This is a genomic window from Serratia sp. AS12, from assembly GCF_000214195.1.
In the GTDB taxonomy this organism is placed as follows: Bacteria; Pseudomonadota; Gammaproteobacteria; order Enterobacterales; family Enterobacteriaceae; genus Serratia; species Serratia plymuthica.
The window spans coordinates 1892949-2006272 of sequence record NC_015566.1 but is presented as its reverse complement, the minus strand read 5'-3'; the positions used below and the strand labels follow the sequence as shown (position 1 = coordinate 2006272).

Below are 113324 nucleotides of genomic sequence, written 5' to 3'. Positions count from 1 at the left end.
CATAGCTCGCATTACCGCTTTTGACAGACGGAATACGGAAGTCAGATTGGTGTCCAGGATATCCTGCCACTCATCATCCTTCATGCGCATCAGCAGGTTATCACGCGTAATGCCGGCATTATTCACTAAAATGTCGATTTCGCCAAATTCAGCACGAATAGATGCCAGAACGCTGTCGATAGATTGAGCATCAACAACGTTCAGCGCAAACCCTTTGCCGCTTGCACCCAGATAGCTGCTGATAGCCTCAGCGCCGCTTTCACTGGTGGCGGTGCCGATCACTTTGGCGCCACGTGCCACAAACGATTCTGCAATAGCCCGGCCAATACCCCGGCTAGCGCCGGTGACCAGAACAACTTTACCTTCGAAGCTCATTATTTTCCTCTTTATTGTTCAAGCGCCGCTGACAGGCTCGCTGCGTCATTAACCGCCGCCGCCGTCAGGGTGTCAACAATACGTTTAGTCAGACCGGTCAGAACTTTACCCGGACCAACCTCTAGCAGCGACGTAACGCCCTGTGCTGCCATAAACTCTACGCTCTCGGTCCAGCGCACCGGGCTGTACAGCTGGCGTACCAGCGCACTGCGGATGGCTTCTGGATCGGTTTCAGTTCGCACGTCGACGTTATTCACTACCGCTACCTGCGGCGCGCTGAAGGTAATCTCCTGCAACGCAACGGCCAGTTTGTCTGCCGCCGGCTTCATCAACGCACAATGCGAAGGCACGCTCACCGGTAACGGCAACGCGCGCTTGGCGCCCGCGGCTTTACAGGCAGCGCCTGCACGTTCAACCGCTTCTTTGTTGCCGGCGATGACAACCTGCCCCGGCGAGTTGAAGTTCACCGGGGAAACAACCTGCCCCTGAGCGGATTCTTCACAGGCTTTGGCGATAGCCTCGTTATCCAGGCCGATAATGGCGAACATCGCGCCAGTGCCTTCCGGCACCGCTTCCTGCATCAGTTTGCCGCGCAGCTCAACCAAACGGATCGCCGCCTGGAAATCCAGCACGCCCGCACACACCAGCGCCGAGTATTCACCCAGGCTGTGGCCGGCCATCATCGTAGGCGCTTTACCGCCCTGTTGCTGCCAGACGCGGAAAATCGCCACGGAAGCGGCCAGCAATGCCGGCTGCGTCTGCCAGGTTTTGTTCAGCTCTTCCGCCGGGCCTTGCTGCACCAACTGCCACAGGTCATAGCCCAAAACGGACGAAGCTTCGCTGAAAGTCTTTTCAACGATCGGAAATTGCGCAGCCAAATCGGCCAACATGCCTAGGGCCTGAGACCCCTGACCTGGGAAAACAAAAGCAAATTGCGTCATTTTTTCTTCCTGTTAATCAGAAACGGACCAGCGCCGAGCCCCAGGTAAAGCCGCCGCCAAAGGCTTCCAGCAGCACCAGTTGGCCGCGCTGGATCCGCCCGTCACGCACGGCTTCATCGAACGCTGCAGGGACCGAGGCGGCAGAAGTGTTGCCGTGACGATCGAGCGTCACTACCACTTTATCCATCCCCATACCCAGTTTTTTCGCCGTCGCGCTGATAATGCGCAGGTTGGCCTGGTGTGGCACCAGCCAATCCAGTTGGTCGCGGTCCAGATTATTGGCTTGCAGCGTTTCTTCCACAATGTGAGCCAGTTCGGTAACCGCAACTTTGAATACTTCATTGCCTGCCATGGTAACGTAGGCCGGCTGCCCCGAATCCTGACGATCCTTGAACGGCAGCGTCAGCAGGCCACCGTAGGTACCATCCGCATGCAGATGGGTAGACAGGATGCCCGGCTCTTCGGACGCGCCCAACAGCACCGCACCCGCGCCATCACCGAACAGAATGATGGTACCGCGATCTTCAGGATCCAGCGTACGTGACAGCACGTCCGCGCCGATCACCAGCGCATGTTTCACCGCGCCATTCTTGACGTACTGATCGGCCACGCTCAGCGCATAGGTAAAACCGGCGCAGGCTGCGGCCAGATCGAAGGCCGCACAGTCTTTAATGCCCAACATCTGCTGCACCTGGCAAGCGGAGCTAGGGAATGCGTGGCTTGAGGTGGTGGTCGCAACGACGATCAACCCGATGTCTTCTTTAGCCACACCTGCCATTTCCAGCGCTTTTTCAGCAGCATGGAAGCCCATCGTCGCCACAGTTTCATCAGCGGCAGCGATACGGCGCTCACGGATACCGGTACGCGTGACGATCCACTCGTCAGAGGTATCCACCATTTTTTCAAGGTCAGCATTGGTGCGCACTTGTACGGGTAAATAACTCCCCGTACCGAGAATCTTTGTATACATGTACGATCAGTCACTCTTAGGTAATACAGCTTCAAGGCGCGCAGCAATCCTTTCAGGGACTTGCCGCTGCACCGCCTGCACAGCCTGTTCGATTGCTACTGCAAACGCGTGTGGGTTCGCAGCGCCGTGGCTCTTGATTACGGTGCTGCGCAATCCTAACAGACATGCGCCATTATACTGGTCGGGGTTCAGGTGGCCGAATCGCTTTACCACCCGTTTTTGCAACCAACGGCCTAACAACTTTAACCACCACGCCTGCTTGCCACCGTCTCCAGATGATTTCAGCAGCGATAAAAATACTCTTACCACCCCTTCCATGGTTTTCAGGGTGACGTTACCCACAAAGCCGTCGCAGACCATTACATCGGTTTTACCGGTGAGCAGGTCATTGCCTTCCAGGTAACCAATATAATTGATTGCCGGAGTATTTTTTAGCACGGCGGCCGCTTCGCGGATATTATCCAGGCCTTTGGTCTCTTCTTCACCAATATTCAGCAACGCCACGCGGGGCTGCGCAATACCCACCACCTCTTCGGCCATCACTGCGCCCATTACCGCAAACTGCACCAGCATAGTGCTGTCGCATTCAACGTTGGCGCCCAGATCCAGCACTACGGTTTTGCCGAGCTGCTGGTTCGGGATCACGGTCATCAGCGCCGGACGTTCAATTCCGTCCAGCGGCTTAATCAGCATTTTCGCCAGGCCCATCAACGCACCGGTATTACCTGCACTGACGCAGCCCTGCGCATCACCGTTTTTGGTCAGCTCCAGCGCAATGCGCATAGATGTACCACGGCTGGCGCGTATCGCTTGTGAGGGTTTGGCGTCGCCGGCAATCACTGATTCAGCGGGCACGACTTGCAAACGCTCCAGAAGAACCGGATCGGCTTTGGCAAGTAAAGGAGAGATGGCGTCGGGATCGCCGACCAGCAGGAGATGAAGCTGTAAATTAGAGGCCAGTGCCTGCAATGAAGCAGGCACTGTGACGCAGGGACCGAAGTCCCCGCCCATTGCATCTAACGCCAGGGTTAGACGAGTCAAGGTACCGCTACTTAGCCGATAACCTTGCGACCGCGGTAGAAACCGTCGGCAGTGATGTGGTGACGACGATGAGTTTCACCAGAAGTCGCATCAACAGACAATGTGGTGGTGGTCAGAGCATCGTGTGAACGACGCATGCCACGCTTGGAACGGGTTGGTTTATTTTGTTGTACGGCCATGGACCTTACTCCTTAATTACTTACGCTTTAAACTGGCTAATACGGCAAATGGATTCGGTTTCTCCGCCTCTGGAGGCAGTTTGCCAAATACCATGTCCGCTTCGGACACTTCACAGTGTTCAGATTCATGTAACGGGACGACAGGCAGTGAAAGAATAATTTCGTCTTCAATCATTGCCAACAGATCGACTTCGCCAAACTCATCGACTTCGATCGGTTCGTACGCTCCCGGTAATGCCTCAGCCTGCTCATCATTGACGACCGGGCTAAAACAATATGTTGTGTGGATATGACGTTCAAACGGGACACCACAGCGTTGGCACATCAGGGTTACCTGAACGTCCGAATGCCCTGTTATCACCGCGAGGCGTTGGTTATCAATATCGAACGATAACGAAACCTCAACATCACTGTCCACACTGACCACGGAGTCGGCAACACGTGTAACCTGCTCAGGCGCATAAGAACCAACATAGTCCAGGCGTTTCTGAGCGGTACGTACCGCATCAATGGTCAAGGGTAATTTTACCTTTTGCATAGGGCGCGCATATTAACTTTGTAACGACGTAGAGTCAAAGAAAAAGGCCGTAAAACGGCACCTTTCACCATTATTCGCTTCCTCAGCGGCGGACAGTTTAAAATGCCCACTCTATTTACGCTACGGTTTGCGAAAAAAATTATGCAAAGACTTCTCCTTGCCTCCACCTCATCTTACCGCAAGATGCTACTGGAAAAACTGCACCTGCCTTTCATTTGCGCGGCGCCGCAGGTGGATGAAACCCCGATGGCGGGGGAAAGCGCCGAGGCGCTGGTGCTGCGATTGGCCACAGCGAAAGCCCAGGCACTGGCTGCCGCCTACCCCGAACATCTGATTATCGGCTCCGATCAGGTCTGCGTGATCGAAGGAAAAATCACCGGAAAACCGCACACGGAAGAGAACGCCTGTGCACAATTGCGCCAGGCCAGCGGCCAAAAGGTCACCTTTTATACCGGGCTGGCGCTGTATAACAGCCGCAGCAAGCATCTGCAGGTACTGTGCGAACCCTTTCACGTACATTTCCGCACGCTGAGCGAGGCTGAAATTAGTGCTTACGTGCGACTTGAGCAGCCACTCAACTGCGCAGGCAGCTTTAAAAGTGAAGGATTGGGGATTGCGCTGTTCGATAAGCTGGAGGGGCGGGATCCCAATGCGTTGATCGGCATGCCGCTGATCGCACTGCTGGAAATGCTGCGGGCTGAAGGCATCAACCCGCTGGCATAGGTAAAAGGGCTGCGTTATTTGCCCTGAGACTGCTTGCGCAACACCTGCAGGCAGTGACGCAGCTCTTCATCCATCGGCGCTTCGATGCGCATCGTTTCGCCGGTACCCGGATGTTCGAAACGCAAAGCAGCCGCGTGCAAGAACAGGCGCTTGAGCCCGGTACCCGCCAGTTGGCGATCGAACTCGCGATCGCCATAACGATCGTCAAAGGCTATCGGATGCCCGGCGTGCAAAGTGTGCACACGGATCTGATGGGTGCGCCCGGTAATCGGGCTGGCTTTGACCAGCGTTGCGTGTTCAAAGCGCTCTTCCACCTTGAAGCGGGTTTCCGAAGGTTTGCCTTCGCTGTTGACGCGAACAATACGCTCGCCGCTCTGCAAAATGTTTTTCAGCAGTGGCGCCTGTACCGCTTTGCAATGTGACTGCCACTGGCCGCGCACCAGCGCCAGGTAATCTTTCTGCATCCCCTTCAAGCGCAGTTGCTCATGCAGCGAACGTAGCGCAGAGCGTTTTTTCGCCACCAGCAGCACGCCCGAGGTATCGCGATCAAGGCGGTGAACCAGTTCCAGGAAGCGGGCTTCCGGGCGAAGCGCACGCAGGCCTTCGATCACGCCAAAGCTCAGGCCGCTGCCGCCATGTACTGCCGTGCCTGATGGCTTGTTCAGCAGCAGCAGGTGATCGTCTTCATACAAGATGCAATCCGCCAGCGCAGCCACTTTATCCAGTTTGGCGGACACTGGCGCTTCTTCACGCTCGGCAACGCGCACTGGTGGAATGCGCACCACGTCGCCGGCGGCCAGTTTATATTCTGCCTTGATACGGCCTTTATTAACCCGCACCTCGCCTTTACGCACGATGCGATAAATCATGCTCTTCGGCACGCCTTTCAGGCGGGCAAGCAAAAAGTTGTCGATTCTCTGACCGGCTTCGTCGTCAGAAATCGTGATTAATTGTACTGCAGGAATGTTCGTTTTCATGGAGCGGGATTCTAAATAGAGCGAGTAAATAGCGCCACTTCTTTTTCTGTGCTTAACTGTCTCTCTGACTGCAGACGAAACCCCAGCGAACAATAAGGCAGCAAGCCGGTTTGAACGTTTGCGATTTCTTCCACAGTTAAGGAAAAGTCACCTTGCTATAACGGTATCAGCAGTGGAATAATGCGTTTACTTTCCACGTTGATTCTCGTTAAACAGGGAAAACGGTGGGATTATAAAATTTGTCTGATGGCGCAAAAACGCAGCAATGGCGTAAGACGTAATGCGAAATCAAACAATTAGCGGGCTGCGGGTTGCAGCTTGGCCGGCAAACGGAATCAGATCTGTCGACGTAAATCAGAGGCTATTCCCCTAGTAAAAGTGCTGTTTTTCACAAAGAAATACAGGCTTACCGAGATAATGCGCCCCTATGCAGGCGACAACCGTGAGGTTGACGACTTTGCGAGAAGACACGGGGTTTTCGGTTTTAACCCGGCCATGAGGTTATTTTGCCCGCAGCTTTGTCGATAATGTAAAAATAACGAGTAAGTTAAGATGAAAAGAATGTTGATTAACGCAACTCAGCAGGAAGAGTTGCGTGTTGCCCTTGTAGATGGACAGCGGCTGTATGATTTGGACATTGAAAGCCCAGGTCATGAACAGAAAAAAGCGAATATTTACAAAGGCAAAATCACTCGTATTGAGCCAAGTCTTGAAGCAGCGTTCGTTGATTACGGTGCAGAACGACATGGTTTCCTCCCTCTTAAAGAAATCGCCCGCGAATACTTCCCAAGTAACTACTCTTCCCATGGTCGCCCGAACATCAAAGATGTGCTGCGCGAAGGCCAGGAAGTTATCGTTCAGGTTGATAAAGAAGAACGTGGTAACAAAGGCGCAGCCTTGACCACCTTCATCAGTCTGGCCGGCAGTTATCTGGTGCTGATGCCGAACAACCCGCGTGCCGGTGGCATTTCCCGCCGCATAGAGGGTGACGACCGCACCGAACTGAAAGAAGCGCTTTCCTCCCTGCAATTGCCTGATGGCATGGGCCTCATTGTGCGTACCGCAGGCGTTGGCAAATCTGCCGATGCACTGCAGTGGGACCTGTCTTTCCGTCTGAAGCATTGGGAAGCCATCAAGAAAGCCGCCGAAGGCCGTCCTGCTCCGTTCCTGATCCATCAGGAAAGCAACGTGATCGTGCGCGCCTTCCGTGACTATCTGCGCCCGGATATCGGCGAAATCCTGATCGATAACCCTAAAGTTCTCGATTTGGCAAAAGAGCACATCGCTGCTCTGGGCCGCCCGGATTTCAGCAGCAAAATCAAACTGTACAGCGGTGAAATCCCTCTGTTCAGCCATTACCAAATCGAATCTCAGATCGAATCCGCCTTCCAGCGTGAAGTTCGCTTGCCTTCCGGCGGCTCGATCGTCATCGACACTACCGAAGCGTTGACCGCCATCGACATCAACTCCGCGCGAGCAACCCGCGGTGGCGATATCGAAGAAACTGCGTTCAACACCAACCTGGAAGCGGCGGACGAAATCGCTCGCCAGTTGCGTTTGCGTGACCTTGGCGGCCTGATCGTTATCGACTTCATCGATATGACTCCAGTGCGCCACCAGCGCGAAGTAGAAAACCGCCTGCGTGACGCAGTGCGCCAAGACCGTGCGCGTATCCAGATCGGCCGCATTTCCCGCTTTGGCCTGCTTGAGATGTCGCGTCAGCGCCTCAGCCCGTCACTGGGTGAATCCAGTCATCACGTCTGCCCTCGCTGTAACGGCACCGGCACTATCCGTGATAACGAATCGCTGGCACTTTCCATTCTGCGCCTGATCGAAGAAGAAGCGCTGAAGGAAAATACCAAAGAAGTTCACGCTATCGTGCCAGTTCAGGTTGCCTCTTACCTGCTGAACGAAAAACGTGAGTCGGTGAGCGCAATCGAAAAACGTCAGGGTGGCGTGAAAGCGATCATCGTGCCGAACGATCAGATGCAAACCCCACACTACTCCGTACTGCGTGTACGCAAAGGCGAAGAAACACCAACCCTGAGCTACCTGCTGCCGAAATTGCACGAAGAAGAGATGGCTCAGCCACTGGAAGATGCGCCGATGGAGCGCAAACGTCCGGAACAACCGGCTCTGGCCTCGTTCTCTCTGGCTGCTGACGCGCCGCCGCCTGCCGAAGAACCTGTGGTGGCACAGGCCGCTACTGCCGCTGTAGTGACCAAGCCAAGCGCCCCAAGCGCTGCCAAACCAGGTCTGTTGGGCCGCCTGTTCGGTGGTTTGAAAGCGCTGTTCGCCAGTGAAGAACAACCTGTTGTTGAAGCCAAACCTGCCGTTGAAGCACCTAAGGCCGAAGGCAACGGTGAAAACCGCCGCCAGGATCGCCGTGGTCAACGCCGTCAGGGCTCTGGCCGTAAAGAACGTGGTGAACGCGGGGAACGTGGTGAGCGTAGCGATCGTCCTGAACGTGGCGAACGCAAGGAACGCGGCGAAGGCCGTGACAATCGCGAGCGAGATAACCGTGAACCACGTGAAAATCGTGAGCCGCGCGACAATCGCAGCGAAGGCCGTGAAACGCGTGAAGTGCGCGATGAACAACGCCGTAACAACCGCCGCAATACGCCGCAGGTTGCAGCACCGGTTGCCGAGGTGCCACAGTCTGAAGAAGCCGCCAAGGCACAGCGTGAAGAGCAGCAACAACGCCGTGACCAGCGTGCCGAACGCCAGCGCCGTCGTCAGGAAGAGAAGCGCCAGGCTCAGCAGGAAGTAGCTGCACTGGAAAGTGTAGACACCAGCACCAACGTTATCAGCGATGAAGATCTGGAAGAACGCCAGCAGCAGAACATGCAACGTCGCCAGCGTCGTCCTCTGTCGCAGAAAGTTCGCGTCCTGTCCGCGGAAGAAGAACTGCATCGCGCAGCGGAAGAACTGCTGGCGCCTAAAGCACCGGTTGTGAAAACCCAAGACGCGAAGCCGGCTGTGGAAGAAAACAGCGTTAAACTGCTGCCAGAAACCCTTGATGCACCGGCTGAAGATGATGTTCAGGGCGACAACCGTAATGGCGAAAATGGCATGCCACGCCGTTCACGCCGCTCACCACGTCATCTTCGCGTGAGCGGTCAACGCCGTCGCCGTTACCGTGATGAGCGTTACCCTGCCCAGTCACCGATGCCGCTGGCCGGGGCTTTCGCCTCACCGGAAATGGCTTCTGGCAAGGTATGGGTCAGTTACCCTGTAACACAAACTGCGCAAGTGATTGAAGAAGTTGAAGTTCAGACTGACGCTACCGAAATCGCTGCCGACAACGTGATGGCACAAGAAACCGCCAGCGTAGCCGCTCCGGTTATCGCTGAGGCTGCCGCGCAAACCATCGCACCGGTAGAAACCGCTGAAGTTGTCATTGCAGAAGAAGCCCAGCCGGAAGTTGAAACTGTTGCGCCGATCATTACGGCTCAATTGGAGAAAACTGCTGCGGTGCAGCAGGCTGAGATGCCAGTAGTTGAAGAAGCAACCGTGGTTGAAGAAACTACTGCGACTGAAGCTGCCCCGGCGGTTGAAGCACCGCCTGTTGTGGAAGTGACTGCTGCTGTTGTAGAGCCTGTCGCAGCGCCAGCGCCAGTCGTCGTTGAAGCCGCACCTGTTCAGGAAGTTGCCGCTCCGGTCGTTGTTGTAGAAAAAGCGCCGGTTGTTCAGCAACCAGTACAGATGCAAGCCGTGCAGGATGTGCTCTATAAACATATCGCCACAGCGCCAATGACCAAGGCCCCTGCGCCGGCTTACGAGCCGGAAGAGCAGAAAGGCAGTGATTGGCAACGCCCTTCCTTCAATTTCGAAGGTAAAGGCTCGGCGGGGGGGCATGCTGCGGTGAATCAAGCCACAGCTCCGGCAACCAAACCGCAGCCGGTTAACGAATAAGTTAATCTGCTCCGATAAAAAAACCCGCCAAATGGCGGGTTTTTTCTTGCCAAAAAATCGGTTCAGGCAATTTTTTTCAATTGTTTGATATCCAGCAAGTCCAGCTTGCCGTCGAGCTGGCTGACAAATTGTTTAAAGTGCTCAGTGGCGTTGTGTTTTTCCAACGCTTCTGCGCTTGCCCAACGCTCGAAGAACACGAAGGTGCCAGGCTGTTCCAGATCGCGGTGCAGATCATACTGCAGATTGCCCAGTTCCTGACGGCTTGGTTCTATAATCTCATGCACAGTGTCGCTGACGGCGGACACAAATTCAGGTTTCGCCTGCAGGGTGGCAATAACTCGTACTTCCATTTCTTTCTCCCATTCCACATGATAAACGTTGATAACCCAGCAGTTATGACGCGGGGATCGTTAAAATCCCTGTCACTATGCGCCCGAAAGCCAATTGATTTCAACTTGGCGTGAACAAACAGATGCATCAAAGACGCTTTCAGCTTATCCTTATACCCCGGCGTGAATAACCCCCATTATTCGCTTTTATATAGACGTGTTTCTGACCGCCGGAGCCTTGCAACATGACCGCACAACCTCAAGCCCTGAAAATCCGCCGCCCTGACGACTGGCACATCCATCTGCGTGATGACGACATGCTGAAAACGGTTCTGCCCTATACCAGTCAGGTATTTGGCCGGGCGATTGTGATGCCGAATCTGGCTCCGCCAATCACTACCGTAGACGCTGCACGGGCTTATCGTGACCGCATTCTGGCCGCAGTACCTCAGGATCACGATTTCACCCCATTGATGACTTGCTATCTGACCAACTCGCTGGCCGCTACCGAACTGGTCAATGGCTTTGAGCAAGGCGTGTTCACCGCCGCCAAGTTATATCCTGCCAACGCCACCACCAACTCCAGCCAGGGTGTCAGCGATGTGAAAGGCATCTACCCGCTGTTTGAACAAATGCAGAAAATCGGTATGCCGCTGCTGATCCACGGTGAAGTGACCGACGCAGCCGTAGATATCTTCGATCGCGAGGCGCGCTTTATTGAACAGGTTATGGAACCCATCCGCCGGCAGTTCCCAGAGTTGAAAATCGTCTTCGAGCACATCACGACCAAAGAAGCGGCTCAGTATGTGCAGGAAGGCAATCGTTTCCTTGGCGCCACAATCACCCCGCAACACCTGATGTTTAACCGCAACCATATGCTGGTTGGTGGTATCCGTCCGCACTTGTTCTGCCTGCCGATCCTGAAACGCAACATTCATCAGGATGCGCTGCGTAAAGCCGTCGCCAGCGGTTCAGAACGCTTCTTCCTCGGCACCGACTCGGCACCGCATGCCAAGCACCGCAAAGAGTCTAGCTGTGGCTGTGCCGGCGTATTTAACGCCCCGAATGCAATTCCGGCCTATGCCAGCGTATTCGAACAACTGGGCGCGCTGGAACATCTGGAGGCCTTCTGCTCGCTGAACGGCCCGCGTTTTTATGGCCTGCCGGTCAATGCCGACTTTATCGAACTGCAACGTGTACCGACGACGCAACCGGAAGAGATAGCCATGGGGAAAGAAACGGTTGTGCCATTCCTGGCTGGAGAGACCCTGAGCTGGTCAGTGAAGGCGTAAAATCTTTTTTAACGCAACCTCTTGCTCCCGCACGAACTTAACTGTATAAATAACCAGTAAATCGCTTCGGGGGCAATCATGCGTGTTGAAGTCACTATAGATAAAACCAGACCGCTACCGCCAGGGGCAATTGAAGCCCTGACCGGCGAGCTGGGCAAGCGGGTAAATCGTCAATTTCCAGATGCCGTAGTTCAGGTCCGTTATGCCGGTTCCAACGGACTTTCTGTGCTTGGCGGCCTAAAAACGGATAAAGACCTTATCGCTGAAATCCTCCAGGAAACCTGGGAAAGCGCAGACGAGTGGTTCAGCGCAGAATAACACTGCAATGCTGTTTTTGCCGGGGGGTCGCTCCCCGGCTTTTTTGCTTTTGAAGCCTCACTCACCCTCCTTCAATTTTATGCTGGAAGAAAAGCCTTATCTGGTCTGTACTGAATGTTTTTAACAGGAGGTGTTTGACATGGTCCCGGACAAGATAAAATCTGAAGAAACGATGACTTTTGGCGAGCTGCTGGCGCTGATTGGCGATCAAAAACGGCGCTTGAACGTATTGGAAGTCGCGTTCTCCTATCTGGCTTTTGGTCTGGATGACAAAGCCAATCAATTGCTGATCCACAGCCTGAAACTGGAAGCGCAAAATCAGAATCGCGATGCCGAAACGCAGCAACATTTCGCGCATCTGGCCGCAGAGCTTGAGAAACGGTTACACAGCACGCCTCCTGATGCTGAATGATTGCCGCATGCCCGTCACGCAGGCCTCCTTGGCCAGCCAGTAGAATAATTATATTTATTTTGCAAAAAAGGATGGAAAAACCCCACCGCAGAAACCATATGCGTATACTGTAATTGCTCACATGATGATGAGCCGCATTGATCCTCGTTAGTCACTCACGTTAGTTACTACTCAATAAGGGGTCTTTATGGACAGAAATGATGAAGTAATTCAGACACACCCGCTTGTTGGTTGGGATATTAGTACTGTCGACGTTTATGACGCCATGATGATACGCCTTCATTACCTGTCTTCACTAGACCAGACGCCAGAAGAAGCCCAAGTAGACAGAACGCTTTGGTTAACTACAGATGTCGCACGCCAATTAATCAATATTTTAGAAGCCGGCATTGCCAAGATTGAAGCAACGGATTACCAGGACCTTGATCGTAAAAAGCACTAATTTTCTGCTCCAAAAAGCCTAAGGCGCCAGCGATTATCTCTGGCGCCTTTTTCTTTACCGGCACAGCAGCGCAACGGGTGCATTGCTTCGCCCAACCTTTTATCATAGCCCGATAAGAAACGTATATCAGAGAGGTTACGGCACGTGGAATATGACTTAATTGTTGTGGGCAGCGGTTCGGTAGGCGCAGCGGCGGGTTACTATGCTACGAGATCCGGCTTGAAAGTATTAATGATCGACAGCGCTATGCCCCCACACCGTAACGGCAGCCACCACGGCGATACACGAATCATCCGCCATGCCTATGGCGAAGGTGAAAAGTATGTGCCACTGATTCTGCGTGCCCAGGCCCTGTGGAACGCACTGATTCAGCAAACCGGCGAAGAACTGTTTCAGGCCTGCGGAGTACTGAACCTCGGGCCGCAGCATTCTGAATTCATCAACAATGCCCAACGCAGCGCGCAAAAGTTCCGCCTCAACACGCAAAACCTTAGTGCAGAGCAGATTAACCAGCGTTGGCCCGAATTCAATGCGCCTGAGGGCTACATTGGCGTGTTTGAGCCCGATGCCGGGTTCCTGCGCTCGGAACAGGCCGTCGCCAGCCTGATCAAACTGGCTAATGAAGCCGGCTGTAGCCAGCTGTTCAATTGCCCTGTCAGCGCAGTGGAACCTATTGATGGCGGTGTCGAAGTGGTCACCTCTGAAGGCCGCTTCCAGGGCCGAAAAGCGGTGGTTACCGCCGGCACCTGGGTAAAAGCTCTGCTGCCGCAGTTACCGATCGCACCGCTGCGGAAAGTATTTTCATGGCATCAGGCGGATGGCCGTTACAGCGTCAATAACCGTTTCCCGGCTTTTACCGTTGAGGCTCAGGACGGCAACCATTATTACGGTTTTCCCGCCGATAACGACGGGCTGAAAGTGGGTAAGCATGACGGCGGCCAGGAGATGGATGCGCCAGAGCAACGCAAACCTTTCGGCAGTTTTACCAGTGATGGCACTGAAGTCTTCCAATTCCTGCGCCAATTTTTACCGGGTGTAGGGGTATGTTTACATGGGGAAGCATGCAGTTACGATATGAGTCCGGATGAAGATTTTATTATCGATACCGTCCCGGGATGCGATCGACTGATGGTCATCAGCGGTCTGAGCGGCCATGGTTTCAAGTTTGCCAGCGTGTTGGGTGAGATCGCCGCCCTGTTTGCCGAAGATAAAAACCCGCCGGTGGACATTTCACCCTTTACGCTAAAACGTTTTAATTAAGCTTTTCCCATTCACGAACCGCACCCGCTAACCCACGCGGGCTGCGGCTCACCCCTCGGTTACAATTCACCACGCCTATAACTCATTAAAAAATCATATAAAAAATCTGGCCACGGAAATTTCTGACACAAGTATCCGGATTTCCGAATTGATACTCTATGGTGTAAGTCTTATTTTACAGCTGATATGCCCAAGTAATTTTTCGATCAACAAGGACGTCACCATGAAACTGCTTGTCGTGGACGAATGCTGCTTCACCCGGGTCGGAATCGACAACTATTTTTCTGACCATGTTTTCGCTCAGACCACCTGTTGTCACAGCATTGAGCAGGCGATGCCGCTGCTGAGCAGTTACCAGCCGAGCCATATCCTGGTAAACCTGACGAAGCATTGCCGCTATAACGACGACGATACTCAGTTGCAGGCTTTTATTGAGGCCAGCCCCTCTGCGCTGCTGTTTATTTATCTGGACACGCCTTATCCCTACAGCGAAACGCCGATGCGCATCGCTGATAACGCTTTCCTGTTCAACAAAAGTATTTTGCCCGTTACCCTGCGTATGCTGAGGGAAAAACCTGTTGCACTGATGGATGCTGGCGTTGAACACTCCCTGTTCAGCCCGCAAGAACTGACGGTGATGAAACACTGGATGGCGGAAATGCCGAATTACCGCATCGCGAAAAAGCTGCAAATCAGCTCACACACGGTGTATGTTCACAAACGCCATATCACGGAAAAAATCAACGCCCGCAACCGGTTGGAGTTTTACTCTCTTTATAATGTACTGCGTTATTTCTATCCGCCAAGCGCGCCGGCCGCCCCGATGTCACTGTCTCTGCTGGCCGTATAACCTGTTCAAAGAGGTGAAATTCACCTCTGCTCCCACACTTTGCCCTTTCGCAGTATTAACGTTGGCTACAAAAATACTATAATCAGCGATCCTAACCTTTTGGCTGCTTAGAATGCTAAACAAAATACTGTCGGCGATCGTCAACAATGTACGCGAACATCTGGTGCTGTACCTCTGTCTGTGGCTACTGGTGCTGGCGCTCGATGTCTATTTCTTCTTTATGACCTGACTCAAGGCGCTACGCTAACCTTCCCCCATGTGTGTTTCAGGCGTTTCTAAGCCCCGGCAGGTTGCTGCCACGGATGCACTATGCGCCAGCCTCCCTTCTGATTTTGTTCTTTACTCCGGAGTAACTTTCTTGCCCGGCCGACCATCGCCGAGGATAATGGCCATTTTATGCCCCCCGTCAGTGTTTTCCAGCGCGATACGGGCAATAATCGTCAGCGGTACCGAGAGCAACATGCCTACCGGCCCCATCAGCCATCCCCAGAAAATCAGCGAAAGAAAGACCACCAGCGTAGACAACCCCAGCCCTCGCCCCATGATCCTCGGCTCCAGCATATTGCCAATCACCAGATTGATCGTGATAAAGCCCCCCGCCACCACTAACGCATCACCAAAGCCGTTAAACAACAGAGCCTGAATCAATGGCGGAATGGCGGCAATCACCGAACCTATATTGGGAATATAATTCAGCAAAAATGCCAGTAACCCCCAGATAAATGCAAAGCGTACGCCGACCGCAGCAAGGAACACCCAGACAATAATGCCGGTCGCCAGACTGATCGCCGTTTTGATCACCAGATAACGGGTTACCCCCTCCAGCGCGCGCTGAATATTGGCAATCCCCTCGCTGGGCTTGTCCAACGCCTGTTGCAGCTTGTAAGGCAGCAACTGTACTTCAAACAACATAAACACCACGGTCATCAGCAACAGGAATATATTGGTCATAGCGCCGGAAAGGTGACTCAGCAGACGAGTCACCAGGTTCATCGCTGCGCTGGGATCGACATACTGCAGCATCGCCACGGTGGACACGGTAATGTTGAAACGATCGGCGTAATGTTGTAACTCGCGCAGTTTTTCCATCATCATGCCGCGGTATTGCGGCAATGAACGGGCAAGCTCATTCAACGAGGCACCCAGCATGCCGATAAACAGCATCAGCACCACCACCACAGCCACCACCAATAAGCTAACCCCCAACACGCGCGGTATCCGCCAGCGTTCGAGTTGCGCCACCAGCGGGTTCAGTACCATCGCCAGAAATACCGCCAGCATGAACGGCACCACGATGTCTGCCGCCGCTTTAATACCGGCAAGGATAATCACCAGCATCGCCAACATAATGGCCAGACGCAGGCTGCGATCGGTCAAAAGGGTTCGGCTCATGACATTTCCTTTGTATTGACAATCCAGGCCCACAAGGCCACCAAATGCCTCTTATGTTAGCAAACTCTGCCGCTGCCGCGCAGGTAAACTGCCGATAAACACCTGCCAGCAAGAAAATCCGCCCCCTTGCTAAAATCAGACTGGAAATAATCGGCACTCTTTGCTAGCGGATTATTTGTTAAAAAAAGACCGTATTTACGCAAAATGACAAAAGCTGACATAAATAAATAAAATCATTTAATTTCAATGAGTAAATAAAAAACACACTCAAATGACGATATTCACTACGACGATTTCACTGATTAACTTCCCGCAATCTTCCGCAAATTCACTGATTAATATTCTAAAGAAGTAACATAGTTAAATTTATTATTGATTTTATGTTTCTTAAAGTTTAATTATTGCACCCAGAAAATGATGAATGTAAGGAAACAAGATGCTTTGGAAAAATACCGCCAGCCGTTTTGGTCATATTTCAGTGCTAATCCATTGGCTGGTTGCGCTGACGGTTTACGGCATGTTTGCCCTGGGCTTATGGATGGTCACGCTGGGCTATTACGATGTCTGGTATCACCAGGCACCGGAAATTCATAAAAGCATCGGTACACTGTTGTTCATCGTCATGGTAGTTCGGGTGGTCTGGCGTTTCGTTTCACCGCCGCCAAAACCGCTGGCCAGCTACGGTCGCTTTACCCGCATCAGTGCGATACTGGCTCATATCGCGCTGTATGTTGTGCTATTCAGCATCCTGATCAGTGGCTATCTGATTTCCACCGCCGACGGCCAGGCGATCAGCGTTTTCGGCTGGTTCGACATCCCCGCCACGGTCACCGGCATGGCTGAACAGGCCGATACTGCCGGCACTATCCACCTTTATCTGGCCTGGACCGTCGTCGTACTCTCGCTACTGCACGGCCTGGCTGCGCTTAAACATCACTTTATTGATCGTGATGTGACTTTGAAACGGATGCTGGGTAGCAGCGCCGATTAACCTTTGGATTTATGGAGATTGCTATGTTGAAGAAAACCGTATTGGGCCTGACCGCAGGCGCACTGCTGCTGAGCGCCGGTTCCGCACTGGCTGCCGACTACAAAATTGACAAACAAGGGCAACACGCCTTTATCGAATTCCGCATCCAGCACCTGGGTTACAGCTGGTTGTACGGCACCTTCAAAGACTTTGACGGCGGCTTCACCTTCGACGAAAAAGATCCGTCCAAGGACAAGGTTAACGTCACTATCAATACCGCCAGCGTCGACACCAATCACGCCGAACGCGACAAACATCTGCGCAGTGCAGAGTTTTTGAACGTGGAAAAGAACAAACAGGCCAAGTTTGAATCCACCGAAGTGAAAAAGAGCGGTGACGGTTATGCAGTGGTCGGTAATCTGACGCTGAACGGCGTTACCAAACCGGTCACGTTGGACGCCAAACTGATCGGCCAGGGTAATGACCCATGGGGTGGCTACCGCGCCGGCTTTGCGGCCAACGGTAAAATCAAGCTGAAAGACTTCGGCATCACTACCGATCTTGGCCCGGCATCGCAGGATGTTGAGCTGATTATTTCTGTCGAAGGCGTACGCGCGAAGTAATACTACGTTCTATGAGTTGCTTGAAAGGCGACGGGTATAAAGCGCGGCAAATCTGCCGCGCTTATCATTGGCTCAGCTTGCTGGGCCTTCATCCTCAGGTGCCGGAATGAGCATCGTGGTCTGCAACAACCCTTTCGACTTATTGAAAATCTTGATGCCATTTTCACGACCGGCTCGGCGAGCGCGCTGTTCTTCACGCGGCAACTTCAGCTCTTCGCGGCAGATCTCGCTGCAACAACCTTCAAATTTGGCGGCGCAGGTCGGGCACTGAATAAACAGCAAATGACAGCCGTCATTCTTGCAGTTGGTGTGAGTATCGCAGGCGGCGCCGCACTGGTGACAATTGGCGATCACATCGTCAGAAATCCGCTCCCCCATGCGCTCGTCGAACACAAAGTTCTTGCCGACAAACTTCAGCGGCAATCCCTGCTCTTTCGCTTTGCGTGCGTACTCGATAATCCCGCCTTCCACGTGGTAGACGTTTTTGAAGCCGTTATGCAGCATGTAGGCACTGGCTTTTTCACAGCGAATACCGCCGGTGCAGTACATGACAATATTTTTGTCTTTATTGTCCTGCAGCATCTCAACCGCCATCGGCAGTTGGTCGCGGAAAGTGTCTGAAGGCACTTCGATGGCGTTCTCAAAGTGGCCGACTTCATATTCGTAATGGTTACGCATATCCACAAACAGCGTATCCGGATCGTCGATCATCTGGTTGACGCGATCGGCCTGCAAATACTCACCCACATTCGCCGGGTTGAAGCTCTCATCGTCAATCCCATCGGCGACGATGCGATCGCGCACCTTAAGGCGCAGCACCCAGAAGGATTTACCGTCATCTTCCAAGGCGATATTCAGGCGCACCTGATCCAGCGCCGGGTGCGAGGCAAACAGAGCGGCTTTAAACGCGTCGAACTTGTTCTGCGGCACGCTGATCTGCGCGTTGATGCCCTCTTTGGCCACATAAATGCGGCCAAATACCTTCAGCTTGTCAAACTCAACGTACAGGCTGTCGCGAAACGCTTTGGGATCGTCGATGGCGAAGTATTTATAAAAAGAAACTGTGGTGCGTGGCTCTGTTTCCGCCAGCATGCGCGCCTTCAGTTCCTCATTAGAAATTCGGTTATGTAACACTGGCATGGTGTACTTTCCTGTCTTTCGGGAGGTGGCTTATTTTGAACTCGCGGGCCGCAGGCCCACGCGCGGCGCACATAATACCCGAAAATGTCGCTCAAAACAGCATTAGCCCGGCGGCAATGTTTAACGCTGGAAACTTGACGCCCGTCACAAACCCCGATAAGCCTAAGGGTAGTTTGCTTTCTCTTTACCACGGATCCGGAGGACGTCATGAGTCAGTTATTTACCCCGATTTCACTGGGGGAGCTGGATTTACCCAACCGTATTATTATCGCCCCTATGTGCCAATATTCTGCCGACGAGGGCAAAGCCACCGAATGGCACACCATGCATCTCGGCCAGCTGTCATTGTCGGGCGCAGGGTTATTGATCGTAGAGGCCACCTCAGTCGCGCCTGAAGGGCGCATCACGCCCAGCGATCTCGGCCTGTGGGACGATGCTACCGAACAGGCGCTGGCGCAGGTGGTGCAGGCAGTGAGAAAACACGCCTCCATGCCATTAGGCATTCAACTCTCCCACGCTGGCCGCAAGGCCTCCTACGGCATTCCCTGGGAGGGCGGCGGGCAACTCAGCGCCGCACGCGGTGGCTGGCAAACCCAATCCGCCTCCACCCTGCCCTTCTCACCGCATGATGCCCCCCCTGCAGCGATGAGTCTGAACGATATCGAACGGTTGAAAGCGCAGTTCATTGCGGCGGCAAAACGCGCCGATCGCCTGGGCTTCGAGCTGATTGAACTTCATGGCGCGCACGGCTATCTGCTGCACCAGTTCCTTTCCCCCCTGGCCAACCAGCGCAACGATCAATACGGCGGCTCGTTGCAAAATCGCATGCGCTTGCTGCTGGAGATTTTCAGTGAAGTGCGCGCGGTGTTCCCGGCGAGAAAAGCGCTCGGCGTGCGGGTTTCCGCCAGTGATTGGGTGGAAGGGGGTTGGGATGAACAGCAATCGGTGGCGCTGGCGAAAGCGTTGAAAGAGTTGGGTTGCGATTATATCCACGTCTCCAGCGGCGGCCTTTCGCCTCAGCAGAAGATCCCGGTCGGCCCGAGTTATCAGGTACCGTTTGCCGAAGTCATCAAACGCGAAAGCGGCCTGCCGACCATCGCCGTGGGGCTAATCACCGAGCCGGAACAAGCTGAAGCGATTGTCTCCACCGGCCAGGCGGACATGGTGGCGCTAGCGCGCGGCATTTTGTACAACCCGCGCTGGCCATGGCACGCCGCCGCCAGGTTAGGTGAGAAAGTCAGCGCACCGCCACAGTACTGGCGTTGCGAGCCTCACGTATTGAAGGGGCTGTTTAAAAACGACTGACAGGCACGGCTTGGGCGCTCAACGCCCAAGCCGACATTCGGTAAAACCGGAAATCACTATCCCCGCCAACAGCACCCCTCCTGCAACCGCCAGCAGAGGGTTAAACTGCAGGTGCGCGCCCAGACTGCCCAATAATGCCCCAAGGATCAGCAACCCAGAACTTAACCATGATGCCCACATAACTCCCCCTCTGAATAATTGCGCGGTCATGATACGCATCTCTTGTCCGCAGACCTTATCCTTTAGAGCGATTTAGCCGAATTAATAATCATGTTATGTCCAGTCATCACTTAAAATGATGTATTAATGCGGTGCCTTTTCACGTTGCGCGAGAAAAATGTCACAATGGTCGTTATAAACGGCAGAAAAAGCGGGATGAATAAAATCTCCGTCTGAAGGATAAACCCTGCTATTACTCTGTTATTATTGTTAAATGACTGCTTCTAAGCTGAGAACACATGACTCAAGTTCCTTCTTTTAATCGCACTTTATTGCACCCGCGTTACTGGCTTACCTGGTTCGGTATTGGCCTGCTTTATTTGCTGGTATTACTGCCTTACCCGATTATTTACCGCCTCGGAACCTCACTGGGCCGTTTTTCCATGCGTTTTCTCAAGCATCGCGTGGCGATTGCCCGGCGTAACCTGACGCTGTGCTTCCCTAATATGCCGCAGGCCGAACGCGAAGCGCTGCTGGTGCAAAATTTTGAGTCCGTCGGCATGGGGCTGTTTGAAACCGGTATGGCCTGGTTTTGGCCAAACTGGCGTATCGAGCGCTGGTTCCACGTCAGCGGGCTGGAGCACATTCAAAAGGCGCGCGACAACCATCAGGGCGTTTTGCTGATCGGTTTGCATTTTCTTACGCTGGAACTGGGCGCACGTATCTTTGGCATTCATAACCCGGGTATCGGCGTCTACCGCCCACACGACAACAAGCTGATGGACTGGCTGCAAACCTGGGGCCGCATGCGTTCCAACAAGTCCATGCTGGACCGTAAAGACGTGAAGGGCATGATCCGCGCGCTGAAACAGGGTGACATCATCTGGTATGCACCGGATCACGACTACGGTCCGCGCAGCAGTGTGTTCGCCCCGCTGTTTGCCGTGGAGAAGGCAGCGACCACCACCGGCAGCTACATACTGGTGCGGATGGGCAAACCGGCGATCATTCCCTTTACCCCGCGTCGTCTGCCGGATGGCAAAGGTTATGAGTTGATTATGCAGCCGGCAGTGGAAAACTTCCCGCTGGACAATGAGTTCGTGGCCGCCGCGTATATGAATAAAGTGGTGGAAAAAGAGATCCTGATGGCACCGGACCAATACATGTGGCTGCACCGCCGCTTCAAGACCCGGCCCGAAGGCGAGCCCTCGTTATATTGACCGCAACCCGCATTATGGCGGGTCATTTTGTGCTCTGGGTATTGAGAAACGGGGATAATGGTGAGAGGGTAATCATCCTGATCGTACTCACTATTTTCACCCTGGAGCCGTTATGTATATCGTTAGCCTGACTTACCATCGCCCGATAGAAGAAGTTGACAGCCATCTCGAGGGACATGTCGCCTGGCTGAAAAAATATTTCCAGGACGGTACCTTCATCGCCTCCGGACGTAAAAATCCGCGTACCGGCGGTGTGATTCTGGTGAAAGGCATTGACCGTGCGCAGTTGGATACCATCGTGGCGCAGGATCCGTTCAACGCGGTAGCCAACTACGACATTACCGACTTCACCCCCTCCACCACCGGCAACGGTTTTGACGTGCTCGCCGGGCTGTAAGTCTCTCTGAATTTCAGGTTGCCCTCAACAGCGATGGCGCTTGATAACCACCGGCATATTCCGCGCAGCCAGCGCGGAATACCGGCAACGCGTTATTTTTAAAACTTTATTTCATTTTCCGAATAACCCCCGCCACATCAATTGATGCTACCTGTAATTAGGCGCATACTTACCAAGCTAACTTTCTTGCTTTGCCCCCTGTTTTCGCCTGCGAGCAAAGCGCATCACCTTCTGCAACGGTAATTTATGGCTCCGGTACCAGAACCAGTAAACTGGAAACGCAACCTGTTCGTCGCTTGGCTGGGATGCTTCCTCACCGGGGCCGCCTTCAGCCTGATCATGCCCTTCCTGCCGTTATACGTAGAAACGCTCGGCGTGACCGGCCACGAAGCGCTGAACATGTGGTCCGGCCTGGTGTTCAGCATCACCTTCCTGTTCTCCGCCATTGCCTCCCCCTTCTGGGGCGGGTTGGCCGATCGTCGTGGGCGCAAATTGATGCTGCTGCGCTCGGCATTGGGTATGTCGATTGTGATGCTTCTGATGGGGATGGCGCAGAATATCTGGCAGTTTTTGGCCCTGCGCGCGGTGCTTGGCTTGCTCGGTGGTTTTATTCCCAACGCCAATGCGTTGATTGCCACCCAGGTGCCGCGCAACCGCAGCGGCTGGGCGTTGGGCACCCTGTCCACCGGCGGCGTTAGCGGCGCGTTGATTGGGCCGCTGATAGGCGGCCTGTTGGCCGACCAATATGGCCTGCGACCGGTGTTCTACATCACCGCCGCCGTGCTGTTACTCTGCTTTGTGCTGACGCTGCTGTGCGTCAAAGAACAGTTCACCCCGGTGCAGAAAAAAGACATGCTGCACGCACGCCAGGTCTTTGCTTCACTGAAAAACCCCAAACTGATACTCAGCCTGTTCGTCACCACCATGATTATCCAGATTGCCACCGGATCAATCGCGCCGATTTTAACGCTGTATGTGCGCGACTTGGCCGGCAACATCCATAATCTGGCTTTTATCAGCGGCCTGATCGCCTCGGTGCCCGGTGTCGCCGCGTTGATGAGCGCACCACGGCTGGGCAAACTGGGTGACAGAATTGGCCCTGAGCGCATTCTGGTATTTATGCTGATTGTCTCGGTGTTGTTGCTGATCCCCATGGCCTTTGTACAAACGCCGTGGCAGCTCGGCGTATTGCGCTTCCTGCTTGGCGCCGCCGACGGTGCACTGTTGCCGGCCGTGCAAACGCTGCTGATCTATAACTGCAGCAATCAGGTCGCCGGGCGGATTTTCAGTTATAACCAGTCGTTTCGCGACGTGGGTAACGTCAGCGGTCCGCTGTTGGGCGCTGCGGTCTCCGCCAGCTACGGTTTCCGGGCGGTATTTTGCGTCACCGCACTGGTCGTGCTGTTTAACGCCGCGTATTCCTGGTGGTGTTTGCAACGCCGGACGACACGAATGAGAGAAGACACTCTGCAGGAAGAGCAATAACCGCATTTATCACTCACTGATTCACTTAAAGGGGGCTAGGGTCCGTTTACCCTACTTTTCGTATTGATACCTTTCGCCGTTTCCCTTTCCGCATCAACCAGAAAAATCTTAATGCAATTGCTTGTTTTTAAAAAAGTAATTAACTTTTAGCACAATAAACCCGCTGTCAATGACATTCCCTCCCAAACCAACATAAAAACCAAGAAAAGAGATGTTTGTCGACTTTTCATCTAAAAAATGGGATACAGGGACTAGACAAAACCACCATCCAGTTATCAAATGGTTAAATAATATCACGCCAGATGTAAATCACTGGCCAAGTGAAAAAAGGTCGGCGCGCTTTCCACGGTTAACGGGCGCTACGGCTGCGGTTTTGTCGGGTAATCCGCATTGGGTGGATCACCTTCCTTAAATACACATACATACCACAGTATAAGCCGCATAAGTGCGGCGCATTTTATTGGGAAGACGTTATGCAATCCTCTGTTAATAACCAAGAAAGCCGGACCTTCTTCGGCCATCCTTATCCGCTGGGATCCCTGTTCTTTACCGAAATGTGGGAGCGGTTCTCGTTTTACGGCATTCGCCCATTACTGATCCTGTTTATGGCCGCCACGGTCTATGACGGTGGCATGGGGTTGGCACGCGAAAACGCCTCGGCGATCGTCGGTATTTTCGCCGGTAGCATGTATCTGGCGGCCTTGCCGGGCGGCTGGCTGGCTGACAACTGGCTGGGCCAGCAAAAAGCGGTATGGTACGGCTCCATTCTGATCGCGCTCGGTCACCTGTCGATCGCGTTGTCCGCCATCATGGGCAACAACCTGTTCTTCATCGGCCTGATGTTTATCGTGCTGGGTTCCGGCCTGTTCAAAACCTGTATCTCGGTAATGGTCGGCACCTTGTACAAGAAAGGCGACAACCGCCGGGACGGTGGCTTCTCGCTGTTCTATATGGGCATCAACATGGGCTCATTCATCGCCCCGCTGATTTCTGGCTGGCTGATCCGCTCTCACGGCTGGCACTGGGGCTTCGGCATCGGCGGTATCGGGATGTTGGTGGCACTGGTGATCTTCCGGGTATTTGCCGTTCCGGCCATGAAACGCTATGACAGCGAAGTCGGTCTCGACTCCACCTGGAACAGCCCGGTCGCCAAGAAAAACGGCGTCGGTGCCTGGTTAATCGCATTGGCCGTTGGCATGGCGGTGATCGTCACCCTGATCGCACAGGGCGTTATCGTGATTAATCCGGTGGCGGTGGCCAGCATGCTGGTTTACGTGATTGCCGCGTCGGTAACCCTGTACTTTATTTACCTGTTTGCCTTTGCCGGCCTGAGCCGCAAAGAACGCGCCCGCCTGCTGGTGTGTTTTATCCTGTTGGTCTCCGCCGCGTTCTTCTGGTCTGCGTTTGAACAAAAACCTACCTCGTTCAACCTGTTTGCCAACGACTACACCAACCGTATGATTGGCGGCTTCGAGATCCCGGCGGTCTGGTTCCAGTCAATCAACGCCCTGTTCATTATCCTGCTGGCACCGGTATTCAGCTGGGCCTGGCCGGCTCTGGCGCGTAACAAAGTGCGCCTGAGCAGCATCACCAAGTTTGTTATCGGTATTCTGTTTGCCGCTGCTGGCTTTGGCCTGATGATGCTGGCCGCGCAGAACGTACTGGGCAACGGCGGTGCGGGCGTGTCCCCGCTGTGGCTGGTGGGCAGTATTCTGATGCTGACGCTGGGTGAGCTGTGCCTAAGTCCAATAGGGTTAGCGACCATGACCCTGCTGGCGCCGGAAAGAATGCGCGGTCAGATGATGGGCCTGTGGTTCTGCGCCAGCGCCTTGGGCAACCTGGCGGCCGGTCTGATTGGCGGCCATGTGAAGGCCGATCAGTTAGAAATGCTGCCGAACCTGTTCGCCCGCTGCTCGATTGCGTTGCTGATCTGCGCCGCAGTACTGACGCTGCTGATCGTCCCTATCCGTCGCATGATGGAAAACACCCAGGGTAAAAGCGAACAGAAACCGGCTACCAACGCCTGATAACGCGTTCTCTTTCTCCTTCAAGCCAGCGCCCGGTGCGCTGGCTTTTTTATTTTCCCCACGCCTGCCGTTGCAGCACCACGCGGTAACCGTCCAGATCTTCGAAGGTCTGCCCGCCGTTATCCCAATAAGGATTGTAAGAGGCCACGTGCCGAAAACCGGCGGCCAACATGCGTCGGCACCCTGCGAGCCAGTCACCTTCTTGCGGCAGATAAAACACCAGCAGGTGATCCTGCGTTGGCGCCAGCCCCACCCTTACGCCGCGATGGTGGGTAAACTCCAGGTGGTAGCCGTGCTGCGGATGCCCGACCATTACGCCGTCAAACCCCTGATGATCGGCAAATTCCCCCAACCGTTCGAACCCCAGCCCCTCGCAGTACATGGCCGCAATGTCCTGCAGACGATCGGTCGGGCGCGCAATACGCAGCACCGCGTTGGCTATCGGCATTATTTTCTCCGTATCATGATGAATTCATACAGCGCCATGCCCGCCAGCATCGCCGCCACGAACAGCCAACCGGGTAACGAACCTGCCCCCGCGAGCACCCACGCCGGGCCGGGGCAGATACCCGCCATGCCCCAGCCAATGCCGAACAGCGCGCTGCCCGCCAGTAAACGGCGATCCAGACGCCGGTTGGTGGGAACGAGCAACGTCTCGCCCAACAGCGTTCGCTGTCGACGCCGGGCCCATAAAAACGCCGGAACCGCTACCGCAATCGCCCCCATCATGACCAAAGCCAGCGACGGGTCCCAATGGCCGGTAATATCGAGAAAGGCCAGCACCTTGGCCGGGTTGGCCATGCCGGCGATAATCAGACCCAAGCCGAAAATGACCCCACTCAGCAGCGCAAATATAATTCTGAACATGGTTTTAGCCCCCTGCCAAGTGACGGACAACCCAGACGGTAATAAATCCCAGCAACATGAACACCGCCGTGGCGGCCAGCGAACGCGGCGCCAGCCTCGCCATGCCGCATACGCCGTGGCCGCTGGTGCATCCGCCCCCCAGCCGGGTGCCCAGGCCGACCAACAACCCCGCAGCCATCAACCACAGGCTGCCGCCGCTGACCGGCATTTCCGGTAAAGGGCCGGCAATACGATACAACCAGGGGGAAATCAGCAACCCGACAAGAAATGCCCCGCGCCACGCTTTTTCTGTACCGCCCGGCGTCAACAAGCCGCCGGTGATACCGCTGATACCGGCGATGCGGCCGTTAAACACCAACAGCAGCGCCACCGCAATGCCGATAATCCCCCCGCCAGCCAGTGCGGAAAGCGGCGTGAAATGCAGCCAGTCAATGGTCATAGTGTCGCTCCCGGAGCCGGGCAATAAAGTTGATACAAGGTACTGAGGATCGTCAGCGCTTTTTCATCGCTGACGGCATAGTAAATCTGCTTGCCCTCGCGCCGCGTTGACGCCAGCCCTTCCTGCCGCAATACGCTCAATTGCTGGGAAAGCGTCGGCTGACGGATCCCCAGCGTCTGCGCCAGTTCACCGACCGACATCTCACGCTGGCTGAGCTGGCACAGCAACAGCAAGCGATCCTCGTTGCCCAGCGCCCGCAACAGCGCCCCAGCCTGCGTTGCCGCCTGCCGCATACTGTCGATATTCATAGAACCCTCAAACAATTTATAAAATTATATATTGTATTCTTATAGACTATAGTCCGGCGCCGCACCAGAGACTGGTGCGAAATGTTCCGGCGTGGCATGCTGCCATTACGCCTTTCCACCGCGCGGAGATACCGCTACAGATGCTGCTTTGCCACGACTTAATGCCCACCAACCGGTCGATTGTGCCGATTGCCAAAGATTACCAACACGGCGATTTCGAGCCCCTTCACCACCATAACTGTGCGCAGCTGATCCACAGCCTTAGCGGCGTGGTGCAGGTAAACACCCGCCTGGGCAGTTGGGTGGTGCCGCCAGGTCGCGGCGTCTGGTTGCCGGCACGGATGGAGCATAGCCTGCGCATCACCGGCAAGGTGGCGGCCAGAGCGCTGTTTGTCGATCCCTTGGCGCGTGCCGATCTGCCGGCGCAGTGCGAAGTGGTGCAAATCTCGCCGCTGCTGCGCGAGCTGATTATCTGCGCAATGGACATCACGGTGGATTATCCGCCAGGTGGGCGCGAAGAGCGGATAATGGAACTGATCCTGGACGAGCTGCGCGTCTTGCCTATTTTGCCGCTGCATTTGCCGGAACCACGCGGCGAAGCCCTGCAGACGCTGTGCAGGCATATTCAGCAATCGCTGGCGCAGCCCTGGGAGTTGGAGCAGGCTGCCGGCTATATCAGTGTCAGCGGCCGCACGTTGTCGCGCCGCTTTCAGCGTGAAACCGGACTGCGTTTTGGCGACTGGGTCCGCCGCGCCCGGCTGCTGGCGGCGCTAAACGCTCTGGCGGCCGGTCACTCGGTGCTGGAAGTGGCGCTGGACCTGGGTTATGACAGCCCCAGCGCCTTCAGCGCCATGTTCCGTCGCCTGCTGGGCGTCGCACCGAGCGTTTATTTCGCCAGGTAGCGCCCGGCGACATTAAACAGCGCCTGCAGCGAAGCGCTGGCGGAATCAACGTCGATCCCAACGCCATAAGCCGCCTCACCGTGTGCCAGAGTGCAACGTATATAGGCCACAGCACGGCTGTGGCTCTGATGGCCCAAGGTGTGCTCGTGATAATCCTCAATCGCCAGCGTCAAACCAAAGCGCTGGCGCAGCGCATCCACCGCGCTGGACAGCAAACCGTTCCCCACGCCCATCAGCCTTTGCTGCTGCTCCTCGAACAATACCCTGGCACTGAAACTGTAAGCTTCCACGCCATGGCTCTCTGTCTGATAACTCAGCAATTGCAGGCTCGGCTGTTCAACCAGCCCGTAAGTCGTGCGGAACAGCCGCCACAATTCGGCGGTGGTCATCTCTTTACCGCTGCCGTCGGTCTCCTGTTGCACCACTTTGCTGAAATCAATCTGCAGCCCGCGCGGCAACGACAGGCCGTGATTCTGTTCCAGCAACCAGGCTGCGCCACTTTTGCCTGACTGGCTGTTAACCCGGATCACCGCCTCATAGCTGCAGCCGACATCACCCGGATCCAGCGGTAAGTAAGGCACCTGCCACAAGCCGTCTTGCCGCTGCTGTTGGGCAGCGAAACCCTTCTTGATGGCATCCTGATGCGAGCCGGAAAAGGCGGTGAAAACCAGTTCGCCGGCATAAGGATGACGCGGATGCACCGGCAACTGGTTGCACTGTTCAACCACCTCAACCACCTGCTTCAGTTGGCTGAAATCCAGTCCCGGCGCAACACCCTGGGTGTACAGATTGAGCGCCAGCGTCACCAGATCCACATTGCCGGTGCGCTCGCCGTTGCCGAACAGGCACCCTTCCACCCGATCGGCACCGGCCAGCATCGCCAGCTCGGCACAGGCTACCCCGGTACCGCGATCGTTATGCGGATGCACGCTGATCGTAACCTGTTTACGCTGGCTGAAGCGGCGGCAAAACCATTCGATCTGATCGGCATACACGTTCGGCGTACTGACCTCCACTGTCGCCGGCAGGTTGATGATCATTGGCCGCCCAGGACCTGGCTGCCAGACATCGGCCACCGCCTCGCAAATCTCCAGCGCGAATTCCAACTCGGTAAAGCAGAAGGTTTCCGGCGAGTACTCGAAGGTCCAGGCCGTTTCCGGCTGCAATTCGCACTGCTGACGGATGCGCAACGCGCCATTCACCGCCAAGGCTACCGTCGCCGCTTTGTCCTGCCTGAAAACAATTTCGCGGAACATGGGAGCGGTGGCGTTATACAAATGCACGATAGCGCGGGGGGCGCCGCGCAGCGATTCAAAGGTGCGATCGATCAGATCGTCACGCGACTGAGTCAACACCTGAATGCTGACATCGTCCGGGATTAACTGTTCCTCAATCAGCGAACGCACAAAATCAAAATCCGTTTGCGACGCCGAGGGGAACGCCACCTCGATTTCTTTAAACCCGCACTGCAGCAACAACTGGTAAAACTGGCGTTTACGGCCGTTATCCATCGGTTCCGCCAACGCCTGGTTACCGTCACGCAGATCGCTGGAGCACCAACGCGGCGCCTGCTCAAGGGTGCGACCGGGCCATTGGCGATCCGGTAACGCCACCGGCGGGAACGGGCGATATTTGCTTGAAGGGTTGGTTAACATGGCGATCTCCTGGGGTAGTCGTAAACAATGCCTTATTATTTCCCGCCACGTTATTCGCTGCTCCCGCTTAGCGGACAATCGTCGTCGCAAAACGGACAACAAAAAAATTTGCATCCTGCGCCAGTGAGACAACAATTACTTCTGACGTATGTCATGACGCTTTGGCGCTGCCAAAGCCCTTTCATCAACCTCACTGTGACTGGAGACGGACATGAGCCTGTATGCAACCCTGGAAGAAGCTATCGAAGCCGCGCGCGAGGAGTTTATTGAATCCGCCGAAGGCGGCAATGACGATGAATCGCCGGTACCGCAACAGTTCAATCTGCAAAAATACGTGATGTTGGACGGTGATATCATGTGGCAGGCCGAGTTCTTTGAGGAAGAAGGGGAATCGGTCGAGTGTTTCACGCTACGCAGCGGCGCTGCCGCCCAGGCTATTTTTGACGGCGACTACGACGAAGTGGAAATCAGAGCGGAATGGATAGAGGAAAATACGCTGCACGAGTGGGAGGAAGGTGATTTCCAGCTCGATCCGCCGTTGGATACCGAAGAGGGTCAGACTGCCGCCGACGAGTGGGACGAACGCTGAATAACGCCGCGCGGATACCGGCCGATATCCGCGCCTGCCCGAACCCCATAACGTTCTTCCAGGAGGATTCATGATCATCCGCCAGGCATGTCGCGCCGATTACTCCGCTATCCTGCAACTGCAGTCGCAAAACACCCCGGCAAACCTTAGCGAGAGCCAAAAGCGGCAAGGGTTTATCGTCTCGCGCATGGATGAGGCTCAGCTAGAAAGCATTAACCGGCGTCTGGGCATTCTGGTGGCGGTTGAAGATCGCGCGTTGGCGGGCTTTGTCTGCTTGATGCCTACCGATATGCAGCCGCGCCCACCGGTGGTGGATGCGATGCTCGATACGCTCAGCAGTCAGTCATTCAACGGCCGGGCACTCCGTGAGCAGAAGGTGTTTTTGTATGGCCCGGTGTGCCTTGATACCGCCTGGCGCGGCAAAGGGGTGCTTAAACAGTTGTTCGCTGCCGTCAAGGCATGCACCCGCGATGGGTTCGATGTCGGCGCGCTGTTTATTGACGACGACAATCCGCATTCACTGATCGCCCACGAGCAAGGGCTGAAGATGACGGCGCTGGCGCCCTTCCGCTGCGGCCGGCACGGATATCAGTTGCTGGTATTCGCCACTCGGGATCCGATTTACTCGTAAGGCCCGTGCTGCGCATCAAACGGCAACATAAAGGTATCCACCACCATCGACAGCGGTACGTCGATCACCGTGATGTAGCGCCAGGGCGTATCGCGCAGATCCCATTGCACGCCCGGGTAATATTGATGGCCATGCCCGGCACCGGGTACCGTGCGGCTGATGATACTGCCGCAGCCGGTCAACGCCATTACGCCTGCCGCCAGCAACGCCAGGCGGATTAAAGAAGAAAAGTTCACCAAATTGACTCTTGAACCTGGTTGTTTTGAAAATAAACAACGCCCTGCGCGGATGTTAGCACAGTTTCCCACCGCCGGTTTGTCAGCATTGCGTAAGCAAAAGACCAAAAAAAACGGGGAACACGCAACGCGTATTCCCCGCTTGGGCTAACCGGTCAACGACTAACGCCGTCCGACAGGATGAGCCAGTTCGTTATGCGGCAGTTGCTGATAGAGTTCACGCCACGCTTTACCTTCCGGCAGCAGCCAGACGCGCTGATGCAGACGCGACAGTGCCACGGGATCGCTCAGCAGCTCCAGACGTTTACCCTTCACCAGTTTTTCCGGCCCCAGTTGCAGCGCTTCCGCCACCCGCTCTTCACGGTTACGCTCAATCGCCCCGCGCAGGTGGTGACGCGCCGTCGCCAGCGCCGTTGCCAATGCGTTGAATGACGGGTTAACCACGGCGTGCATAAAGCCATTGGCCAGCGCGCGCTCACGGTTAAGCTGCAAATACTCTTCCGTCGCCAGCAGTTCGCGCGGCGGTGAGTATTCTTCCGGGATCAGGAACAGTTTGGCGCGCTTGCTTTTTATGCCCAAGGTCGCGCGGCTCGACAGCGCCGACACGATAGGTGACAGGATCAGCGAGAAGACGATCGGCGACAGCCACCACAGGAAACGCAGATCCAGCCAAGCCATACCACCGGCCCAGACCAGGCCCAACAGCATCTGTGAACCATGACGCTTAAAGGCTTCGCTCCATGGCGTGTCATCATCGTCACGCTGCGGAGAGTTCCATACCACTTCCCAGCCGAGGAAAGCGCTGACCACGAACACGGTATGGAACAGCATGCGCACCGGTGCCAGCAGCACAGAGAACAGCATTTCCATCAGCATCGACAGCAGCAGGCGCAAAGCACCACCGTATTCTTTGGCGCCCTTGGCCCAGATAAGCACTATGCTGAGCAGTTTAGGCAAGAACAGCAGTATCAGGGTGGTGGAGAACAGCGCTATCGCCAGCTCCGGACGCCACTGCGGCCATACCGGGAACAGTTGACGCGGCTGCAGGAAGTACTGCGGCTCCATCAGGGTATGCACCACCTGCAACGCCGTCGACAGCGCCAGGAACATAAACCACAACGGCGCCGACAGATAAGACATTACGCCGGTCAGGAACACCGCACGGTGTACCGGGTGCATGCCTTTGACCAGGAACAGGCGGAAGTTCATCAAGTTACCGTGACACCAGCGACGGTCGCGTTTCAGCTCATCCAGCAGGTTCGGCGGCAACTCTTCATAGCTGCCCGGCAGGTCATAGGCAATCCACACGCCCCAACCGGCGCGACGCATCAGCGCGGCTTCCACGAAGTCATGCGACATGATGGAACCGGCAAAAGAGCCTTCGCCCGGCAGCGGCGCCAGCGCACAGTGTTCGATAAACGGCTTCACGCGGATAATCGCATTATGGCCCCAGTAGTGCGACTCGCCCAATTGCCAGAAATGCAGACCGGCGGTGAACAGCGGCCCGTAGACCCGGGTGGCAAACTGCTGCACGCGAGCATACAGCGTATCCATGCCCGAGGCCTTCGGCGCGGACTGGATGATACCGGCGTTCGGATTGGCTTCCATCAAACGTACCAGACCGGTGAGACACTCACCGCTCATCACGCTATCGGCGTCCAGAATCACCATGTAGCTGTAATCGCCACCCCAACGACGGCAGAAGTCATCGATGTTGCCGCTTTTGCGTTTCACGCGGCGGCGGCGGCGGCGGTAGAAGATGCGGCCGTGACCGTCAACATCGCGGCACAGTTCCATCCAGGCCTTCTGTTCCGCCATGCAGATATCCGGGTCGTAGCTGTCGCTCAGCACGTAGATATCGAAATGCTCCAGTTGGCCGGTAGCGGCGACGGACTCATAGGTCGCACGCAGGCCGGCGAACACGCGCTCGACGTCTTCGTTACAGATCGGCATGATCAACGCGGTGCGGTGCGCCGGGTTAATCGGCTCATCGCCTTTGATGGTGGAAGAGATGCTGTACTTATCTTTGCCAATCAGCAGTTGCAGGAACCCCATCAACGCGGTCCAGAACCCAGCCGATACCCAGCAGAAAAGAATGGCGAACAGGATCAGAATGCCGGTTTGCAGGACATAGGGCAGCAGCTGCAGCACCGATTGCATCAGATCCTGATCCAGCATGGCCAGCGGATCGATCAGCGCCCAGCCCTGATACGGCAAAATGGTTTTCATGTACCAGGTGGCGATGCCGGTTTGCACCAGCATCAGCACCAGCAGCACATAGCGGCGCATCGACCCGACCACGCGCCAGCGATTTTCCGCCTCGGCTTCCTCTTTGGAAGCGTGACGATTGTGCGGCGAGCGCCCCAGCAACGAATCCCAAAAGCGCGCCACCGGGTTGGTGCGCCAGGCTTCCGGGAACATGCTGGTACGTTTGATCGGAGGCATCGCCTTCAGTACGGTACGGCCTTCGGCGTCGGTGTCGAAATCGTCGTCGCTGACCGCATCCGGCCAAGCGCTTTCGATACGCGTTTTGACCGAGGCCAGCGCCACGTCATCCGCCGACAGCTGATTGACGTTGGCATCGGCGGCGCCCATCTTGCGATGCAGCGCCTCCAGTGCCTGGCCGTCATCTGCCGCCGGCTGTGGTTTAAGCGCCTCTGACCGCTCAGCGGTCAGAGGCATTGCCGCAAGATAATCCTGGGCAGGTTGAGTAAGCTTATTCATTGGCAGGTAGCTGATAGCTCCAGGTTTCCGACAGGGTCTTATCACCATTGACCAGCGCAGCGCGCATTTCTACCGGCTTCTTGTCGTCTTTCACTTTAAGACGCAGCGTCAGGCGCCAGCCTTTGGTCACTGGATTATAGCGGACATTGTTTTCTACCACTTCACCGTTGTCGCCGATGCTCACCTGAGAGGCGACCGGCGTAGCGCCGTCCAGACCTTTCAGTACCGGGCCAACGAAATCAACCAGGAATGCCACGCTGCCGTCAGGCTCGCGGATCAGGTTGGACTGCTTCACGTCACCGGTAGAACGCATCGTCTGGCTTACGTAGGCGATGTCCTGTGAATGAAGCTTGTCTTCATCGCGGGTGAAGTGCAGGCGGTAGCTCAGCGCCAGCGGGGTTTTGGCATCCGGCAATACGTCCGGAGTCCAGAAGGCAACGATGTTGTCGTTGGTTTCATCCGCAGTAGGGATTTCCACCAGCTCCACTTTGCCCTTGCCCCAGTCGCCGCGCGGCTCGATCCAGGCGCTTGGGCGCAGATCGTAACGATCGTCCAGATCTTCGTAATCCTTGAAGTTACGGCCGCGTTGCAGCAAACCGAAACCTTTCGGGTTCTCGATCTGGTAGGTGCTGACGGACAAGTGCTTCGGATTATTCAGCGGACGCCAGATCCACTCGCCGTTGCCGGCATGGATCGACAAACCGTTGGAGTCATGCAGCGCCGGACGGTAGTTCAGCGTTGGCGACGGCTGACTTGGCCCGAACAGGTACATGCTGGTCAGCGGTGCCATGCCCAGTTTGCCGACCTTGTCGCGCAGGAACACTTTAGACTCGACGTCCACCGTGGTATCGCGGCCCGGATAGACCACAAAACGATAAGCCCCGGTGGCGCGCGGTGAATCCAGCAGCGCGTAAACGACCAGGTGCTTGTCGCCCTGCTTCGGACGCTCAACCCAGAATTCGCGGAAGCGCGGGAACTCTTCACCGGACGGCAAGGCGGTATCAATCGCCAGGCCACGAGCGGAAAGCCCGTAAACCTGCCCTTTACCCACCACGCGGAAGTAACTCGCGCCCAGCAGGCTCATAATTTCGTCGTTCTTATCCGCACTGTTGATCGGATAAATCACCTTGAAACCGGCAAAGCCGAGGTTTTTTACCGAATCCGGATCGTGCTTCACCGAACCAAAGTTGAAGTAATCCGGGCTGTACTTGATCTGTTTCACGCTGGTTGCAGTGACTTCATTGATTTTCACCGGCGTGTCGAAGTACATCCCCTGATGATAAAACTCAAGTTTGAATGGGGTTTTCAGCTTGCTCCAATAGGCTTTATCGTGATTGAACTGAATCTGCTGATAGTCCGCGAACTTCATTTCACGGAATTGAGAAGGAAGGTTGCTCTTCGGGGCCTCAAAGCCTTTTCCTGCCAGATCCTGTGCCTGCTTGGCCACATCGTCGATAGAAAAAGCCCATGCCTGCGAAGTAAACAGCGTGAACAATACGGTAGCACCTAACCAACGAACGCTCGCGGCGCGTGGTTTACTGGATAATATATTAACTAGCACATCCCCCCCTATTCGTGTGCTCAAATCATTTAAATCCATATTAATGGATTATTCAGCTTTCCGACAACATGATAAATGGATGGTTCATGTTTATGGCTCATTGTTTAAGCAGCTGATGAAACACCAGCGTAGCAAGCCGCGCAGCAAGACGCTATGGAAAAATGTGAATCGGTATAGTAGGGTTTGAGATTGCGATTTAACCATTGCCGACTTATTAAGCGTGTTAATGACCACTCGACAAAATGACTAGCGGTAACCTAATGACTAAAGGCAACAATCAACGCGAGTTTTTCCTCGATTCGATCCGAGCTTATTTGATGTTGCTCGGTGTTCCTTTCCACCTCTCACTGATCTATTCCAGCCATGCCTGGGCGGTGAACAGCGCGGCCCCCTCGTTCTCGCTGACGGTGTTGAACGACTTCATCCATGCCTTCCGCATGCAAGTGTTCTTCGTGATATCCGGCTACTTCTCCTACATGCTTTACGAGCGTTACGAGCGCCACAAGTGGTTGAAGGTCAGACTGGAGCGGGTAGCAATCCCCCTGCTGAGCTCGATCCCCTTAATAACCGTACCGCAGTTTTTCATGCTGAAATACTTCACGGATAAATTAAACGGCTGGGAAGATTTTTCGATCTATCAGAAAATAAATGTAACAATCTGGGAACTCGTTTCCCACCTGTGGTTTTTATTAACTCTGTCCTTGCTGACCACTGCCTGTTTTTATCTGTTCAAAAAAATTAAGACGTTAAAAAGTAACATCGCGCCTAACCCGATAAATAAAATGACTGGATTAGGAAACATCTCACTGTTCTTTCTTTTATATGCTTTATGCTATTCGGCCGCGCACCGTATTATTTTAATTTTTGCGCCGCAATTGCTTTCCAATGGCCTGTTCAATTTTGTGGTGATGGAGACGATGTTCTACCTGCCGTTCTTCATCCTCGGTGCTTACGCGTTTAAGTATGTGTGGCTGAAAGAGATTTTTCTCAAACCTTCCCCATTGGCAGTGCTCGGCTCGTTGTTGTTGTTGATTGCCTACATGCTGAATCAGAAGTTGCTGGCCCACAGCAGCTATATGTTTGAGTTGGAAATTGTGATCAAATCCCTGCTCGGCATCCTGATGGCGAACGTGGTGTTTTCATTCGGACACCGGTTGCTGAACTATCATTCGCCAAAAATCACGTATCTGGTCAACGCATCGCTGTTTATATATCTGGTGCATCATCCGCTGACCTTGATATATGGCGCTTTTGTGACGCCGTATATCAACAATAACCTTCTGGGTTTCCTGATTGGTCTGGTGTTCGTTTTCTCCTGCGCCTTTGCCTTATATGAACTGCACAAGCGCATCCCTCTGCTGCGCTTCCTGTTCTCCGGGAAACCACAGTAATACCCAGTCTATATGACCTCAGGTTGAGATTTCCTCACCCTGAGGTCGTGGAGGTAAGCTTCACTAACCTTTTGAATGCGTTGCTCATATTTTTACCATGCGCATTTTCCTAATCTTCGTCTTACCTCCTCTGTCACATTGCAAACTGGCGATCATCTGTTACGCTCATTAGATATACTTATAAGTTATTTTTTCCTTTCTGGGCAGGGTAATCACATGAGAGAAGCATGGGTCGACTATGCGAAAGGCATCGGCATTATTTTGGTGGTCTTTGGCCATGTAAATCGCGGTTTGTACAGTGCAAACATTCATCTTTCCGAATCGTTTTACCAACTTACAGACAGCGTTATTTACAGTTTCCATATGCCGCTGTTCTTTTTCCTTTCCGGTTTGTTTTTTGTCCAGTCATTAGATAAAAAGGGTAAATCCAGCTTTATCATCAGTAAAGTTGATACTATCGTGTACCCCTACATTATCTGGTCATTGCTGCAGGGAGCTATCGAGATCGCATTGTCACGCTATACCAACAACCCCGCCAGACTGGCGGACATGCTGACACTGTTTACACATCCCCGGGCACAATTCTGGTTCCTGTATGCCCTGTTCATGGTATTTGTCCTTGCCAGCCTGTTGTATAACAAAAACAAATTCAACTATATCCTGCCTGCCCTGATCGTTATCAGCGCCGGATTGTACGTGTATCAGAACAACCTCAGTCAAGCCTTCCATCTCGATTACATCATCAAGTTTATGATTTTCTTCCTGCTCGGAGCGTTGGCAATACGCTACTCAGCCGTCATTGGCGGGATCGGCGTGGGTACCAGCCTGATCGCTTTACTGGCTTTTACTCTATTGGAGTGGGGATTCCATGGTTACCTTGGCCTGACCTACATGAATGCCGGAATGTTCTCCCTGATCCTTGCCGTCGTAGCCATCGCCTTTATCATTTGCCTGTCGGTCCTGCTGGCGAAGGCAGACATCGCCTGGCTACGGCGCCTTGGTGAGTTAAGTATGGTGATCTACCTGATGCACATCCTTGCCGCCAGTGGATTACGCATCGTGCTGGCCAAGTTTCTGCACGTTAACAACTGGTCGGTACATGTTGTTGCCGGTACGCTGATTGGCCTGATAGCCCCAATTATTGCCTATTACGTTATTCAACGTCTGCACCTCAATTTCCTGTTGGAGCGCCCGCGTTACAACCGGGTGCAGCGCAAAGAAAAAACCTTCTGAACACTTGGGGCAGCTCTTGGCCGCCCCTTCTCTCAACATCTTCTTCCCAAGTCTATTTACGATGCGGTAATAGCGTCCGGATTACTGCCGGACCTGTAGCATAGAGCACACATTGCTCAGCTCAATGGTTAAAGTTAGGGCAAAGTTATGCTGGAGCATATTGCCGCTAGTTGTTATAACTGCAATGCATAAGTGGAAATCCACATCCCTGCCTTACGGTAGTGATTGGGCTCAATGAACCCTGAGGGACGACGTTGTCGTTGGTACGACAATGTTTGCAGCATCTCCCTTCCGTCACGACAGAGAGGATTTTTAATGACTGACAAAGACACTTCGGCTCAGGAAGCCATTCCAGAAAACGCCACCCTACTGAAAATCCTTGGCCGGTTGCTGTCCGCACTGGACTCGTCGATCAGCGGCAAAGATCGTAGCATTCTGGTAACCGAGCTTTCCAGCCTCAATCTTGACGGCATTTCAGAGTCTGAGCGAAAGCTGGCCGCTGAGTTGATCCGACGGGCCTTGCAATCACTCGATCATTAACGACACTGGCCTACAAACCATTAAGCCTCCCGACGGGGGCTTAATGGTTTTTCCTTCCTGCATCGACAGCCTGGCGATTATTATCCAAGTAAATATTCAGTGTTCTGATAACTATAGATAAAAATAAGAACTTATCGTCTTCCCCCCGCTTTCTCTGTTCATCCTCACCAAATGGCAATAAATGCCAAATCAGCTTTAGCGTTTTACCCACTAAACACGTTATCATCACCCGGTATCTGCGCCCGCGCGCAACGCCTTTCCCCCAGCCTCAGGAGAACGTTATTTTGGATGCCAGCACGATCAACAGCTTGTTCATCATCGGTGCCGTGTTGGTGGGGGCAAGCATTCTTCTCAGTTCATTCTCTTCGCGGCTGGGCATTCCCATTTTGGTGATTTTCCTGGCGATTGGCATGCTGGCGGGGGTCGATGGCCCAGGCGGCATCGTTTTCAGCAATTATCCTGTTGCCTATCTGGTCAGTAACCTGGCGCTGGCGGTGATCCTGCTGGATGGCGGGATGCGCACCCGCGTCAGTTCTTTCCGCGTTGCGCTATGGCCGGCGCTTTCCCTCGCTACCATCGGCGTGGTGATTACCGCTGGGCTTACCGGCCTGGCTGCCGCCTGGCTGTTTGACCTTGATCTGCTTCAGGGCATGCTGATTGGCGCCATTATCGGCTCTACCGACGCCGCAGCGGTATTTTCACTGCTGGGCGGTAAAGGGCTCAACGAACGCGTCAGCGCTACGCTGGAAATTGAATCCGGCAGCAACGATCCGATGGCGGTGTTCCTCACCATCACTCTGATTGCGATGATCGCCGCCGGCGAAACCACGCTGAGCTGGATGTTCCCCCTTCATTTGCTGCAGCAGTTCGGCATGGGGATCATCTTTGGCCTCGGCGGCGGCTGGCTGCTGTTGGGGTTGATCAATCACATCAAATTGGCCGAAGGCCTATACCCGCTGCTGGCCGTGAGCGGCGGCATTTTGATTTTTTCCCTGACCACCGCGCTAGACGGCAGCGGTATCCTGGCGGTATACCTGTGCGGCTTGATGCTGGGCAATCGGCCAATCCGCAACCGGCACGGCATTGTCCAAACCTTCGACGGTCTGGCCTGGCTGAGCCAGATCGGCATGTTCCTGGTGCTGGGGTTGCTGCTCAATCCGCACGAATTGCTGCCCATCGCCATCCCTGCCCTGCTGCTGTCGCTGTGGATGATCTTGTTCGCCCGGCCGCTTTCGGTATTTATCGGGCTGTTGCCGTTTCGCAGTTTTACCCTGCGCGAACGCAGTTTTATCTCGTGGGTCGGCCTGCGCGGCGCGGTACCGGTCATTCTGGCCGTCTTCCCGATGATGGCGGGATTGCCGAATGCACAGCTGTTTTTCAATGTGGCTTTCTTTGTCGTATTGGTCTCGCTGCTGCTGCAAGGCACCACACTGTCATTCGCCGCCAAAAAAGCCAAGGTCATAGTGCCGCCGGCACTGGCGCCCATCTCGCGGGTCGGGTTGGACGTGCACCCGGAAAACCAATGGGAGCAGTTTGTTTACCAACTCTCGTCGGAAAACTGGTGCGTGGGCGCTGCGCTGCGTGAGCTGAAAATGCCGCCCGGCACTCGTATCGCCGCGCTGTTCCGGGGCAAGGAACTGCTGCACCCAAGCGGCAGTACAAGGCTGCGTGAAGATGACATTCTGTGCGTAATCGGCCATGAGCACGATCTGCCGGTGCTGGGTAAACTGTTCAGCCAGGCGCCGGTGGTCACGCTGGACGAGCGCTTCTTCGGTGACTTTATCCTGCAATCAGACGCGCGCCTGAGCGATATTTCACAGGTATACGGTCTTAACCTGCAGGAAGGTGTGGACGAACAACAAACGCTCGGCCAGTTCGTCCTTCAACTGATTGGCGGCGCCCCCGTGGTAGGCGATCAGGTGGAATGGGACGGTCTGACCTGGACCATTGCCGAAATGGACGGCAACTTGATCAGCAAGATTGGCGTAAAAATCGTGACTGACTGATCCTCCCACAGTACCCGCTCGCTGCGCTGTGACGCCCGCAGCGGGCACTATAATACTGACGGAACTTATAAGCCTGGAAAGGTTCTTAAACACTGTAATTATCAAAATCGCGGCTTTCAGCCTCGTCGTTTTAACCTTTACTCTGGGAACACTGCGCAGCGGTGATGGGTATTGATTTGAACAGCAAAACTCGATTTTTATCTGTCATGGTGCTGCTGGCTCTGGTGGTCATCGCGCTGGATCTGGGCATCGCCGATTTGGTCCATAGCATCTTAATTGGATAACGTTAACGTGGCACAGCAGCAACAAGAAAAAGATATTCTGGGAAAAATACTGGTTACCGTCTCTGCGCTCTGCCTGGTTATCGTTGCAGGGTTGTTGATTTGGGGTTTTGTGCTGGATTAATCGTTCGGCTGGCATGGGTAACACGGCAACACAACAACAACCATTTTGTTACAATGCTTGTACATCTCTTCCCGGCCGTAGCGCGTATGCTGAACGGACATGGAAATAAAAATGATACCCTCATACGACTTAAGTGTTGGCCCGCCTGAAACGGGCTTTTTTTTCTGTCTCACCCTATTCCAGATACAAAAAAACCGCCGCAGCGGTTTTTTTAGTTGGCAATGGCGATCAGATTTTGCACCCTTCGCAGTCCGCTTCGTCCTCAAGGATCTCAGGCACTTCTTTTGCTTTCTGCGCTGCTTTTTCTTCCGCTTTCGCTAATTCGGCATCGATATCAAAATCGAAAATATCATCACTCATCGCAAACTCCTCACGCTTAACTGGCTTCGAAGAGTGAGTATAATCGACAACTGTACAGGCGGAAACCCTTCAGTTAAGCACCGCCACCTGCGGCTGCTCGCCCTGTGGCTTCTTTGAATACGCCAAATCGTAGACGTCATAGAAATCGATCTCGCCTTTATTGGCGATAATTTCCTGCATACGCGTTTTCAACGTCGTGCCGATCGACGGCTCATCCAGCAACGCCTTCACCGACTGCGGCGACAGCGCACGCGTGAAATACCACTCGCCGTTATAGCATACGCGCAGGTCCAGCACGCCGATATCCTCAAAACGATACACAGGTTTGATTTCAATCATCAGCATGGCAAACATGAATAAAACGAAGGCCGTGAAAGCCAAAAATGAGAAGAAGCCCATGTAAGGAACCTGGTACATCACGGCGAGCACGGCGAAATAGCCGGCGAACATGGCAAGGCACAGATAGCGGTGCTCACGGGCAAATTCGCTGTTAAACCGCAGCTTGCCGTCGCGCCCTTCCTGCCGGTTGATCCGCTCGATTTCTTTTACCAAGATGCTTTTAATGGCGTCCATACTTACAACCTTATGCTTGGGGGAGCATTACGCTATCAATAATCATTCCTCAAACTATCACAAGTACAGTTTGCCTAGGTAGATCAGTTCTGCAATTTAAAATCGGCAACTGTTATACCTGTGCTGCTAGCGTTGCAAAGAATTTTTACCTTGTGCAAACATGAACATGCGCTGAGCGATATCGTCAGCTTGTTTGATTTTTTGCTTCTGCGGTTCATTACAGCGCTGAATTGCGCGGGCGTAGGCAATCTCATGCGCCTGGTCGATCGTCGCAATAATCTTGTCGCGCTCCTGCTGATCCAGGCTGCCGAGCAGGGTGGTGATTATCGCCTGATAGGCATTGGAGGCAGCGGTCAGCGACTTCTCTCTGGCTTCCAGAGCGGCTACACGTTGCAATAATTCCTGCAGTTGATCGGACTCGGACATATCGACCTCCTGTTGCCGGGCAGCAAACCTGCCTGATTACAGTTTAGCAAAGATCGATAGCAACAGAGAAAGGAGAGCCCGTTACGGTAAAGCACACCCGAAAAACCCAACAAGGAGCCGATAGTGCAAATCAACCCGGGTGCGCTTTACGATAACGATTCTTAAAGAGGGAAGCTGGCGCGCTATGCAGGACTCGAACCCGCGTCTATCAATTTTGTAGCCAAAACAAGCCATTAAAAAACCAATCACTCTGCCAACTGAGTTAATAGCGCATCCCTTCGCTTCGGGGCGTCATTATCCATATCAATGCTATGGGATCAAGCGCGCGAGCGATTTTGCAGATAATTCTGACCCCTTCAGTCACCCAGTTCAATGATTGGGTAACGCCCGCTCATCAAGGGCTTGCACAGGATCTTATAGCCATCACTGTCAAAATGACTCGCGGTTCGCTGTAGCGAATCGGCCTGTTGCAGCACGCCGACGCTCCCCAAATAGAACCAGTTATGAATGACGTGGTACTGGCGCAAAAATGCCCCCTGCTCTTCCATAGCCACTCGCCCGGCATAGGGCCACGCGTTGATGCGCGTCTGTTGCAGCGCCGCCGCCAGCCGTTGGTCATGTTGCAGATTCGATTCGACACCACAGCAGACACCGGCGCATTTTCGCAAGCTATAACGGAAACATCCCCGCCCGGCGGGCAGTTTATCAATACCCAACTTGCCGTAACACAGGCGCTGTTCATCGGCGATGGTCCGCAACTTTTCCAGCGCGGCAGTTCGGTTGGCAAACAACCCATGCAGATTAGGCGTAGCGGCAAAATCAATGTCTTTGGCATGTGCAATGCTCACCTGCCCACCATCCAGATGCAATGAACAGAGCTGCTTCGAACGACGCAGGCGTTTGTTGAACAGCGGCTGTTGCTGTTTGATCAACTGCGCCTCCAGCAGCAAAGCCCCCAGTTCACCGGCCGTTTCATGAAAGCTGATACGCTGGGTTTGCCGCAGCAGGCGGGCTTCATCCTGCGTGCGAAAATGCGCCATCACCCGGCTGCGAATATTAACGCTTTTGCCGATATACAGCGGCATGCTGTCGCTCAAGCCATGAAACAAGTACACGCCCGGTGACTTGGGCAACACCTCAAGGCTGGTGCGCAGATGCTCCGGGTACTGATAAATGTCGAGCTCCGGCTCGAGTCGGTTTGGCATCATGGTAACGAATCGCGATCTTTGTTAATCAACATAACTGGTTTTTTATACAGCATAACGCTTGCTTGCTCAAATTGCATGCTCTCCATGATGACTTTTCTTTGATGAAGTTTATGAGAATAATATTTATTATCGACACCACGGCAAAAATACGTCGCGTGTTTACCGCCAGTTAAAGCCGAGGGTGTCACCATGACGCCTCTTGGAATCACGGCTTACCGCTGTTAAGGAAAACTAAGGCAAACCACCATGAAATTCACCTCCCGCCGCTTGGCATTTATCGCGGTCGGCACTCTGCTCGCCGTCTTGCTCATCGCTCTGACAAGCTATCTGCAGCGCCCCCCACAGGCAAACCATGTCACCGCGCCGGTTCGTGTAGGCGATATAGAAAATGCCGTACTGGCAACCGGTAAAATGGACGCGGTTGAACGAGTGAATGTCGGCACGCAGGTTTCAGGCCAGGTCAAATCCCTGAAGGTCAAACTGGGCGACCGGGTCACTCAGGGCCAACCGATTGCCGACATCGATGATCTGCCGCAGCGTAATGACCTGCGCAACGCTGAAGCGGCGCTGAACGTCGCAAAGGCAGATTTGCAGGCCAAACAGGCGCTGCTGAAGCAGGCCGAATCCCGCTTTAAACGCCAAAAGCGCATGCTGAACGATGAGGCCAGTTCACTCGAGGATTTTGAGGCCGCCGAAGCTACGCTCACCACCACCCGCGCAGAACTGATTGCCCTGAATGCGCGTATCGTGCAGGCGCAGATTGAAGTGGATAAGAAAAAGGTCGATCTGAGTTACACCCGTATTCTGGCACCGATGGACGGCATCGTGATTGCGGTAATTACCCAGCAAGGCCAGACGGTTAACGCCAACCAGAGCGCACCGACCATAGTCAAACTGGCTCGGCTGGACCTGATGACCATCAAAGCGCAGATCTCCGAGGCCGACATTACCCGCGTTTCCCAGGGGCAAAAAGCCTATTTCACGATTTTCTCCGATCCGGAAAAGCGTTATGACGCCACTTTGTGCACCGTCGAACTGGCGCCGGAATCGGTGATGAAAGACGACTCGCTCTCCGGCAGCAGTTCTGCCTCCGGTTCCGGGACGTCTAATGCCTCGGTGTATTACAACGCGCTGCTGGACGTGCCCAACCCGGATAACCGGCTGCGTATCGCCATGACCGCGCAGGTTTCACTGCTGCTCGGTGAAGCGAAAAACACGCTGCTGGTCCCCATTCAGGCAGTGCGTAAAACCGAAGATAAAAAACAGCAAGTGCAAGTGCTGACCGCTAATGATCGGTTGGAAATGCGCGAGGTAAAGACCGGTATTACCAACAACGTCGATATCCAGATCCTTTCCGGGTTGAAGGCCGGTGAAACCGTCGTGCTGATGCAGGAAAGCGCCAATTCGGGCGGGGATGGCATCTTACTGTGAAAAATATCATTGAGCTGAAAGGCATAAGCCGCACCTATACCAACAGCGCCCAACCGCTGACGGTGCTCAAAAACATCAACCTGACGATCGCCGCCGGGGAACTGGTCGCCATCATAGGTGCCTCCGGCTCCGGCAAATCAACGCTGATGAACATCATGGGGTGTCTGGACGCGCCGGATCGGGGCGACTATTACATCGGCGGCCAGAACGCCGCACATCTGTCACCGGACGAACTGGCCAGGCTGCGCCGCGAACACATCGGTTTTATCTTCCAACGCTATCATTTGATGCCGGACATCAGCGCGCTGGGCAATGTCGAGATCCCGGCGATTTACGCCAACGACAAGCGCGATCAACGCCGCCTGCGAGCAGCGCAGTTGCTGGCGCGACTGGGGCTGGAAGGCCGTGAAAACCATAAACCCGGCCAACTCTCCGGCGGCCAGCAACAGCGCGTCAGCATCGCACGCTCCTTAATCAACGGCGGCGAAATTATTCTGGCAGATGAACCGACCGGCGCACTGGATTCCAAATCCGGGCAAGAGGTGCTGGCAATCCTCAGCGAGCTTAACCAGCGCGGCCATACCGTGGTCATCGTCACCCACGATATGAAGGTGGCCCAGCACGCACAGCGCATCATTGAACTGCAGGACGGTGAAGTCATCGCCGACAGCGGTTGCAAGTCCCCCGCCCCGCCAATGGCTCAACCAACAGCCGTCCGCGTAAGGCAAGGCTACTGGCACAGCCTGCTCGATCGCACCCGCGAATCGCTGCAAATGGCACTGAAGGCGATGAATGCCCACCGCCTGCGCACCGCCCTGACCATGACCGGCATCATTTTCGGCATCGCTGCGGTAGTAACGGTAGTCGCACTGGGCGAAGGTGCCAAACAGCGCACGCTGGCCAACATCAAAGATCTCGGCACCAATGTCGTCAGCATTTACCCCGGCCGCGATTTCTTTGATGACGCCATCGACAGCATTCGCACGCTGGTGCCTGCAGACGCCGATGCGCTGGCCAGCCAGAACTTTGTCGACAGCGTCAGCCCTGCAGTCAGCGCCTCGGACTCCATTCGTTTTCGCAGCAAATCGGCGACAGCCTCAATCACCGGCGTCGGGCGCGACTATTTCCGCGTTAACGGCCTCACCTTGTTACAGGGCACGACTTTCCGTGACGATCGCAGCGCATTGCAGGAAGTGATCATTGACGAGAATGCACGCAACTCGCTGTTCGGCGATTTCGGCATAGCGCCGCTCGGCCAAATCGTGTTTCTCGGCGCAGTGCCGGCCCGGGTGGTCGGTGTGGTCAAAAGCAACCAGGATTCCGCACCGAACCGCATCAGCGTGTGGATGCCCTATACCACGGTGATGTACCGCATGGTGGGCAAGCCGACGCTAAGCAGCATCGGCGTGCGATTGAAGGATAACGTCGATAACGAAGCCGCCGTCGGCGCCATCAGCCAACTGCTGACCCAACGCCATGGCGTTAAAGACTTTATGCTGTTCAACCGCGACAAATTTCGTAAATCGATCGAACATGCTTCGATGACCCTGAGCCTGTTGATCCTGATGGTGGCTTCGATCTCCTTGATCATCGGCAGCCTCGGCGTAATGAACATCATGCTGGTTTCCGTCACCGAGCGAACGCACGAGATTGGCGTGCGCATGGCGGTGGGCGCCAGGCGCAGCGACATCATGCAGCAATTTATGATCGAAGCCGTGCTGGTCTGCCTGATCGGCGGCGTGTTGGGCATTGCGTTGTCGTTCGCCGCCGGTTCGCTGTTTACCGCGCTGGCGGGCGGAATGCTCACAGCCATCTATTCCTGGCAGGCCGCCGCAGTGGCCTTTTGCTGTTCCACCCTAATCGGCATGATCTTCGGTTATCTCCCAGCCCGTAAAGCGGCGCGGATGGATCCGGTCATTTCACTGGCCAGCGAGTAACTTATGAAAATTTTGACACCAATAGCGTTATGCCTCGCAGCCCTGCTCAGCACCGGCTGCGGCAACGCATTGAAAAGCGATTATCAAGCACCCCAGGTTAACTACCCGACCCACTGGCAGGAGAGCGCCGATGCCGCAGGCCCGGTTCCCTTTGACTGGCGCGACTTCCACGATCCTCAACTTGACCGCTGGTTACAGCAGGTCATGGCCGGCAATAACGATTTGGCCGCCGCCGCACTGCGCGTCTACCGGGCTCAGTTAGAAGCGCAACGGGTCGGCATCAGCACCGCACCGAGCGTGACCGCGACGTTCAATAGCGGTGCCAACACCGCTCTTTCTGATTCCTCACCCTGGAACAAAAGCAGTAGCGCCAACCTTGGCGTCAGCTATGAAGTCGACCTGTGGGGTAAGCTTGCGCGTCAGCGTGACGCTGCAGAATGGAGCCGGCAGGCTACGCAGCAAGATTTGCAAAGCGCTCGCCTGGCATTGCTCGCCAGCGCCAGCAAAAATTACTGGCGGGTAGGCTTTATCAATCAGCGGATCGACGTCAACCAGCAGAGCATCGCCTATGCCCGGGAGACTTTGCGACTGGTTAATGCCCGTTACCGCGCGGGCAGCGTCTCTTCACTTGACGTGGTGGATGCCGAACAGAACCTGATTAATCAGGAAAATACCCTGTTGGCGCAACGGCGCGAGCGCCAACTGGCGTTGAACGAACAGACGCTGCTGCTGGGTGCGCCGCCGGGTAATGCGGTGATTGTTCCCGCCAGATTGCCGATGGGCCGGTTGCCTCAGATCAATGCCGGTATCCCGGTCAACGTGCTGCGCCATCGCCCGGATATCCACGCCAAAGAGCTGCGGCTTCGCGAAGCGTTGGCTAACGTTGACGTGAAACGCACCCAATATTATCCGACCTTCAGCCTGACCGGTTCATTGGGCGCCAGCAGCACCGCGCTGCTGGAGTTTCTTCGCAATCCTATGGCATCGGTCGGCGCAAGGCTATCGCTGCCTTTCCTCGAGTGGCGGCAGATGAGCGTTGACATCAAAATCGCCCGTAGCGATTACGAACTGCGGGTGTTGGAGTTCAAACAGGCGTTGTATAAAGCCATGGCCGATGTAGACAATGCTTTATCGTTGCGTACCCAGTTGATGGCGCAGGAGCAACATTTACAGACGGCCTTGGCTCTGGCGCGTAAATCTGAACGGTTGAATGAAATTCGCTATCGCCAAGGCGCCGTCTCTATCACCTTCTGGTTGGATGCGCAGAATCGCCGTCGGCTGGCAGAACTGGCACTGGACGAAAACCGCTTTGACCAGTACCAGAATCTGGCGCAAATCTACCTGGAATTTGGTGGTTCACCCCAATAATTCACCGGCCTGGCGTCTACGCCAGGCCTTGATCCACAGCAGCAAAACGCATTAATTTTACCCGTATCCTTTCCGGTTCCCCCTATACTTTAGCGATCCCTCTCCTGATAAAAAAACCATCAATGCGCACAATAATTAACCTGTTTTGGCGCTATTTTGGTGAAAATGCATAAGACAAACTGCTAAATTTGATCGTCGGAAGATATAACGTTAAGCTATAGATGCAAAATAATTAGTCACCTAAATGACATATTCCTGCTAAAAGCGGGCACATTGCGTGATTCGCATCACACAAAAATAGTGGCCTGGGATCTCTCCACATGGAGATCAGATTAGCCATACTGATAACTGGGCAGAAGAAAGTGAACGAGGATTGCGAATTCACGTACGACTAAAATTGATTAAGGGATGATTATATGAAGTTAAGAAAAAAACGACATAAGCCGATGCATATTAATGACATCACCATCATCGACGACAGCAAGCTGAAGAAAGCGATTACCGCGGCTGCATTAGGCAACGCGATGGAATGGTTTGACTTCGGTGTCTATGGCTTCGTAGCCTACGCCCTTGGGCAAGTGTTTTTCCCTGGCGCCACCCCCGGCGTGCAGATGATTGCCGCACTGGCAACGTTCTCCGTTCCCTTCCTGGTGCGCCCGTTAGGTGGCCTGTTCTTTGGCGCGATGGGTGATAAATTCGGCCGCCAGAAGGTCCTTTCCATCACCATTATCATCATGGCGGTAAGCACCTTCTGTATTGGCCTGATCCCTTCATATGCTTCGATCGGCATCTGGGCGCCGGTGCTGCTGCTGCTGGCCAAACTGGCGCAGGGCTTCTCGGTGGGCGGCGAATACTCAGGCGCGGCGATCTTCGTCGCTGAATACTCGCCCGACAGAAAACGCGGCTTTATGGGCAGTTGGCTTGATTTCGGCTCCATTGCCGGCTTCGTACTCGGCGCAGGCGTAGTGGTGCTGATTTCCAGCATCGTCGGCGAAAGCAACTTCCTCGACTGGGGTTGGCGTATTCCGTTCTTTATCGCTGCACCGCTAGGCCTGATCGGTCTGTATCTGCGCCATGCGCTGGAAGAAACCCCGGCGTTCCAGCAGCACGTGGAGAAGATGGAAAAAGAAGATCGCGATGCCATCGGAAATCCGCCGAAGACCTCGTTTAAAGAGATCGCGGCCAAGCATTGGCGAAGCCTGCTGGTGTGCGTCGGTATCGTGATTTCCACCAACGTAACCTACTATATGCTGCTGACCTACATGCCGAGCTACCTGTCGCATAACCTGCACTACTCGGAAGATCACGGCGTACTGATCATCATCGCCATCATGATCGGCATGCTGTTTGTTCAGCCGGTGATCGGCCTGGCCAGCGACCGCATTGGCCGCAAGCCGTTTATCATTGGCGGCAGCATCGGGCTGCTGTTGCTGTCGATACCCTGCTTTATCCTGATCAACAGCAACGTGATTGGTCTGATCTTTGTCGGCCTGCTGGTGTTGGCGGTGCTGCTGAACTCCTTCACCGGCGTGATGGCCTCTACCCTGCCGGCGATGTTCCCGACACATATTCGTTACAGCGCACTGGCGATTTCGTTCAACATCTCGGTTCTGGTCGCCGGCGCTACGCCGACGGTGGCCGCCTGGTTGGTCGAGTCGACCGGTAACCTGTATATGCCGGCGTACTACCTGATGGTGGTGGCGGTGATTGGCCTGATCACCGGCCTGTATATGAAGGAAACCGCCAACAAACCGCTACGGGGTGCTACCCCGGCCGCCTCGGATCGTACGGAAGCCAAAGAGCTGTTGCAGGAAACCTACGACAACATCGAACAGAAGGTTGAGGATATCAACGAGCAGATTGCCGAGCTGGAGAGGAAAAAGCAGACGCTTGTCGACCAGCATCCGAAACTGGACTAAAGCCCTCCCACGGGGTTGATGCCGCTCGGTTAGGCACTACATGATCGATTGAACGATCCCATGGGTCGGTAAAAATCCGTAATCTCACTGCAGATTACGGATTTTTTTATACCCCTGACGCTGTCAAAGCAACCCCGGACAAGAAACCTGAATACCGGGTTCAAAAGCAACGGGCCGAGTCGACGCAGCGCCCCGTCATTCCCACCGGCTTGCTACTCTGTGTGCTGTGGATTAATCAATGAGGTCAATACGTGATCCTGCCAGCGGCCGGCAATCTTCAGATAAGACTTTGCATAGCCTTCTTTCTCGAAGCCGAGGCGCAGCAACAGCTTTTCACTGCGAGCGTTCGTCGGTATATAGGCCGCCATAATGCGGTGCAGACCCAACTCACCAAACAGGTGACCGATGGCGGCGGTTAGCGCCTGGGTCATTATACCTTTGCCTTCGTGCCGGGCAGCGATCGAATAGCCCAGATGGCAGGCCTGGAATGGGCCGCGAGCAACATGGGTAAAATTGCAGGCACCCAGCATTTCAGTGCCTGCGCCATTGACGATACCAAATTGATAGGCACACCCCTGTTCAGCGTCTTTCCCCGCCTGCCAAAGCCGCTGCTGAATAACTTCAACGTTGTAAAAGTCATCTGGCCGGATCGGCTCCCACGGCAAAAGATGCTGTTGATTCTCACGAAAATAAAGATGAGCAATTTCAGTATCGCTGTCTGTCAGGATCTTCAGACGCAGGTCATTTCCTGCCATGCTCAAGATTTTCATTGCCATCCTCCATTTTTATCCAACCGGCAACCTGAGTAACTCAGGCATTATTACGTCGATATTTTATCCCTGAAACGATTGATGCTAAGCTTAAAAAATATTAACCCATTGAAGAATATAACCAATGAGCAAAATGGACGTGCTGATTATCATTGGAGTGGTGATCATGGCCGCTCTCTGGATAGGTACGATGTTTAACCTCGGGGATCTCGCAGCCCGCTTTTCACGCTTCTTCCACTGGATTGAAAGCCTGCGCTAACGCCCCCCTACCACATAATTCTCCAAAAAAAACCGCCTTACGGCGGTTTGAACATTTCTCACAATGGCTCAGTTCACCTGACACCAGTTATGCGGTTTCACGATACCGCCATCCGGTGAGGTATAGCCGATACAGCCCAGTACGCTGTCGAACAACTTCTCATGGAACACCGGCGTTTTGGCCTGTTGCAGCGCTTTTAACTGATTAAATGCGGCCTGGTGATCGGGTTGGCTGAGAAACTTGTCGGATGCCCAGACCATGATGGGAACCGTGCGCTGTTCCTTCGGTGCGCGGTCACGCGGCGTACCGTGGAAATGCATATTTTCCGAGATCGACTCACCGTGATCCGAGGCGTAAAACACGATGGCGTTACGGTTACGTAACTGATTGAACACTTGCTCAAGGAAATAATCGGTGTACAGCAGGCTGTTGTCGTAAGAGTTGATCATCTCCTCCGTAGAGCAGGCGTCATCAATACCCTGGCACTCCGGCTTGTAACGGGCAAAAGCGCGAGGATAGCGTTCGGTATACATATAGTGCGAACCTTTGGTATGCAGAATGACCAAATGCTTGCCCTGCGGGTGGCGACCTAATGAATCCTGCAGCTCGTCAATCAGCGCCATGTCATTCACCGGTTTGCCGACGTTGCGTTTTTCCGCCTGAATGCTTTCTCTCAGCGCATAATCATCCGCCTGAGTTTTGTTATAGAACCAGGCTTCACTTTGCATCGAAAACAGCTCCGACGAAAAGCCCTGCTTTTTCAGTACCGAAAAGACGTTCATTTCCTTCAGCGTCCGCTCAGGTTCTTCAGCAGCCCCCCCTTCCCGCACAAACATGCAACGCAAAGAGAGTTTGGTCGAGGTGTCGCAGGAATAACCCTGTAACACCGCCAGGTTGGTTTCCTTATCAAGGTAAGGCGTGTTGTCGCGCTGGTAGCCATAAACGCCCATGTGATCGCGTCTGGCGCTTTCGCCAATCACAAACACCACATAGAGGTCATTCACGTCTTTCGGCGGCTGATAGGTAAAATGCGCAGCGGGATCGAACAGATTGCGGCTGTCTTCCGCTTGGCTGTATGAGCTGTAGGTCAACAGTCCCAGTGCAGATAACCAGTTGGACGGTGAATAGCTACCGGCGACTACGCCACCATAGCTGGCCATCAATTGGTTATTTTCGCGATCGTGGCGATCCTGCACCTGCCCCATCAGCGTGAGCGGCAACCAACAGCACACCCCGGCGGCCAACATAATGCCGCCCTTTTTAAACAACGTCGCCCAGTTACTGCGCTTGAGTGCGGCTTCATGCATCGGCGCCAGCCAGATGAACAGCAGCGGCAACAAACTTACCAGCACCATCCACACGCCAAAATGCCAACCAACCGACTCTTTGGACAAATCAACGTCGGTGGTCATCACCGCCGCCAGGATGCCATAGCCAATATCGACGTGGAACAACACCATATAATAGCTGGCGGCAACCGAGCTCAGGACCAGTAACGATGCCAGAATGCGGAACAGTCGACGTCCCAAAAACGAAATCAGTAAAGTGATGAAGCACACCAGGCAAAAGGCCGCGACGACCTCAATGCCGATCGACAGTAAATTGTCGTAATTGAGCTGCTGATAACGACGATAAAATATGGGGATATTGAGCAAGACACCAAGATAAAACGCGATAAAGAAAGAGACCTGCAACTGGGTCCAATGTCGAAACTTCTGCATTATTAATACCATTCTCGCCAAAGTGAATTCATAACTGCTGACTGACACAGGTTGTGTGTGGTTGAGGGCTATGCGCTTACCCTGCTATTGAATGGTAATCTGACAGATAATTCGAGCCGATGTTGCCGCCACGAGGAATTTTAACGCTGTTATACTGTAACAAACCGTGTGCAAAGAAGGTTATTCATCAAAAACCTCGCCGACCCAGCCCGCGGAACGGTCTGGCGGATAAGAGATTCGCGCTCAGCATGCTTACTGCCTCTGGAGCCGCCGCTCAAAAGTTTTGACACACTGCCGGATATTCATCAGCCCCCCAACGTCTTCCCCGTGATTCATCTTGGTACGCTTAGATACCGAAGCTGTGACATGAGGTTATTCCTAATTAGCCATCTAGATTGCCGCTGGCTATTGATAGGAATATTCCTATTACGTTATCGTGAACCTACCACGAAGGCATACACCTAAGTGGAATTTGCACTATTTTATTTTTTAATGGCTTCTCAGCCCGCTTCAGGCGGCGCTTTATATTTCACCAGCGGTAGAAACACTATGATTGATTACTCTCTTTACGGTCTCGACAATAAAGACGTCGAGTTGTACCGTGAGCAAATATACAACCTCGTAGGCAAGAGCGTTGTTCAGGTACTCTCATCCAGCAAGCCCATCACCAAGCAAAACATTCTCGCCTATCTGATCAAAGAGGTCGAAAGACAGCCCGAGGACTATTGCCAAAAACTGCACAGAGCCGCTATCGAGGTCATTGGGGTTAGCGGCCGTTAGCGGGGGATGTATACGGAAATCGGACCTGTGCGCCCATCGCTATCCTGGTTGTTGTTGGTGGCCAATGCCACGCGGATAAGGTGCCGTTGCCTGGGAGGCATTGATGGGGGCTAAGCTTTAGTTGAGGGAAAAACGATATCCGGCTATCGGAACACCGTTCAAATAGCCGGATATCGTCTCAATTGCGTGACATAGCGGGTGTCAGGTTAAGCGATATACCCGGATACCACATGTTGACAGCATCGCTAACCAGACCAATATTCAACCTGACGGCACACTAAGGGCCAGCGACGAAGAAAGATGTTGAGCAGGGATAACACTCAATTTTTCAAATAGCTATCACTAGCGGCACTCACCGGAGATCGCATTTTTCCCCTGGGGACAAACATCGGAACTTTGCGGAATAACGCCCAATATCGATCCAAAAGACCCTGAGCACCCAGATAGCATTACAATAATTAATAAAAATAGTCCTCCTCTCATACGACGCTCCTTCTCTTTTTTACTCTCCGGTTATATATCACTTATCGCTAACCGTCTTAAAAAACTGCCTGATTTTATGAGAAAAGCAGATGTCACCGGCATTTAGCCTTACGGCTCGCTTGCGGATTACATCCGCGTTTCGAGCCGAAGCGTAATCCAGCGGTCGTCTGGAATGCTCATAAGCTTAGACAATTGGGAGCGTCCATCAGTGAAACTGGAGCGTTAACGTTGAATAAACGATGAGGCATGACCGAAAAATAGCCATCATTCTGGCTGTGGGAGAGCAGTGATAGAAGCAGAATATTATGAAGTGGATTTTCAGGCACAAAAAAACCGCCTTCCGGCGGTCACGACATTACTACATATTGCTTTGATTATTCTGGAATTATTTTCCCTGGTACCCGGGGCGGGACTTGAACCCGCACAGCCATAAGCCGAGGGATTTTAAATCCCTTGTGTCTACCGATTTCACCACCCGGGCTCGGGAAAATTGGAGGCGCGTTCCGGAGTCGAACCGGACTAGACGGATTTGCAATCCGCTACATAACCGCTTTGTTAACGCGCCTTAATTCTGCTGCCTTCTTCAGGCCAAAGCTCGTGAAACACCAGCTTTGTTTAATTTGGAGCGGGAAACGAGACTCGAACTCGCGACCCCGACCTTGGCAAGGTCGTGCTCTACCAACTGAGCTATTCCCGCATCAATCAGAACCTACTGATTTTTTTGCTATCTTTCGGCGATTCACCGCTGCCGTCTGATGCGATGCATTCTACTTACCTGACGTAATGAGTCAATAAAATTGTTGTCTCATTACGTTTGTTTGACGATTTTTGCAGCGCTTTGATCAGGGTTCAAGCAAATCTTTCCGGGCCGCGTTCAAATATTGGAACATTGACCAGAAAGTCAGCACTGCCGCGATGTACAACAGGCCGAAGGACACATACTCAACGGTACGTTCCGGGCGCCACAGCAGCCCCACCAGCGACATCATTTGCGCCATGGTTTTAACTTTGCCAATCCACGATACCGCCACACTGCTGCGTTTACCGATCTCCGCCATCCACTCACGCAGCGATGAGATGATAATTTCACGGGCAATCATGGTCGCCGCAGGCAGGGTGATCCACCAGGTATGATAGTGCTCGGCTACCAGCACCAGCGCCACCGCCACCATCACTTTGTCCGCTACCGGGTCGAGGAACGCCCCGAAACGGGTAGTTTGCTTCCAGCGACGGGCCAGGAACCCATCAAACCAGTCGGTTATGGCAGCAAATACAAAGATGACGGCGCAAACCATCGGAGCCCAGGTGAACGGCAGGTAAAATGCCAGAACAAAGAATGGGATCAGAACTACGCGAAACAGAGTAAGCCAAGTCGGTATATTCAATTGCATAATGCTACGGTAACTATCTGGCTGGAGTGGGAATTAAGAGTATGTTGCTACATTGCCCTCAGTGTTTCAATGCATTGTAGATCTTTTCTGCCAATGCTTGTGAAATACCCGGCACTTTTGCAATTTCCTCAACGCTGGCGTTCAATAATGGTTGAAGTCCACCCATATACTTCAACAGCACCTGTCGCCGTTTTGGCCCAACGCCGTCGATCAGTTCCAACGCGCTGGTATTTCTAACTTTTGCCCTTTTCTGCCGATGCCCGGTGATCGCATGGTTATGCGAATCATCGCGGATATGCTGGATCACATGCAGCGCCGGCGAATCCGAAGGCAGAGAAATCCCCTCACCTTCCGGTACAAAGAACAATGTTTCCAGGCCGGCTTTGCGATCGGCGCCTTTGGCGATACCAATCAGCAAAGGTTTGTTTTTATCCCAGGTGACATTCAGCGAGTTGAACACGTCGATCGCCATACCAAGCTGGCCCTTACCGCCATCGATAAAAATAACGTCCGGGATTTTGTTCTCTTCCAGAGCTTTACCATAGCGTCGTTTCAGCACTTGCGCCATGGCGGCATAGTCATCCCCTGGCGTAATGCCGGTGATATTATAGCGCCGATATTCCGAACGCAGCGGTCCGTTGCCGTCGAACACCACGCAGGAAGCGACCGTCTGCTCACCCATGGTGTGGCTGATGTCAAAGCATTCCATGCGGTTAATCTCGGAAAGATTCAGGATCTTCGTCAGTTCTGCCAACCGCTGATGAATCGTCGACTGTTGCGAAAGCTTGGTTGTCAAAGCGGTTGCGGCGTTGGTTCGCGCCAGTTTAAGGTAACGTGCACGATCGCCACGCGGTTTACTTTGGATTTGAATCTTGCGGCCAGCCAACTCGGACAGCGACTCCGCCAACAGGTCTTTTTCAGGCAGATTGAAGTCTAGCAGGATTTCCGCTGGCAGGGTGCGAGCCTGGCTGCCCTGTAAATAGAACTGCCCGACAAACGTCTGTACCACTTCGCTCATCTCGGTACCGCCCGGCACCTTCGGGAAGTAGCTGCGACTGCCCAACACTTTGCCTTGGCGGATAAACAACACGTGCAAGCAGGCCATACCGGTGTCAAACGCCACGCCTATCACGTCCAGATCGTCACTATTGCCCGAAACGAACTGACGCTCCGTCACACGCCGCACCGCCTGGATTTGATCACGGATGCGCGCTGCATCTTCGAAATTCAAAGCCTTACTGGCGTTTTCCATCCGTTCGATCAACTGATGCAACACCTGCTGATCCTTGCCGGACAGGAACAGGCGCACATAGTCTACCTGCTGTTGATATTCTTCCTCACTCACCAATCCGGCGACGCAAGGCCCCAGGCAACGCCCGATCTGATACTGCAAACAAGGGCGCGAGCGGTTGCGGTACACGCTGTTCTCGCACTGGCGTATCGGGAAGAGCTTCTGCAACAGCGCTAATGTCTCGCGCACGGCATAAGAGTTGGGAAACGGGCCGAAGTATTCACCCTTGGCATGTTTAGCGCCACGATGAACCGCCAACCGCGGATGACTGTCTGCGCTAAGGAAGATCAGCGGATAAGATTTATCGTCTCGCAAAAGAACATTATATCGCGGCTGGTATAACTTTATGTAGTTATGTTCCAGCAATAGCGCTTCTGTTTCGGTGTGGGTAACAGTTACATCTATTTGTGCGATATTTTTAACCAGCGCCTCGGTTTTTCGGCTTCCCACCTGCTGGCGGAAATAACTGACGAGGCGCTTTTTCAGATCTTTGGCTTTACCGACATAGATAACCGTACCAGTGGCATCATACATACGGTAGACGCCAGGCTGGCTGGTTACGGTGCTTAAAAAAGCTTTGGCATCAAAACGGTCACTCACTGCTTAACAACGTCTCCGCATTGAACAATCCGTGTCGGATAGCCAAGTGTGTCAATTCGACGTCACCGCTGATATTCAGTTTACTGAACATACGATAACGGTAACTGTTCACCGTTTTAGGACTGAGGTTCAGTTGTTCCGAGATCTCATTAACCTTTTTGCCTTTGGTGATCATCAGCATAATCTGCAGTTCACGTTCAGACAGGCAACTGAACGGGGTTTCCGTCTGCGGTTCCAGTTGGCTCAATGCCATCTGCTGGGCAATGTCCGATGCGATGTAGCGCTGGCCTGCCTGTACCGACCGGATGGCGTTAACCACATCCTGCGGTGCCGCCCCCTTACTCAGGTAACCTGCAGCACCTGCCTGCATCACCTTGGCAGGCAATGGATTTTCAGTATGAATAGTCAACATGATGACTTTAACGTCGGGCGCATAACGTACAATCTTGCGCGTAGCTTCCAGCCCGCCAATGCCCGGCATATTCATATCCATAAGAACGATATCTACAGCATTGCCACGGCACCATTTCACGGCGTCTTCACCGCACTGGGCCTCCCCGACAACTTTTATACCTTTGATATCTTCAAGAATGCGTCGTATCCCTGCGCGCACCAGTTCGTGGTCATCAACAAGAAGAACGCTAATCAAGGAAAAATCTCCAAAAAAAGGGAGTAACGCAATCAGCCTCTGTTATAGCCTGAGATATTACTTGTTTTTCGGCCAAGAATGAACACAGATTAATACTAACCCCCGATTAACTTTGCGAAACGGCGCTGATTTTTGAATTTTAGTCATCCGCCCAGCCCGATAAAGCCGTTCTCTGCGGGGCAAACCCCCACAGCGTAAATATTACTGGGTATGATTCCAGCCTATGATACCGCGCCACTCATAAAGCGTGGGTAAAATCAATGTAAGCAATAGCAACATCGATAATATTAACACGAATGCAATTGCGTTGTAATTCATTGAAATAAAACAAGACGATGACTGCCGTTCTGCTTATCTGGAAAAAACGTCGCGAGAGCGAAATTATTCAGCAGAAAATTAGGTGTCAAAGAGCAAGACAGCCACGTTGATAATTAGAATAGCCCCCATAAGTTGATAATAACATACCGGGCAAATACTTATTAACCCCATCGAAATAACTGTCACTTATTCTGCCTCGTTCCCGTTGCCGAACGGATGCCGGGGTATTCATTAATCCACTACACGCCTGCTCTATAGCCCACAACAGATAACCGCCGCGTTAGCGTACCGATAACCACTGAATGGCGCAGTTCCAACGCTATCTGTGCAGATGGATATCGGATGCTATGCTATACTCCGCGCCCAGATAAATACGCATCTGCATGCCAGAGTGAATGAAATCGGTGCTGATGCGCATCAAAATGCATATTGTTTCAGGCTACGGCCCAAAAATCAGGAGAGAAAATGAGCAACGTTGACTTCACTACGTCTGCAAACCCGGAAACGCTGGCGACAGAAGTCGCCTGTCTTAAAGCAACGCTGACGCTGATCCTGAAATCGATCGGCCAGGCGGATGCCGGGAAAGTCATTATCAAAATGGAACGCTTTATCGCACAGATTGAAGACCCGGCTCAGGCCGAAATCTTTAAAAACAGTATCCAACAAATTAAGCACGCTTACCGTCAGTAAGCTGCCGTCCATCCGGCCTGCCATTCCCGCAGGCCCGTTTCTCTCACGATTTTCGTGAGCAATTGATCTCCCACATTATTTCGGGCAGTGTGTTTTTATTTACGCCAGAGAAATTTATGGGCATCCTCGTTAAAGCGCTGATCGGCGCTTTGGTCGTAGTCTTAATCGGCCTGCTGGCCAAAAGTCGCAGCTACTATATTGCCGGCCTGGTGCCGCTATTTCCCACCTTTGCACTGATTGCACATTACATTGTCGGCAGTGAACGCTCGATCGAAGCGCTGAGAACCACGCTGATTTTTGGCATGTGGGCGGTTCTGCCCTATCTGGTGTATCTGATCTCGCTGTATTTTTTTATCAACAGTATGAGATTGTCTTGGGCATTGGGTGCGGCGGTGTTGTGCTGGATTGCTGCAGCGTGGCTATTGATTACTCTGTGGGGATGGTGGCAGGGGCGCTGACTGCGCCCCGCCTGGTTACGGCCTGCCAGCCTGTAGCACAAAACCGCGTTGCATATCGCCCGCAATGCGGAAGTAACGGCTCTCACCGGCGCGCAACGTCATCGGTAACCGGCCGCTGGTATCGCGCCAGATGCACAGACTATTCTCGATCATATCCTGTCCGATGCTAACTTCGTTATTCCCCACCGGCACTCGAAACTCGGCCTTCTCTTTTGCCGCCAGCGATGCCGCAAACTCCCCGTTGATATAAACCCCGGTGCGGCAACTCCCCGCCAACATCCCGCTGTCACGCACCACCACCACCGTGGCATAAGGCGTTTGCGGCACATTCTGATAAAGCATCAATCGGCTGGGGGGCGGCAACTCAGCCTGTTGCGGCGGAACCGCCTGCGTGGCGCAGCCAGACAACAGTATGGTTGTAATAAATAACGCAGCGTAATGCTTCATCCTGAGCTCCTGGAAAAAAACCAATCTTTATAGTAGCAAGAGAATAGGCGGCAGCGCGCCATCAATAGAAAAATAGGATAACTTCCAGTGGGCTGGGGAGACGTCCGGCGGAAAACCAGTTTTCACTGCCCATCGCGATGATGATCAGACAATGCTCCGTCATACTAGGAAAATTCTTTGTTATTATATTGAAATAAATAAGTATTTTTGTAATCTATTTAAAATTTAACCATACGTTTCTTGATATCATCTTGAAAAATCCCACCCACATAGTTAAATCCATCCTCTGTGACATAAACTCGCGGGTAGCCGGTTTCCGACAGTCCAGTCAGCATGTATCCTCGGCTTATCATCTCTGGGGAAGGCGCATTCATCAGAGTAAGAAAACCTCGCCCCCGACACCATTGATAAAAACGAGTACGGCCATAACCAAAGGCATCGCCAACCTCGGAAAGATTCCTAAATCGATCATAATCATCTGATAATGAAGGTAAATTATCGTTATCTTTAGGTATTTCAGGTTTATTCAACAAATAAGACTCCCTTATTCACGCCTTCATCATCATGAAAATCATTTATCGCTCCTGAATCTAAAAAATTTATAGGTGAATTGCAATCGCATTACTGGCCATTTGAATAATAGTTTTAATTCTGTCTGGATTTAAAAGTTGGATAAGTCTGCACAAATCAAGTGACCTTTTTTCCCAACCCCTACCGCAGCTAAAAATAAACCGCACCTCTTAGGTAAAAATCCTATAAATATACCGAACATAAAATCAGAAAAAACTTAGCGCCGACACTATAACTAAAAAATATTATTGCTTTATTACTCGTTTTCACCATTACCATTTACCTGCACAACCCATACCCCCGCATGCCAAAATGGAAATGATTTGCATGAGCGGCATTATATTCCGGGCCTAGCGCGCTGCCGAAAAAGCCACATCCCTCTTCGAACAGCGCTCTAAGGTAGCTTCCCGCAGTGCTTTGCTCCGGCCAGTCGCGCAATATCGTCAGCCGTTGACCATTCGCCAAACGGAAACCGGCAATATCCCAAGCCTCCGCAGTGGCATGCTCACTGAGCATTCCCACTGGTCGATGATAGATGTTGCGACAAGCGTAGCTGCCAAGATGGTCAATACGCGCCAGCCTCACGCCAAACTGTCGTTGTGCCTGCGGCGCGGCGATTTGTCCAACGAACATTGCGCTGCTCAGCGCAAGCGGGCAACTGGCAAGAAAACTGGAGCTGAGGCGTACCTCACCAAAATTCTGCACCCGTACTGGCGCAACCAGCGGGCATTTGCCCTGGCTATCACCAGGCAGGCTAAAACCGATACGCCCCGCGTCCCTGGCCTGAGTCAAAATAGCCATGCAAGCCTCAGGATCATTGGCCAACGACCGCAGTTTAAGACGGGTGACCAGGGTTGGGGGATCGTCCAGCGTTAAAGGAGAGAAAGGATGATAGCCTGGTGGTAAATAACGGCTTGCCCAGGGCAGAAGCAAGGCCAGCGCCAGTAATACCGAAAGTAAAACGAGCGTACGTCGCATGCCATTCTCCCCTGAGCCCAAAACATCAGCACATACCCACAGCGTTATCGGCTGCGACTTTAAAGCCACAGATTATAGGCTTCGCCAGCGTAACCTCAATCTTACCTAAACAATAACTATTATCATTTCCAATTTTAACATCAGTTGATTACACTCCTGCCTTGCGTTGCCTAGGATGATTCTTAGCGCGTGTATTTAGGACGACAGAAAGAGTTAGGGAGACCATGAAGACGTATAATTTTTTGATTATTTTGCCATTCTTGACACTGACCGCCTGCACCCAATGGGAAAAACCCGGCGCTGGCAACGCCACCCGCGATGCGGAATATGCCGAATGCAAAGGCAAAGGGTATGAACGTTTTCCGCCAGATATGGTGAGAGATTTTGAGTTTGCCTACGAAAACCAATACAAGAGTTGTAAAAAAGACAAGAAGGGTTGCCCAGAAGGCTACCGTTACGAAAAACAGCCCTCGTTCAAAACGGTGCAGAATGATCGTAATGAGGCCGCCCGCTCGGCGACCATTGAAGCCTGCATGTATGGCAAAGGCTGGCACGAGAAAACCTATTACTGGCCACAGTACTAACAAAGCAGGCAACGGGTTCGGCATACCGAACCCTGTCACTCTGCCAGTTATTGATCATCGCCGTGCGGCATGCCAGCCTTAGGTTTAGACTTATTTCTCTCTGGTTTCTTATCCTTTGCAGCGGACAGAGCACGGCCAATCAGCCATAACAACAACGGCATCAGCAACAGACATAGTGCCAGCGTAATCAGTGCATTCGTCATCCTTTGCCCACCCGATCTCTCCGGTTACTCTGCCTGAGTGTAGCATGCTTATCCGTCGCTCTCGGTGCGGCCCAGCCGGGCCAGCGTTTCTGTTCTGGCCGGCGTCAATGGGATCCGTGGGGCCATCAACGGCCAACCAAAAAGGTGACGTGCCGCCGTCGCGCAAATCTTGCCCTGGCAGGCTCCCATGCCGCAGCGGCTACCCAGCTTGGCCGCCGACCAGCCAGAGAACTCACAGACCTGCCCCAACGGCACATCCTCGCAGCGGCACAACAGCGTGTCGGGCATCGCCAGTGCTTTCAGCGCAGGGTTTAGCATAAAAGCGCGCTCTACCGCTCCAGCGAAATGCCGCCACTTATCACGCTGTACCATTAATGCCTGCGCCTGTTCCATATTGCCGGTTGCGACATAACCGGCGATGGCTCCCTCGGCTAGCGCCAACTCACTGCCGCCAACGCCGGTACAGTCTCCGGCGGCATAAATCTGCGGCACACTGGTTTGCTGCCACTCGTCCACAGCGACCCTATGGTTGGAAATGCGGCACCCCAAAAGCATCGCCAGCTCAATATTTGCCACCAGTCCAAAACCGCAGGCCAACCGATCGCAAGGCAGCATCACCACTCGCCTGCCCTGCTGAACCCTCACCGCCTCCAGCCGTTGCCCACCTAATGCCGCCAGCACATAGCTGTCAGGGCGATAACGGCGATTTAGCAGGGTCAATGATTGGCGTAGCTTCGTCGGCCAGCGCCACAGTCCACTGGCGAACCCCGCCAACCGCTGGGCAGAGGCTTGTTCCGCCAACAACACCACTTCGCCATCGGCTTTGGCAACGCTATCGGCCACCGCCAGCAGCAACGGCCCGCTGCCGGCAATGACCACCCGTTCCCCTTTAATTTGCAACCCCTGCTTTATCTGTGCCTGCAACCCACCGGCACCGGTCACCCCAGGTAACGTCCAGCCGGGAAACGGCAACAGAAGCTCCCGCGCACCGCAACACAAGATCACGCGTTGATAATCGATGAGTCCACTATCCGCCGCGCCCTCATAGAGGATTTGCTGCCGCCCGCAGTGGGCCACGATTTTGACGGCGTTAAGCAACGTCACGTTATTCAGCGCCCCAACGGCCTGCCGATACTGCTGCGCAAGTACCGGCAATATTACTCCCGGCCCATCGCGCCAAATTTGTCCACCTGGGTAAGGGTTATCGTCAAGCATCAGCACCGACCGGCCGCTTCGTGCTGCGGTGCAAGCTGCGGCTAACCCGGCCGGCCCTGCGCCGATAATCAGCACGTCGCATGCGAAGTTACTCATCATTGATCCTCTCAATATGCATCCCAGGCTGACACAGAGTCTGGCACGCCAGCCGCCGCAGACCATTCACCGTGACACGACACTCCTGACAAATACCCATGCCGCAAAACGGCGCTCGCGGTAACCGACAGATCGAGTAACGGCAGCGATCCTGCCCGCTCAGGTTAAGAGCTGCTGCCACGCTGCAACCCTCCGGCACGCGCAGGCTTTCACCATCAATTGTTAGCATCAGCAAACTCTGTTCTTCGCTCATCCCGACAATGCCTCCTCGCTAAACATCCGTGCAGCAAGATAAGGCGTATCGTCAATCGCCGGCCGGTGATTCTGGATCTGCGCCGCAATCAGTGCGGCACTGCCTAACGCAGTCGTCACCCCCAACCCCTCATGCCCCAGTGCCAACCATAGCCAGCGATGTTGCGGGTGCGGCCCCAATAGCGGCAAACCATCGGCCGAAGCGGCGCGCAGACCTGTCCAGCAGCGGATAATATTCAGTTGCGACAGCGCGGGTAAAAAGGCCTCCGCGCGCATCAGCATTGCCGCCAGCAACGGCAAGTCGATATCGGCGTCGGGTGAATCAAATTGTCGCGAAGAACCAATCAGCAGTTGGCCTGTTGGGCGCGCCTGAACGTTAAATGCCACTGAAGTGCCGTCGCTGGCATGTGCGCTGGCGCCATAACCTAATTCAACCAATTGGTGGCGTACCCTCTGCGGGTAGCGATCGGTGATCGCCAAGTGCCCTTTTTTGGCTTTCAGCAACGGCTGCGCCAACAACCTATCGGCCTGCAGGCCGCAGGCAAGCACCACTACAGATGCCGTCAGGCGCTTACCGCTGGCCAGCACCACCGCCTGTTCCTCCAGCATGACCACCTCGTCAACAATCACCCTGATTGTCGGCCCGGCATCAACCTGTAACCATCGGGCGACGTTGGGCGCATAGACGATGCCGTCGCCCGGCACCTGCAACCCACCCGCCAGACCGGGCCGCAGCATGGGCTCAAGACGAGCAATCTGTGCAGCAATGAGCGTCTCGCTAAGCACGCCATATTCCGCCATTCGCCGCAGCTTCCGTTCGGCAATAGCCATCTCGTCTTCCCGCTCCGCCAACCATAACGTGCCGCAACCGCGCCAGGCACAACTCTCCGGCATGCGCTCCAGCACCCCGCGCCACAGTTGCAACGAATAAGCGCTTAAGGCCAATTCAGCGGGATTATCGTCCATACAGACCAGGTGCCCCATGCCTGCTGCCGTCGCACCGGGGCGCTGATTATCCACCAGTAACACCTGATGCCCTTCCTGCGCCAGCCGCCAGGCACAGGCTGCACCGATAATGCCAGCGCCCACCACTATCGCCTCCGCGTGCCTGCCGGCGGCCATCAACGTATTCCCCAGGCGAAGGGATCACGCTCATCCAGCAGCAACCGGCTGTCGGCGCAAATGTAAGCTTGCCCGCGAATAAAGGGGATTACGCGATCGCCATTGCGCCGGTAATAGCCGCTGAACTCACTGCCAATCACGCTCGCCTGGCGCCAGACCTCATCCGGCGGCAATTTGCCGTCGGCCGCCAGGCAAGCCAACTTGGCACTGGTGCCGGTACCGCAGGGCGAACGGTCATAGGCCTTGCCGGGGCATAGCACGAAGTTACGGCTGTCAGCCTGCGGGTCGGCGGCGAACAGTTCAATATGATCGATAACACCGCCGTCTTCCCCATAAACGCCCGCCAGTTCCAGCGCCTGTCGTACCGCCCAGCAGAAGGCGGTCAGCGCCTCCAGATTTTGCGTAGTAATGGCAAGAGGATGTTCGGCAACCAAGAAAAACCAGTTTCCCCCCCAGGCAATATCCCCCGTCACTACGCCATAGTCCTTCACGTCGACCGCTACCTGTCGGCGATAACGGTAGGCGGGCACGTTTTCCACCGTAACGCTGCCGTCATGGTGCAGCGTCGCATTGACCGTACCGACAGGGGTTTCAATCAAATGTTCCCCGACGCCGATCCGCCCCAGATAGGCCAACGAGGCAACCAGCCCGATAGTGCCGTGGCCGCACATGCCCAGATAACCGGCATTGTTGAAGAAAATCACCCCGGCGGCAGCCTGCGGTGAACAGGGCTGGCACAGCAATGCCCCTACCAGCACATCATTGCCGCGCGGCTCCAGAATGACGGCGCAGCGCCAGTCGTCATACTGCTGTGCAAACAATGCCTTGCGTTCAGCCATGCTGCCGCTGCCCAGATCGGGGAATCCCTCAATAATCAATCGGGTGGGTTCCCCGCCGGTGTGGGAATCGATTGCCCGCAGTCCGGTGAAATACGAAGAAAGTGCCATCGGAATCTCCTGGGTTAATGACATGTTACCGATAGCCTTAGCCTGACCGAATACGCCGATGGCGGCTTGATACATTTCGGCGCGGCAAATGCAGAAATCAGCACAATGCCCGCAGCGGCGTTTAACCGACGCCACACAGCTCCGTTTTGAACGCCATAGGAATGACTTATTTATCATTGCGTTATTGATGTGTTATTTCTAAAACTGCGAGGCGGCAGCCGTTTTATTTGCTAAAAGCTGCTCTGCAAAAAGAAAAAGTATGCGGCAATGCGCATATTTGGCAGCTGCGCTTGAAAAGTTATCAGAAAGTTAATATTGATTAACGGCGCCAAGAATGGCCTGCCCGAACCGCCTCAGGTTCGGTGTCAAACAGCGGGAAAAGGTATTGCTATGCGATTAGCCCATGACCATCAGGTTGTTACTCCTCCCCAGCCCGTTATTGATGAGCAGGAAGATGACGTATTCGCCGTAGAACAACTGTCCCGGCTGTGCGATGGCCTGGCGCAACAGCGCCCCAACAACCTGCACGAATTGCTGAACTCACTGGCGCTGATCGCCCCGCTGCTCAACGCCATCCCCAACGTGGTGTTCTTTATCAAGGATGCGCAGGCGCGTTACCTGTTGGCCAACCTGACGCTGGCCAAGCGCTGTGGGTTTAAAACCGTCATGCCGTTGCTGGGAAAAACCTCAGCGGACGTCTTTCCCGCCCAGCTTGGCTCCGGTTACACCGAGCAGGATCTCCGGGTGTTGCGCCACGGGGTGCTGATTCAGGATCAGTTGGAAATGCATCTGTATAACGGTCGGGAAACCGGCTGGTGCCTGACGCAAAAACTGGCGCTGTATGACGCGCAGGGCAAAATCATTGGCATGGCGGGCATCTCGCATGACCTGCAGGAGGCCAAAGCCAATCACCCGGCCTTTCAACGGCTGGCGGCCATCGACGTCTATATTCGCCAGCATTACGCCCGGCCGATCGCCCTTGAGGAGTTAACAACGCTCACCGCTCTTTCCGTGGCGCAGATCGAACGCTACTGCAAACGCATTTTTCACCTCACGCCACGCCAGATGATCCATAAGGTTCGGCTGGAAAAAGCGACCGAATTGCTGGCCGGTGCTTTACCCATCACCGACATTGCCCTGCAGTGCGGCTATACCGATCACAGCGCTTTCAGCCGTCAGTTCAAGTCGATGACCGGCTTGACCCCTCGCGATTTCCGGCTGACGATAATCCCTTAACCGGCTGATATTACTCCCCCCACTCTCTTTTCTCTGAGGAAGAACCCTCAGGTTTTTTGCCGCCCGATGATCTGCGTTACTGTGCCAATTTCGTCGTGGCATTCGGCGAAAACCGTCAAGCCCCTGCGAACAATACAGGTCAATCTGTGGTTGGATTTCACCAATAGTTCACCATCGATTAACAAACTTGGACGACAGGATAAACACTATGAGTCATAAAGCCATTAAGTGGAGCGGCGTGTTCCCGGCGGTCAGCACCCAGTTCCGCAGTGATTTCTCTCTGGATCTCGACGCCACTCATACGGTGATCAAAAACCTGGTCAAGGACGGCGTTTCAGGTCTGGTGGTGTGCGGCACCGTCGGCGAAAACACGTCATTGACGGTACAGGAAAAGCTGTCAGTCATTGAGGTAGCGCGGGATGCGGCCCAAGGCCAGGTACCGGTGATCGCCGGCATCGCCGAATTCACTACCGCCTTCGCGCGCAATATGGCACGCGAAGCGCAAAAAGTGGGGGTCGACGGCATTATGGTGATGCCTGCACTGGTTTACTCCGCCAAACCCCACGAAACCGCTACGCACTTTCGCAGCGTCGCCACCGCCACCGATCTGCCGATCATGGTCTACAACAACCCACCCATTTACAAAAACGACGTAACGCCCGACATCCTGACCTCGCTGGTCGACTGCGAAAATATCGTGTGTTTCAAAGACTCCTCCGGCGACACCCGCCGCTTCATCGATCTACGCAACGAGGTTGGCGATCGTTTTGTCCTGTTCGCCGGGCTGGATGACGTGGTGCTGGAAAGCATCGCCGTCGGGGCCGAAGGTTGGATATCCGGGATGTCCAACGCCTTCCCACGTGAGGGAGAAACGCTGTTCCGCCTGGCGAAGCAAAAACGCTTCGAAGAAGCGTTGTCGCTATACCGCTGGTTTATGCCGCTGCTGCACCTTGATGCGCGGCCGGATCTGGTGCAATGCATCAAGCTGTGTGAAGAACTGGTGGGCCGCGGTAGCGCAGTGACCCGTCCTCCGCGCCTGGCGCTGCAAGGCGATACCTTGGCGGAAGTCACGGCAGTGATCAAAAAAGCGCTGGCAAACCGCCCCGAACTGCCGGATGTCGGCCTGTAATCGCCAGCTTCGCCCGGCCGTCTGCCGGGCATTCTCATTTTCCTTACGGGGGATATATGCCCAACATCTATACCATCAGCGGCCAACAGTTTATCGGCGGTGAACGCCGGGCCAGCGGAGAAGCTACGCTGGTCAGCCTGCGTGCCGATAACGGCCAGCCAACCGGTCACCGCTTCCATCAGGCCACCGCCGCTGAAGCCGCAGCCGCAGCCGAGGCCGCCGCGCAGGCCTTCACCGCATATTCGCACATCGGCGCCGAGCGCCGGGCGGCGTTTCTTGATGCCATTGCCGATCAGTTGGACGCGCTGGAGGAGGATTTCTTCGCGTTCGCCATGCAGGAAACCGCCCTGCCATTGGTTCGCCTGAGCGGTGAGCGCGCCAGAACCAGCGGTCAGATGCGGTTATTCGCCACTCTGTTGCGTCGCGGTGATATGCACGGCGTACGCATAGACTGCGCCCTGCCGCAGCGAACACCATTACCGCGCCCTGATCTGCGGCAGTATCGCACCGCTATCGGCCCGGTAGCGGTGTTCGGCGCCAGCAACTTTCCGCTGGCGTTCTCCACCGCTGGCGGTGACACGGCGGCCGCGCTGGCTGCGGGTTGCCCGGTCGTGTTCAAGGCGCACGGCGGTCATATGATCACCGCAGAACTGACCGCGCAGGCGATTGAACGGGCCCGAGTGCAGCTGCAAATCCCGGCAGGGGTGTTCAACATGATTTACGGCGATCGCATCGGCGCAGAGCTGGTGCAACACCCGGCAATTCAGGCGGTGGGCTTTACCGGCTCACTCCGGGGTGGCAGAGCCCTGTTCGATCTGGCCATGCGCCGCCCGCAGCCTATTCCGGTGTTCGCCGAAATGTCGAGCATTAACCCGCTGATCGTGATGCCCCAGGCTCTGGCCCGACGTGGACAGAAAATCGCTCAGGAACTGGTTGCCTCATTCACCCTGGGGTGCGGCCAGTTCTGCACCAAGCCAGGGTTGATTCTCGGCCTACAGGGTGCAGCATTCAGCCAGCTGATTAACGAGTTAAACACCCAGATAAATGCTGCCGCACCCCAGCCAATGCTGAATGCCGACACGCTGACGCATTACCGTAATGGATTAAAAACACTCGAAGAGGTGCCGGGCATTCGCCATCTGGCCGGCACCCGCGAACAGCAGCCGTACCTTGCCGCACCGCAACTGTATCAGGCCGACGTCAACCTGTTGCTGAGCGGCAACCCTTTGCTGCAGGAGGAAGTTTTTGGTCCGGTGGCGATCCTGGTGGCAGTGGAAGACAACCGTCAACTGGCCGCCGTGCTGGAAAACCTGCAAGGGCAACTGACCGCCACCCTACTGGCGGAGGAAGATGATCACGCCGACGCGTCACCGCTGGCCCAATTGCTGACTCGCAAGGCCGGGCGGGTACTGTTCAACGGGTATCCCACCGGAGTAGAAGTCTGTGACGCCATGGTGCACGGCGGCCCTTATCCGGCAACCAGCGATGCACGCGGCACGTCGGTAGGCACGCTGGCCATCGAACGTTTCCTGCGCCCGGTCTGCCTGCAGAATTACCCCGCGGCGTTACTGCCTCCGCCGTTGCAAGACAGCAACCCACTTGGCCTGCTGCGGCTGGTTAACGGCATTTATACCCGGGATCCCATTACCTTATCTGCCAATGACTAGCCAGGCCGTATCTGCATGCCATCAAATAACAAAAGGGTAACCCTATGACAACCCAAGGCAAATTCAAGAAGCAGCTTACGCTCACCGATCTGACGTTTATTGGTCTGGGCGCTATATTTGGTTCCGGCTGGCTGTTCGCCGCCAGCCACGTCTCCTCCATTGCCGGCCCGGCGGGCATCTACTCCTGGCTTATCGGCGGCCTGGCCGTTTTACTGCTCGGCATTGTTTATTGCGAACTGGGTGCGGCGCTGCCGCGCGCCGGCGGCATCATCCGTTATCCGGTATTTTCCCACGGCGAGCTGATGGGCTATCTGTTGGGATTTATCACCCTGATCGCCTTCTCCAGCCTGATATCGATTGAGATCGTCGCCGCCCGCCAGTATGCCGCCGCCTGGTTTCCCTTTTTGAGCCAACCCGGCTCCGGCGACCCGACGCTATTCGGCTGGGGGGTACAGCTAGTGCTGCTGTGCTTCTTCTTCGCCCTTAACTACTACAGCGTCAAAACCTTTGCCAAATCCAATAACCTGATCAGCGTGATTAAATTCATGGTGCCGCTGTTGGTGATCGTGGTGTTGTTCAACTTCTTCAAACCCGAAAATTTGTACAGCCAGGGCTTTGCCCCCTTTGGTTCAGCCGGGGTGGAAGCAGCCATTTCGGCGGGTGGGATTATCTTCGCGTATCTCGGCCTGACGCCGATTATCTCGGTCGCCAGCGAGGTGCAAAACCCGCAGCGTACGATTCCCATCGCGCTGATCCTGTCTGTGATACTGTCCACCATCATCTACGTGCTGTTGCAGGTGGCTTTCCTCGGCAGCATTCCCAGCGAGATGCTTAGCGGTGGCTGGGCCGGTATCAGCCAGCAATTCTCACTGCCCTATCGCGATATCGCCATCACGCTGGGCATGGGCTGGCTGGCGTTTCTGGTGGTGAGCGATGCGATTATCTCGCCGAGCGGCACCGGCAATATCTATATGAATGCCACGCCACGGGTGATCTACGGTTGGGCGCGCGCCGGGACCTTCTTTAAAATCTTTACCCGCGTCGACGGGGAGTCCGGCATTCCGCGCCCCGCGCTGTGGCTGACCTTTGGTCTGTCGATCTTCTGGACGCTACCCTTCCCCTCCTGGGAGAAGCTGATCGGCGTAGTGTCCGCCGCGCTGGTACTGAGTTATGCCATTGCGCCCGTCACCGCCGCCGGCCTGCGGCGTAATGCGCCGGACCTGCATCGCCCGTTCTTCGTGAGGGGCTTTTGCGTACTCGGCCCGGTGTCATTCATCATATCGGCACTTATCGTCTACTGGTCCGGCTGGAACACCGTTTCCTGGCTGCTTGGTTTGCAGATCCTGATGTTCGCGGTTTATATCCTGTTCAAAAACAAGGTACCCACCCATGCCGTCAGCCTGCGGCAGCAGATTTGGTCCTCACTGTGGCTGATCGGTTTCTACGCGCTGATTATTGTGGCGTCTTATCTCGGTAGCTTTGGTGGTATCAACGCCATCGGCCACCCGTGGGATACCCTTACGGTGGCAATCATTGCGCTGGTGATTTACTACTGGGGTGCCTGCACCTGTTTGCCCAAGGCGAATTTCGACGGCGATGAAGAAGAGTAACCGCAAAGGAGAAATCTCATGACACAAACCCAGATTCTATCGCTGAGCGAGGCCTATCATCTCGCGCTACGTGTGCTACGCAGCAACGGTTTCAGCACTGAACATGCCGATGCCGTCGCACAGAATGTGACTGCCGGCGAACGTGACGGTTGCGCCTCGCACGGCTTGTACCGGGTGCTTGGCTGCGTGCACTCGCTACTGGCCGGCAAGGTGTCCGCCGATGCCGTTCCAGTGCTTATCGACAGCGCTCCGGCGATCCTGCGGGTGGACGCCAACGACGGTTTTTCACTGCTGGCTTATCGCCGCGCACTCCCAGCTTTTGTCGACAAAGTACGCGCTAACGGCATAGCGGCGTTGGCCATTAACCACTGTGTACATTTTTCCGCCCTGTGGGCCGATATTGAACCCTTAACCGAGCAAGGGCTGGTGGCACTGGCATGCACGCCCAGCCATGCCTGGGTTACCCCCGCCGGGGGAACCCGCCCGTTGTTCGGCACCAACCCTATCGCCTTTGGCTGGCCGCGCCCGCAACGCCCGCCGTTTATCTTTGATATGGCCACCAGTGCCGCGGCACGTGGCGAAATCGAGCTGCACCGCCGCGCCGGCACACCGCTGCCGGAGGGTTGGGGCATTGATGAGCAGGGGCAACCCTCAACCGATCCGGCCAGCGTGTTGCAGGGCGCGATGCTGACCTTTGGTGGCCATAAGGGATCGGCGCTGGCGGCAATGGTTGAACTGCTTGCCGGGCCGTTGATTGGCGATATGACCAGTAAGGAATCGCTGGCCTACGATCGGCAGACCGGCTCCTCCCCTTACGGCGGAGAATTGATTATCGCCATGGATCCCGATCGTTTTATGGGGGCCGACAACGGGGTTCACTTTGCCAGAGCGGAAGCCTTGTTCGCCGATATGTCCGGGCAAGGAGCACGTATTCCAGGGGAGCGGCATTTTCAGATGCGGCAATACAGCGAGCAGCACGGCGTTACCTTGCCGCTGGCGCTGTATGAGGAAATTGTGGCCCTCTGCCGCTAAATGATACAGGCCCGCAAACTGCACTGCGGGCCTGATTTAACGAATTATCTGACTACCATGACCGAGATATTGGCGTGGCGCACAATCGCCGCGGCATTAGATCCCAGCAAGTAGGTTTTCACGCTCGGGCGGCGCGAACCGATGATGATCAAATCCGCTTTGATTTCCTCAGCCAATTCCAGCACCTGATCGCGCGGGGAGCCAAAGCTGATGGTGTAATCCAGACGCTCCAGTGGAATATCAATTTCCGACATGATTTTCTTGAGTTTATCGACCGCTTTTACTTCCGCCTGATTCTCAAACTCCTTGATGCCAAACGAATAGGCGGTAACGAACGCCGAGGCATCCGGCAACGCGTGGAAGAAATGCACTTTGGCTCCAGAAATTTTCGCCAGGTACTCGACATTCTTCAACGCATGCTCTGTCAGCAGATCTTCTTCAATATCTATCGGCACTAGTATGGTCTTGTACATATTACATCCCTTCTATGTAAACCTTGGTGCCTATAGGGTACTGCCGGGAGAATGGTGCGTGAACCGCTTTCTCGTGCTTTTGTGATCGCCGGTAACTCCTGGCCGGGATAATTGGCTATTTAACAAAATATAAACATAGCGAGGTTAACAGCTAGTCGATTAATTATTGCAACATCAGTTAAATGAGTTGCAAATACACCGCTTTCGCCGTGGCGGCAGTTTTATTGGCCACTGACAATTTTTTAATCGAATTACCGATATGAAAATTCACCGTTCTTTCACTCAACCCCATAAGCATGGCAATTTCCTCTGAGGTTTTGCCTTCGCTGCACCAACGTAAAATATCCTTTTCACGCAACGTCAGCACGTCTTTGATCGCCTCGTCGTTCACCGATATTAATGCTTCGCGCAACGTTTTATGGGTAATCTGTGCCAACCACAGGAAAAAGGTTTCGTTACGCGCACCGGCCTCCGGCGACTGCTCAGGGATTTTTTTGCCGGCAAAGGTGAGAATGCCCAACCGACCGTAGCAGTCCTTGATTGACTGTGACCAACCTTCACGGATACCGAACTGTGCCATACGCCACCACAGTTCCGGTTTATCTTGGTAGAACCCTTCGTCCCAATGAAACTGCAGCGTGGAATGATGGGCCTGATCGATAACCGGGTCCTGCAAATACACCCGCAGCTTGCGGTAGTCCTCCAGGTATTCTGCAGGATAATTTCCCTCTATCAGCATTTTTGGCCGGCTGGCCGGGTAGCAAGAAAACACGGTATAGGAATAGTATTCAAAGCCCAAAGCTTGGGCGCAGAGCTCCAGACGACGTAAAAAAAGCTCACGGTCGTGCACACTGTCGAGTAAAGCGTCCATAAAAGGCTGAATGCGGTTATCCATAAAACACGTTCTCCAGAAAGCTGGGCCGGCAATCGATAAGTAACATTAACTATAGTGTGGCTCCCTGGCTACAACAGCCGTTTCATAGTATAAAAAATACAATGGCTATAACAAAAAAAGCTATCATCACCTCTATCGCTAATAAATAACGCGTTAAAACCTACCCCCTGATGAAAATTACGCGAATACCATAAGCACCTATTATTGTAAACCTGTCACTTTTACCGTTAGACAGTCATCTCGCCACCCATTACCTTCGCCATAGGCACCCAGTGCCGTTCCAAATCCAAATAAATTATAAGCATTTGCGAATTTGGCAATGCAGAAAAATACTCACGGGGATTTTCTATGGCAGAGAATAATTCGGCAATCCGTTCAGCCGCCGTTATTGGTGCGGGAACCATGGGCAGAGGCATCGCCTATCTCCTGGCGCTGAACGGCATACGAACCGTACTTTATAATCGCAATGGTAATAATCTCAATCAGGCCCGTGACTATATTGTCAGTGACCTGGACAGAAAAATGGATAACGGAAAAATAACCCTGCAGAAAAAAGGCCAGATATTAGCCAATATTATTTTCTCGGCCGTCTTTGACGCCATAACCGACAGCGATCTGGTGATTGAAACCATTGCGGAAGATGAGCAAACCAAGCATGAAATCCTGGCAGCCATTGCGGCTACGGTAAAACCAGAGGCGATCATTGCGACCAATACCTCCTCGTTGTCGCTGAACAAACTGGCGGCGGGGGTGGAAAACAATCCGCGCTTTATCGGCCTGCATTTTTTCAATCCGGCGCCGCTGATGAAGTTGATCGAAATCATTCCCTCTTATTTTACCTCCCACACCACCAGCCTACGCTGCCAGCAGTTGGTAATAGCGTTGGGTAAACAGTTTGTGGTCTGCAAAGCCACGCCGGGCTTTATTGTTAATCGCATGGCGCGACCTTTCTATCTGGAAGGGTTCCGGCTGCTGGAGGAAAACGTGGCACAGGCTCCACAGATCGACCGCGCCCTCAAGGCAGGCGGGCATTTTCGCATGGGGCCCTTAGAACTGACTGATTTTATTGGCCAGGATATCAACTATCAGGTCAGCAAGCAGATTTGGCAGGATATGCAGTTCGACTCCCGCTATACCCCCGGCCATTTGCAACGCTCGCTGGTGGATGCCGGGCTGCTGGGGAGGAAGAACGGGCGCTCTTTTTTTGCTTCCCTACCGGCTACACCGCCCACCCCGGCCACAGAGAGCGACACACCAACTTCACTGCATTTTTATGGTGAACACGCTTTATTCGATCACCTGCAACAGCGCGCTTTGGCCACCTGGCCTGCGCTGCGCGTTCAGCGGTTGCCGGAACGGCCGGAACTGGGGCGTCTTATCCTGGTGAATAACACGCTGGCGATCAAAATCACCGATGGCAGAACGGCGAACCTGCTCGCCGGCTTAACCGCTCTCGACACCTTCGTGATTGACGCTGCGCTGAATTACGCCGACACCGCCTATCTGGTGGCCGCCCACAATCAGCATGCCACAGAGGCGAATAAAGCGCTGTTTCTGTCGCTGCTGCAAACCGTCATCGCTCAGGTAGAGTTTATTAAAGATTCCCCTGCCCTGATCGTTGCCCGCGTACTGAGCAGCCTGATCAACGAATCGGTGATCATGGTGGAGAGCGGCGTTTGCAGCCGGGCGGATATCGATATCGCCGCCGTGGCCGGCGTGAACTATGCCGACGGCATTTTTGCCTGGCTGGCGCAGCTCGGGCAGAAAAACGTGAAGTCGACGCTGGATAACATGGCGCAATTGCTGCACTCCGCGCGCTATTACCCGCATTACTCATTGCTGAACGCGGCCCGGCCTGAGCTGGCTGTAGCGCCCTAAGGAAAAACGATGACGATTAAAGACGACGGGGTCTATCTGATCGACGGCACGCGCACGGCGATCGGCGCTTACGGCGGCAGTCTGGCGCTGACGCGTCCGGATGATATGGCGGCGGCCATTATTCGGGCACTGCTGCAACGGCACCCTGATGCGGAGCCGGATATCGATGAAGTGATCCTGGGTTGCGCCAATCAGGCCGGTGAGGACAACCGCAACGTCGCCCGCATGGCGGCGCTGTTGTCTGGCCTGGATCAGAGCGTGCCGGCCATCACGTTGAACCGGCTGTGCGCATCCGGGCTGGATGCCGTGATCTACGCCAGCGCAAAAATAAAAAGCGGCCTCAGCGAACTGGTGCTGGCCGGTGGCGTAGAAAGCATGAGCCGGGCGCCCTATGTGATGGGTAAAAGCGAAACGCCTTTCGACAAGAACGTCAAGCTGTACGACACCACCTTGGGCTGGCGTTTTGTCAATCCGCAGTTGGCGGAGCGCTATGGTTGCGATCCGCTGGGCATTACGGCGGAGAACGTGGCTCAGCAACACCAAATATCCCGTGAAGATCAGGATATTTTTGCCCTGAACTCACAGCAAAAAGCCTGGCGTGCCATTGAAAATGGCCGATTGGCCAGGGAAATCACGCCACTCGAGGTGCAGGTGGATCGTAAAACCCGCAAGATCTTCGAACAGGATGAATTTCCACGCCAGACCACGCTGCAAAAGCTCCATGCGCTGAAACCAGCCTTTAGCGTCGAGGGATCGGTCACCGCCGGCAACGCGTCCGGCATCAACGACGGAGCGGCCATACTGCTGCTGGCTTCCGGCCGTTATGTGAAACGCAAATCACTGCAACCGCTGGCGGAGATTGGCGACAGCGCCAGTGCAGGCGTTGCCCCGTCGGTGATGGGGATCGGGCCGATCGCCGCCACCGACCGCTTGCTGGCACGAACCGGCTTTACCCTGAACGATTTTGACGTGATTGAAATTAATGAGGCGTTTGCCGCACAGGCGTTGGCCGCGCTGAAAAACTGGCGCATCGATTTCAACGATACACGGGTCAACCCAAACGGCGGCGCCATCGCCCTCGGTCATCCACTTGGAATGTCAGGCGCGCGGCTGGTGCTTTCCGCCGCGCTGGAACTCAACGCCCGGCAGGTAAACAACGCGCTGGTGACGATGTGTGTCGGTGTCGGCCAAGGCGTTTCATTGGTTATTAAAGCCCTCTAATGCAAGGAATTCCGTATGAGCGTATTAAACATTCTTGAAGAAAAATTGGCCGAAACCAAAAAACAGGGACGGTTCCGCGAGTTCCTCAACCTCGAACGCAGCGTGGTGGATAAACCCTGGGCCACCAGCCACGGGCAGAACGGGGAGCGCCGCCTGAACGTCTGGTGCTCGAATGATTACCTGGCGATGAGTCATCACCCCAAAGTCATCCTGGCTACCACCGAGGCGGTGAATCGCGTCGGTCTCGGCACCTGCGGCGCCCGCAGTATTTCCGGCACCTCGGTCTACCACAGCGAGCTGGAAACGCTGCTGGCCAGCGCCTACGGCAAAGAGTCCGCGTTGCTGTTCACCACCGGCTTTGGGGCCAATGACGCCACGTTGTCCACCCTTTGCGACGCCATTCCCAATCTGATCGTATTTTCCGATGAGCTTAACCACGCCTCGATGATCTACGGCATTCGCTACAGTAAGGCGGAGAAAAAAATCTTCCGCCACAATGATGTGGCACACCTTGAAGAGCTCCTGCTGGCGGCCGATCCCGACCGCCCCAAGTTGATCGCCTTCGAGTCGCTCTATTCGATGGACGGCGACTTCGCACCGCTGGCGCAGATTGTGGAACTGGCGGAGAAATATCAAACGCTGACCTACCTGGACGAGATCCACTCCGCCGGCGTTTACGGCCATCGCGGCCTGGGTTATGCCGAGCAACTGGGCCTGTTGGACAAGATCACTATTATCCAGGGCGGCTTCGGCAAATCTTACGGTGCCGCCGGGGGCTATATCGCCGCACCACGCGTGGTGGTTGAGGCGGTACGCAGTTGGTCGCCGGCGTTTGTCTTCAGTACGTCGTCCCCTGCGCCGGTGGTGGCCGCCGCGCTGGCCAGCTTTAAATACAATCTTGAGCATGACAATCAACGCAAACACCTGCTGGCGATTATCGCTCATCTTAAGTCCGGCCTGCGCGCCGCCGGTATCCCACTGGTTTCGGAAGACAGCCACATTCTGCCGGTGCTGGTCGGCGATCCGCACCGGAACAAACACATCAGCAAGGTGCTGCTCGACGAGTACGATATTTACGTGCAGCCGGTGAACGCCCCGACGGTACCGGCAGGTAGCGAGCGTTTGCGCGTCACGCCGACCTCTGCCCATACTCATGAGGATGTGGATTATTTCCTGGCGGCATTAAGCAAAGTCTGGGCCGCCAATGAATTACGGAGAGCAGGATGAAGTTGACGGATTATAACGGTCATTTTCTCACGCTTTGCCTGATGGCGACCGGCACCTTTGCCATTGGCACCGATGCGTTTATCGTTGCCGGCGTGCTTACCGAGATTTCAGATACCTTTACTGTCAGCCCCGCTCAGGCGGGGCAGTTAATCTCGGTATTTGCCCTCGCCTATATGCTGTTTGCCCCGCTGACCGCCTGGCTGTTTGGTAACCTCAACCGCAAGCATATTTTACAGATCGCCCTGGTATTATTTATCGCCGGTAATCTGGCCTGCGCATTTGCCGACAGTTTTTTGCAAATCTCTGCCGGTCGCGTGCTGGCGGCGCTGGGGGCCGCAGCCTATACGCCGCAAGCCGCCGCCGCCGCGGTCGGGCTGGTGTCGGAAAAGCGGCGCGGGCTGGCCATCTCGATAGTTTACGGCGGCATGACGCTGGCAATCGCCCTTGGCATTCCTTTTGGCACCTTCCTGGCCAAGTTGATCGGTTGGCGGGAGATTTTTCTGCTGATTGCCTTGCTGGGCGCCGTTTCACTGCTGGGGCTTTCACTGGCGCTGCGCGCCATTGCCGCACCGGGTAAACACACGCTGAAGGAGCGGCTTGCCCCACTGCGACAAAAGGCGGTGCTGACCACGCTGCTGATCACTTTCTTTGCCGTCTGTTCCGAGCATATTGTTTATAGCTATGTCAGCGTACTGCTGAAAAATACCCAGTTGGGCGCAGAGGCTATTTTACCGATCGCGCTGCTGGTATTCGGCATTGGGGCCGTTATCGGCAATTTCGTTTCCGGCGTGTTGACCGATACCCTCGGCAGCAAGTTTGTTCTGCTGTTTTCAGTGACTATTCAGACGGTTTCGCTGTTTCTGCTCACCTTTTACGTTACCTCCCCCTGGTGGGTGCTGACGATCTTTCTGGTCTGGGGCATTACCGGCTGGATGTATCTGGTGCCGATCCAACACCACTTGCTGTCGCTATCCAAACGCTTTGGCGCGCTGACCGTCTCGCTGAACAGCTCCGTACTCTATGCAGGCATCGCTGCCGGTGGCATGCTCGGCGGCCTGACGCTGTATACGCTGCCGGCCTATTATCTGCCGCTGTTTTCGCTGCCGCTGGGGGCCATCGCTCTGCTGCTGACGCTGTTCTTCTTCCAGGGAGAGAAAGCTCATGAATGACCTGCTGCCTACGGTGCTTTATGAACGCCATGATGACGGCGTTGCCGTTATTACCCTGAATCGACCGGAGAAAAAGAACGCCATCAATCTGGATATGGCGCGTCTGATTCAAACTTATCTGCAACGGGCTGAACAGGATGACGCGGTGAGGGTGATTGTGCTGACGGGTCAGCCTGAGGCGTTTTCCGCCGGGATGGACGTGAAGGCGTTCCGCCTGGGGGAGTTGCCGGTGGTCGAGCCTGAAGGATTTGGCGGCATCGTGCATGCCCAACTCGCCAAGATCCTCATAGCCGCCGTTGATGGCATTGCCTACGGCGGCGGTTTCGAGATTGCGTTGGCCTGCGACCTGATCGTCGCCAACCGCAGCGCACGATTCAGTTTCCCGGAAACCGGGCTGGGGCTGATTGCGGCACAAGGCGGTTGTTCGCGGCTGCCTGCGCGGATCTCACCGTATATCGCCCTCGACTGGTTGCTGACCGGCCGAACAATAAGCGCGGAGGAGGCCTGGCGGCACGGCGCTATTTCTCGTATCAGCGAAGGTTCGGCACAGGATGAAGCGCTGAGCATAGCCCGGCAAATCGCGCAAAAAAATCCGCTCGCCAGCCGGGCTGTGAAGGCCATCGTCCGTTATGGATTAACGCAGTATGAGACGCCGACGTTTGGCTACCAGCAAAGCTGGGTTGAACAGGTACGGCAAGCGGCAGCCCCCTCCTTTTGAGAACATTCTTAATGAAGGGTAATCATTCGCAGTCTAACGTTTAAGCACTACAAGACCGTATTTGAGAAGCCATTGACCCCGCTCTGCGGGGATTTTTTTGGCCTTTTAATCTTCCACTGAAGCAAAAGACCTCATAAACAGAAAAGTACAGGGCTTGCTTTGGTGCTGGTTGATGAGGGGGACCAGACGCGTGAAATGTTCGGTTTGGCAATGCACGTCCAATGCAGCCCGATCGGGCCACTCCTCGACAAAGATAAAATGCCCAGGGTCCTGGTGGTCGATAAACAGTTCATAGGAGAGGCAAAGCGGCTCCTGCCGGGTTTTCTCCACCAGTTCCCGATACAGCGGCATTACCGTTTCAACACAATCGATCTTGATAAAATCCTCAGCAATCACCTTTAGCATGGCGCCTTTTTCCTTTCAGCGTATCTATCATGTGTGCCCACTCTACCCTGAATCCTTATCCTTATGTACCCGAACGGCACCGCATCAGCACCGTGGATAACGCAAGTTACCGGGTAAAACGTCGCGCCTTGCCCAATATTTAACCTTTATTGAAGCGGGCAATGGGACACTGGTCCTCAGACACATTTTATGAGGATTTTTCATGGCGGAATGGACCCATATTATCGCCAAATACAGCCCGGAGCCGGGCTTTCTGCTGCTGATCATCTTTCTGTTTTCGTTCGGCAAGTCGGTTATTTTTATTTCTTCGCTTCTGCCGCCGGCGTCGATTACGCTGATGCTGGGTGTTGTCGCCGGCAAACCGGTGCTGCCCGACGGTTACGTCTGGGGGGCGATTGCTCTGGGTGCGATGCTCGGTTCCGTTTTATCTTTCCATTGCGGTGCATTACTCCAGGGCCGTGAACACGGGAAGTGGTTGCCGGCCAGATATCACAGCGCGTTGCACAAGGCTAAGTCAGCCTTGCAGCAAAAAGGCGTGGCACTGTTGTTTATCTCGCGTTTTTTGGCCGTGATGCGCTACACCGTGCCTTTGGTCGCCGGCATGATTTCGCTGTCGCGCAAGCAGGTCTACTGCGCCAGTGCGCTCTCCGCCGGGATTTGGGCGATGGCGTTGATGTCCGTTGGCCAACTACTGTGAACAGCGAACACCTTTCTACCACGCCCCAAAAGACCGCTGCGATAAGCTCTAAGAGGTCGAATTATGGGGTAACATAATGTTTATCTTCAGATGGGATACCAGCTTCAGATGAAGCTGCTCAGCACTTAAGGGAATAAAATGCCTCTCCTGCGTATCGTCACCACCGCCCTCCTGGCCGCGCTCAGCTTAACCGCATGCCACAGCAATTACCCTGAGCCAAAACGCACCGGCGTCGCGATAACGGATTATTACCACGATGTAACCAACGCAATACTTACGGAAACGATCATACAGGACAGCTATTACGGGCAAGAATGCAGTATGTCCATATCCCTGAACCGCCAGGGTAAGGTCACCGACATCAATAATGTTGAGGGTTTTACGCCGCTGTGCGAAGCGGGCATGACTGCCGTCTTCTCAGCAGAGATCCCGGCACCACCGGATGAAAAAACCTATGCAACCTTCAAAAAACTCGTGATCGTCTTTCAGCCGAAGCAAACCTAGGGTTCGGCAAAGCAAATGCCCTCAGACTTCCATTATCAATTTTGCTGGGTAGTGGGGAATTGGGGGTCGATAGAAGGGTGCGAAGTCAGGCTTATCTTGCGTCAGATCACTTAACTGAATATCGGCGCCAGAGAGATGCGATTTTTGAGAAGCCTGTCCCAAATTTGTCCCATAGCGAAAAAAATCAAGACGCAAAGAACCGCTAACCACATGATTTGTTGGTGGGTCGTACAGGGTTCGAACCTGTGACCAATTGATTAAGAGTCAACTGCTCTACCAACTGAGCTAACGACCCAACGGGTTAAATTATTCGCCTCTCCGCTATCAATGTCAAACGCTTACATCCATTACTTTTTCTCATGCGATATTTTCAACCCTCTTTTTTATCAACGAGATAAGGCTACTTAGGGCTATTAATCTGCTATCACGAGGAGTAATCTTCCGCCCCCAAGACGTCCGATTTGCCTCCTCGGTGTAAAGAATAATCGACTTTTATCCCTCGCATAAATGTTGTAAACATGTTGCACAAAGGTGGCGTTATTGCACTACCTTACTAAAGCCGGGCCAACCGGATAATCGTATAAAAAAGAGCCACTTCAGAGCTCGCTATTTCACCCATGACAGGTAAAACAGGACATCATCAGATGGTAGATCACTCCAAAATAGCCACAGACGCGACGCCTGCGTCAGAAGATCATCTACGGCGAAACCTAACTAACCGACATATTCAACTGATCGCCATCGGCGGCGCTATCGGCACGGGTTTGTTTATGGGGTCCGGCAAAACCATCAGTCTGGCCGGTCCTTCCATCATCTTCGTGTACATGATCATCGGCTTTATGCTGTTTTTCGTGATGCGCGCCATGGGCGAGTTGCTGCTCTCCAACCTGGAATATAAATCCTTCAGCGATTTCGCCGCCGATCTGCTCGGCCCCTGGGCCGGTTTCTTTACCGGCTGGACCTACTGGTTCTGCTGGGTCGTCACCGGCATCGCCGACGTGGTGGCGATCACCGCCTACGCCCAGTTCTGGTTCCCCGGGCTGTCGCAGTGGATCGCCTCGCTGCTGTGCGTGTTACTGCTGCTGGGCCTGAACCTGGCGACGGTGAAGATGTTTGGCGAAATGGAATTCTGGTTTGCGATGATTAAAATCGTCGCCATTGTCGGGTTGATCGTCGCCGGGCTGGTGATGATCGCCATGCAGTTCCAGTCCCCTACCGGCACCGTAGCGTCGTTCTCACACCTGTGGAATGACGGCGGCATGTTCCCGAAAGGCATCAGCGGCTTCTTCGCCGGCTTCCAGATCGCGGTGTTCGCCTTTGTCGGCATCGAGCTGGTGGGTACCACCGCGGCTGAAACCAAAGATCCGGAAAAAGTGCTGCCGCGCGCCATCAACTCCATTCCGATCCGCATCATCATGTTTTACGTGTTCGCGCTGATCGTGATTATGTCGGTCACGCCGTGGAATTCTGTGGTTGCCGATAAAAGCCCGTTCGTTGAGCTGTTCGTGCTGATTGGCCTGCCGGCTGCGGCCAGCGTGATCAACTTCGTGGTGCTGACCTCCGCCGCCTCTTCCGCCAACAGTGGGGTGTTCTCCACCAGCCGCATGCTGTTCGGTCTGGCGCAGGAAGGCGATGCGCCGAAGTCGTTCGCCAATCTGTCCAAACGGGCGGTGCCGGCTAACGGCCTGACCTTCTCCTGCATCTGTCTGCTGGGCGGCGTGGTGCTGATTTACCTGATCCCGAACGTAATGACGGTGTTTACGCTGGTGACCACCGTCTCCGCCATTCTGTTTATGTTTGTCTGGACCATTATCCTGTGTTCGTATCTGGTTTACCGTAAGCAACGCCCGGCGCTGCACCAAAAATCGATCTACAAGATGCCGGCCGGCAAGCTGATGTGCTGGGTGTGCATGGCGTTCTTCGTGTTTGTGCTGGTGCTGCTGTCGCTGCGCGATGACACCCGCCAGGCGCTGATCGTCACGCCGCTGTGGTTTGTGGTGCTCGGTTTGTCTTACGTGTTCCTGCGCAAGAAAAAAACCGCCTAAAAACAACCGGGGGATAATCGCTTATCCCCCTGCATTTTCTCCTCTTTAGACGATTAACGCGGGCGTATCCCGTCGATAATCACCCGCTGCACGTTTTCCACCGTCTGCTGAAAGAACGCCTCATCGTCCAACGTTTTGCCGGTCACTGCCTCTACCTGCACCCAGAAATCCGCATAGTGCTGAGTGGTAGCCCACAGCATAAAGATCAGGTGATGCGGCTCCACCGCCGCGATATGGCCTTCGGCGATCCAGCGCTCGATCATCGCGGATTTCTCGTCCACCAGCGCCTTCAATCCCCCCTGCAACTCCAGTTTCAGCAACGGAGCGCCCTGGATCATTTCCAGACAGAACAGCCGCGAAGCCTGCGGGTGATGGCGGGACACGTCCAATTTAAGGCGGATATATTCGCGAATGGCCTGCAAGGGTTCCTGATCGGCGCGCAGCGCTTTCAGCGGCGCCAGCCACACGTCGAGGATGCCTTTCAGCACCGCAACGTACAGTTCCTCTTTCGAAGGGAAGTAATAAAGCAAATTGGTTTTGGACACGTCAGCACGCTCCGCTACCTGATCCAGACTGGTGCCGTGAATACCGTACAGCGAGAAAAACTCCAGTGCCGCATCCATGATAGTGCTGCGTTTTGCGGCCACCGCGCGCGAGCGGCGCGTAGGCGGTTTAACGGGTTGTTGCTTCACTGCAGCTCCTTGGCGTCACCTGATTCGGTCATCAGCATAACAAAGCCACTGAGTGAAACCCACGCATTTACCTACTCCTTTCGGGGGATTTTTTGCACCTTTTACGGGCAACTGCGCCTGATTTTTGTGCACATATTTTTTACCAAATGGTCTATTTTGGACCATTCACTCAACAACCCGATCACACACCAACACCAATTTATTGATAAATATACCCTTTTAAAAACTGGCACTGTGTTTGCAACATCCTGGCAAGCGCCGCGCAATTTGGAACCCGCAGGAAGCATTCAAGCAGCGCGTGAACCGTCCCATTCGCAGACCCGAGGTGTTCAAATGAAAATTGGCGTATTTATCCCGATCGGCAACAACGGCTGGCTGATTTCCAGCAATGCTCCGCAATACAAACCGACGTTTGAACTCAACAAAACCATCGTGCAGAAGGCCGAGCATTACAATTTCGATTTCGCTCTGTCGATGATCAAACTGCGCGGCTTCGGCGGAAAAACCGAGTTTTGGGATCACAACCTGGAATCCTTCACCCTGATGGCCGGGCTGGCTGCAGTCACCTCGCGCATCAAGATCTACGCCACCGCAGCGACCCTGACCATGCCGCCGGCGATCGTCGCGCGTATGGCCTCCACCATCGACTCTATTTCCAACGGGCGCTTTGGCCTGAACGTGGTGACCGGCTGGCAAAAACCGGAATACGAGCAGATGGGCATGTGGCCGGGCGACGATTACTTCGGCCGCCGTTACGACTACCTGGCGGAATACGTGAAGGTGCTGCGCGATCTGTGGGGCACCGGCAAGTCCGACTTCAAAGGCGAGTTCTTCCAAATGGATGACTGCCGCGTCAGCCCGCAGCCACAGGCGGACATCAAGGTCATCTGCGCCGGGCAGAGTGACGCCGGCATGGCCTTCTCGGCCAAATACGCCGATTACAACTTCTGTTTCGGCAAGGGCGTCAACACCCCGACCGCCTTCGCACCGACGGCAGCCCGGCTGAAAACCGCCGCCGACACCGAAGGCCGCAGCGTCGCCTGTTATGTGCTGTTCATGATCATTGCCGATGAGACCGACGAGGCCGCACGCGCCAAATGGGAAAGTTATAAAACCGGTGCCGACACCGAAGCGTTGGCCTGGCTGACCGAGCAAAGCGGTAAGGACACTAAGTCCGGTGCCGACACCAACGTGCGCCAGATGGCGGACCCGACCTCGGCTGTCAACATCAATATGGGTACGCTGGTCGGTTCCTACGCCAACGTGGCGCGCATGATGGATGAGATCGCTACCGTGCCCGGTACCGAAGGCGTGCTGCTGACCTTCGATGACTTCGTGAAAGGGGTAGAAGACTTTGGCGAGCGCATTCAGCCGCTGATGAAAAGCCGCGCCGACGTTTGCCCAAAAACCGCTGAAAGCCGTGAGGTAGCCTGATGAAAATTGTTGAAAACCAGCCGGTGGTACACCGCCAGTCACCGGAAAGCGGCGCCACCGTCACTCTGCCCGCGCGCCCGGAGAGCATCGCCTTTGCGCCGCAGGAAACTGCGCTGATCGTGGTCGATATGCAAAATGCCTACGCTTCGCAGGGCGGCTATCTTGATCTCGCCGGTTTTGACGTCTCGGCCACCGCCCCGGTGATCGCCAATATCAAACGCGCCATCAGCGCCGCGCGCGCTGCCGGTATCCGGGTGATCTTTTTCCAGAACGGCTGGGACAATCAGTACGTCGAAGCCGGCGGCCAGGGTTCGCCCAACTGGCATAAATCCAACGCGCTGAAAACCATGCGCAAACGCCCGGAGTTGATGGGCAAGCTGCTGGCCAAGGGCGACTGGGACTACGATCTGGTGGACGAACTGCAGCCGCAGCCGGGCGATATCGTGATCCCGAAACCGCGCTACAGCGGCTTCTTCAATACCCAACTCGACAGTCTGTTGCGCTCCTACGGCATTCACCATTTGGTGTTTACCGGCATCGCCACCAACGTCTGCGTGGAATCCACATTGCGCGACGGCTTCTTCCTCGAATATTTCGGCGTGGTGCTGGCGGACGCCACTCATCAGGCTGGGCCGCAGTTTGCCCAGCAAGCGGCGCTGTACAACATCGAAACCTTCTTTGGTTGGGTGTCGGACGTCGACAGTTTCTGCGATGCGCTCATCGCCCCGCTCAGCCAAACGGCATGAGTTTTGCCTGCTTTACCCTTTAATCATTCATCAGGAGCAAGACTATGCCAAAAACCATCATTACGCCGCCGGGCACCGGCAAACCGCTGGCCCCGTTCGTCCCCGGCACGCTGGCCGATGGCGTGGTTTACGTCTCGGGTACGCTGGCGTTCGATAAAGAGAATAACGTGGTGCACGTCGGCGATGCGGCAGCGCAAACCCGCCACGTGCTGGAAACCATTAAAAGCGTGATAGAAACCGCCGGCGGCAGCATGGATGACGTGACCTTTAACTCGATATTCCTCACCGACTGGCAAAATTATGCCGCCATCAATCAGGTCTATGCGGAGTATTTTCCTGGCGACAAACCGGCGCGCTACTGCATTCAGTGCGGGTTGGTGAAACCGGACGCACTGATTGAAATTGCCACCGTGGCCCATATCGGCCGCTGAATCCTTATCCACAGAGGATAGAGAATGTACTTTGAGATTTTGGGAAAAGACACCCCGCTCGCCCCCACGGTGGTGCTCTCTGCCGGTCTGGGCGGCGCAGGCAGTTTCTGGCAACCGCAGATTGAAGCGCTGAGCGAGCATTTCCGGGTAGTGGTTTACGATCATCAGGGCACCGCCCGCAGCCAAGGCGAGGTGCCGGCCGGCTACAGCATGGCCGATATGGCGGATGAGGTGGCGCAGTTGCTGCGCTCGATTGGCGTTGAACACTGTTATTTCGTCGGCCACGCGCTTGGCGGCATGATAGGCCTGCAGTTGGCGCTCACGCACCCGGAACTGGTCGCAAAACTGGTGGTGGTTAATGGCTGGCCAACGCTGGACAGCCAGACCCGGCGCTGCTTCAAAGTGCGCCAGGACCTGCTGCTCAACAGCGGCGTGGAAGCCTATGTGCGCGCCCAGCCGCTGTTCTTGTTCCCCGCCGACTGGCTGTCGCGACACGAAGCGCTGCTGGATGAGGAGCTGACGCATCAGGTGGCGCATTTCCAGGGCACAGAAAACCTGTTACGCCGCCTGAGTGCGCTGATGAATGCCGATTTCCGCCCGTACCTGGCGGACATTTCCACCCCGACGCTGGCGTTGTGTTCCCGCGACGATTTGCTGGTGCCCTATCACTGCTCGCATCAGTTGGCGGAGAGCCTGCCGTTCGGTGAACTGGCGCAGATGGCGTACGGCGGCCATGCCATGAGCGTGACGGATGCCGACAACTTTAACCGTATTCTGCTCGGTTGGTTGCTGAAAACCCACGGCCAGTCGTCTGCTTGCGGCCCTGCGGACGCCCAGCTTGAGCCCACAGGACTGAAACACTGAGTTCAACCGCCAGGCCCTTCAAGATGGGCTAGCCACAGGAGAAAAAGTATGCAAACCCAAACCCTTCTTGCCAGCGCGCCACTTGTGCCACAGGGCGTAGAAAAACAGGACTTTCGCGACGCGATGGCGCGCCTGGGTTCGGCCGTGAATATCATTACCACCGACGGCCCAGCAGGCCGCGCCGGGTTTACCGCCTCTGCAGTATGCAGCGTTACCGATACGCCCCCGACGCTGCTGGTGTGCCTGAACCGCTCCGCATCGGTGTATTCGGTGTTCAAGCAAAACCAGACGCTGTGCGTCAATACGCTGGCGGCGGAACACGAGTCGCTGTCGAATCTGTTTGGCGGAAAAACGCCGATGGACATGCGTTTTTCCGCCGCCCGTTGGTCCACGCTGGCAACCGGCTCCCCCATTCTGCATGGCGCAGTGGTCTCTTTCGATTGTCGGATTAGCCAAATTGTCAGCGTCGGCACCCATGACATTCTGTTCTGTCAGGCGGTGGCGCTGGCGCGTAATGACGAAAGCCACGGGCTGGCTTACTTCGATCGCCGCTATCACCCGTTATTGAAACAATGATTTGCCGATAATGCCGTAACGCGCACTCACCTGCGCCCCTAACCTGCCCCCCTGTTTTTGGAGATGACGATGGCGAATACCTGGTTTCCCCAATGGCGCATGAAGCAAGGCAATCTGGACGGTGCGGTGGTCGCACCCGATGAAAGGCTGCCGCTGGTGCCAACGCTGGTTATGGGCTTGCAACACGCGGTGGCCATGTTTGGCGCCACGGTGCTGATGCCGCTGCTGATGGGCTTTGACGCCAACCTGGCCATATTGATGTCCGGCATCGGCACGCTGCTGTTTTTCCTGGTGGTCGGCGGCCGGGTGCCGAGTTACCTCGGTTCCAGCGCGGCGTTTGTCGGGCTGGTGATCACCCTCACCGGTTACAGCGGCCAGGGCGCGAACCCCAACATTGCGCTGGCGCTGGGCGGCATCATCGCCTGCGGGGTGGTGTATCTGCTGATTGGGTTTGTGGTGATGAGCGTCGGCACCCGTTGGATCGAACGCCTGATGCCGCCGGTGGTGACCGGGGCGGTGGTGATGGCGATCGGCCTGAACCTGGCACCTATCGCCGTACGCAGCGTCTCGGCGTCCAATTTTGACAGCTGGATGGCGGTGGTCACCATTTTATGCATCGGGTCGGTGGCGGTATTCACCCGTGGATTGATGCAGCGGCTGCTGATCCTGCTCGGGCTGATCGCCGCCTACCTGATTTATGTGGTCGTGACCAACGGTTTTGGGCTCGGCAAGCCGGTGGATTACAGCGCGCTGAGCCAGGCGGCCTGGTTTGGCCTGCCGCAGTTCACCGCGCCGGTGTTTAACCTGCACGCCATGCTGTTGATTGCCCCGGTGGCGATCATTCTGGTGGCGGAAAACCTCGGACATGTGAAAGCGGTGGCAGGGATGACCGGCCAGAATCTTGATCCCTATATCGGCCGCGCCTTTGTCGGCGACGGGCTGGCGACCCTGCTGTCTGGCTCGGTAGGCGGCACCGGGGTCACGACCTATGCTGAAAATATCGGCGTGATGGCGGTAACCAAAATTTACTCCACCCTGGTATTTGTCGCCGCAGCGGCGGTGGCGATTGTTCTGGGCTTTTCACCCAAGTTCGGTGCGCTGATCCACACTATTCCAGGCCCGGTGCTGGGTGGCGCCTCGGTGGTGGTGTTCGGTTTGATTGCCGTTGCCGGCGCGCGTATCTGGGTGCAAAACAAGGTCGACTTGGGCGATAACGGCAACCTGATTATGGTGGCCGTAACACTGGTGCTGGGTGCCGGCGATTTTGCGCTGACCATCGGCAACTTCACCATGGGGGGCATAGGGACAGCCACCTTCGGCGCCATTATTCTGAATGCGCTGCTGCGCAACCGTAAAATCCTGCCGCTGGCGGACAACGCCGCACGTTGACACCGAGGGCCCGGCCTGCCGGGCCTTATTCAGCCAGCGCCGCTGCCTTGCCTTTGCGGCGAATGCGCAGTTCGCTGACCAGCACGCCCAACACAATCAGCCCGCAGCCCAACAGGGCAACCCCCGGTAAACGTTCGCCTGCAATACGCCCGACGATCCCCGCCCAGACCGGTTCGCCGGCATAAATGACCGTAGCGCGCGTCGGTGACATGCTGCGCTGCGCCCAGTTCATCGTCAGTTGAATCATGGCGCTGGCGATACCCAGTCCTATCGCGCTGTACAGCAGATAGCTGGTGTATGGCGGCACCGCCTCGCCGGTCGGTACCATCATCAGGAACGAGGCCAGCGATGCCGTCCCCAGTTGTACCACCGTCACCCGTTTGATATTCACCTTACCGGCATAGGCGCCAATCAGAATGATCTCGGCCGCCATGCCCAGCGTGCCGATCAATGTCAGTATCTCGCCCGCGCTGAGCGTCATATCCGCGCTGCTCGGCGCGGCCAGCAGCATCAGGCCGGTGAACGCCAGCAGAACGCCGACCCACGACATCACGCCGGGAAAACGCCCCAGCACCAGCCACTGTAACAACGGCACCATCGGCACATACATGGCGGTAATAAACGCCGATTGGCTGCTGCTGATCGTTTGCAACCCAACGGTTTGCAGACCGTAGCCAAACATGATGGCAATGCCGATAAACACGCCCGCTTTCAATTCATACCAGGTCAACCCGCGCAGGGTGCGCAGGGAGAACAGCGTCAGCACCAACGTGGCGGCGGCAAAACGCAGCCCGACGAAAAAGAACGGCCCGCTGACCTGCATGGCATGATGCACGGCCAAAAAGGTACCGCCCCAGATCATGGTGATGAAAATCAGCACCGCTTCCTGAAGTTTGATTTTGAAAATAAGCGTGGAAATAAAGGATTTTTTTACTGCAGACACTGACTTGCCCTTAATGCCGGGTGCAATATAATGCACAGATCGCACCAGTATGAGGGAATGCCTGCGGATGAGCAATATAGTGCACAATGAAAAACATGACGCGCTCAAAGTGCTGCAATATCTGAGCAGCAACCTGCGCGGATACCGCCAGCAAGCCGGGCTAAGCCAGATGGCGCTGGCGGAAAAATCCGGCGTCAGCCGTCGCATGCTGGCCGGGATTGAAGCCGGTGACCGCAACGTCAGCCTGGCGGTGTTGGACAAACTTGCCGAGGCGCTGAATATCGCCTTCACCGATCTGATCCAGGCACCGGAAGCACGCGGCAATCATCTGGTGGGTGAGCTGGCCTGGCAGGGGCGCGAGCCGGCAAGCCAGGCGGTGTTCGTCGCCAGCGTGCCCGCACGTCAGCGGGTGGAGCTGTGGGAATGGGCGCTGATGCCGGGCGAACGCTACGACTCGCTGCCGGATGCCGCAGGCTGGAACGAAATTATCTATGTGATCACCGGCAGCCTGACGCTGGTGCTGGAACAACAGACCCTGACGCTGGATGCCGGTGAAACCCAGGTGTTCAACAGCGATCAGCACTATGCCTACGTCAACCGCACCGATCGGCCGCTGCGTTTTATCCGCAACGTCACCTTTTAATCATCCAGCGCCGCCACTTCTGGCAGCTCTTCCAACGGCGGCTGGATCCCCTCGGAAATATAGTCTTTGGCGGCGAAGGTGCATTCATCGCCCACGTCGTCCTCCACGACCACATGTTTGATGGCGCCGTCGCTCAGCAATACCCGTTTGATGCCACGAAATGATGTCATTGTTTCCTCCGTTAATGGGCCGGACACACTGCAAGTGTAGTTTAGCCCTCGTCGGCCGCGGGTGTCACTCGCCTGTCGTGCGCACCCTACTGCTGCCAGAGGTTTTCAGCCGTTGGCAACGGCAGCGGCTGGAGCAAAAGCTCAGGCGTCTGCACTGAGTTTCAGCCAATCCGCCAGCCGGGCGAGCGCGCTGCCCGGCCTGATTTCCTGTGGCGACAACAGGCAGTAACCGCTGCCATCCGGCGTAAAACCAAAGGGTGCGCTCAGCAAACCGGCGGCCACATCATCGCGTACCTGCTGCCACGGGCCGATGGCAATCCCCATCCCCGCCACTGCCGCCTGCAGGCTGAAATAGAAATGGTCAAAACGCTGCTCCGGCTGGCCAGTCAGCGCCACGCCTTTCCCCTGCGCCCATTGCCGCCAGGCATCGGGACGGGTGGCGGAATGCAGCAGTACCGCGTCGTGGCTCAACTGCAGTTGGCCGTCGCCAAGGGTTACCCAGCGCCGCAGCGTTTCAGGTTTGCACACCGGCCCGACCCGCTCGCTGAACAACGCCAGGCTGTGCAGCTTATCCCCCCAGTCAAAATCGTTGCGCCGGATAGCGGCGGTAATGCCGTCATGAAACGAAAATGGCCCGCCACCGGCCACCAGTTGCAGGTTGATTTCCGGGTGCGCCTGCTGAAACGCCGGCAGACGCGGTATCAACCAGCGCATCAATAACGTTGGCTCGCACGACAACACCAGCGGCGCGTCCTGCGCCTGCTGGCGCAGCGTTTGCGCCGTATGATCCAGAATGCCGAATGCTTGCTGAGACGCCTGAAACAGCGTGTGCCCGGCTGGCGTAAGATATACCCGCCGGTGGCGGCGCTCGAACAGCGCAATCCCCAGCTCATCCTCCAGCGCTCTGACCGCACGGCTGACGGCCCCGTGCGTCAGGTTCAGGCTGCTCGCCGCCTGCGTAAAGCTTTCCAGTCGCGCAGCGGCCTCAAAGCAGCGCAGCCCGCCCAGTGACAGCGGCCGATTAATTTTGCGTGAGTTTTTCTCACTGATACTGTCAGTTTTCATCGTTTGTCACCGCCGGCTATTCCTCTTATAAATCAGCCACTCTCTTCTGATTTTTTACAGGATAACTATGACTGAACTCCTCGCCGTCGTCACCATCACTTTACTCGCCGTTATCAGCCCCGGGCCGGACTTTGCCATGGTGTCACGCAACAGCCTGCTCCTTTCCCGCCGCGCCGGGGTGCTGACCGCCTGCGGTATCGGCACCGGTGTGGTGATCCACGTGAGCTATACCCTGGTCGGTGTCGGCGTGTTGATCCAACAGTCGCTGTGGTTGTTTACTCTGCTGAAGGCGATCGGTGCCGCCTATTTGATTTATCTGGGTGTCAGCATGCTGCGCCACGCCGGGGCTGCCGCCGCTGCCTCTTCCCACGAAGACACAGCCGCCACCAGTGACTTCGCCGCGCTGAAGACCGGTTTTTTGACCAATGTGCTGAACCCCAAAACCACTATTTTTATCGTCAGCCTGTTCATGCAGGTGGTCAATCCGCAGACGCCGCTCAGCGTGCAGATCGGCTATGGGCTGTTTATTGCGGTTGCCCATATTCTCTGGTTTGCCGCTGTAGCGCTGCTGTTTTCCGCGCCGGGCGTCAATGCGCGCCTGCTGCGCCTGCGTAAAGGCATCGACAGAGCCTTTGGCGGCCTGCTGATCGCCTTCGGTGCGCTGCTGGCGATAGCCGGCATCAAATAAGGTTCAAGGATAAGTTCAGCATTCACTTCTATGCTTATGGGGCATTTCTTTTAATCACCGAGCGGGGAACGCAACATGGCAAAAGTTTTGGTCCTTTATTACTCAATGTACGGGCATATCGAAACTCTGGCAGAAGCGGTAGCAGAAGGTGCGCGCAGGGTCAGCGGCGTTGAAGTCACCGTGAAACGGGTGCCGGAAACCATACCAGCGGATGCCTTCGCCAAGGCCGGCGGCAAAAGCGATCAAAAAGCGCCTGTCGCCACGCCACAGGAGTTGGCCGATTACGATGGCATTATCTTCGGTACCCCTACCCGCTTTGGCAACATGGCCGGGCAGATGCGCACCTTCCTCGATCAAACCGGGGGACTGTGGGCTTCCGGCGCGCTGTATGGCAAGGTCGGCAGCGTATTTTCGTCCACCGGTACCGGTGGCGGCCAGGAACACACTATCACCTCCACCTGGACCACGCTGGCGCACCACGGTTTTATTATCGTTCCGATCGGCTACGCCACGCCCGAACTGTTTGACGTCTCCCACACCCGCGGCGGCACGCCCTATGGCGCGACCACTATCGCCGGGGGTGACGGCTCGCGTCAGCCCAGCCAGGAAGAACTGACCATTGCCCGTTATCAGGGCGAACACGTGGCGAAAATCACTGCCAAGCTGAAAAGTTAAGCAATAACCTTCCGTTATCTACCCGGTGGGGCCGCGGATTCGTTCGGCCCCATCTTGTTGCCAACCCGCAGCAAGGTTAAAATGCCGCTCAGCCTGCCATTCACTACCTGAACGTCACGGTCGAAATTCGTTCTGCCCGTCTATCACCGGCATTGGCCCTGATGGCGGGCGTTCTGTTTTTGCGCATAGCGAAGGGAAATAAGTCAGTGTCTAAAGATTTTGATGAACTAATAAGAGACATGGATCTTATTATTGAAAATGTAGACAGTTTCAAGGCTATGGCCCCGCGCGCACCCGAGCCACCCGTTGCGCCGCCGGCAGTTCACCACTACGACTCGTTCTGCGAGAACGTTGCGTTGAAAGTGGTGTTGAAAGTCCTGCTCTCGTCGGTGGATAAAATCGTCAAGGTGCAGATTGCCAATAAGGTCGAGCAGGAGATCGCCCAGATAGAACAGCAGGTAGTACGTGCCGGCGGAGGGCCAGTGTCGCCTGACGATCTGGCACAGATGACGCAGTATGTGCGCCGCACCGTAAATAACCTGTTGGAATAAGCACCAGCCTTATTAGTCGGTGGTATCGAAGGTTAGCCACCTGCTGCTATCGCCGCTCTCGATTTCCCCTCCAATTCGACACAACTTTGTGTATCAGCTGTAGCACATTCATAACCTGAATGTGTTGCATTGTTGTATTCATTTCACTGATATAAGTTAAAAACACTGTAAATAAATACAGTATATTTTAACTTATTGAGGATATGAATATGCGCTTTAACAAGATGTTAGCCCTGGCCGCCCTGCTGTTTGCCACTCAGGTTTCGGCCGAAACGCTCGAATCCATCGACAACTGCGCGGTGGGTTGCCCGACCGGTGGCAGTAGCAACGTATCTATCGTTCGCCACGCTTATACTCTGAACAATAACAGCAGCACCAAGTTCGCCAACTGGGTGGCTTACCACATCACCAAGGACACGCCGGCCAGCGGCAAAGATCGCAACTGGAAAACCGACCCGGCGCTGAACCCGGCAGATACGCTGGTACCGGCGGATTACACCGGCGCCAATGCGGCGTTGAAAGTTGACCGTGGGCATCAGGCGCCGCTGGCCTCGCTGGCGGGGGTGTCTGACTGGGAGTCGCTGAACTACCTTTCCAACATCACGCCGCAGAAGGCCGATCTGAACCAGGGATCCTGGGCGCGGCTGGAAGATCAGGAACGCAAGCTGATTGACCGGGCGGATATCAGCTCGGTGTATACCGTCACCGGCCCGCTGTATGAACGTGATATGGGCAAACTGCCGGGGACTCAAAAAGCGCACACTATCCCCAGCGCCTACTGGAAGGTGATTTTCATCAACAGCAGCCCGGAAGTGAACCACTACGCCGCGTTCTTGTTTGATCAAAACACCCCGAAAAGTGCCGATTTCTGCCAGTACCGCGTAACGGTCAGCGAGATCGAAAAGCGCACCGGGCTGATTATCTGGGCGGGTCTGCCGGAGGATGTGCAGGCTTCACTGAAGAACAAGCCAGGGGTGCTGCCGGAGCTGATGGGCTGCAAGAGCTAAAACCAACAACCCCGCGCTCAAAGGGTGCGGGGTTGTCACCGGGGGCTGTCTATACCGGGACCGAGTTATTGAGTTTGATTTTCCACGCGTGTAATCCCGTGTTTCTTCATAACGTCTTCCATGGTCAGATTTTCATCCTCTGGCGTTTCATCAATGACGACATTTTCCGGGCGAACATAAGGCTTGGTTGCACGCTTGAACATCCACCACCAAACGAACACCAGGAACGCCCCGGACTTCAGAAAAATCATGGTCCATAACGCCACTTGATACCAGTTCATCTCTATCTCCATGAAAGAGTTAAGCGCAATCGCATCACTCTATTTTAACCTTTGCACTGCCTTGATCAAGCGTTGGCGGCGCATCTGCCGGGGATGACATCGAACAGATTGGGGAAAAAACGGTGTGACAGTTTACGCAGGGAGGACTTCAGTAACGGTGAAGCGAATAAACATGCTCTCACGATGTGCGGACAACTCACCAACGACGATTCGCCCACTAGAATCCGAGAAGACCAAAACCTAAAGAATCGTGATGCCCACCATTAAAGAAGTCACTCATCAGGTTCATATCGGTCTGTGGTCGGCTCGAAAAATGACGGGCATGACAAGCAGTGATTTTGCACATTGAAACAATGCAATTCCCCTATCTAATACCGCTGGGTGATATACACCCACATTGATTACCCTGATAACAAAATATCAGGCAGCAGATAATTAAGATGTTAATAATCTCATGGATCATGGGATTTATTTTCGGATTAACGGATACGCGATCAGATTTAAACGCCTTAATAATCAATCTTGAAAATCAACCCCAAAAGGCTTCCTCCGCATAAATTAATTAGCACATCAATAATTAATAATTTAATATGTTTAGTTTAATTTATATTAAACACATTGATGTTTGTAATTTATTATGTCAAAGACGCCATTTTATAAACACAATAAAAAACAGTTAGATAAAACAAAATTTTAATAAAACTGCAACATATAACCACAAAAATAAACATTTATTTACATTTGATAGCATTGCATGCGTTTGTGATTTATCTTCCTCGCAGTTATATGTATTAGCAAATTTAATTAATGTTATAGATTGCGGAGTGTTGCATGGATTTTAAATTCTCAAATAATCAGGTGGAACTGTATGAGTCAGCCTATCGTTTTGCCTTTAATGTTCTGGATCCAAATGCACACTCCAGGCTATCGCAACAGACAGTAAACATTGATTTATGGAAACAAGCGGCCGCTTATGGTTTTGTGCGTGGCCCTGTTTCATCCACCTTTGGTGGTTTGGAAATGGGGGCTTTAGATACCGCATTGATGATAGAGGCCCTGGGAAGAGGAAGCCGCGATATAGGCCTTTCATTCTCACTCTGCGCCCACTTATGTGCCTGCGTTATTCCGCTCTATCGCTTTGGTTCCAGTGAATTAAAAGCCAAATATCTTGAACCTCTGGTCACCGGCAGCTTAATTGCGGCCAATGCCGCAACCGAACCCGATGCCGGTTCGGATATTTATAGTATGAAATCGACGGCACAGCCCTGCGACGGTGGCTATATACTTAACGGTAATAAAGTTTTTATCACCAACGCCCCTATCGCCGACCTCTTTATCGCTTACGCCAAAACTAATCCTGACCACGGTTTTATGGGCGTTTCGGCTTTTCTGATCGAAAAAGGCACGCCGGGATTATCCGTGGGCGAAGTCCGCCCAAAAGATTGTCTTTCCAATTGCCCCTGGAGTGAGGTGACTTTTCAAGATCTCTTTATCCCGCAATCCCAGTTGATCGGCAAACCGGGGGCGGGAGGCGCGATCTTCCATGACTCGATGATATGGGAGAAAGGTTGTCTGTCCGCCCTGTTTATCGGCGCGATGGAGCGCCTGCTCGAAACCACCCTGGCCTACGCCAAGCAACGTCGGCAATTTGGCAAGGCGATAGGCCAATTCCAGTCAGTTTCCAATCGCATTATTGATATGAAGTTACGCTTGGAACAGTGCCGGTTAATGCTCTATCGCGCCTGCTGGCGACACGATCAAGGTCTTGAGGCTGAAGCCGATATCGCCATGAGCAAGCTGTTAATCTCTGAATACGCGGTCCAATCCGGCCTCGATGCCATCCAAACCTTTGGTGGAGCCGCCATGGATCAAGAGCTTGGTCTGGTTCGCCATCTGTTGAATATGATCCCCAGTCGGACCTTCTCCGGCACCAATGATATCCAAAGAGAAATTGTGGCCCGTAAGTTGGGTTTACGGGGAACGGCATTATGATTATTCAACGACTCTTTGCCGTTCTTTATATGCTGGCGGGGCTGGCCAAAGCCTTCCCTGAACTGGAAAGTGTGGCTGAAACTCTCAAGCTAGCGGCGATTGCCAACCAGGGTACCTGGTATCAGGGGATCACTTTCTGGCTGGCGGAACACGGCGCAGCAGTCAATATTCTGGTAGGCGCAGTGCTGTTCGGATCGGGGTTGGTGTTGATGCTTAACCCGCTCTGGACTACGTTAGTGATTTACGGTCAACTGCTGATGATGGCCATCTTTGTCACCCTGTTACATCATTCCCAGCCGCAGGTCATATTTTTAGACGCCCTCTTCGCTCTGGCCGCATTTTATATGCTGCATGTGCAATATCGCCGCAAGCCGCAGCCACGGACCTTCCCCACTCGCGCCTTTTCAACGCCCGTTACGCTCCCTGCCCCCCCCACGTCCCCGCCACTGGAAGACAAATATGATGTGGTGATTATTGGTGGCGGCGTCTCTGGGTTGACAGCGGCCACTGAGTTGACCCACAAGCGGGTTCTGGTTCTGGAAAAAAGCCCAACCTTCGGCGGAAATGCCCGTTATAACACCGTCAGCACGCTGAAATTCCCCATCGCCGGGGTCTGTTTTCAGCAACCGCAGCCAGACTCGTCCATGATGCGCCTGCTGAAAAAAATCGGCCTGGATCAGGCTTACAAATCCAATGAAAAAGATACCCTGGTTTTTTTCGATACCTTTTTACTGCTCCGTTGCCTGGGTGAGGTCACCCTGGGTTTTCTCAAATACCCCGCCTACTTGCTCAAACTCTCGGTTTGGGGACTGACCGGCCAACTTTTTTTACATGCGATTATAGGTAAACCTTATGTCGTGGCAGCCAAGCAACTGGGCGACCCTATTTTTGCCGAGCTTTATACTTTTCTGGATAAATTCTCCCCACGCAGCAAACACTATCCAAGTCTGCCCTGGACACCGGACAGCGCCTGGAGTCATGAGCACATGGCGCTGCTGGATAACCTTTCCCTTCACGACTATCTGTTTGAGCCGGACAAACTCGGCCTGTTGCCGGAACATCTGCAACCACCGCGTAAACTGGGCAAGTTAGTGGAAAATGCCGTGGCCACCACACTGCGGGTTGAGTGTCTGGATATTCATGACGTATCTGCCTATGTCGGATTGCATTTTCTGGTCGGTTACCTGCGCGGAAATCTGGTCACGCTGCCAGGGGGAAATGGCGGCATCAGCGCCGGTCTGTACGATTACCTGAGCGGCCATGACACTATCCGGCTGCAAAGTCATGCTCAACTGCAAGCCATCACCCCTCAGCCAAACGGGACGCTCATTGAGGTCATCGTCAATGGCGAACTCAGCCGGGTGATGGCCCGACAAGTGATTTGGGCTGCGCCCAAAACCGAACTGGCAAGCTGGCTACCGGCGCTGCCTGCCGAACAGTTGGCCGCACTCGAGCAAATCCGCCACGAAGATTATTATCTGGCGAATGTCTTGCTGGAAAAACCCCTGCTCAGTCATTCATTCGGCGGTTATCTGATCGAACCTGACGCAGCCAACGAGCCGTATTCCTGGTGTAAAGCAGGCACCTGTCTGGTCGCCAATTGGATGGATAATCAGGCGGGTGCCGACGTCGGTGTTCTGACCTTGCTGAAACCCACCACCCGCTCGGAGCGCCAGGATCGTACCGCAAAAAACGAGTTTGTGGCGTTGCAGCAGCAAACCTATGTCGAAATCGCCAAAGTCCTGCGCAACCTGGGGATCCCCGCCAGCATGATCGAAGATATCCACATCTGGTATTGGCCAGCGGGACTGGTGACCTCCGTGGTCGGGCAACAAGCGCAGGGGGTGTTTAACCTTGCTCGCCAACCGTTTAAAAACATCCATTTCGCCAATCAGGACAGCGTCGGTATCGGCAATATTGAAAGTGCGGTGTCTGCCGGGCTTGAGGCGGCAACGGCTGTGAAAGCGGCTCTGGCTCAGGAGTTCCCCCCAATAGATTTCGCCGCCAATCTGGAGATGTCGTCATGAGTCGCTCACTGATTGTCGAACTCTCCGGTGATCCGATGCTGAAGCATCACCATCTGGGTGGTAAAGGGTATTCATTAAATCATCTAATCAAAGCCGGCCTGCCGGTACCGCCGGCATTTTGCATCACTGTCCAGGCTTACCAGCAATTTATTGAAGCCACAGTTCCCGGGCAGATATTGACGAAGGGTGCCAGAGGCGAGGTACGCGATATTATTCTGGGCGCTAATGTGCCCACCTCTTTGCAGCAGGCAATCAACGACGCTTATCAGCAATTGGGCGATGACGCCTCCATTGCCGTTCGTTCCTCGGCATTGGAGGAAGACGGCCAACATCAATCCTTTGCCGGACAGTACGACACCTATCTGCATGTTAAGGGCGCCGAGGAGGTATTACGCAAGGTGCAATCCTGCTGGGCGTCATTGTGGGCAGAACGGACGGCGCACTACAGCCAGACGCACGCCTCGGAAAGCGAGATTGCCGTGGTGTTGCAGGTGATGGTGGACGCCGATGCCGCCGGGGTGATGTTTACCCAGGATCCACTGACCGGCAATGCCGATCAGGTGGTGATCGACAGCTGCTGGGGCCTGGGAGAAGGCGTGGTCTCCGGACAGGTGACCACGGACAGCTTCACTCTGGACAAAGCCAGTGCCAACCTTTGCGATCGGCAAATCCGCCACAAATCGCATTACTGCCAGCGGGATGCTCAGGGGCAAGTGACGCTACTGGCCACCCCTGAGGCCAAACGCGATATACCCAGTTTGACCCCGGAGCAGCTGCGTCAATTGGTCACCCTGGCCAGACAGGCCCAACTTATTTACCGCACCGAACTGGATATTGAATGGGCGGTAAAAGATAACCAGGTCTGGCTGCTACAGGCACGGCCTGTCACTACCCAGGCCAAGCCTGCTCAGGTTATCTACGCCAATCCCTGGGAGAACGATCAGGCGATCAAGGATCGGGCCTTTTTCTCGCGGATGGACACAGGAGAGATTGTCACTGGATTGATGACGCCGCTGGGATTGTCGTTTTGTCGGTTCTACCAGAAACATATTCATGGCCCGGCGATTAAAACCATGGGACTTGCTGATATCAGCGATTGGCAAATCTACATGGGGTATATACAGGGCTATGTTTATCTGAATATTTCCGGTTCGGCTTATATGCTCAGGCAGTGTCCGCCGACCCGTGATGAAATGAAATTCACCACCCGTTATGCCACCGCCGACATTGACTTCAGCCATTATGAGAATCCCTATGGGAAAGGCGTGCAAGGCTGGAGCTACGTCAAAAGTGGTTGGTATTGGCTCAAACAGCAGGTTCACAATCTGCGCAGTGCCGCCAACACCGTCGAACAGATGATTGCTTTACGCCAACAGGAAACCCGCCGCTTTCTGGCGCTGGATTTAACCGCCCTGTCTCTGGTTGAACTGGAGCAAGAACTGCAACGGGTTGACCGCTTTTTCCTCGACAGTTGCGCCGCTTACATGCCTTTTTTCCTGCAATCATTTGCCCTCTATGACGCCCTGGCGCAAACCTGCGAACGCTATCTCAAAGGCCGGGGCCAGGGATTGCAAAATCGCATCAAGGCGTCGATGAACAACCTGCGCACCATTGAAGTGACGCTGGGTATCATCAAAATGGTGGACAAGGTCAATCGACAACCTGCACTGAAAGCGCTGTTTGAACAGCACAGCGCCAATGAATTGGTCAACATCTTGCCCGAAGATGAGATCTCCCGCGCATTCTGGCAGGGCGATTTTAAGGATTTCCTGTTTGAATTTGGCACCCGTGGTCGCCAGGAATTTGAGTTGAGTATTCCGCGCTGGAATGATGATCCCAGTTATCTGTTGCAGGTAATGAAAATGTATTTGCAGCACCCGGTGGATCTGCAAAAGAAACTCAGAGAAACGGAAAGGCTGCGTCATCAGGACAGCGAAGCACTGTTCAAAGAAATGACATGGGTCGGTCGATTCAAGTTAAAAACCCTGACCAGGCTATATGCCGTGATGGCCGAACGCCGTGAGGCCACCCGCCCCACCTTTATCACCGAAACCTGGTTCTATCGCTGCATTATGCTGGAAGTTCTGCGACGCCTGGAAACTCAGGGCGTCGTTAAAATGAGCGACCTCCCTTATGTCGATTTCGAGCAGTTCCGCGCCTATATGGCGGGTAAAATCCCGGCACAACAGGCTTTTGCGCAGACACTGCTCGATCAGAATCGCCACCAGCATTTATTGAACTTGCATGCTGAAGAGCCGCCGTTGGCGATTATCGGTTCCTACACGCCGAAAATGAAAACCCCCGCAGCGGATAATACCGCCGGCGTATTCACCGGCCTTGCCGCAAGCCCCGGCAAAGTGGTGGGAAAAGCGCGAGTCATTACCGACCTGCCAACCCAGGCTGGTGAGCTTCAACCCAACGAAATCCTGGTGGCGCGCTTTACCGACGCCAGTTGGACACCGTTATTCGCACTGGCGGCCGGTATTGTCACCGATATCGGATCCACGCTTTCACACAGTTGCATTGTGGCACGAGAGTTTGGCATCCCCGCCGTAGTCAACCTGAAAGTAGCCACCCAACTGATTGCCAGCGGAGACACTCTGATCCTCGATGGCGATAGCGGAACGGTCATTATCCAACGCGGAGAAGAACCTGACGCTGATGGCTGATCCACGCCCTACCCAACAGAAATAAATCGCGGCGACCCGCCGCACTTAACGATGGTTGATGCAGACGGCCCCCCGCCGCAGGCAGAACCGTTGCGGGCTTTATAGTGCCAAATTTGCCCGATCGACCCATGTCATCACTACATTTTGGCTACATAAGGAATTCGATCATGAGCACCATGACAGGACAAGCAAGACCAGCAAACTCCGCTTCCTATGAGCAAATTTGGCAGGCGGACCCAACGTCATGTCGAGGAATGGATCCGGATACCATTACGGTAGGTGTCGTCGTGGTAACGCGTAATCCGGCATTTTTCCAGACCGGGCTCAGTGTGTTGAATGACATTCGCGATTATGTGTTTAACCGTGTCCATATCCAGTCGGAGCTTCCCCCCAAGCTGTTTGAATTGGAATCAGATTCGCTGTATCTGGAAGCGCGTGAAAAAGCCGTCCATTTCCTGAAAAGTCAGAATAAAACGATCAATATCCGCATCATCCAATGTGCCAGCCTGGCGGAGGCGACGGGTAAAATTATTTACACCCATGCTCTGGAACAGCGCCCCGCATTCCATTTGGGGATGTTGTTCTACGACCAGATATCGCCTACACACGCTGACAACAGCATTGAACAAATTGACCGCGATCTGGATGCATTTTACAGCGCATTGCAAACCAGCGGCATTCCGGCGTTTTACACCACCTTTTCGACCGTCGCCTTTATTCGTGAATTGCGTTCTCCGTTCCGTTATTTGCCCCAGCAATATCGCGAGATTGTCCGCAGCGAAGATCCGGCGATCTTCCAGACTGAATTGTTATGTCTGTGGATGGACTTTTTTGAAATGAATTACACCAATCGCCGGGTCAAGCCGATCGGCGCATTGGCGCTGCACAATACCCTCGGCGAACAGTTGATTCAGTTCTTTGAACGCACCACCGCAAACCGCTGGCTGGTGTCTTACTACACCGGCTCGGTCATCTCCAATTTAATCGGTTATCTGGACCGGCATGCCGAAGCCCGTGGCGCGCTCATTCTGCGCGGCCCCAACGAACATGCCATTGCCTGTGGCGCCATGGCCAACTGGCAGCTTTATCGCATACCGTTTTTGGGCATAGTGACCTCCGGCATGATGGATGAGTTTAAGGGCACCTTAACCAACCTGAAGGAAACCGCGGCCCAGGGCATTATTGTCGCGGCGGAAAACCGCAGCAATCTGTGGTATGGCTTTCAGGGTACGTTGACGCCGACGGAAGACATGCGTGAGGTGTTGACCGCCAAACGCATTCCGTATGTCTATATTGACGACGTAGAAGGGATAGTCGCCGGTCTGAGCGAAGCATTTCGCCTTTATCATCAGAACCTCGGCCCGGTGGTGATCCTGGCGACGCAAAACGTGCTGGAATCTACCCTTTCGCTGGAAGGCGACATTGAGGAACCGGTATCGATATCCAACCTGCCGAACGATGACGTCCCGCCAATAACCGACAGCTTTACCCAAGCGATGGCGCTGCTCAACGAGGGCCCCGAGAGAGTACTTTGGCAACTTGGCCCAGTCAGTGATGACGAGTACGCCCTGATCCATGAAATTGCCGATGCTGCCGGCCTCGCGCTGGTGGACTCATTAGCGCACCCAGGTTCAGCCCCCAAATATTACCAAGGTAAACGTAACCCCCATTATTTGGGCACCCTGGCAATTTATGGCTACAGTCCACGGGTGTACAACTATCTGCACACCAACGACAAGCTCAACGCCATGAGCGAACAAAGTCTGTTTATGATTAAGAGCCGCGTCGCTCAGATCACCACGCCATTTTCCGACGGTCGCCTGGAGCGCAAGGTGCATCTGGTGCAACTCACCCATGATGAACAGCACCTGTCGCCGTATGCCGATGTGCATCTGCACATGAATTGCCTGGCTTTTTTGCGCGCCGTAAAAGCCCATCTTGCCGTCAGCCCCGCGCTGCGCGATAAACGCCGGACGCTGATTGCCGCCTATCTGGATTCCCCTTCTGACGTGGTGAGTCAGTTGCCCAGCCTGCCGATGTCGGCCAACTACTTCTTTTGCCAATTGAATCAGGTGATAGAGAATTTAATCGAGACGGAAAACTTCGATTTTACCGGCGTCTACGATGTGGGCCGCTGCGGTATCTCTGCGGTGCGCAATGTCGCTAAAACACGGCGCGGTTTCTCCGGCTGGTATGGCCGCGCCTTGATGGGCGATGCGCTATTGGCCACCAGCTATCTGGCTTATACCAGCCCAAGCCATGTGGTGGCGTTTATCGGCGACGGGGCCAAAGGGATAGTGCCGGATATTCTGCCGGCCTTTATCGACAATATTCTCACTCACCCGCAATTGCTTAATAAAAGCATCACCGTCTTTTATTTCTGTAATGGTGGTCTGTCGGTGATTAACACCTACCAGGAACGCATTCTATTTAATCGAACATCACGACAAATGCGTCTGGTGAATGTGGATCAACCGGAGTTCGAACAACGGATAAATAACTTCCACATCCAGGGCAAAACGCTCACCCACTTCGATGAAGACGCCATCCGCCAGGCGTTGACCACCCCGAAACGTCTCAACCTGTTTTCCGTGGTATTGGGGCATAACAACGAAGGTGACGGCATCTCGCTGGCCACCGCCAAAGGCTGGCAACGTGACCCCTGCGATCAGGATGCGCTGCAAGAACGCAAAGCCTGGGCCGCCCTGCAACCGGAGTCAACCAGTACCGCCTTCGACCAAGATCAAACAAAGGAAGCCACATCATGAAGTTTGGATTTATCGCTCATCCGACCTCGGTTGGTTTAAAACGTTACGTCAAAATGCTCGACCTGCTGCAGCGTAATTCGACTGAGCAACATAGCGGTTACAAACGCGACCTTTGGGTCCGCGAAAACCTGGTGCCATTTATGAACTTTGCCAGAATCACCTCGGCTACCGGCGCCACCTGCGAAGGGGTGATCAAATATATGCCGCTGGTCGCCGATGAAATGCTGGCCGATGCCCGTGGCATCGCCAATCGGGTAGTGCAAGGTATTGAAGAGTTGGCCGGAGAAGGAGCAGAACTGGTTGGTTTGGGCGGGTTTACTTCCATTGTGGGTCGACGTGGCGAAGCCACTGCCGAAAAATCCCCGGTTCCTGTCACCTCCGGCAATTCATTGACCACCTATGCCGGTTACAAGGCCATGATGCAAATTCAATCCTGGCTGGATATTAAACCGGATCAGGAACCGGTGGCGATTGTCGGCTATCCGGGTTCTATCTGCCTGGCACTGAGTCGATTATTGCTTGCGCAGGGGTTCTCCCTTCATTTGCTGCACCGCGCCGGTAACCATGACCGGGAAGAATTACTCAGCCATCTGCCCGACCAGTATCACGCGCAAGTGACCCTGACCAGCGACCCTAATGACTTATACCCACGTTGCAAACTCTTTGCCGCGGCAACTTCTGCGGGGGGCGTGATCGACCCGTATAAATTGCAGCCTGGATCTATTTTTATCGACGTCGCGCTGCCCAGAGATATCAAGGCTGACACCCGCCCAAATCGGGATGACATTCTGATTATCGATGGCGGCTGCGTCACGGCAACGGATGCGGTCAAGCTGGGAGGTGAGTCGCTGAATGTGACTATCAAACAGCAGATGAATGGCTGTATGGCGGAAACCATAGTGTTGTCTTTGGAGAACCGCCGGGAAAACTTCTCGCTGGGCCGTTATCTGCCGCCGGAGAAGGTGCTGGAGATCGGTGAAATTGCCGAGCGCCACGGTTTCATGGCTTATCCTCTGGCCTCATATGGCGAGCGGATTGATCGCCAGAGCGTCATTAACCTCAAGCGTTACTACCACCAGGATATCTATGCCGGCGAGTCGGACGTTGCCAAACAGAGCGAGACGCGTCTGGCCTTTATCGACGCTATTATCGCGCAAGATCCCGCTCGGGAGGACAGTCTCGACCGTTATCGCCAGTTTATTAACCCGATGATGGTGGATTTCCTCAAACTGCAGCATTGCGACAATGTATTCCGCCGCGCTGCGGGCACCCAGCTCTACACCACCGACGGCGAGGCTTTTCTGGATATGGTGGCCGGCTATGGTTGCCTCAATCTCGGTCATAACCCGCAGCCGGTGATCGATGCATTGAAAACCTATCTCGATGCTCAAGGTCCCAACTTTATTCAATACATTTCAATTCCCGAACAAACCGCCAAGCTTGCCGAAGTACTCTGCCAGCTGTCGCCAGGCAATATGGGCCGGGTTTTCTTCAGCAATTCAGGCACCGAGGCGGTAGAAGCCGCCATGAAGATCGCCAAAGCCTCGACCGGTAAACCGGGTATCGCCTACCTGAAGAACAGCTACCACGGCAAGACACTGGGCGCCCTGTCCATCACCGGTCGCGACAAACACCGCCGCTATTTTACCCCGCTGCTGGACTCGATGGTTGAAGTGCCGTTTGGCGATATAGAAGCATTGCGTCAGGTGCTGAACCGCGACGATATCGGTGCCGTGATGATCGAACCTATTCAGGGGGAAGGCGGCGTTCATATCCCGCCGGACGGTTACCTGCAAGCGGTTCAGCAGATTTGTCGCCAGACTGACACCTTACTGATGGTCGACGAAGTGCAAACCGGGCTGGGACGCACCGGGAAACTCTTTGCTTGTGAATGGGATAACATCGAGCCAGACGTTCTGATGCTGTCAAAATCGCTGTGCGGTGGGCTTCTCCCCATTGGCGCCACCCTGTGCCGGGCCGATATTTGGCAGAAAGCCTATGGCACAGCAGACCGCTTCCTGGTGCACAGCTCGACCTTTGGCGGTGGCAACGTCGCTTCAGTGGTGGCGCTTAGCGCCTTGCGGGAGATCCTGGCCCAGGATCTGGTCGGGCAATCCGAACGGCTGGGTGCCTATTTTAAACAGGCGCTGACCGACGTCGCCGCACGCTATCCCTTCGTCGCAGAAATTCGCGGGCGCGGTCTGATGCTGGGGATCCAGTTCGATCAAACCTTTGCCGGAGCGGTCAGTGCTTCTGCCCGCGAGTTTGCCACCCGCCTGCCCGGAGACTGGCACACCACCTGGAAATTCCTGCCCGACCCAGTGCAGGCCCACTTGAAAGCGGCCATGGATCGCATGGAGCAGTCGCTGGGTGAAATGTTCTGCATGAAGTTTGTCACCAAGCTCTGTCAGGACCACAAGATCCTGACGTTTATAACCGCCAACAGCTCGACGGTGATCCGCATTCAACCCCCACTCACCATTAACAAAGCAGAGATCGATCGTTTCGTCAGCGCATTCGCCACGGTGTGCGATGAACTATCCACCTTTTTAGAATAGGAGGCTATGAAATGGCATTAACCAAGCAAGACGCAGTGAACCAGATGATGGGCTTTTTTCAAGCCAAAGCCCTGACCGCCGCTCTGGCCTTAAAGCTGTTCGATCATTTACGCGATCAGGATCGCGACGCGCAACAGATAGCGACGCGCATCGACAGTCCGCTGCGTTCCAGCGAGCAGTTGCTGATTGCACTTCATGCCATGGGGTATCTTGAAAAACGGGGCGATCTCTATCACCTGCCTCCGGAGCATCGGACATTTCTGGTCAGCGATCAGCCGCAGTGGCTGGGATGGCTGGGCCGCCATATCGATACCTTCTTGTACCCTCTGTGGGGCAAGCTGAAATCGGCGGTAGAAAATGATGCGCATCAGCGTCAGAGCGTCTTCGGCGACGATCGCAGTTGGTTCGATATCCTGTATCAAAATCCGGATGACGTAGTTGACTTTCAGGAATTCCTGGGCAAATTTGCCGCCCCCTTTATCGACGGATTTATCCGCGATTACGATTTCTCGCAACATCGAGCTTTTTTAGATATCGGCAGCGGCATTGGCAACCTGCCCATCGCTGTCGCCAGTGCTTTTTCCGACATCAGGCTGGCCATTTGCGAACTGCCGCAAGCCTCTGCGTTCTTGCGCGACAAGCTGACAGCGCAAGGTTACGGCGAACGCATCCAGGTCGTTGAAGGCAATGTCATCACCGGCGATTTACCGATCGGCGATTATGACCTGATCCATCTGGGCTGGATGCTTCATGACTATGCCCCTGAAACCCAATTGGCCATTTTGCGCAATATCTACCAGGCGATGCCGGTCGGCGGCCGATTTATCGCTTCGGAAACCCCCTTAAATGCAGACAAATCTGGGCCGGAGTTCACCGCATTGCTGTCACTGAACATGTTGGTCTCTACCGATGGCGGCATAGAGAGCAGCCCTCAGGAATATCTGACCAGATTCAGACAGGCAGGATTCAGTCAGGTCCGAATCATGGATATCCCCGGCCCTCGCACCCTGATTGTCGGCGAAAAAACAACCAATTAATACGGGAGTTCACTATGTTGGAAAGCAAACTGATACACCACATCGCCACCCAATTTCTCGATGGCGACAAGCAAGGGCTGAATGCTTATACCCCGCTGTTTGAGCTTAACGTCGTTGACTCCGCATCCATTTTTGATCTGGTGGATTTCCTGCGGCAAGAATCCAACGTCAAGATTGGCATGCATGAGATCCACCCGGCAAATTTTTCCTCGGTACAAGCGATGGTTGAACTGGTTCAACGGTTGAAAACAGATCCGGTGCTGGGAGGTGAGGTATGAACATTCAATCTGACACTGCATTGGCTCAAAACCATGATGCCCTCAAGCACTCCGTATTACACACCTTCGCGCAATTGACCGAGTACGATCTTTCGGCGCTGGCCTTAACCAGTCATCTGGAAAATGACCTGGGGATAGATTCCATTGCACTGGCTGAAATTGCCGCCTCACTGACCCGGCAATTTCAGTTGAGCACGCCACTGGTGACTCAAGAGATAAAAACTATTCAGGATGCTCTCGACCACATTTTGCAACGTGAATTCCAACTGCCGAAACAACAACCTGGTGCAACGGGAGACGCCACCGGCGATCCCGATCGGTGGCTTAACGCCCTGATCCAGCAGATTTTCGCCCAACACAGTGGTTACGATGTCAAAGAGCTGACGCCCGATGCCGCCATTGAAGCAGACCTGGGGATTGACTCGGTGGCGGTGGTGTCTGCCCAAAGCGATTTATTGAAACAACTGCAGCTACATGACGCTACCGCGTTGACACACTGCCATACCTTGTCAGAGTGGCAACGCTGTCTGGCAACTCGCCTGGAACAAGAAAAAGGCCCTCAGTGGTTTACACATTTCAGCGTTCCAACTGCACATCGGGAGGCCTTCACCAGCCACAATGATGCCGCTGCGGCGACGGTGACATCGGCCTCGCCAGTGGATTGCGATGACATCGGCGATCCACGCACCATGCGTGATTTCGTCGGTATTGAGCACCCGGATCTTTTTCATAAGGCACGGGAATTCCAAGCCTTTTACCGAGAGAAAAAAGCGCAACAGCTTTACTGGTACGGCATGCCGCTGGAGACCCCATGCAAAAACCGGGCGGTCATGTTTGATGAAACCACCGGCAAAAGCCGCGAGTTTTTGATGTTCGGTTCCAACAGCTATTTAGGGCTGTCAAACCATCCGGAAGTCATTCACGCCATTCAGGACGCCGCCGGTTTATACGGTGCCACCAATACCGGATGCCGCATCATCGCCGGCAGCAATGTGCTGCACCTGGAACTGGAGCGCAAACTGGCCAAACTCAAAGGGCGTGAAGACTGTATTGTCTACCCTTCTGGTTATTCGGCTAACCTGGGTTGCATTTCGGCGCTGACCAGCAGGCATGACCTGGTATTTACCGATGCCATCAATCACATGAGCATTCAGGATGGCTGCAAGCTGGCAGGCGCACAGCGTAAAATCTATAACCACTCGCTGACCAGTCTGGAACAATCTCTGGCCAAATATGCAGATCATCCCGGCGGAAAATTGATTGTAACCGACGGGGTTTTCAGCATGCACGGCGACATCGTTGATCTGCCGCGACTAATGAAACTGGCCGAACGTTACGGGGCCAGAGTGTTGGTTGATGATGCCCACGCAACCGGCGTTTTGGGCAAAACCGGCTCAGGCACGGCAGAGCATTTTAATATGAAGGGCAAGGTCGATCTGGAATTGGGCACCATGAGCAAAGCCTTGTCGGGATTAGGAGGGTTTGTTTGCGCTGACGCAGATGTCGTGGAGTTCTTGCGCTTTTACTCCAACTCTTACGTGTTTGCCGCCACCATTCCCGCCGCAGTAGCGGCCGGCGTGATCGCATCAATTGATATCATGCTGCGTGAACCCGAACGTTTAACGCAACTGTGGGACAATATCTATTACTTCCGCACTCTGCTGCTGAATGCCGGGTTTGACCTTGAGCATTCGGATTCCGCCATTGTGCCGATCGTGGTCGGTGATGATGCCAGGACCTTGCGTTTTGGTCGTGCCGTTCGGGCGCGTGGTCTGTTCTGCCAAACCGTGGTGTTCCCCGGCGTGAGCGTCGGAGATGCGCGTTTGCGGATCAGCATCACCAGTGAACACACGAGGGATGACCTGGATGAAGCCTTTGCCATACTGGTAGAGTCCGCTCTGGAAACCGGCGTATCCGTCACCCCGTCAGTACGCCGGAAAGAACCGGCGAGCGCCAAGGAGGCCTAAGGAATGACAACCTTCACGCCTTGGGTGTTGGGCCGGTTGCAGGAGCACGCACGGCAGACCCCGGAGCGCACGGCATTGCTGTGCGGCGAGCAACGATGGCATTTTCGGCAGCTGAGCGCGCGTGCTCAGATTATCGCCGCCACCCTGCGCCAACAAGGGCTATCGGGGCAGGCCATCTTGCTCAAGCTGCCGAAAAGTCTGGACACCGTTGCCGCGATATATGCCACCTGGATCAGTGGTAACCACTATGTTCCTATTGACTATAGCCAGCCTGCGGCACGGATTGAACGTATCATTGCCGCAGCTGAACCCGCGCTGGTTATCGATGAGGCCTGGTTGGCGGCGCTCCCCTCAGACACCGAGACGCAGTGGCAGCCGGAGAGCGACAGATTCGCCAATCCTGTTGCCGCCATTTTATATACCTCCGGTTCAACAGGCACCCCGAAAGGGGTGCAAATCAGCCACGAAATGCTGACTTTTTTTATCCAATGGGCCATAGCGGACACTCAGCTAACGGCGCAGGATGTTCTGGCCAACCACGCGAGTTTTGCCTTTGACCTGAGCACCTTTGATCTGTTTGCCGGTGTCAGCGTCGGCGCCGCAACCTGGATCATTCGCGAACAAGAACAGAAGGACTGCCAGGCCATTACCCAGGGTTTGCAAACCCATGGCATATCGGTGTGGTACAGCGTCCCCTCCATTCTGGTGATGTTGGAAAAAAGCTTGCTGTTGGATCAAGGCGTCACTCAGTCATTGCGGCAAGTCACTTTTGCCGGAGAGCCTTACCCGGTCGCCGCGTTGAACCGGCTGTTGCCCTGTTTGCCGCCCCAGTGTCGGATCAGCAATTGGTACGGCCCGACGGAAACCAATGTGTGCACTGCCTACACCATAGATCGGTCGCTATTGAACCGGCTGGAACACATTCCCATAGGCTACCCACTGACAGGACTTAGTGCACAACTGGAGGACGAAAGCGGTCACCGCTATCCGCTCGATCACGCGCTGGGGATCAGCGGTGAACTGCTGATCAGCGGGCCATGCGTCACTCCGGGTTACAGTAATGTCAGGGTGGCCCGCCAGACCGAGTTACACTCGCAACGGTGTCATGCAACCGGCGATTGGGTCGAAATGACACGAGAAGGTCTGATTTTCCGTGGCCGCGTGGATGACATGATAAAAATTAATGGGTATCGGGTGGAGCTGGGCGAAATCGAGTCGGTACTCCATCACCATCCCGCCATCAGTCAAGCCGCTTTATATGTCGAACATGGGGAACTGAAACAAAAGCTGGTCATGGTCGTCAGCATCCATGCCGGCACCGCACAACCGGGTCTGCTGGAACTAAAACAGTTCCTGCAACCTCGCCTTCCCCCTTACATGATCCCCAACGCACTGGTCATCACCGACAGCCTGCCGATGAATGCCAATGGTAAGGTGGATCGCAAGCGTCTGGCAGAGGTGACTGCCCGATGAGTCAGAACAACCGCACCGCGCCACTGGCTCTGGTCGGCATTGGCTGCGCGTTGCCCGACATTGCACGATTTGATGATTTGCTCACCCCCGCCCAATGGGAAGCCGGCTATGAATCCGCCTCCCTCTTGCCGTGGAGTGAAGCCGCTCGACCGATCCAGGGGCGACTGGTGAACGATACGGCATTTGATTTCAAAAAATTCTCTATTCCTCCGTTGTTCAAGCTGGCGGTCAGTCGGGAAACGCGTCTGGCGCTGCGAGCGGCTGAAGACGCCCTGCGAACATTGTCGCTGCCGACGACACTGCGTGACCATTGCGATCAGTTCTGCGCAACACATTTAGGCAGTGATGCCGCCTATCGCAATACAACCAAAATCAGCGCGCTGCGGGTGTTAGCCGAACAACTCAGGGCGCAGGGCCTCCCGCCCGCGCAGGTGATGCGCCGTCTCGATGATTATAAGCAGCAGTTGGCCCAAACATTCGGCAGCTCGTCTCATGATCGGGTGGGCGAAATGGCCTCCAGCATTCCGGCTCGCATTGCACACTTTTCGCAGACGCGCGGCAAATGCCAGACTCTCGATGGTGCCGATCTGGGCGGCTTGCGCTTGCTGCAATTAGCTCAGGACTGCTTTCGCTATCATGACAGTCGGATGGCTGTATTGACGTCCGTGCAATGTTTCCACC

At 54.7% G+C, this 113324-nt stretch carries 111 protein-coding genes and 5 tRNA genes (2 of these 116 cut by a window edge); 66 read left to right on the top strand and 50 right to left on the bottom strand.

Annotation, left to right across the window (positions count from 1 at the left end; all coding sequences use genetic code 11):
• The 6 genes in view from fabG to yceD are tightly spaced (at most 16 nt apart) and all read right to left on the bottom strand, a layout consistent with a single transcriptional unit that may run on beyond the window.
• Positions 1-375: the 5' portion of a 3-oxoacyl-ACP reductase FabG gene (gene fabG, locus SERAS12_RS09335; RefSeq protein ID WP_004943047.1), read on the bottom strand. The gene continues 360 nt to the left of window position 1, outside the view; 375 of the gene's 735 nt are visible here — the first part of the coding sequence; its start codon is at positions 373-375; its stop codon lies off the left edge, out of view.
• 11 nt (positions 376-386) lie between these two features.
• Positions 387-1316, bottom strand: coding sequence for an ACP S-malonyltransferase (gene fabD / locus SERAS12_RS09330; protein WP_013812436.1), 930 nt, complete (start codon positions 1314-1316; stop codon positions 387-389).
• A 16-nt stretch (positions 1317-1332) separates the two neighbouring features.
• Positions 1333-2286, bottom strand: a complete 954-nt coding sequence (locus SERAS12_RS09325) for a beta-ketoacyl-ACP synthase III (RefSeq protein WP_013812435.1) — start codon at positions 2284-2286, stop codon at positions 1333-1335.
• 6 nt (positions 2287-2292) lie between these two features.
• Positions 2293-3327, bottom strand: coding sequence for a phosphate acyltransferase PlsX (plsX, locus tag SERAS12_RS09320; RefSeq protein ID WP_071880445.1), 1035 nt, complete (start codon positions 3325-3327; stop codon positions 2293-2295).
• An 11-nt stretch (positions 3328-3338) separates the two neighbouring features.
• Positions 3339-3506 carry a 50S ribosomal protein L32 gene (gene rpmF / locus SERAS12_RS09315; RefSeq protein ID WP_004943042.1) on the bottom strand — a complete coding sequence of 56 codons (168 nt, stop codon included), beginning with the start codon at positions 3504-3506 and terminating at the stop codon, positions 3339-3341.
• Positions 3507-3522: 16 nt separating this feature from the next.
• On the bottom strand, positions 3523-4044 hold the full coding sequence (gene yceD / locus SERAS12_RS09310; protein WP_004943040.1) for a 23S rRNA accumulation protein YceD: 522 nt from the start codon (positions 4042-4044) through the stop codon (positions 3523-3525).
• Positions 4045-4185: 141 nt separating this feature from the next.
• Between yceD and SERAS12_RS09305 the strand changes: the two genes are divergently transcribed.
• On the top strand, positions 4186-4767 hold the full coding sequence (locus SERAS12_RS09305; protein WP_143760030.1) for a nucleoside triphosphate pyrophosphatase: 582 nt from the start codon (positions 4186-4188) through the stop codon (positions 4765-4767).
• 14 nt (positions 4768-4781) lie between these two features.
• Here the strand turns inward: SERAS12_RS09305 and rluC are convergent, their stop codons facing one another.
• Positions 4782-5744 carry a 23S rRNA pseudouridine(955/2504/2580) synthase RluC gene (rluC, locus tag SERAS12_RS09300; RefSeq protein WP_004943036.1) on the bottom strand — a complete coding sequence of 321 codons (963 nt, stop codon included), beginning with the start codon at positions 5742-5744 and terminating at the stop codon, positions 4782-4784.
• Positions 5745-6296: 552 nt separating this feature from the next.
• Here rluC and rne point away from each other — a divergent pair.
• Positions 6297-9659: a ribonuclease E gene (rne, locus tag SERAS12_RS09295; protein WP_013812432.1), complete on the top strand. Its 3363-nt coding sequence runs from the start codon at positions 6297-6299 to the stop codon at positions 9657-9659.
• Between the two features lie 62 nt (positions 9660-9721).
• Here the strand turns inward: rne and SERAS12_RS09290 are convergent, their stop codons facing one another.
• Positions 9722-10009, bottom strand: a complete 288-nt coding sequence (locus SERAS12_RS09290; RefSeq protein WP_013812431.1) for a putative quinol monooxygenase — start codon at positions 10007-10009, stop codon at positions 9722-9724.
• A 224-nt stretch (positions 10010-10233) separates the two neighbouring features.
• Between SERAS12_RS09290 and pyrC the strand changes: the two genes are divergently transcribed.
• The 7 genes from pyrC to SERAS12_RS25485 all read left to right on the top strand — a co-directional run bounded on the left by pyrC (position 10234) and on the right by SERAS12_RS25485 (position 14791).
• The gene (pyrC, locus tag SERAS12_RS09285) at positions 10234-11280 is read left to right on the top strand and encodes a dihydroorotase (protein WP_013812430.1); all 1047 of its coding nucleotides are present in this window, start codon (positions 10234-10236) and stop codon (positions 11278-11280) included.
• Between the two features lie 78 nt (positions 11281-11358).
• Positions 11359-11598, top strand: coding sequence for a DNA damage-inducible protein I (gene dinI, locus SERAS12_RS09280; RefSeq protein WP_006324660.1), 240 nt, complete (start codon positions 11359-11361; stop codon positions 11596-11598).
• Between the two features lie 139 nt (positions 11599-11737).
• Positions 11738-12010 (top strand): hypothetical protein, encoded by a 273-nt coding sequence (locus SERAS12_RS09275; protein WP_013812429.1) that lies wholly within the window; start codon positions 11738-11740, stop codon positions 12008-12010.
• A 187-nt stretch (positions 12011-12197) separates the two neighbouring features.
• Positions 12198-12452 carry a biofilm formation regulator BssS gene (gene bssS / locus SERAS12_RS09270; RefSeq protein ID WP_004943025.1) on the top strand — a complete coding sequence of 85 codons (255 nt, stop codon included), beginning with the start codon at positions 12198-12200 and terminating at the stop codon, positions 12450-12452.
• A 144-nt stretch (positions 12453-12596) separates the two neighbouring features.
• Positions 12597-13712 (top strand): N-methyl-L-tryptophan oxidase, encoded by a 1116-nt coding sequence (gene solA, locus SERAS12_RS09265; protein WP_013812428.1) that lies wholly within the window; start codon positions 12597-12599, stop codon positions 13710-13712.
• Between the two features lie 223 nt (positions 13713-13935).
• The gene (locus SERAS12_RS09260) at positions 13936-14562 is read left to right on the top strand and encodes a LuxR C-terminal-related transcriptional regulator (protein ID WP_013812427.1); all 627 of its coding nucleotides are present in this window, start codon (positions 13936-13938) and stop codon (positions 14560-14562) included.
• Positions 14563-14674: 112 nt separating this feature from the next.
• Entirely contained in the window at positions 14675-14791 is a 117-nt protein-coding gene (locus SERAS12_RS25485; protein WP_006324655.1) for a DUF2770 family protein, read from the top strand.
• 110 nt (positions 14792-14901) lie between these two features.
• Here SERAS12_RS25485 and SERAS12_RS09250 read toward each other — a convergent pair whose 3' ends face one another.
• Positions 14902-15954, bottom strand: a complete 1053-nt coding sequence (locus SERAS12_RS09250) for an AI-2E family transporter (RefSeq protein WP_013812426.1) — start codon at positions 15952-15954, stop codon at positions 14902-14904.
• Positions 15955-16390: 436 nt separating this feature from the next.
• Here SERAS12_RS09250 and SERAS12_RS09245 point away from each other — a divergent pair, with 436 nt between their 5' ends.
• Both SERAS12_RS09245 and SERAS12_RS09240 read left to right on the top strand, forming a co-directional pair.
• Entirely contained in the window at positions 16391-16945 is a 555-nt protein-coding gene (locus tag SERAS12_RS09245) for a cytochrome b (RefSeq protein ID WP_013812425.1), read from the top strand.
• A gap of 23 nt (positions 16946-16968) precedes the next feature.
• Positions 16969-17547: a YceI family protein gene (locus SERAS12_RS09240; RefSeq protein WP_004943016.1), complete on the top strand. Its 579-nt coding sequence runs from the start codon at positions 16969-16971 to the stop codon at positions 17545-17547.
• Positions 17548-17619: 72 nt separating this feature from the next.
• Here SERAS12_RS09240 and SERAS12_RS09235 read toward each other — a convergent pair whose 3' ends face one another.
• A complete protein-coding gene (locus tag SERAS12_RS09235) occupies positions 17620-18687 on the bottom strand; it encodes a rhodanese-related sulfurtransferase (protein WP_013812424.1) in 1068 nt (355 codons plus the stop codon).
• Between the two features lie 207 nt (positions 18688-18894).
• Here SERAS12_RS09235 and SERAS12_RS09230 point away from each other — a divergent pair, with 207 nt between their 5' ends.
• A complete protein-coding gene (locus SERAS12_RS09230; protein ID WP_013812423.1) occupies positions 18895-19992 on the top strand; it encodes an NADH:flavin oxidoreductase/NADH oxidase in 1098 nt (365 codons plus the stop codon).
• Positions 19993-20010: 18 nt separating this feature from the next.
• Here SERAS12_RS09230 and SERAS12_RS09225 read toward each other — a convergent pair whose 3' ends face one another.
• On the bottom strand, positions 20011-20172 hold the full coding sequence (locus SERAS12_RS09225; protein WP_013812422.1) for a hypothetical protein: 162 nt from the start codon (positions 20170-20172) through the stop codon (positions 20011-20013).
• A 278-nt stretch (positions 20173-20450) separates the two neighbouring features.
• On the opposite strand from SERAS12_RS09225, the gene SERAS12_RS09220 reads away from it, so the two are divergent.
• The 4 genes from SERAS12_RS09220 (at position 20451) to SERAS12_RS09205 (ending at position 25280) form a co-directional block, all read left to right on the top strand.
• Positions 20451-21371, top strand: coding sequence for a Kdo(2)-lipid IV(A) acyltransferase (locus tag SERAS12_RS09220; protein WP_013812421.1), 921 nt, complete (start codon positions 20451-20453; stop codon positions 21369-21371).
• Between the two features lie 112 nt (positions 21372-21483).
• Positions 21484-21768 (top strand): YciI family protein, encoded by a 285-nt coding sequence (locus SERAS12_RS09215; RefSeq protein WP_013812420.1) that lies wholly within the window; start codon positions 21484-21486, stop codon positions 21766-21768.
• A gap of 246 nt (positions 21769-22014) precedes the next feature.
• Positions 22015-23253 (top strand): multidrug efflux MFS transporter MdtG, encoded by a 1239-nt coding sequence (gene mdtG, locus SERAS12_RS09210; protein WP_013812419.1) that lies wholly within the window; start codon positions 22015-22017, stop codon positions 23251-23253.
• A gap of 473 nt (positions 23254-23726) precedes the next feature.
• Complete coding sequence (locus tag SERAS12_RS09205) at positions 23727-25280, top strand: peptide MFS transporter (protein ID WP_013812418.1); 1554 nt, start codon at positions 23727-23729, stop codon at positions 25278-25280.
• Positions 25281-25329: 49 nt separating this feature from the next.
• Here the strand turns inward: SERAS12_RS09205 and SERAS12_RS09200 are convergent, their stop codons facing one another.
• The 4 genes from SERAS12_RS09200 to SERAS12_RS09185 are packed head-to-tail and all read right to left on the bottom strand — an operon-like array spanning position 25330 to position 26894.
• Positions 25330-25728, bottom strand: coding sequence for a VOC family protein (locus tag SERAS12_RS09200; protein ID WP_013812417.1), 399 nt, complete (start codon positions 25726-25728; stop codon positions 25330-25332).
• The gene (locus SERAS12_RS09195; protein ID WP_013812416.1) at positions 25728-26147 is read right to left on the bottom strand and encodes a YeeE/YedE family protein; all 420 of its coding nucleotides are present in this window, start codon (positions 26145-26147) and stop codon (positions 25728-25730) included. The genes SERAS12_RS09200 and SERAS12_RS09195 overlap by 1 nt, the downstream gene beginning before the upstream one ends.
• Before the next feature lie 4 nt (positions 26148-26151).
• Positions 26152-26586, bottom strand: a complete 435-nt coding sequence (locus SERAS12_RS09190) for a YeeE/YedE family protein (RefSeq protein ID WP_004942996.1) — start codon at positions 26584-26586, stop codon at positions 26152-26154.
• Positions 26583-26894, bottom strand: coding sequence for a helix-turn-helix transcriptional regulator (locus tag SERAS12_RS09185; RefSeq protein WP_013812415.1), 312 nt, complete (start codon positions 26892-26894; stop codon positions 26583-26585). The genes SERAS12_RS09190 and SERAS12_RS09185 overlap by 4 nt, the downstream gene beginning before the upstream one ends.
• 140 nt (positions 26895-27034) lie before the next feature.
• Between SERAS12_RS09185 and SERAS12_RS09180 the strand changes: the two genes are divergently transcribed.
• The gene (locus SERAS12_RS09180; protein ID WP_013812414.1) at positions 27035-27796 is read left to right on the top strand and encodes a helix-turn-helix transcriptional regulator; all 762 of its coding nucleotides are present in this window, start codon (positions 27035-27037) and stop codon (positions 27794-27796) included.
• Here SERAS12_RS09180 and leuA read toward each other — a convergent pair.
• On the bottom strand, positions 27781-29451 hold the full coding sequence (leuA, locus tag SERAS12_RS09175; protein ID WP_013812413.1) for a 2-isopropylmalate synthase: 1671 nt from the start codon (positions 29449-29451) through the stop codon (positions 27781-27783). The genes SERAS12_RS09180 and leuA overlap by 16 nt on opposite strands.
• 211 nt (positions 29452-29662) lie before the next feature.
• On the opposite strand from leuA, the gene SERAS12_RS09170 reads away from it, so the two are divergent.
• Both SERAS12_RS09170 and SERAS12_RS09165 read left to right on the top strand, forming a co-directional pair.
• Positions 29663-30040: a MysB family protein gene (locus tag SERAS12_RS09170; RefSeq protein ID WP_013812412.1), complete on the top strand. Its 378-nt coding sequence runs from the start codon at positions 29663-29665 to the stop codon at positions 30038-30040.
• A 70-nt stretch (positions 30041-30110) separates the two neighbouring features.
• On the top strand, positions 30111-30671 hold the full coding sequence (locus SERAS12_RS09165; RefSeq protein WP_013812411.1) for a GNAT family N-acetyltransferase: 561 nt from the start codon (positions 30111-30113) through the stop codon (positions 30669-30671).
• On the opposite strand, the gene SERAS12_RS09160 is transcribed toward SERAS12_RS09165, so the two are convergent.
• The 3 genes from SERAS12_RS09160 to mdoG all read right to left on the bottom strand — a co-directional run bounded on the left by SERAS12_RS09160 (position 30662) and on the right by mdoG (position 35192).
• A complete protein-coding gene (locus tag SERAS12_RS09160) occupies positions 30662-30859 on the bottom strand; it encodes a YceK/YidQ family lipoprotein (RefSeq protein WP_042437287.1) in 198 nt (65 codons plus the stop codon). The two genes, SERAS12_RS09165 and SERAS12_RS09160, sit on opposite strands and share 10 nt — an antisense overlap.
• Before the next feature lie 210 nt (positions 30860-31069).
• Positions 31070-33631, bottom strand: coding sequence for a glucans biosynthesis glucosyltransferase MdoH (gene mdoH / locus SERAS12_RS09155; protein WP_013815086.1), 2562 nt, complete (start codon positions 33629-33631; stop codon positions 31070-31072).
• The gene (gene mdoG, locus SERAS12_RS09150; RefSeq protein ID WP_013812409.1) at positions 33624-35192 is read right to left on the bottom strand and encodes a glucans biosynthesis protein MdoG; all 1569 of its coding nucleotides are present in this window, start codon (positions 35190-35192) and stop codon (positions 33624-33626) included. Before mdoG ends, mdoH begins: the two co-directional genes overlap by 8 nt.
• Positions 35193-35452: 260 nt before the next feature.
• Between mdoG and mdoC the strand changes: the two genes are divergently transcribed.
• The 4 genes from mdoC to SERAS12_RS09125 all read left to right on the top strand — a co-directional run bounded on the left by mdoC (position 35453) and on the right by SERAS12_RS09125 (position 40362).
• Positions 35453-36583 (top strand): glucans biosynthesis protein MdoC, encoded by a 1131-nt coding sequence (gene mdoC / locus SERAS12_RS09145; RefSeq protein ID WP_013812408.1) that lies wholly within the window; start codon positions 35453-35455, stop codon positions 36581-36583.
• Positions 36584-36799: 216 nt separating this feature from the next.
• Positions 36800-37816: an acyltransferase gene (locus SERAS12_RS09140; protein ID WP_013812407.1), complete on the top strand. Its 1017-nt coding sequence runs from the start codon at positions 36800-36802 to the stop codon at positions 37814-37816.
• A 315-nt stretch (positions 37817-38131) separates the two neighbouring features.
• A complete protein-coding gene (locus tag SERAS12_RS09135; protein WP_004942973.1) occupies positions 38132-38356 on the top strand; it encodes a hypothetical protein in 225 nt (74 codons plus the stop codon).
• A gap of 284 nt (positions 38357-38640) precedes the next feature.
• Positions 38641-40362: a potassium/proton antiporter gene (locus tag SERAS12_RS09125; protein ID WP_013812406.1), complete on the top strand. Its 1722-nt coding sequence runs from the start codon at positions 38641-38643 to the stop codon at positions 40360-40362.
• 633 nt (positions 40363-40995) lie between these two features.
• Here SERAS12_RS09125 and SERAS12_RS26690 read toward each other — a convergent pair.
• The 6 genes from SERAS12_RS26690 to SERAS12_RS26195 form a co-directional block, all read right to left on the bottom strand.
• Positions 40996-41127, bottom strand: a complete 132-nt coding sequence (locus SERAS12_RS26690; protein ID WP_004942970.1) for a hypothetical protein — start codon at positions 41125-41127, stop codon at positions 40996-40998.
• A 69-nt stretch (positions 41128-41196) separates the two neighbouring features.
• Positions 41197-41700 (bottom strand): YlaC family protein, encoded by a 504-nt coding sequence (locus SERAS12_RS09110; RefSeq protein ID WP_013812405.1) that lies wholly within the window; start codon positions 41698-41700, stop codon positions 41197-41199.
• 126 nt (positions 41701-41826) lie between these two features.
• Positions 41827-42126, bottom strand: a complete 300-nt coding sequence (locus SERAS12_RS09105) for a sigma-S stabilization anti-adapter protein IraP (RefSeq protein ID WP_013812404.1) — start codon at positions 42124-42126, stop codon at positions 41827-41829.
• 175 nt (positions 42127-42301) lie between these two features.
• Positions 42302-42398, bottom strand: a tRNA-OTHER gene (locus tag SERAS12_RS26200).
• An 84-nt stretch (positions 42399-42482) separates the two neighbouring features.
• Positions 42483-43334 (bottom strand): excinuclease Cho, encoded by an 852-nt coding sequence (gene cho, locus SERAS12_RS09095; protein WP_013812403.1) that lies wholly within the window; start codon positions 43332-43334, stop codon positions 42483-42485.
• Positions 43331-43525, bottom strand: coding sequence for a hypothetical protein (locus tag SERAS12_RS26195; protein WP_143760029.1), 195 nt, complete (start codon positions 43523-43525; stop codon positions 43331-43333). Before SERAS12_RS26195 ends, cho begins: the two co-directional genes overlap by 4 nt.
• A 55-nt stretch (positions 43526-43580) precedes the next feature.
• Between SERAS12_RS26195 and SERAS12_RS09090 the strand changes: the two genes are divergently transcribed.
• The 4 genes from SERAS12_RS09090 to proP all read left to right on the top strand — a co-directional run bounded on the left by SERAS12_RS09090 (position 43581) and on the right by proP (position 49989).
• Positions 43581-44765 (top strand): efflux RND transporter periplasmic adaptor subunit, encoded by a 1185-nt coding sequence (locus SERAS12_RS09090; RefSeq protein WP_013812402.1) that lies wholly within the window; start codon positions 43581-43583, stop codon positions 44763-44765.
• Positions 44762-46702 carry a MacB family efflux pump subunit gene (locus SERAS12_RS09085; protein WP_013812401.1) on the top strand — a complete coding sequence of 647 codons (1941 nt, stop codon included), beginning with the start codon at positions 44762-44764 and terminating at the stop codon, positions 46700-46702. The genes SERAS12_RS09090 and SERAS12_RS09085 overlap by 4 nt, the downstream gene beginning before the upstream one ends.
• Positions 46703-46705: 3 nt before the next feature.
• On the top strand, positions 46706-48070 hold the full coding sequence (locus tag SERAS12_RS09080; RefSeq protein WP_013812400.1) for a TolC family protein: 1365 nt from the start codon (positions 46706-46708) through the stop codon (positions 48068-48070).
• Between the two features lie 416 nt (positions 48071-48486).
• Positions 48487-49989 carry a glycine betaine/L-proline transporter ProP gene (proP, locus tag SERAS12_RS09075; RefSeq protein ID WP_004942953.1) on the top strand — a complete coding sequence of 501 codons (1503 nt, stop codon included), beginning with the start codon at positions 48487-48489 and terminating at the stop codon, positions 49987-49989.
• Positions 49990-50201: 212 nt separating this feature from the next.
• Here proP and SERAS12_RS09070 read toward each other — a convergent pair whose 3' ends face one another.
• Positions 50202-50759, bottom strand: coding sequence for a GNAT family N-acetyltransferase (locus SERAS12_RS09070; protein ID WP_013812399.1), 558 nt, complete (start codon positions 50757-50759; stop codon positions 50202-50204).
• A 124-nt stretch (positions 50760-50883) separates the two neighbouring features.
• On the opposite strand from SERAS12_RS09070, the gene SERAS12_RS26685 reads away from it, so the two are divergent.
• Positions 50884-51018, top strand: coding sequence for a hypothetical protein (locus SERAS12_RS26685; protein WP_041416033.1), 135 nt, complete (start codon positions 50884-50886; stop codon positions 51016-51018).
• A 68-nt stretch (positions 51019-51086) separates the two neighbouring features.
• Here the strand turns inward: SERAS12_RS26685 and eptB are convergent, their stop codons facing one another.
• Entirely contained in the window at positions 51087-52739 is a 1653-nt protein-coding gene (gene eptB, locus SERAS12_RS09060; protein WP_013812398.1) for a kdo(2)-lipid A phosphoethanolamine 7''-transferase, read from the bottom strand.
• Between the two features lie 465 nt (positions 52740-53204).
• Between eptB and SERAS12_RS09055 the strand changes: the two genes are divergently transcribed.
• The gene (locus tag SERAS12_RS09055) at positions 53205-53519 is read left to right on the top strand and encodes a hypothetical protein (protein WP_239440989.1); all 315 of its coding nucleotides are present in this window, start codon (positions 53205-53207) and stop codon (positions 53517-53519) included.
• 878 nt (positions 53520-54397) lie between these two features.
• Here SERAS12_RS09055 and SERAS12_RS09050 read toward each other — a convergent pair.
• The 6 genes from SERAS12_RS09050 to uvrY all read right to left on the bottom strand — a co-directional run bounded on the left by SERAS12_RS09050 (position 54398) and on the right by uvrY (position 57933).
• A tRNA-Leu gene (locus SERAS12_RS09050) sits at positions 54398-54483 on the bottom strand.
• Positions 54484-54493: 10 nt separating this feature from the next.
• Positions 54494-54567, bottom strand: a tRNA-Cys gene (locus tag SERAS12_RS09045).
• Between the two features lie 56 nt (positions 54568-54623).
• A tRNA-Gly gene (locus tag SERAS12_RS09040) sits at positions 54624-54699 on the bottom strand.
• 145 nt (positions 54700-54844) lie between these two features.
• Positions 54845-55393 carry a CDP-diacylglycerol--glycerol-3-phosphate 3-phosphatidyltransferase gene (gene pgsA / locus SERAS12_RS09035; RefSeq protein WP_013812396.1) on the bottom strand — a complete coding sequence of 183 codons (549 nt, stop codon included), beginning with the start codon at positions 55391-55393 and terminating at the stop codon, positions 54845-54847.
• Positions 55394-55451: 58 nt separating this feature from the next.
• Positions 55452-57284, bottom strand: coding sequence for an excinuclease ABC subunit UvrC (gene uvrC, locus SERAS12_RS09030; RefSeq protein ID WP_013812395.1), 1833 nt, complete (start codon positions 57282-57284; stop codon positions 55452-55454).
• Positions 57277-57933, bottom strand: a complete 657-nt coding sequence (gene uvrY, locus SERAS12_RS09025; RefSeq protein ID WP_004942941.1) for a UvrY/SirA/GacA family response regulator transcription factor — start codon at positions 57931-57933, stop codon at positions 57277-57279. The genes uvrC and uvrY overlap by 8 nt, the downstream gene beginning before the upstream one ends.
• A 783-nt stretch (positions 57934-58716) precedes the next feature.
• Here uvrY and SERAS12_RS09020 point away from each other — a divergent pair.
• Positions 58717-58941 (top strand): DUF2594 family protein, encoded by a 225-nt coding sequence (locus SERAS12_RS09020; protein ID WP_004942939.1) that lies wholly within the window; start codon positions 58717-58719, stop codon positions 58939-58941.
• Between the two features lie 116 nt (positions 58942-59057).
• Positions 59058-59399 (top strand): GlpM family protein, encoded by a 342-nt coding sequence (locus SERAS12_RS09015; RefSeq protein WP_013812394.1) that lies wholly within the window; start codon positions 59058-59060, stop codon positions 59397-59399.
• A gap of 15 nt (positions 59400-59414) precedes the next feature.
• Here SERAS12_RS09015 and SERAS12_RS09010 read toward each other — a convergent pair whose 3' ends face one another.
• The 3 genes from SERAS12_RS09010 to SERAS12_RS25475 form a co-directional block, all read right to left on the bottom strand.
• A complete protein-coding gene (locus tag SERAS12_RS09010) occupies positions 59415-59846 on the bottom strand; it encodes a hypothetical protein (protein WP_013812393.1) in 432 nt (143 codons plus the stop codon).
• A 218-nt stretch (positions 59847-60064) separates the two neighbouring features.
• Complete coding sequence (locus SERAS12_RS25480; RefSeq protein ID WP_174270186.1) at positions 60065-60376, bottom strand: hypothetical protein; 312 nt, start codon at positions 60374-60376, stop codon at positions 60065-60067.
• 319 nt (positions 60377-60695) lie between these two features.
• A complete protein-coding gene (locus tag SERAS12_RS25475; protein ID WP_013812391.1) occupies positions 60696-61394 on the bottom strand; it encodes an extensin family protein in 699 nt (232 codons plus the stop codon).
• 224 nt (positions 61395-61618) lie between these two features.
• Between SERAS12_RS25475 and SERAS12_RS09000 the strand changes: the two genes are divergently transcribed.
• Positions 61619-61978: a hypothetical protein gene (locus tag SERAS12_RS09000; protein WP_013812390.1), complete on the top strand. Its 360-nt coding sequence runs from the start codon at positions 61619-61621 to the stop codon at positions 61976-61978.
• A gap of 47 nt (positions 61979-62025) precedes the next feature.
• Here SERAS12_RS09000 and SERAS12_RS26430 read toward each other — a convergent pair whose 3' ends face one another.
• From SERAS12_RS26430 to SERAS12_RS08980, 5 genes are read right to left on the bottom strand one after another with little or no spacing between them, the layout of a single operon-like run.
• Entirely contained in the window at positions 62026-62181 is a 156-nt protein-coding gene (locus SERAS12_RS26430; RefSeq protein ID WP_168157928.1) for a hypothetical protein, read from the bottom strand.
• Between the two features lie 48 nt (positions 62182-62229).
• Positions 62230-63492 (bottom strand): FAD/NAD(P)-binding oxidoreductase, encoded by a 1263-nt coding sequence (locus SERAS12_RS08995; RefSeq protein WP_013812389.1) that lies wholly within the window; start codon positions 63490-63492, stop codon positions 62230-62232.
• The gene (locus SERAS12_RS08990; RefSeq protein WP_013812388.1) at positions 63485-63745 is read right to left on the bottom strand and encodes a (2Fe-2S)-binding protein; all 261 of its coding nucleotides are present in this window, start codon (positions 63743-63745) and stop codon (positions 63485-63487) included. Before SERAS12_RS08990 ends, SERAS12_RS08995 begins: the two co-directional genes overlap by 8 nt.
• Entirely contained in the window at positions 63742-64866 is a 1125-nt protein-coding gene (locus SERAS12_RS08985) for an FAD-binding oxidoreductase (RefSeq protein WP_013812387.1), read from the bottom strand. Before SERAS12_RS08985 ends, SERAS12_RS08990 begins: the two co-directional genes overlap by 4 nt.
• Complete coding sequence (locus SERAS12_RS08980; RefSeq protein WP_013812386.1) at positions 64866-65813, bottom strand: 4-hydroxyproline epimerase; 948 nt, start codon at positions 65811-65813, stop codon at positions 64866-64868. The genes SERAS12_RS08985 and SERAS12_RS08980 overlap by 1 nt, the downstream gene beginning before the upstream one ends.
• Before the next feature lie 390 nt (positions 65814-66203).
• On the opposite strand from SERAS12_RS08980, the gene SERAS12_RS08975 reads away from it, so the two are divergent.
• The 5 genes from SERAS12_RS08975 (at position 66204) to SERAS12_RS08955 (ending at position 72487) form a co-directional block, all read left to right on the top strand.
• The gene (locus SERAS12_RS08975; protein WP_013812385.1) at positions 66204-67049 is read left to right on the top strand and encodes an AraC family transcriptional regulator; all 846 of its coding nucleotides are present in this window, start codon (positions 66204-66206) and stop codon (positions 67047-67049) included.
• Positions 67050-67257: 208 nt separating this feature from the next.
• Positions 67258-68178 carry a dihydrodipicolinate synthase family protein gene (locus tag SERAS12_RS08970; RefSeq protein ID WP_013812384.1) on the top strand — a complete coding sequence of 307 codons (921 nt, stop codon included), beginning with the start codon at positions 67258-67260 and terminating at the stop codon, positions 68176-68178.
• 56 nt (positions 68179-68234) lie between these two features.
• On the top strand, positions 68235-69845 hold the full coding sequence (locus SERAS12_RS08965; RefSeq protein WP_013812383.1) for an aldehyde dehydrogenase (NADP(+)): 1611 nt from the start codon (positions 68235-68237) through the stop codon (positions 69843-69845).
• Between the two features lie 44 nt (positions 69846-69889).
• A complete protein-coding gene (locus SERAS12_RS08960) occupies positions 69890-71455 on the top strand; it encodes an APC family permease (protein ID WP_013812382.1) in 1566 nt (521 codons plus the stop codon).
• Positions 71456-71473: 18 nt separating this feature from the next.
• On the top strand, positions 71474-72487 hold the full coding sequence (locus SERAS12_RS08955; RefSeq protein WP_013812381.1) for an Ldh family oxidoreductase: 1014 nt from the start codon (positions 71474-71476) through the stop codon (positions 72485-72487).
• Positions 72488-72531: 44 nt separating this feature from the next.
• Here SERAS12_RS08955 and SERAS12_RS08950 read toward each other — a convergent pair whose 3' ends face one another.
• On the bottom strand, positions 72532-72960 hold the full coding sequence (locus SERAS12_RS08950; RefSeq protein ID WP_004942906.1) for a universal stress protein: 429 nt from the start codon (positions 72958-72960) through the stop codon (positions 72532-72534).
• Positions 72961-73138: 178 nt separating this feature from the next.
• Positions 73139-73855, bottom strand: a complete 717-nt coding sequence (locus SERAS12_RS08945) for an autoinducer binding domain-containing protein (protein WP_013812380.1) — start codon at positions 73853-73855, stop codon at positions 73139-73141.
• A 348-nt stretch (positions 73856-74203) separates the two neighbouring features.
• Between SERAS12_RS08945 and SERAS12_RS08940 the strand changes: the two genes are divergently transcribed.
• Genes SERAS12_RS08940 through SERAS12_RS08920 form a run of 5 tightly spaced genes read left to right on the top strand, consistent with a single transcriptional unit; the run spans position 74204 to position 80068 of the window.
• Positions 74204-75733, top strand: coding sequence for a 3-hydroxyacyl-CoA dehydrogenase NAD-binding domain-containing protein (locus SERAS12_RS08940; protein ID WP_013812379.1), 1530 nt, complete (start codon positions 74204-74206; stop codon positions 75731-75733).
• 9 nt (positions 75734-75742) lie between these two features.
• Positions 75743-76954 (top strand): acetyl-CoA C-acyltransferase, encoded by a 1212-nt coding sequence (locus tag SERAS12_RS08935; RefSeq protein ID WP_013812378.1) that lies wholly within the window; start codon positions 75743-75745, stop codon positions 76952-76954.
• Between the two features lie 15 nt (positions 76955-76969).
• Positions 76970-78181, top strand: a complete 1212-nt coding sequence (gene hemA, locus SERAS12_RS08930; RefSeq protein WP_013812377.1) for a 5-aminolevulinate synthase — start codon at positions 76970-76972, stop codon at positions 78179-78181.
• Positions 78178-79350 (top strand): MFS transporter, encoded by a 1173-nt coding sequence (locus SERAS12_RS08925; RefSeq protein ID WP_013812376.1) that lies wholly within the window; start codon positions 78178-78180, stop codon positions 79348-79350. The genes hemA and SERAS12_RS08925 overlap by 4 nt, the downstream gene beginning before the upstream one ends.
• On the top strand, positions 79343-80068 hold the full coding sequence (locus SERAS12_RS08920) for an enoyl-CoA hydratase-related protein (RefSeq protein ID WP_013812375.1): 726 nt from the start codon (positions 79343-79345) through the stop codon (positions 80066-80068). The genes SERAS12_RS08925 and SERAS12_RS08920 overlap by 8 nt, the downstream gene beginning before the upstream one ends.
• 105 nt (positions 80069-80173) lie before the next feature.
• Here the strand turns inward: SERAS12_RS08920 and SERAS12_RS08915 are convergent, their stop codons facing one another.
• Positions 80174-80473 carry a putative quinol monooxygenase gene (locus SERAS12_RS08915; protein WP_013812374.1) on the bottom strand — a complete coding sequence of 100 codons (300 nt, stop codon included), beginning with the start codon at positions 80471-80473 and terminating at the stop codon, positions 80174-80176.
• A 202-nt stretch (positions 80474-80675) separates the two neighbouring features.
• On the opposite strand from SERAS12_RS08915, the gene SERAS12_RS08910 reads away from it, so the two are divergent.
• Both SERAS12_RS08910 and SERAS12_RS08905 read left to right on the top strand, forming a co-directional pair.
• Positions 80676-81170 (top strand): DedA family protein, encoded by a 495-nt coding sequence (locus tag SERAS12_RS08910; RefSeq protein WP_013812373.1) that lies wholly within the window; start codon positions 80676-80678, stop codon positions 81168-81170.
• A 138-nt stretch (positions 81171-81308) separates the two neighbouring features.
• A complete protein-coding gene (locus SERAS12_RS08905; protein ID WP_013812372.1) occupies positions 81309-81674 on the top strand; it encodes a cell envelope integrity TolA C-terminal domain-containing protein in 366 nt (121 codons plus the stop codon).
• Between the two features lie 219 nt (positions 81675-81893).
• Here SERAS12_RS08905 and SERAS12_RS08900 read toward each other — a convergent pair.
• A tRNA-Lys gene (locus SERAS12_RS08900) sits at positions 81894-81969 on the bottom strand.
• Positions 81970-82318: 349 nt separating this feature from the next.
• Here SERAS12_RS08900 and cycA point away from each other — a divergent pair.
• Positions 82319-83719: a D-serine/D-alanine/glycine transporter gene (gene cycA / locus SERAS12_RS08895; protein ID WP_006324602.1), complete on the top strand. Its 1401-nt coding sequence runs from the start codon at positions 82319-82321 to the stop codon at positions 83717-83719.
• 53 nt (positions 83720-83772) lie between these two features.
• Here the strand turns inward: cycA and rutR are convergent, their stop codons facing one another.
• Positions 83773-84411, bottom strand: coding sequence for an HTH-type transcriptional regulator RutR (rutR, locus tag SERAS12_RS08890; protein ID WP_013812371.1), 639 nt, complete (start codon positions 84409-84411; stop codon positions 83773-83775).
• A gap of 333 nt (positions 84412-84744) precedes the next feature.
• On the opposite strand from rutR, the gene rutA reads away from it, so the two are divergent.
• The 6 genes from rutA to rutG all read left to right on the top strand — a co-directional run bounded on the left by rutA (position 84745) and on the right by rutG (position 89851).
• Positions 84745-85845 carry a pyrimidine utilization protein A gene (rutA, locus tag SERAS12_RS08885; protein ID WP_013812370.1) on the top strand — a complete coding sequence of 367 codons (1101 nt, stop codon included), beginning with the start codon at positions 84745-84747 and terminating at the stop codon, positions 85843-85845.
• Positions 85845-86591 carry a pyrimidine utilization protein B gene (rutB, locus tag SERAS12_RS08880; protein ID WP_013812369.1) on the top strand — a complete coding sequence of 249 codons (747 nt, stop codon included), beginning with the start codon at positions 85845-85847 and terminating at the stop codon, positions 86589-86591. Before rutA ends, rutB begins: the two co-directional genes overlap by 1 nt.
• A gap of 44 nt (positions 86592-86635) precedes the next feature.
• Complete coding sequence (gene rutC / locus SERAS12_RS08875; RefSeq protein WP_013812368.1) at positions 86636-87022, top strand: pyrimidine utilization protein C; 387 nt, start codon at positions 86636-86638, stop codon at positions 87020-87022.
• Between the two features lie 24 nt (positions 87023-87046).
• Complete coding sequence (rutD, locus tag SERAS12_RS08870; RefSeq protein WP_013812367.1) at positions 87047-87886, top strand: pyrimidine utilization protein D; 840 nt, start codon at positions 87047-87049, stop codon at positions 87884-87886.
• 48 nt (positions 87887-87934) lie between these two features.
• Positions 87935-88462, top strand: a complete 528-nt coding sequence (gene rutF, locus SERAS12_RS08865; protein WP_013812366.1) for an NADH-dependent FMN reductase RutF — start codon at positions 87935-87937, stop codon at positions 88460-88462.
• A 69-nt stretch (positions 88463-88531) separates the two neighbouring features.
• A complete protein-coding gene (gene rutG / locus SERAS12_RS08860) occupies positions 88532-89851 on the top strand; it encodes a pyrimidine utilization transport protein G (RefSeq protein WP_013812365.1) in 1320 nt (439 codons plus the stop codon).
• 25 nt (positions 89852-89876) lie between these two features.
• Here the strand turns inward: rutG and SERAS12_RS08855 are convergent, their stop codons facing one another.
• Positions 89877-90794, bottom strand: coding sequence for a DMT family transporter (locus SERAS12_RS08855; protein ID WP_013812364.1), 918 nt, complete (start codon positions 90792-90794; stop codon positions 89877-89879).
• Positions 90795-90861: 67 nt separating this feature from the next.
• On the opposite strand from SERAS12_RS08855, the gene SERAS12_RS08850 reads away from it, so the two are divergent.
• A complete protein-coding gene (locus SERAS12_RS08850) occupies positions 90862-91437 on the top strand; it encodes a helix-turn-helix domain-containing protein (RefSeq protein WP_013812363.1) in 576 nt (191 codons plus the stop codon).
• Here the strand turns inward: SERAS12_RS08850 and SERAS12_RS26425 are convergent.
• Both SERAS12_RS26425 and SERAS12_RS08845 read right to left on the bottom strand, forming a co-directional pair.
• Positions 91434-91607 (bottom strand): hypothetical protein, encoded by a 174-nt coding sequence (locus SERAS12_RS26425; RefSeq protein WP_013812362.1) that lies wholly within the window; start codon positions 91605-91607, stop codon positions 91434-91436. The genes SERAS12_RS08850 and SERAS12_RS26425 overlap by 4 nt on opposite strands.
• A gap of 141 nt (positions 91608-91748) precedes the next feature.
• On the bottom strand, positions 91749-92672 hold the full coding sequence (locus tag SERAS12_RS08845; RefSeq protein ID WP_013812361.1) for a LysR family transcriptional regulator: 924 nt from the start codon (positions 92670-92672) through the stop codon (positions 91749-91751).
• A gap of 67 nt (positions 92673-92739) precedes the next feature.
• Here SERAS12_RS08845 and SERAS12_RS08840 point away from each other — a divergent pair, with 67 nt between their 5' ends.
• From SERAS12_RS08840 to SERAS12_RS08825, 4 genes are all read left to right on the top strand, one after another.
• Positions 92740-93360, top strand: coding sequence for a LysE family transporter (locus tag SERAS12_RS08840; RefSeq protein ID WP_013812360.1), 621 nt, complete (start codon positions 92740-92742; stop codon positions 93358-93360).
• A 75-nt stretch (positions 93361-93435) separates the two neighbouring features.
• Positions 93436-94035 (top strand): NAD(P)H:quinone oxidoreductase, encoded by a 600-nt coding sequence (gene wrbA / locus SERAS12_RS08835; RefSeq protein WP_013812359.1) that lies wholly within the window; start codon positions 93436-93438, stop codon positions 94033-94035.
• Positions 94036-94274: 239 nt separating this feature from the next.
• Positions 94275-94586: a hypothetical protein gene (locus SERAS12_RS08830; RefSeq protein ID WP_041416554.1), complete on the top strand. Its 312-nt coding sequence runs from the start codon at positions 94275-94277 to the stop codon at positions 94584-94586.
• Positions 94587-94795: 209 nt separating this feature from the next.
• A complete protein-coding gene (locus tag SERAS12_RS08825) occupies positions 94796-95593 on the top strand; it encodes a DNA/RNA non-specific endonuclease (RefSeq protein ID WP_013812357.1) in 798 nt (265 codons plus the stop codon).
• 65 nt (positions 95594-95658) lie between these two features.
• On the opposite strand, the gene SERAS12_RS08820 is transcribed toward SERAS12_RS08825, so the two are convergent.
• A complete protein-coding gene (locus SERAS12_RS08820; protein ID WP_004942827.1) occupies positions 95659-95874 on the bottom strand; it encodes a hypothetical protein in 216 nt (71 codons plus the stop codon).
• A gap of 831 nt (positions 95875-96705) precedes the next feature.
• Between SERAS12_RS08820 and SERAS12_RS08815 the strand changes: the two genes are divergently transcribed.
• From SERAS12_RS08815 to SERAS12_RS08770, 10 genes are all read left to right on the top strand, one after another.
• Positions 96706-97866: an acyl-CoA dehydrogenase family protein gene (locus SERAS12_RS08815; RefSeq protein ID WP_013812356.1), complete on the top strand. Its 1161-nt coding sequence runs from the start codon at positions 96706-96708 to the stop codon at positions 97864-97866.
• The gene (locus SERAS12_RS08810; protein ID WP_013812355.1) at positions 97863-99893 is read left to right on the top strand and encodes an FAD-dependent oxidoreductase; all 2031 of its coding nucleotides are present in this window, start codon (positions 97863-97865) and stop codon (positions 99891-99893) included. Before SERAS12_RS08815 ends, SERAS12_RS08810 begins: the two co-directional genes overlap by 4 nt.
• Positions 99890-102562, top strand: a complete 2673-nt coding sequence (locus tag SERAS12_RS08805; protein ID WP_013812354.1) for a PEP/pyruvate-binding domain-containing protein — start codon at positions 99890-99892, stop codon at positions 102560-102562. Before SERAS12_RS08810 ends, SERAS12_RS08805 begins: the two co-directional genes overlap by 4 nt.
• Before the next feature lie 167 nt (positions 102563-102729).
• Positions 102730-105330 (top strand): hypothetical protein, encoded by a 2601-nt coding sequence (locus SERAS12_RS08800; protein ID WP_013812353.1) that lies wholly within the window; start codon positions 102730-102732, stop codon positions 105328-105330.
• Positions 105327-107888: an aminotransferase class III-fold pyridoxal phosphate-dependent enzyme gene (locus tag SERAS12_RS08795; RefSeq protein ID WP_013812352.1), complete on the top strand. Its 2562-nt coding sequence runs from the start codon at positions 105327-105329 to the stop codon at positions 107886-107888. Before SERAS12_RS08800 ends, SERAS12_RS08795 begins: the two co-directional genes overlap by 4 nt.
• 11 nt (positions 107889-107899) lie before the next feature.
• Positions 107900-108925, top strand: a complete 1026-nt coding sequence (locus SERAS12_RS08790) for a methyltransferase (protein WP_013812351.1) — start codon at positions 107900-107902, stop codon at positions 108923-108925.
• Between the two features lie 14 nt (positions 108926-108939).
• On the top strand, positions 108940-109203 hold the full coding sequence (locus tag SERAS12_RS08785; protein ID WP_013812350.1) for a hypothetical protein: 264 nt from the start codon (positions 108940-108942) through the stop codon (positions 109201-109203).
• On the top strand, positions 109200-111170 hold the full coding sequence (locus SERAS12_RS08780) for an aminotransferase class I/II-fold pyridoxal phosphate-dependent enzyme (protein ID WP_013812349.1): 1971 nt from the start codon (positions 109200-109202) through the stop codon (positions 111168-111170). Before SERAS12_RS08785 ends, SERAS12_RS08780 begins: the two co-directional genes overlap by 4 nt.
• A 3-nt stretch (positions 111171-111173) precedes the next feature.
• Positions 111174-112643, top strand: a complete 1470-nt coding sequence (locus tag SERAS12_RS08775) for a D-alanine--poly(phosphoribitol) ligase (protein WP_013812348.1) — start codon at positions 111174-111176, stop codon at positions 112641-112643.
• On the top strand, positions 112640-113324 hold the 5' end (the start) of the coding sequence (locus SERAS12_RS08770; RefSeq protein WP_013812347.1) for a polyketide synthase. It continues 1628 nt past the right edge of the window; the window shows 685 of its 2313 coding nt (coding positions 1-685); the start codon lies at positions 112640-112642; its stop codon lies beyond the right edge, outside the window. Before SERAS12_RS08775 ends, SERAS12_RS08770 begins: the two co-directional genes overlap by 4 nt.

Bases quoted from the DNA above. Each gene is read 5' to 3' on its own strand.
- SERAS12_RS25475 (WP_013812391.1), bottom strand. From the start codon at position 61,394: ATGCGACGTACGCTCGTTTTACTTTCGGTATTACTGGCGCTGGCCTTG.
- mdtG (WP_013812419.1), top strand. From the start codon at position 22,015: ATGGCTCCGGTACCAGAACCAGTAAACTGGAAACGCAACCTGTTCGTC.
- SERAS12_RS09235 (WP_013812424.1), bottom strand. From the start codon at position 18,687: ATGCCAGTGTTACATAACCGAATTTCTAATGAGGAACTGAAGGCGCGC.
- SERAS12_RS09200 (WP_013812417.1), bottom strand. From the start codon at position 25,728: ATGCCGATAGCCAACGCGGTGCTGCGTATTGCGCGCCCGACCGATCGT.
- SERAS12_RS08790 (WP_013812351.1), top strand. From the start codon at position 107,900: ATGGCATTAACCAAGCAAGACGCAGTGAACCAGATGATGGGCTTTTTT.
- SERAS12_RS09290 (WP_013812431.1), bottom strand. From the start codon at position 10,009: ATGGAAGTACGAGTTATTGCCACCCTGCAGGCGAAACCTGAATTTGTG.
- SERAS12_RS09190 (WP_004942996.1), bottom strand. From the start codon at position 26,586: ATGACCATTGACTGGCTGCATTTCACGCCGCTTTCCGCACTGGCTGGC.
- rpmF (WP_004943042.1), bottom strand. From the start codon at position 3,506: ATGGCCGTACAACAAAATAAACCAACCCGTTCCAAGCGTGGCATGCGT.
- SERAS12_RS09215 (WP_013812420.1), top strand. From the start codon at position 21,484: ATGTATATCGTTAGCCTGACTTACCATCGCCCGATAGAAGAAGTTGAC.
- yceD (WP_004943040.1), bottom strand. From the start codon at position 4,044: ATGCAAAAGGTAAAATTACCCTTGACCATTGATGCGGTACGTACCGCT.
- SERAS12_RS08825 (WP_013812357.1), top strand. From the start codon at position 94,796: ATGCGCTTTAACAAGATGTTAGCCCTGGCCGCCCTGCTGTTTGCCACT.
- SERAS12_RS08935 (WP_013812378.1), top strand. From the start codon at position 75,743: ATGACGATTAAAGACGACGGGGTCTATCTGATCGACGGCACGCGCACG.
- SERAS12_RS09010 (WP_013812393.1), bottom strand. From the start codon at position 59,846: ATGAAGCATTACGCTGCGTTATTTATTACAACCATACTGTTGTCTGGC.
- SERAS12_RS08800 (WP_013812353.1), top strand. From the start codon at position 102,730: ATGAGCACCATGACAGGACAAGCAAGACCAGCAAACTCCGCTTCCTAT.
- SERAS12_RS08785 (WP_013812350.1), top strand. From the start codon at position 108,940: ATGTTGGAAAGCAAACTGATACACCACATCGCCACCCAATTTCTCGAT.
- SERAS12_RS09260 (WP_013812427.1), top strand. From the start codon at position 13,936: ATGAAACTGCTTGTCGTGGACGAATGCTGCTTCACCCGGGTCGGAATC.
- SERAS12_RS09080 (WP_013812400.1), top strand. From the start codon at position 46,706: ATGAAAATTTTGACACCAATAGCGTTATGCCTCGCAGCCCTGCTCAGC.
- pyrC (WP_013812430.1), top strand. From the start codon at position 10,234: ATGACCGCACAACCTCAAGCCCTGAAAATCCGCCGCCCTGACGACTGG.
- dinI (WP_006324660.1), top strand. From the start codon at position 11,359: ATGCGTGTTGAAGTCACTATAGATAAAACCAGACCGCTACCGCCAGGG.
- SERAS12_RS09090 (WP_013812402.1), top strand. From the start codon at position 43,581: ATGAAATTCACCTCCCGCCGCTTGGCATTTATCGCGGTCGGCACTCTG.
- SERAS12_RS08775 (WP_013812348.1), top strand. From the start codon at position 111,174: ATGACAACCTTCACGCCTTGGGTGTTGGGCCGGTTGCAGGAGCACGCA.
- SERAS12_RS08955 (WP_013812381.1), top strand. From the start codon at position 71,474: ATGACACAAACCCAGATTCTATCGCTGAGCGAGGCCTATCATCTCGCG.
- SERAS12_RS26425 (WP_013812362.1), bottom strand. From the start codon at position 91,607: ATGACATCATTTCGTGGCATCAAACGGGTATTGCTGAGCGACGGCGCC.
- SERAS12_RS08795 (WP_013812352.1), top strand. From the start codon at position 105,327: ATGAAGTTTGGATTTATCGCTCATCCGACCTCGGTTGGTTTAAAACGT.
- SERAS12_RS25485 (WP_006324655.1), top strand. From the start codon at position 14,675: ATGCTAAACAAAATACTGTCGGCGATCGTCAACAATGTACGCGAACAT.
- SERAS12_RS08960 (WP_013812382.1), top strand. From the start codon at position 69,890: ATGACAACCCAAGGCAAATTCAAGAAGCAGCTTACGCTCACCGATCTG.
- rutG (WP_013812365.1), top strand. From the start codon at position 88,532: ATGGCGAATACCTGGTTTCCCCAATGGCGCATGAAGCAAGGCAATCTG.
- leuA (WP_013812413.1), bottom strand. From the start codon at position 29,451: ATGTTAACCAACCCTTCAAGCAAATATCGCCCGTTCCCGCCGGTGGCG.
- SERAS12_RS08820 (WP_004942827.1), bottom strand. From the start codon at position 95,874: ATGAACTGGTATCAAGTGGCGTTATGGACCATGATTTTTCTGAAGTCC.
- SERAS12_RS09185 (WP_013812415.1), bottom strand. From the start codon at position 26,894: ATGAATATCGACAGTATGCGGCAGGCGGCAACGCAGGCTGGGGCGCTG.
- SERAS12_RS08985 (WP_013812387.1), bottom strand. From the start codon at position 64,866: ATGGCCGCCGGCAGGCACGCGGAGGCGATAGTGGTGGGCGCTGGCATT.
- SERAS12_RS09020 (WP_004942939.1), top strand. From the start codon at position 58,717: ATGAGCAACGTTGACTTCACTACGTCTGCAAACCCGGAAACGCTGGCG.
- SERAS12_RS26685 (WP_041416033.1), top strand. From the start codon at position 50,884: ATGAGCAAAATGGACGTGCTGATTATCATTGGAGTGGTGATCATGGCC.
- fabD (WP_013812436.1), bottom strand. From the start codon at position 1,316: ATGACGCAATTTGCTTTTGTTTTCCCAGGTCAGGGGTCTCAGGCCCTA.
- SERAS12_RS09160 (WP_042437287.1), bottom strand. From the start codon at position 30,859: ATGGCGTTGACCGGCTGCGGCAGTATCATCAGCCGCACGGTACCCGGT.
- cho (WP_013812403.1), bottom strand. From the start codon at position 43,334: ATGATGCCAAACCGACTCGAGCCGGAGCTCGACATTTATCAGTACCCG.
- SERAS12_RS08980 (WP_013812386.1), bottom strand. From the start codon at position 65,813: ATGGCACTTTCTTCGTATTTCACCGGACTGCGGGCAATCGATTCCCAC.
- SERAS12_RS26690 (WP_004942970.1), bottom strand. From the start codon at position 41,127: ATGAGTGATGATATTTTCGATTTTGATATCGATGCCGAATTAGCGAAA.
- rutD (WP_013812367.1), top strand. From the start codon at position 87,047: ATGTACTTTGAGATTTTGGGAAAAGACACCCCGCTCGCCCCCACGGTG.
- hemA (WP_013812377.1), top strand. From the start codon at position 76,970: ATGAGCGTATTAAACATTCTTGAAGAAAAATTGGCCGAAACCAAAAAA.
- SERAS12_RS08975 (WP_013812385.1), top strand. From the start codon at position 66,204: ATGCGATTAGCCCATGACCATCAGGTTGTTACTCCTCCCCAGCCCGTT.
- SERAS12_RS09140 (WP_013812407.1), top strand. From the start codon at position 36,800: ATGAGAGAAGCATGGGTCGACTATGCGAAAGGCATCGGCATTATTTTG.
- SERAS12_RS08810 (WP_013812355.1), top strand. From the start codon at position 97,863: ATGATTATTCAACGACTCTTTGCCGTTCTTTATATGCTGGCGGGGCTG.
- SERAS12_RS09135 (WP_004942973.1), top strand. From the start codon at position 38,132: ATGACTGACAAAGACACTTCGGCTCAGGAAGCCATTCCAGAAAACGCC.
- SERAS12_RS08850 (WP_013812363.1), top strand. From the start codon at position 90,862: ATGAGCAATATAGTGCACAATGAAAAACATGACGCGCTCAAAGTGCTG.
- SERAS12_RS08990 (WP_013812388.1), bottom strand. From the start codon at position 63,745: ATGAGCGAAGAACAGAGTTTGCTGATGCTAACAATTGATGGTGAAAGC.
- SERAS12_RS09015 (WP_013812394.1), top strand. From the start codon at position 59,058: ATGGGCATCCTCGTTAAAGCGCTGATCGGCGCTTTGGTCGTAGTCTTA.
- SERAS12_RS09105 (WP_013812404.1), bottom strand. From the start codon at position 42,126: ATGTCCGAGTCCGATCAACTGCAGGAATTATTGCAACGTGTAGCCGCT.
- wrbA (WP_013812359.1), top strand. From the start codon at position 93,436: ATGGCAAAAGTTTTGGTCCTTTATTACTCAATGTACGGGCATATCGAA.
- mdoH (WP_013815086.1), bottom strand. From the start codon at position 33,631: ATGAATAAGCTTACTCAACCTGCCCAGGATTATCTTGCGGCAATGCCT.
- SERAS12_RS09240 (WP_004943016.1), top strand. From the start codon at position 16,969: ATGTTGAAGAAAACCGTATTGGGCCTGACCGCAGGCGCACTGCTGCTG.
- SERAS12_RS09325 (WP_013812435.1), bottom strand. From the start codon at position 2,286: ATGTATACAAAGATTCTCGGTACGGGGAGTTATTTACCCGTACAAGTG.
- SERAS12_RS09220 (WP_013812421.1), top strand. From the start codon at position 20,451: ATGACTCAAGTTCCTTCTTTTAATCGCACTTTATTGCACCCGCGTTAC.
- SERAS12_RS08840 (WP_013812360.1), top strand. From the start codon at position 92,740: ATGACTGAACTCCTCGCCGTCGTCACCATCACTTTACTCGCCGTTATC.
- SERAS12_RS09305 (WP_143760030.1), top strand. From the start codon at position 4,186: ATGCAAAGACTTCTCCTTGCCTCCACCTCATCTTACCGCAAGATGCTA.
- SERAS12_RS09000 (WP_013812390.1), top strand. From the start codon at position 61,619: ATGAAGACGTATAATTTTTTGATTATTTTGCCATTCTTGACACTGACC.
- SERAS12_RS08970 (WP_013812384.1), top strand. From the start codon at position 67,258: ATGAGTCATAAAGCCATTAAGTGGAGCGGCGTGTTCCCGGCGGTCAGC.
- mdoC (WP_013812408.1), top strand. From the start codon at position 35,453: ATGACTAAAGGCAACAATCAACGCGAGTTTTTCCTCGATTCGATCCGA.
- SERAS12_RS09070 (WP_013812399.1), bottom strand. From the start codon at position 50,759: ATGAAAATCTTGAGCATGGCAGGAAATGACCTGCGTCTGAAGATCCTG.
- SERAS12_RS09230 (WP_013812423.1), top strand. From the start codon at position 18,895: ATGAGTCAGTTATTTACCCCGATTTCACTGGGGGAGCTGGATTTACCC.
- SERAS12_RS09110 (WP_013812405.1), bottom strand. From the start codon at position 41,700: ATGGACGCCATTAAAAGCATCTTGGTAAAAGAAATCGAGCGGATCAAC.
- SERAS12_RS08925 (WP_013812376.1), top strand. From the start codon at position 78,178: ATGAAGTTGACGGATTATAACGGTCATTTTCTCACGCTTTGCCTGATG.
- SERAS12_RS08995 (WP_013812389.1), bottom strand. From the start codon at position 63,492: ATGAGTAACTTCGCATGCGACGTGCTGATTATCGGCGCAGGGCCGGCC.
- SERAS12_RS26430 (WP_168157928.1), bottom strand. From the start codon at position 62,181: ATGACGAATGCACTGATTACGCTGGCACTATGTCTGTTGCTGATGCCG.
- SERAS12_RS08910 (WP_013812373.1), top strand. From the start codon at position 80,676: ATGGCGGAATGGACCCATATTATCGCCAAATACAGCCCGGAGCCGGGC.
- SERAS12_RS09195 (WP_013812416.1), bottom strand. From the start codon at position 26,147: ATGTTCAGAATTATATTTGCGCTGCTGAGTGGGGTCATTTTCGGCTTG.
- SERAS12_RS08845 (WP_013812361.1), bottom strand. From the start codon at position 92,672: ATGAAAACTGACAGTATCAGTGAGAAAAACTCACGCAAAATTAATCGG.
- rutF (WP_013812366.1), top strand. From the start codon at position 87,935: ATGCAAACCCAAACCCTTCTTGCCAGCGCGCCACTTGTGCCACAGGGC.
- pgsA (WP_013812396.1), bottom strand. From the start codon at position 55,393: ATGCAATTGAATATACCGACTTGGCTTACTCTGTTTCGCGTAGTTCTG.
- SERAS12_RS09275 (WP_013812429.1), top strand. From the start codon at position 11,738: ATGGTCCCGGACAAGATAAAATCTGAAGAAACGATGACTTTTGGCGAG.
- SERAS12_RS09180 (WP_013812414.1), top strand. From the start codon at position 27,035: ATGCTGCTTTGCCACGACTTAATGCCCACCAACCGGTCGATTGTGCCG.
- SERAS12_RS08830 (WP_041416554.1), top strand. From the start codon at position 94,275: ATGGATCTTATTATTGAAAATGTAGACAGTTTCAAGGCTATGGCCCCG.
- SERAS12_RS26195 (WP_143760029.1), bottom strand. From the start codon at position 43,525: ATGGTGACACCCTCGGCTTTAACTGGCGGTAAACACGCGACGTATTTT.
- SERAS12_RS08920 (WP_013812375.1), top strand. From the start codon at position 79,343: ATGAATGACCTGCTGCCTACGGTGCTTTATGAACGCCATGATGACGGC.
- SERAS12_RS09165 (WP_013812411.1), top strand. From the start codon at position 30,111: ATGATCATCCGCCAGGCATGTCGCGCCGATTACTCCGCTATCCTGCAA.
- SERAS12_RS08915 (WP_013812374.1), bottom strand. From the start codon at position 80,473: ATGCTAAAGGTGATTGCTGAGGATTTTATCAAGATCGATTGTGTTGAA.
- SERAS12_RS08780 (WP_013812349.1), top strand. From the start codon at position 109,200: ATGAACATTCAATCTGACACTGCATTGGCTCAAAACCATGATGCCCTC.
- SERAS12_RS09250 (WP_013812426.1), bottom strand. From the start codon at position 15,954: ATGAGCCGAACCCTTTTGACCGATCGCAGCCTGCGTCTGGCCATTATG.
- SERAS12_RS08815 (WP_013812356.1), top strand. From the start codon at position 96,706: ATGGATTTTAAATTCTCAAATAATCAGGTGGAACTGTATGAGTCAGCC.
- SERAS12_RS08950 (WP_004942906.1), bottom strand. From the start codon at position 72,960: ATGTACAAGACCATACTAGTGCCGATAGATATTGAAGAAGATCTGCTG.
- rluC (WP_004943036.1), bottom strand. From the start codon at position 5,744: ATGAAAACGAACATTCCTGCAGTACAATTAATCACGATTTCTGACGAC.
- rutB (WP_013812369.1), top strand. From the start codon at position 85,845: ATGAAAATTGTTGAAAACCAGCCGGTGGTACACCGCCAGTCACCGGAA.
- rne (WP_013812432.1), top strand. From the start codon at position 6,297: ATGAAAAGAATGTTGATTAACGCAACTCAGCAGGAAGAGTTGCGTGTT.
- SERAS12_RS08945 (WP_013812380.1), bottom strand. From the start codon at position 73,855: ATGGATAACCGCATTCAGCCTTTTATGGACGCTTTACTCGACAGTGTG.
- eptB (WP_013812398.1), bottom strand. From the start codon at position 52,739: ATGCAGAAGTTTCGACATTGGACCCAGTTGCAGGTCTCTTTCTTTATC.
- SERAS12_RS08905 (WP_013812372.1), top strand. From the start codon at position 81,309: ATGCCTCTCCTGCGTATCGTCACCACCGCCCTCCTGGCCGCGCTCAGC.
- SERAS12_RS09225 (WP_013812422.1), bottom strand. From the start codon at position 20,172: ATGTGGGCATCATGGTTAAGTTCTGGGTTGCTGATCCTTGGGGCATTA.
- SERAS12_RS08940 (WP_013812379.1), top strand. From the start codon at position 74,204: ATGGCAGAGAATAATTCGGCAATCCGTTCAGCCGCCGTTATTGGTGCG.
- bssS (WP_004943025.1), top strand. From the start codon at position 12,198: ATGGACAGAAATGATGAAGTAATTCAGACACACCCGCTTGTTGGTTGG.
- proP (WP_004942953.1), top strand. From the start codon at position 48,487: ATGAAGTTAAGAAAAAAACGACATAAGCCGATGCATATTAATGACATC.
- SERAS12_RS09205 (WP_013812418.1), top strand. From the start codon at position 23,727: ATGCAATCCTCTGTTAATAACCAAGAAAGCCGGACCTTCTTCGGCCAT.
- SERAS12_RS08965 (WP_013812383.1), top strand. From the start codon at position 68,235: ATGCCCAACATCTATACCATCAGCGGCCAACAGTTTATCGGCGGTGAA.
- cycA (WP_006324602.1), top strand. From the start codon at position 82,319: ATGGTAGATCACTCCAAAATAGCCACAGACGCGACGCCTGCGTCAGAA.
- SERAS12_RS09245 (WP_013812425.1), top strand. From the start codon at position 16,391: ATGCTTTGGAAAAATACCGCCAGCCGTTTTGGTCATATTTCAGTGCTA.
- SERAS12_RS08805 (WP_013812354.1), top strand. From the start codon at position 99,890: ATGAGTCGCTCACTGATTGTCGAACTCTCCGGTGATCCGATGCTGAAG.
- rutC (WP_013812368.1), top strand. From the start codon at position 86,636: ATGCCAAAAACCATCATTACGCCGCCGGGCACCGGCAAACCGCTGGCC.
- rutA (WP_013812370.1), top strand. From the start codon at position 84,745: ATGAAAATTGGCGTATTTATCCCGATCGGCAACAACGGCTGGCTGATT.
- SERAS12_RS09170 (WP_013812412.1), top strand. From the start codon at position 29,663: ATGAGCCTGTATGCAACCCTGGAAGAAGCTATCGAAGCCGCGCGCGAG.